Origin of the sequence: Streptomyces sp. WG7 (genome assembly GCF_049975785.1) — a bacterium.
In the GTDB taxonomy this organism is placed as follows: Bacteria; Actinomycetota; Actinomycetes; order Streptomycetales; family Streptomycetaceae; genus Streptomyces.
The window spans coordinates 1-115343 of record NZ_JBNGGE010000003.1; the positions used below are offsets into that span (position 1 = coordinate 1).

At 73.1% G+C, this 115343-nt stretch carries 91 protein-coding genes and 3 pseudogenes (1 of these 94 running past the window's edge); 47 read left to right on the forward strand and 47 right to left on the reverse strand.

What is annotated here, in order from left to right:
* Window positions 1–209 precede the first annotated feature (209 nt).
* From ACP4J0_RS04600 to ACP4J0_RS04610, 3 genes are all read right to left on the reverse strand, one after another.
* On the reverse strand, window positions 210–1940 hold the full coding sequence (locus tag ACP4J0_RS04600) for a BCCT family transporter (protein ID WP_426597288.1): 1731 nt from the start codon (window positions 1938–1940) through the stop codon (window positions 210–212).
* Between the two features lie 80 nt (window positions 1941–2020).
* On the reverse strand, window positions 2021–3316 hold the full coding sequence (locus tag ACP4J0_RS04605; RefSeq protein ID WP_426597289.1) for a M14 family metallopeptidase: 1296 nt from the start codon (window positions 3314–3316) through the stop codon (window positions 2021–2023).
* Window positions 3313–5274, reverse strand: a complete 1962-nt coding sequence (locus tag ACP4J0_RS04610; RefSeq protein ID WP_426597290.1) for a Xaa-Pro dipeptidyl-peptidase — start codon at window positions 5272–5274, stop codon at window positions 3313–3315. The genes ACP4J0_RS04605 and ACP4J0_RS04610 overlap by 4 nt, the downstream gene beginning before the upstream one ends.
* Window positions 5275–5454: 180 nt before the next feature.
* Between ACP4J0_RS04610 and ACP4J0_RS04615 the strand changes: the two genes are divergently transcribed.
* Complete coding sequence (locus tag ACP4J0_RS04615) at window positions 5455–6948, forward strand: M1 family metallopeptidase (RefSeq protein ID WP_426597291.1); 1494 nt, start codon at window positions 5455–5457, stop codon at window positions 6946–6948.
* 32 nt (window positions 6949–6980) lie between these two features.
* On the opposite strand, the gene ACP4J0_RS04620 is transcribed toward ACP4J0_RS04615, so the two are convergent.
* Together ACP4J0_RS04620 and ACP4J0_RS04625 are read right to left on the reverse strand one after the other, a co-directional pair.
* The gene (locus tag ACP4J0_RS04620; RefSeq protein ID WP_426597292.1) at window positions 6981–7466 is read right to left on the reverse strand and encodes a macro domain-containing protein; all 486 of its coding nucleotides are present in this window, start codon (window positions 7464–7466) and stop codon (window positions 6981–6983) included.
* Window positions 7467–7521: 55 nt separating this feature from the next.
* Window positions 7522–8991 (reverse strand): amino acid permease, encoded by a 1470-nt coding sequence (locus tag ACP4J0_RS04625; RefSeq protein WP_426597293.1) that lies wholly within the window; start codon window positions 8989–8991, stop codon window positions 7522–7524.
* A gap of 234 nt (window positions 8992–9225) precedes the next feature.
* Here ACP4J0_RS04625 and ACP4J0_RS04630 point away from each other — a divergent pair, with 234 nt between their 5' ends.
* A complete protein-coding gene (locus ACP4J0_RS04630) occupies window positions 9226–9957 on the forward strand; it encodes a MerR family transcriptional regulator (RefSeq protein WP_426597294.1) in 732 nt (243 codons plus the stop codon).
* Window positions 9958–9966: 9 nt separating this feature from the next.
* Here the strand turns inward: ACP4J0_RS04630 and ACP4J0_RS04635 are convergent, their stop codons facing one another.
* Genes ACP4J0_RS04635 through ACP4J0_RS04645 form a run of 3 tightly spaced genes read right to left on the reverse strand, consistent with a single transcriptional unit; the run spans window position 9967 to window position 14618 of the window.
* Complete coding sequence (locus ACP4J0_RS04635) at window positions 9967–12165, reverse strand: 3-hydroxyacyl-CoA dehydrogenase NAD-binding domain-containing protein (RefSeq protein WP_426597295.1); 2199 nt, start codon at window positions 12163–12165, stop codon at window positions 9967–9969.
* 53 nt (window positions 12166–12218) lie between these two features.
* Window positions 12219–13433 carry an acetyl-CoA C-acetyltransferase gene (locus ACP4J0_RS04640; RefSeq protein ID WP_426597296.1) on the reverse strand — a complete coding sequence of 405 codons (1215 nt, stop codon included), beginning with the start codon at window positions 13431–13433 and terminating at the stop codon, window positions 12219–12221.
* A gap of 36 nt (window positions 13434–13469) precedes the next feature.
* Window positions 13470–14618 carry a CaiB/BaiF CoA transferase family protein gene (locus ACP4J0_RS04645; RefSeq protein ID WP_426597297.1) on the reverse strand — a complete coding sequence of 383 codons (1149 nt, stop codon included), beginning with the start codon at window positions 14616–14618 and terminating at the stop codon, window positions 13470–13472.
* A gap of 206 nt (window positions 14619–14824) precedes the next feature.
* Between ACP4J0_RS04645 and ACP4J0_RS04650 the strand changes: the two genes are divergently transcribed.
* Window positions 14825–16003: a saccharopine dehydrogenase family protein gene (locus ACP4J0_RS04650; protein WP_426597298.1), complete on the forward strand. Its 1179-nt coding sequence runs from the start codon at window positions 14825–14827 to the stop codon at window positions 16001–16003.
* Between the two features lie 407 nt (window positions 16004–16410).
* On the opposite strand, the gene mmpA is transcribed toward ACP4J0_RS04650, so the two are convergent.
* Window positions 16411–16560, reverse strand: coding sequence for a morphogenic membrane protein MmpA (mmpA, locus tag ACP4J0_RS04655; protein ID WP_426517341.1), 150 nt, complete (start codon window positions 16558–16560; stop codon window positions 16411–16413).
* A gap of 180 nt (window positions 16561–16740) precedes the next feature.
* On the opposite strand from mmpA, the gene ACP4J0_RS04660 reads away from it, so the two are divergent.
* Complete coding sequence (locus ACP4J0_RS04660) at window positions 16741–16935, forward strand: hypothetical protein (RefSeq protein ID WP_426597299.1); 195 nt, start codon at window positions 16741–16743, stop codon at window positions 16933–16935.
* On the opposite strand, the gene ACP4J0_RS04665 is transcribed toward ACP4J0_RS04660, so the two are convergent.
* Window positions 16923–17627 (reverse strand): endonuclease V, encoded by a 705-nt coding sequence (locus ACP4J0_RS04665; protein WP_426597300.1) that lies wholly within the window; start codon window positions 17625–17627, stop codon window positions 16923–16925. The genes ACP4J0_RS04660 and ACP4J0_RS04665 overlap by 13 nt on opposite strands.
* A 41-nt stretch (window positions 17628–17668) precedes the next feature.
* On the opposite strand from ACP4J0_RS04665, the gene ACP4J0_RS04670 reads away from it, so the two are divergent.
* Window positions 17669–17965: a YciI family protein gene (locus ACP4J0_RS04670; protein WP_426517347.1), complete on the forward strand. Its 297-nt coding sequence runs from the start codon at window positions 17669–17671 to the stop codon at window positions 17963–17965.
* Window positions 17966–17977: 12 nt separating this feature from the next.
* On the opposite strand, the gene ACP4J0_RS04675 is transcribed toward ACP4J0_RS04670, so the two are convergent.
* Window positions 17978–18307, reverse strand: a complete 330-nt coding sequence (locus ACP4J0_RS04675; RefSeq protein ID WP_426597301.1) for a plasmid stabilization protein — start codon at window positions 18305–18307, stop codon at window positions 17978–17980.
* Window positions 18308–18379: 72 nt separating this feature from the next.
* Complete coding sequence (locus ACP4J0_RS04680; protein ID WP_426597302.1) at window positions 18380–19489, reverse strand: WD40/YVTN/BNR-like repeat-containing protein; 1110 nt, start codon at window positions 19487–19489, stop codon at window positions 18380–18382.
* 266 nt (window positions 19490–19755) lie between these two features.
* On the opposite strand from ACP4J0_RS04680, the gene ACP4J0_RS04685 reads away from it, so the two are divergent.
* Window positions 19756–20172: an SsgA family sporulation/cell division regulator gene (locus ACP4J0_RS04685; protein ID WP_426597303.1), complete on the forward strand. Its 417-nt coding sequence runs from the start codon at window positions 19756–19758 to the stop codon at window positions 20170–20172.
* Between the two features lie 261 nt (window positions 20173–20433).
* On the opposite strand, the gene ACP4J0_RS04690 is transcribed toward ACP4J0_RS04685, so the two are convergent.
* Window positions 20434–21132: a GOLPH3/VPS74 family protein gene (locus ACP4J0_RS04690; RefSeq protein ID WP_426597304.1), complete on the reverse strand. Its 699-nt coding sequence runs from the start codon at window positions 21130–21132 to the stop codon at window positions 20434–20436.
* Window positions 21133–21454: 322 nt separating this feature from the next.
* Between ACP4J0_RS04690 and ACP4J0_RS04695 the strand changes: the two genes are divergently transcribed.
* From ACP4J0_RS04695 to ACP4J0_RS04710, 4 genes are all read left to right on the forward strand, one after another.
* Complete coding sequence (locus ACP4J0_RS04695) at window positions 21455–23080, forward strand: ABC-F family ATP-binding cassette domain-containing protein (protein ID WP_426597305.1); 1626 nt, start codon at window positions 21455–21457, stop codon at window positions 23078–23080.
* A gap of 10 nt (window positions 23081–23090) precedes the next feature.
* Window positions 23091–25349 carry an ATP-binding cassette domain-containing protein gene (locus ACP4J0_RS04700; RefSeq protein WP_426597306.1) on the forward strand — a complete coding sequence of 753 codons (2259 nt, stop codon included), beginning with the start codon at window positions 23091–23093 and terminating at the stop codon, window positions 25347–25349.
* 94 nt (window positions 25350–25443) lie between these two features.
* A complete protein-coding gene (gene ddaH / locus ACP4J0_RS04705) occupies window positions 25444–26220 on the forward strand; it encodes a dimethylargininase (RefSeq protein WP_426597307.1) in 777 nt (258 codons plus the stop codon).
* 207 nt (window positions 26221–26427) lie between these two features.
* Window positions 26428–27402: an acyl-ACP desaturase gene (locus ACP4J0_RS04710; protein ID WP_426597308.1), complete on the forward strand. Its 975-nt coding sequence runs from the start codon at window positions 26428–26430 to the stop codon at window positions 27400–27402.
* A gap of 142 nt (window positions 27403–27544) precedes the next feature.
* Here the strand turns inward: ACP4J0_RS04710 and ACP4J0_RS04715 are convergent, their stop codons facing one another.
* Window positions 27545–30904, reverse strand: coding sequence for a hypothetical protein (locus ACP4J0_RS04715; RefSeq protein ID WP_426597309.1), 3360 nt, complete (start codon window positions 30902–30904; stop codon window positions 27545–27547).
* A gap of 84 nt (window positions 30905–30988) precedes the next feature.
* A complete protein-coding gene (locus ACP4J0_RS04720; protein WP_426597310.1) occupies window positions 30989–31234 on the reverse strand; it encodes a WhiB family transcriptional regulator in 246 nt (81 codons plus the stop codon).
* 190 nt (window positions 31235–31424) lie between these two features.
* Here ACP4J0_RS04720 and ACP4J0_RS04725 point away from each other — a divergent pair, with 190 nt between their 5' ends.
* Window positions 31425–32213, forward strand: coding sequence for a VOC family protein (locus ACP4J0_RS04725; RefSeq protein ID WP_426597311.1), 789 nt, complete (start codon window positions 31425–31427; stop codon window positions 32211–32213).
* A 70-nt stretch (window positions 32214–32283) separates the two neighbouring features.
* Here ACP4J0_RS04725 and ACP4J0_RS04730 read toward each other — a convergent pair whose 3' ends face one another.
* The gene (locus ACP4J0_RS04730) at window positions 32284–33291 is read right to left on the reverse strand and encodes a multicopper oxidase domain-containing protein (RefSeq protein WP_426597312.1); all 1008 of its coding nucleotides are present in this window, start codon (window positions 33289–33291) and stop codon (window positions 32284–32286) included.
* A gap of 206 nt (window positions 33292–33497) precedes the next feature.
* Between ACP4J0_RS04730 and ACP4J0_RS04735 the strand changes: the two genes are divergently transcribed.
* Together ACP4J0_RS04735 and ACP4J0_RS04740 are read left to right on the forward strand one after the other, a co-directional pair.
* Window positions 33498–35975 (forward strand): ThuA domain-containing protein, encoded by a 2478-nt coding sequence (locus ACP4J0_RS04735; protein WP_426597313.1) that lies wholly within the window; start codon window positions 33498–33500, stop codon window positions 35973–35975.
* Window positions 35976–35989: 14 nt separating this feature from the next.
* The gene (locus ACP4J0_RS04740; protein WP_426597314.1) at window positions 35990–38179 is read left to right on the forward strand and encodes an OmpL47-type beta-barrel domain-containing protein; all 2190 of its coding nucleotides are present in this window, start codon (window positions 35990–35992) and stop codon (window positions 38177–38179) included.
* A 1-nt stretch (window position 38180) separates the two neighbouring features.
* On the opposite strand, the gene ligD is transcribed toward ACP4J0_RS04740, so the two are convergent.
* From ligD to ACP4J0_RS04755, 3 genes are all read right to left on the reverse strand, one after another.
* Complete coding sequence (gene ligD / locus ACP4J0_RS04745) at window positions 38181–39206, reverse strand: non-homologous end-joining DNA ligase (protein ID WP_426597315.1); 1026 nt, start codon at window positions 39204–39206, stop codon at window positions 38181–38183.
* A gap of 106 nt (window positions 39207–39312) precedes the next feature.
* A complete protein-coding gene (locus ACP4J0_RS04750; RefSeq protein ID WP_426597316.1) occupies window positions 39313–39687 on the reverse strand; it encodes a hypothetical protein in 375 nt (124 codons plus the stop codon).
* 63 nt (window positions 39688–39750) lie between these two features.
* Window positions 39751–41451, reverse strand: coding sequence for a TlrC/CarA/OleB/SrmB family ABC-F type ribosomal protection protein (locus ACP4J0_RS04755; protein ID WP_426597317.1), 1701 nt, complete (start codon window positions 41449–41451; stop codon window positions 39751–39753).
* Between the two features lie 260 nt (window positions 41452–41711).
* Between ACP4J0_RS04755 and ACP4J0_RS04760 the strand changes: the two genes are divergently transcribed.
* Window positions 41712–42779, forward strand: a complete 1068-nt coding sequence (locus ACP4J0_RS04760) for an ATP-dependent DNA ligase (RefSeq protein ID WP_426597318.1) — start codon at window positions 41712–41714, stop codon at window positions 42777–42779.
* Between the two features lie 16 nt (window positions 42780–42795).
* Here the strand turns inward: ACP4J0_RS04760 and ACP4J0_RS04765 are convergent, their stop codons facing one another.
* Window positions 42796–43986 carry a zinc-dependent alcohol dehydrogenase gene (locus ACP4J0_RS04765; RefSeq protein ID WP_426597319.1) on the reverse strand — a complete coding sequence of 397 codons (1191 nt, stop codon included), beginning with the start codon at window positions 43984–43986 and terminating at the stop codon, window positions 42796–42798.
* 209 nt (window positions 43987–44195) lie between these two features.
* Here ACP4J0_RS04765 and ACP4J0_RS04770 point away from each other — a divergent pair, with 209 nt between their 5' ends.
* Window positions 44196–45179 (forward strand): DUF3048 domain-containing protein, encoded by a 984-nt coding sequence (locus ACP4J0_RS04770; RefSeq protein ID WP_426597320.1) that lies wholly within the window; start codon window positions 44196–44198, stop codon window positions 45177–45179.
* Here ACP4J0_RS04770 and ACP4J0_RS04775 read toward each other — a convergent pair whose 3' ends face one another.
* A complete protein-coding gene (locus ACP4J0_RS04775; protein ID WP_426597321.1) occupies window positions 45180–45647 on the reverse strand; it encodes a MarR family winged helix-turn-helix transcriptional regulator in 468 nt (155 codons plus the stop codon).
* 222 nt (window positions 45648–45869) lie between these two features.
* Between ACP4J0_RS04775 and ACP4J0_RS04780 the strand changes: the two genes are divergently transcribed.
* The 7 genes from ACP4J0_RS04780 to pcaD are packed head-to-tail and all read left to right on the forward strand — an operon-like array spanning window position 45870 to window position 52332.
* Window positions 45870–46625, forward strand: a complete 756-nt coding sequence (locus ACP4J0_RS04780) for a CoA transferase subunit A (RefSeq protein ID WP_426597322.1) — start codon at window positions 45870–45872, stop codon at window positions 46623–46625.
* Window positions 46625–47269 carry a CoA transferase subunit B gene (locus tag ACP4J0_RS04785; protein ID WP_426597323.1) on the forward strand — a complete coding sequence of 215 codons (645 nt, stop codon included), beginning with the start codon at window positions 46625–46627 and terminating at the stop codon, window positions 47267–47269. Before ACP4J0_RS04780 ends, ACP4J0_RS04785 begins: the two co-directional genes overlap by 1 nt.
* On the forward strand, window positions 47266–48468 hold the full coding sequence (locus ACP4J0_RS04790; RefSeq protein ID WP_426597324.1) for a thiolase family protein: 1203 nt from the start codon (window positions 47266–47268) through the stop codon (window positions 48466–48468). The genes ACP4J0_RS04785 and ACP4J0_RS04790 overlap by 4 nt, the downstream gene beginning before the upstream one ends.
* Window positions 48469–48491: 23 nt before the next feature.
* Window positions 48492–49265 carry a protocatechuate 3,4-dioxygenase subunit beta gene (gene pcaH, locus ACP4J0_RS04795; RefSeq protein WP_426597325.1) on the forward strand — a complete coding sequence of 258 codons (774 nt, stop codon included), beginning with the start codon at window positions 48492–48494 and terminating at the stop codon, window positions 49263–49265.
* Window positions 49266–49271: 6 nt separating this feature from the next.
* Complete coding sequence (gene pcaG / locus ACP4J0_RS04800) at window positions 49272–49877, forward strand: protocatechuate 3,4-dioxygenase subunit alpha (RefSeq protein WP_426597326.1); 606 nt, start codon at window positions 49272–49274, stop codon at window positions 49875–49877.
* The gene (gene pcaB, locus ACP4J0_RS04805; protein WP_426597327.1) at window positions 49874–51214 is read left to right on the forward strand and encodes a 3-carboxy-cis,cis-muconate cycloisomerase; all 1341 of its coding nucleotides are present in this window, start codon (window positions 49874–49876) and stop codon (window positions 51212–51214) included. Before pcaG ends, pcaB begins: the two co-directional genes overlap by 4 nt.
* 2 nt (window positions 51215–51216) lie before the next feature.
* Window positions 51217–52332, forward strand: a complete 1116-nt coding sequence (pcaD, locus tag ACP4J0_RS04810) for a 3-oxoadipate enol-lactonase (RefSeq protein WP_426597523.1) — start codon at window positions 51217–51219, stop codon at window positions 52330–52332.
* A gap of 39 nt (window positions 52333–52371) precedes the next feature.
* Here pcaD and ACP4J0_RS04815 read toward each other — a convergent pair whose 3' ends face one another.
* Window positions 52372–55044: an ATP-binding protein gene (locus tag ACP4J0_RS04815; RefSeq protein WP_426597328.1), complete on the reverse strand. Its 2673-nt coding sequence runs from the start codon at window positions 55042–55044 to the stop codon at window positions 52372–52374.
* Between the two features lie 264 nt (window positions 55045–55308).
* Here ACP4J0_RS04815 and ACP4J0_RS04820 point away from each other — a divergent pair, with 264 nt between their 5' ends.
* Complete coding sequence (locus ACP4J0_RS04820) at window positions 55309–56349, forward strand: DUF2510 domain-containing protein (RefSeq protein ID WP_426597329.1); 1041 nt, start codon at window positions 55309–55311, stop codon at window positions 56347–56349.
* 145 nt (window positions 56350–56494) lie between these two features.
* On the opposite strand, the gene ACP4J0_RS04825 is transcribed toward ACP4J0_RS04820, so the two are convergent.
* Window positions 56495–57109 carry a TetR/AcrR family transcriptional regulator gene (locus ACP4J0_RS04825; protein WP_426597330.1) on the reverse strand — a complete coding sequence of 205 codons (615 nt, stop codon included), beginning with the start codon at window positions 57107–57109 and terminating at the stop codon, window positions 56495–56497.
* Window positions 57110–57321: 212 nt separating this feature from the next.
* Between ACP4J0_RS04825 and ACP4J0_RS04830 the strand changes: the two genes are divergently transcribed.
* Window positions 57322–58128: a phosphatase PAP2 family protein gene (locus tag ACP4J0_RS04830; protein WP_426597331.1), complete on the forward strand. Its 807-nt coding sequence runs from the start codon at window positions 57322–57324 to the stop codon at window positions 58126–58128.
* Window positions 58125–59162: a hypothetical protein gene (locus ACP4J0_RS04835; protein ID WP_426597332.1), complete on the forward strand. Its 1038-nt coding sequence runs from the start codon at window positions 58125–58127 to the stop codon at window positions 59160–59162. Before ACP4J0_RS04830 ends, ACP4J0_RS04835 begins: the two co-directional genes overlap by 4 nt.
* A 453-nt stretch (window positions 59163–59615) precedes the next feature.
* Here ACP4J0_RS04835 and ACP4J0_RS04840 read toward each other — a convergent pair whose 3' ends face one another.
* Both ACP4J0_RS04840 and ACP4J0_RS04845 read right to left on the reverse strand, forming a co-directional pair.
* Window positions 59616–64658, reverse strand: a complete 5043-nt coding sequence (locus ACP4J0_RS04840; RefSeq protein WP_426597333.1) for a DNA-binding protein — start codon at window positions 64656–64658, stop codon at window positions 59616–59618.
* A 38-nt stretch (window positions 64659–64696) separates the two neighbouring features.
* The gene (locus ACP4J0_RS04845) at window positions 64697–65581 is read right to left on the reverse strand and encodes a DUF4132 domain-containing protein (RefSeq protein ID WP_426597334.1); all 885 of its coding nucleotides are present in this window, start codon (window positions 65579–65581) and stop codon (window positions 64697–64699) included.
* 207 nt (window positions 65582–65788) lie between these two features.
* Here ACP4J0_RS04845 and ACP4J0_RS04850 point away from each other — a divergent pair, with 207 nt between their 5' ends.
* The 4 genes from ACP4J0_RS04850 (at window position 65789) to ACP4J0_RS04865 (ending at window position 68267) form a co-directional block, all read left to right on the forward strand.
* On the forward strand, window positions 65789–66862 hold the full coding sequence (locus ACP4J0_RS04850) for a Rieske 2Fe-2S domain-containing protein (RefSeq protein ID WP_426597335.1): 1074 nt from the start codon (window positions 65789–65791) through the stop codon (window positions 66860–66862).
* Entirely contained in the window at window positions 66859–67074 is a 216-nt protein-coding gene (locus ACP4J0_RS04855; RefSeq protein WP_426597336.1) for a hypothetical protein, read from the forward strand. Before ACP4J0_RS04850 ends, ACP4J0_RS04855 begins: the two co-directional genes overlap by 4 nt.
* Window positions 67071–68009 (forward strand): PDR/VanB family oxidoreductase, encoded by a 939-nt coding sequence (locus ACP4J0_RS04860; protein ID WP_426597337.1) that lies wholly within the window; start codon window positions 67071–67073, stop codon window positions 68007–68009. Before ACP4J0_RS04855 ends, ACP4J0_RS04860 begins: the two co-directional genes overlap by 4 nt.
* A gap of 102 nt (window positions 68010–68111) precedes the next feature.
* A complete protein-coding gene (locus tag ACP4J0_RS04865; RefSeq protein WP_426597338.1) occupies window positions 68112–68267 on the forward strand; it encodes a hypothetical protein in 156 nt (51 codons plus the stop codon).
* A gap of 12 nt (window positions 68268–68279) precedes the next feature.
* On the opposite strand, the pseudogene ACP4J0_RS04870 reads toward ACP4J0_RS04865, so the two are convergent.
* Window positions 68280–68417 (reverse strand): annotated as a pseudogene (locus ACP4J0_RS04870) (IclR family transcriptional regulator); the annotation flags it as partial.
* Window positions 68418–68685: 268 nt separating this feature from the next.
* Here ACP4J0_RS04870 and ACP4J0_RS04875 point away from each other — a divergent pair.
* From ACP4J0_RS04875 to ACP4J0_RS04890, 4 genes are read left to right on the forward strand one after another with little or no spacing between them, the layout of a single operon-like run.
* Window positions 68686–69654, forward strand: a complete 969-nt coding sequence (locus ACP4J0_RS04875) for an ABC transporter substrate-binding protein (protein ID WP_426597339.1) — start codon at window positions 68686–68688, stop codon at window positions 69652–69654.
* On the forward strand, window positions 69651–70424 hold the full coding sequence (locus tag ACP4J0_RS04880) for an ABC transporter permease (RefSeq protein ID WP_426597340.1): 774 nt from the start codon (window positions 69651–69653) through the stop codon (window positions 70422–70424). The genes ACP4J0_RS04875 and ACP4J0_RS04880 overlap by 4 nt, the downstream gene beginning before the upstream one ends.
* Window positions 70421–71200, forward strand: a complete 780-nt coding sequence (locus tag ACP4J0_RS04885) for an ABC transporter permease (RefSeq protein WP_426597341.1) — start codon at window positions 70421–70423, stop codon at window positions 71198–71200. The genes ACP4J0_RS04880 and ACP4J0_RS04885 overlap by 4 nt, the downstream gene beginning before the upstream one ends.
* A gap of 20 nt (window positions 71201–71220) precedes the next feature.
* Window positions 71221–72024, forward strand: a complete 804-nt coding sequence (locus ACP4J0_RS04890; RefSeq protein ID WP_426597342.1) for an ABC transporter ATP-binding protein — start codon at window positions 71221–71223, stop codon at window positions 72022–72024.
* 171 nt (window positions 72025–72195) lie between these two features.
* On the opposite strand, the gene ACP4J0_RS04895 is transcribed toward ACP4J0_RS04890, so the two are convergent.
* On the reverse strand, window positions 72196–72849 hold the full coding sequence (locus tag ACP4J0_RS04895; protein WP_426597343.1) for a hypothetical protein: 654 nt from the start codon (window positions 72847–72849) through the stop codon (window positions 72196–72198).
* Window positions 72850–73056: 207 nt separating this feature from the next.
* Here ACP4J0_RS04895 and ACP4J0_RS04900 point away from each other — a divergent pair, with 207 nt between their 5' ends.
* From ACP4J0_RS04900 to ACP4J0_RS04910, 3 genes are all read left to right on the forward strand, one after another.
* Window positions 73057–73737, forward strand: a complete 681-nt coding sequence (locus tag ACP4J0_RS04900; RefSeq protein ID WP_426597344.1) for a helix-turn-helix domain-containing protein — start codon at window positions 73057–73059, stop codon at window positions 73735–73737.
* 32 nt (window positions 73738–73769) lie between these two features.
* On the forward strand, window positions 73770–74309 hold the full coding sequence (locus tag ACP4J0_RS04905) for a toxin-antitoxin system, toxin component (protein WP_426597524.1): 540 nt from the start codon (window positions 73770–73772) through the stop codon (window positions 74307–74309).
* A 136-nt stretch (window positions 74310–74445) separates the two neighbouring features.
* Window positions 74446–74682 (forward strand): hypothetical protein, encoded by a 237-nt coding sequence (locus ACP4J0_RS04910; RefSeq protein WP_426597345.1) that lies wholly within the window; start codon window positions 74446–74448, stop codon window positions 74680–74682.
* Window positions 74683–75080: 398 nt separating this feature from the next.
* Here ACP4J0_RS04910 and ACP4J0_RS04915 read toward each other — a convergent pair whose 3' ends face one another.
* The 5 genes from ACP4J0_RS04915 to ACP4J0_RS04935 form a co-directional block, all read right to left on the reverse strand.
* Window positions 75081–75761 carry a 4'-phosphopantetheinyl transferase family protein gene (locus tag ACP4J0_RS04915; RefSeq protein ID WP_426597346.1) on the reverse strand — a complete coding sequence of 227 codons (681 nt, stop codon included), beginning with the start codon at window positions 75759–75761 and terminating at the stop codon, window positions 75081–75083.
* Complete coding sequence (locus ACP4J0_RS04920; protein ID WP_426597347.1) at window positions 75758–76627, reverse strand: metallophosphoesterase family protein; 870 nt, start codon at window positions 76625–76627, stop codon at window positions 75758–75760. The genes ACP4J0_RS04915 and ACP4J0_RS04920 overlap by 4 nt, the downstream gene beginning before the upstream one ends.
* A gap of 265 nt (window positions 76628–76892) precedes the next feature.
* The gene (locus ACP4J0_RS04925; RefSeq protein ID WP_426597348.1) at window positions 76893–78230 is read right to left on the reverse strand and encodes a 6-phospho-beta-glucosidase; all 1338 of its coding nucleotides are present in this window, start codon (window positions 78228–78230) and stop codon (window positions 76893–76895) included.
* Window positions 78231–78577: 347 nt separating this feature from the next.
* Window positions 78578–81604 carry an NACHT domain-containing protein gene (locus ACP4J0_RS04930; protein ID WP_426597349.1) on the reverse strand — a complete coding sequence of 1009 codons (3027 nt, stop codon included), beginning with the start codon at window positions 81602–81604 and terminating at the stop codon, window positions 78578–78580.
* Between the two features lie 84 nt (window positions 81605–81688).
* Complete coding sequence (locus ACP4J0_RS04935; RefSeq protein WP_426597525.1) at window positions 81689–82624, reverse strand: AraC family transcriptional regulator; 936 nt, start codon at window positions 82622–82624, stop codon at window positions 81689–81691.
* 156 nt (window positions 82625–82780) lie between these two features.
* On the opposite strand from ACP4J0_RS04935, the gene tkt reads away from it, so the two are divergent.
* From tkt to ACP4J0_RS04970, 7 genes are read left to right on the forward strand one after another with little or no spacing between them, the layout of a single operon-like run.
* A complete protein-coding gene (gene tkt, locus ACP4J0_RS04940) occupies window positions 82781–84910 on the forward strand; it encodes a transketolase (RefSeq protein WP_426597350.1) in 2130 nt (709 codons plus the stop codon).
* 38 nt (window positions 84911–84948) lie between these two features.
* Complete coding sequence (gene tal, locus ACP4J0_RS04945) at window positions 84949–86118, forward strand: transaldolase (protein ID WP_426597351.1); 1170 nt, start codon at window positions 84949–84951, stop codon at window positions 86116–86118.
* Window positions 86115–87902, forward strand: coding sequence for a glucose-6-phosphate dehydrogenase (zwf, locus tag ACP4J0_RS04950; protein ID WP_426597352.1), 1788 nt, complete (start codon window positions 86115–86117; stop codon window positions 87900–87902). The genes tal and zwf overlap by 4 nt, the downstream gene beginning before the upstream one ends.
* Window positions 87899–88834 (forward strand): glucose-6-phosphate dehydrogenase assembly protein OpcA, encoded by a 936-nt coding sequence (gene opcA, locus ACP4J0_RS04955; protein ID WP_426597353.1) that lies wholly within the window; start codon window positions 87899–87901, stop codon window positions 88832–88834. Before zwf ends, opcA begins: the two co-directional genes overlap by 4 nt.
* Window positions 88835–88838: 4 nt before the next feature.
* Window positions 88839–90491, forward strand: coding sequence for a glucose-6-phosphate isomerase (pgi, locus tag ACP4J0_RS04960; protein WP_426597526.1), 1653 nt, complete (start codon window positions 88839–88841; stop codon window positions 90489–90491).
* 1 nt (window position 90492) lies between these two features.
* Window positions 90493–91374, forward strand: coding sequence for a phosphogluconate dehydrogenase (NAD(+)-dependent, decarboxylating) (gene gnd, locus ACP4J0_RS04965; protein WP_426597354.1), 882 nt, complete (start codon window positions 90493–90495; stop codon window positions 91372–91374).
* A gap of 57 nt (window positions 91375–91431) precedes the next feature.
* A complete protein-coding gene (locus tag ACP4J0_RS04970; protein WP_426597355.1) occupies window positions 91432–92892 on the forward strand; it encodes a membrane-associated oxidoreductase in 1461 nt (486 codons plus the stop codon).
* Here ACP4J0_RS04970 and ACP4J0_RS04975 read toward each other — a convergent pair.
* Both ACP4J0_RS04975 and ACP4J0_RS04980 read right to left on the reverse strand, forming a co-directional pair.
* Window positions 92879–94675 (reverse strand): bifunctional sugar phosphate isomerase/epimerase/4-hydroxyphenylpyruvate dioxygenase family protein, encoded by a 1797-nt coding sequence (locus ACP4J0_RS04975; protein ID WP_426597356.1) that lies wholly within the window; start codon window positions 94673–94675, stop codon window positions 92879–92881. The two genes, ACP4J0_RS04970 and ACP4J0_RS04975, sit on opposite strands and share 14 nt — an antisense overlap.
* A gap of 15 nt (window positions 94676–94690) precedes the next feature.
* A complete protein-coding gene (locus tag ACP4J0_RS04980) occupies window positions 94691–95569 on the reverse strand; it encodes a shikimate dehydrogenase (protein WP_426597357.1) in 879 nt (292 codons plus the stop codon).
* 206 nt (window positions 95570–95775) lie between these two features.
* Here ACP4J0_RS04980 and ACP4J0_RS04985 point away from each other — a divergent pair, with 206 nt between their 5' ends.
* On the forward strand, window positions 95776–96441 hold the full coding sequence (locus ACP4J0_RS04985) for a TetR/AcrR family transcriptional regulator (protein WP_426597358.1): 666 nt from the start codon (window positions 95776–95778) through the stop codon (window positions 96439–96441).
* Between the two features lie 162 nt (window positions 96442–96603).
* Entirely contained in the window at window positions 96604–97968 is a 1365-nt protein-coding gene (locus ACP4J0_RS04990) for an MFS transporter (protein WP_426597359.1), read from the forward strand.
* A 164-nt stretch (window positions 97969–98132) separates the two neighbouring features.
* On the opposite strand, the gene ribA is transcribed toward ACP4J0_RS04990, so the two are convergent.
* Entirely contained in the window at window positions 98133–98801 is a 669-nt protein-coding gene (gene ribA / locus ACP4J0_RS04995) for a GTP cyclohydrolase II (RefSeq protein WP_426597360.1), read from the reverse strand.
* Between the two features lie 89 nt (window positions 98802–98890).
* Here ribA and ACP4J0_RS05000 point away from each other — a divergent pair, with 89 nt between their 5' ends.
* Entirely contained in the window at window positions 98891–99649 is a 759-nt protein-coding gene (locus ACP4J0_RS05000; protein WP_426597361.1) for a creatininase family protein, read from the forward strand.
* Window positions 99650–99837: 188 nt separating this feature from the next.
* On the opposite strand, the pseudogene ACP4J0_RS05005 reads toward ACP4J0_RS05000, so the two are convergent.
* The 5 genes and pseudogenes from ACP4J0_RS05005 to ACP4J0_RS05025 form a co-directional block, all read right to left on the reverse strand.
* A pseudogene (locus ACP4J0_RS05005) lies at window positions 99838–100773 on the reverse strand (lysylphosphatidylglycerol synthase transmembrane domain-containing protein); the annotation flags it as partial.
* Window positions 100770–101714, reverse strand: a complete 945-nt coding sequence (locus ACP4J0_RS05010; RefSeq protein ID WP_426597527.1) for an SAM-dependent methyltransferase — start codon at window positions 101712–101714, stop codon at window positions 100770–100772. The gene ACP4J0_RS05010 and the pseudogene ACP4J0_RS05005, both read right to left, overlap by 4 nt.
* The gene (locus ACP4J0_RS05015; protein WP_426597362.1) at window positions 101642–102784 is read right to left on the reverse strand and encodes a glycosyltransferase family 4 protein; all 1143 of its coding nucleotides are present in this window, start codon (window positions 102782–102784) and stop codon (window positions 101642–101644) included. Before ACP4J0_RS05015 ends, ACP4J0_RS05010 begins: the two co-directional genes overlap by 73 nt.
* 179 nt (window positions 102785–102963) lie before the next feature.
* Window positions 102964–103362 (reverse strand): 6-pyruvoyl trahydropterin synthase family protein, encoded by a 399-nt coding sequence (locus tag ACP4J0_RS05020; protein ID WP_426597363.1) that lies wholly within the window; start codon window positions 103360–103362, stop codon window positions 102964–102966.
* 158 nt (window positions 103363–103520) lie between these two features.
* Entirely contained in the window at window positions 103521–104513 is a 993-nt protein-coding gene (locus tag ACP4J0_RS05025; RefSeq protein ID WP_426597364.1) for a zinc-dependent alcohol dehydrogenase, read from the reverse strand.
* Between the two features lie 109 nt (window positions 104514–104622).
* Between ACP4J0_RS05025 and ACP4J0_RS05030 the strand changes: the two genes are divergently transcribed.
* Window positions 104623–105396 (forward strand): CDP-alcohol phosphatidyltransferase family protein, encoded by a 774-nt coding sequence (locus tag ACP4J0_RS05030; RefSeq protein ID WP_426597365.1) that lies wholly within the window; start codon window positions 104623–104625, stop codon window positions 105394–105396.
* A 143-nt stretch (window positions 105397–105539) separates the two neighbouring features.
* Here ACP4J0_RS05030 and ACP4J0_RS05035 read toward each other — a convergent pair whose 3' ends face one another.
* The 7 genes and pseudogenes from ACP4J0_RS05035 to ACP4J0_RS05065 all read right to left on the reverse strand — a co-directional run.
* On the reverse strand, window positions 105540–106772 hold the full coding sequence (locus ACP4J0_RS05035) for an MDR family MFS transporter (protein ID WP_426597366.1): 1233 nt from the start codon (window positions 106770–106772) through the stop codon (window positions 105540–105542).
* Window positions 106769–108559: an ABC transporter permease subunit gene (locus tag ACP4J0_RS05040; RefSeq protein WP_426597367.1), complete on the reverse strand. Its 1791-nt coding sequence runs from the start codon at window positions 108557–108559 to the stop codon at window positions 106769–106771. The genes ACP4J0_RS05035 and ACP4J0_RS05040 overlap by 4 nt, the downstream gene beginning before the upstream one ends.
* 3 nt (window positions 108560–108562) lie before the next feature.
* Window positions 108563–110068 (reverse strand): ABC transporter substrate-binding protein, encoded by a 1506-nt coding sequence (locus tag ACP4J0_RS05045; RefSeq protein ID WP_426597368.1) that lies wholly within the window; start codon window positions 110066–110068, stop codon window positions 108563–108565.
* 177 nt (window positions 110069–110245) lie between these two features.
* Window positions 110246–110776: pseudogene (locus tag ACP4J0_RS05050) on the reverse strand (GNAT family N-acetyltransferase); the annotation flags it as partial.
* An 88-nt stretch (window positions 110777–110864) separates the two neighbouring features.
* Window positions 110865–111950 (reverse strand): DNA helicase, encoded by a 1086-nt coding sequence (locus tag ACP4J0_RS05055; protein WP_426597369.1) that lies wholly within the window; start codon window positions 111948–111950, stop codon window positions 110865–110867.
* Entirely contained in the window at window positions 111947–113821 is a 1875-nt protein-coding gene (gene drmB / locus ACP4J0_RS05060) for a DrmB family protein (protein WP_426597370.1), read from the reverse strand. Before drmB ends, ACP4J0_RS05055 begins: the two co-directional genes overlap by 4 nt.
* Window positions 113818–115343, reverse strand: partial view of a helicase-related protein gene (locus ACP4J0_RS05065; protein ID WP_426597371.1) — the 3' portion only. 1657 nt of this gene lie beyond the right edge of the window; only the last 1526 of its 3183 coding nucleotides appear in the window; its start codon lies beyond the right edge, outside the window — the gene reads right to left on this strand; it ends in the stop codon at window positions 113818–113820. The genes drmB and ACP4J0_RS05065 overlap by 4 nt, the downstream gene beginning before the upstream one ends.

Below are 115343 nucleotides of genomic sequence, written 5' to 3' on the forward strand. Positions count from 1 at the left end.
GTCGATCTGGACGAACTTCTTGGTGCCGGACCAGGAGACAGCACCGGCCGACGCCGACGCCGTACCGTCCGGCGCGGGGGGGGGGGGGGGGGCCCCCCCCCCCCCCGGGGGGGGGGGGGGCGCCCCGAGGGGGGGGGGGGGGGGGGGGGGGGGGGGGGGGCGGCCCCCCCCCCCCCCCCCCCCCCGCCGGCCGATCGCCTCGGTGGCGGTCAGGGGTGCTTGCCGATCGGATCGCCCTCCACGTCCGTGCCGGGGCCCGGGCCGATGCGGATCTCGAAGTCGCCCTCGTACCGCTTGTGGCCCTCGATGACGGCCAGCTCGACGGCTTCGGAGGCCATCTCACCGCGCACCATGAGGGGGTCGCGGCGCAGGTCGCGCATGAGGGCGATGCACATGAAGATCATCACGATGACGAAGGGCGCCGCCGCGAGGATCGTGAGGTTCTGCAGACCGGTGAGCGCGTCGCCCTCGCCGCTGCCGACCAGGAGCATGATGGCGGCGACCGCGCCGGTCACCACACCCCAGAACACCACGACCCAGCGGCTGGGTTCGAGCGCGCCCTTCTGCGAGAGGGTGCCCATCACGATGGAGGCCGCGTCGGCGCCCGAGACGAAGAAGATGCCGACGAGGACCATCACCAGCAGGCTGGTGACGGTGGCGATGGGGTACTCCTGCAGCACGGCGAAGAGCCGGCCCTCCGGGGTCGTCTCGTCGCCGAGCCGGTTCTGCTCCTGAAGCCTCATCGCCGAGCCGCCGAAGATCGCGAACCAGACCAGGCTGACCGTGCTGGGGACGAGGATGACGCCGCCGATGAACTGGCGGATGGTCCGGCCCCGGCTGATGCGGGCGATGAACATGCCGACGAAGGGCGTCCAGGAGATCCACCACGCCCAGTAGAAGACCGTCCAGCTGCCCAGCCAGTCGGCGACGCCCTCGCCGCCGCTGATCTCGGTGCGGCCGGCCATCTCGGGCAGGTCGCCGAGGTAGGCGAAGACCGAGGTCGGCAGCAGGTCGAGGATGAGGATGGTCGGGCCCGCCGCGAACACGAACACGACGAGCAGCAGGGCCAGCACCATGTTGGTGTTGGACAGCCACTGGATGCCCTTCTCGACGCCGGAGACCGCGGAGGCCACGAACGCCACGGTCAGCACCGCGATGATGCCGACCAGCAGCCCGGTGCTGACCTTGTCCATCCAGTCGAGCTTCTCGACACCGGAGCCGATCTGCAGCGCGCCGAGGCCGAGCGAGGCCGCGGAGCCGAAGACCGTCGCGATGATGGCCAGGATGTCGATGACCCGGCCGCTGACCCCGTTGGCGTGCTTCTCGCCGATGAGCGGCGTGAACACGGCGCTGATGGTCTGACGGCGGCGCCTGCGGAACGTGCTGTAGGCGATGCCGAGGCCGACCACCGCGTAGATCGCCCACGGGTGAAGCGTCCAGTGGAACAGGGTGGTGGCCATGGCCGTCGCCATGCGGTCGCCGGAGTCGGCGGGGCTGGAGCCCGGCGGGGCAGCCGTGTAGTGCGCCAGCGGCTCGCTCACGCCCCAGAACATCAGACCGATGCCCATGCCCGCGCTGAACATCATGGCGACCCAGGACACCGTGCGGAACTCGGGCTTCTCACCCTCGGCGCCGAGGTGGATGCGGCCGTAGCGGCTGGCCGCGAGCCAGAGCGCGAAGACGACGAAGCCGGAGGCGGCCAGCACGAACGCCCAGCCGCCGTTGTGCATCAGGCCGCTGAGCATGGTGCCGGAGGCGTCCTGCAGCGAATCGGTGCCGACGGCGCCCCAGATGACGAAGGCCAGGGTCACGACGGCCGTGACGCCGAAGACGACGCGGTCGGTCCGGGGTTTGTGCTCCTGCCCCGGCAGGCCCGCTTCCGAACCCGGCAGCGTGCCTCTTTCGTGGTGTTCCTTGTCGCTTGGTCGGTCCTGCGTCACAGGCGGCACCTTTCAAGTCGGTGAGGCTGAAAACAATCCTCCGTTACGCCCTTACCACGTGCGACGCAGAACTCACCTCATCAGCAGTGGGTGTCGGGTTCACCCACCGTCAAGCGGTACGTCGCTCGCTCGTCCAGGAGCAGCGGCACCAGGGCGCGCAGCGGCTGGCGCAGCGGTACGTAGGCGCCCTTCTCCCCGTCCTGACGGGCACGTACACCATGGAGGGCCAGTTCGTCCTTCAGGTCCCTGTACTGGGCGGGCGTGAGCCGGTAGCCGCAGGGCGGGTCCTCGATCACCTCGGTGGGCTCGGCCGGGTCGTTGTCCGCGCCGCCGAGGTACACGGCCCCGGAGTCGGCCGGGCCGGACCGGCGGGCGGCCGCGGTGGCCGCCTCGACGCGTCCGCGCCGCTGGTCGGCGTAGCGGAACATGCCGTCCAGGGCCGCGAGCTGGGACTTCACCCGGCGCCGGTTGTTCAGGGCCTCGTCCTCGCGCTCGGCGTCGGTGAGCGCGTCGACGCGGCTCTCGATGAGCAGGCCGACCGAGTGCTTCACGCCGGACATGTTCCGCAGGATGCGTTCCTGGCCGTCGCCCGCGGTCTGCTTGACCGGGTCGCCGGTGACGGGATCGGTCCAGATGCCGTAGGTGCCGGTCGAGTGGCCGGCCCGCTCGGCGGCGGGGCGGACGTACGCGCCGGACAGGGCGCGGGCCTCCTCGTGGACCCGGGTGTGGGTGTTGAGGTTGCGGGGCCAGAGGTCGAAGAGGTCCTTGTCGTAGTACGGGGGTGTGGCGCCGTACTCGTGCAGGTCGTAGAGGACGTCGGGGCGCTGGTCGCGGACGACGGCGGCGAGGGCGCGGGCCTCGGCCGTCTTCAGGGCGAGGTGGTCGCGGTTGACGTCCACGCCGTCGCCGTTGCCGCGGGTGTCGGCGGCCCGGCCGTCGGGGTTGGCGGTGGGCACGACCAGCACGGTGGTGCGGTCCAGGAAGCGCCGGGTCCGCCGGTCCGTCGCGTAGGCCAGGTCGCGCACGGTGGACAGGCAGGCCTCGCGGCCGGAGGGCTCGTCGCCGTGCTGGCTGCACACGAGGAGCACCTTGTTCGGGGCGGCGGGCCTGCCGATCGTCACCAGTTGGAGGGGGCGGTTCTGCTTCGTGGTACCGATGCGGTCGACGGCGACGCGGTCGCTCGCCCGGTCGGCGGCGGCCAGCAGCGCCTGCTCCTCGGGCTGGCTGGTCCAGCGGGCGCCGTGCGTCTTCTCGAAGCCGGTGCGGGGCGGGTGGTGTGCGGGGCCGGCGGCGTGGGCCGGTGCGGTGAGGAGGGACGCGGCGAGGGCCGCGGTGGCCGCCGCGGTGGTCACGGTGAGGGTGCGCAGGCGGTTCATCGGCCTCCCTTCGGGACGCGGTGGGTCGTGTGCGGCGCGGTCACGCCGTCGAGGGGCGCGGGTGCGGGAGCGGCGGTCGCGGTACCGGCGGTGGCCTCGGCGAACGCGGCGGTGCCGCCGACGAACGGTACGCGTGCCGACGTGCGGGAGAGGTCCACGGTGAGTGTCGGCGTGTCGGCGGGAGGGTCGATGAGGCCCTTGTCGGTGCCCCCGACGATGAGCGCGAGCCGGTGGCCGGCCGGGACGACGTGGTCGGTGGCGGCCAGGTCGAGGGTGACGCTGTACGCCTTGCCCGGGGTGAGCGGGCGGCCCCGCCACTTGGACGCGTGGTTGCCGAGGTCGGCCCAGCCGCGGCTGACGACCGTGTAGTCCACGTCGGTGGTCTTCGCCGCCGTCTCCCGGTAGCAGGAGCTGTCGCCCGGGGTGCTCGGGCCCCAGCAGGTGCGGTCGGTGAGGGTGGTGATGCCCTCGCCGGGGTCGGCGTAGTCGCGGATGGTGTCGGGGCCGAGGTCGACGAGGACGGCGGAGAGGTGGGCCGTCGGGGTACTGGACCGGGCGGTGACGGTGACCTCGGAGGCGCCGGACAGGCGCAGGTCGCGGGTGAGCGGGCCGGTGACGAACCCGGCCTTGCCCGGGGTGGGCTCGTCGATGTGCGCGGCCCAGTCGGTCTCGTTCAGCGCGGGGTCGTCGGTGAAGGTCTCGGTGCCGTGGTCCCGGCGCAGTCCGAGCGTGCCGACGCCGGGCTGCGCGCCGTCGCCGGGGCGCAGGGTCGTGGTGGCGGTGGAGCGCGACGGCCAGGTCCTCGACGTCTCCCACTGGTCGGGCCCGCGTTCGATGTCGGCCATGGGCTCGCGGTCGATGCCGTTGTCGTAGCCGAGCAGTTCGTGGTCGAACCAGCGGTGCAGGGTGTCGACCCACTCGGCGCGGCGGAAGTCGAAGGGGTCGACGTGGCCGGTCCGGGAGAGCCATATCTTGCGGTCGACGCCGTTCTTCGCGAGGGCGTTCCACCACGGGCCGACGTGCTGCATGCGGACGTTGAGGTCCTGCATGCCGTGGACGAGGAAGACGCTCGCCTTCACCTTGCTCGCGGCCTTCACGTAGTCCCGCTCGGTCCACGGCTTCGTCCAGTCGCCGGTGCGCGGGGCGCCGTCGACGAGCCTCTGCTGGACGGCGTCGCACTTCGCGCGCGCGTCGGGGCTGTTGACGTAGTCGGACAGCCATTCCGGGCCGGAGTCGTACAGCGGGGCGCCCTGGCTGAAGTAGTAGTCGTACCAGGAGGAGATGGCGGCGATCGGGACGATGGTCTCCAGGCCCTCGACGCCGGTGGCGGCGACACCGTTCGCCACGGTGCCGTCCCAGCTCTTGCCGATCATGCCCGTCCTGCCGTTGGTCCAGCCCGCCTCGGCGCGCTCGCCGCCGGTGCGGGTGGTGTACGCCTTCGCGCGGCCGTTCAGCCAGTCGACGACGGCCTTCGCGGACTGGACGTCGGAGCGCCCGCCGACGTCGACACAGCCGTCGGAGCGGTTGGTGCCGGCCAGGTCGACGCCGACGAAGGCGTAGCCGCGGGGCACGAAGTAGTTGTCGTAGTACAGCGGCATGCCGTCGACGTCGCCGTCGGCGTCGTACGTCTTCTTCTGGCTCTCGTTGCCGCGCCCGCAGCAGGAGTAGTACGGGCTGGCGTCCATGATGACGGGGACCTTCCGGCCCTGCCGCGCGGGTTCGCGGGGGCGGACGATGTCGACGGCGACGCGGTCGTCCTCGCCGTCGCCGTCCCCGTCGTACCCGGTGTCCACCCAGACGGCCTCGCGGATGGCGTCCTCGTAGGAGTGGACCGGTTCGCTCTGTCGCGGGGTTGCGGGGTGCGCCGCCGCGACGGGTGTGAGGAAGGTTGCCATGAGAGCGGCCGTGGCCGCCGTCGCGAGCGGTCTCCAGATCGTGAAGCGCGTGCGTATCGGCATGCGCGGGACGGTACATCGGTCGGCTCCCGCGCAGAAGAGGGCGTCGGGTGTCTCCTGGAGCCGGGTGTCGCATGACGGCCGAATGGCAAACGTGTGACAGGACGGCCGTGGACACGACTGCACGTACAAGGGACGAATAGGCTCCGAACAGACCTCGTGCCCCGACGACTTGGAGCTTTCGTGCACCGCAGCATCATCGTGCCGGGCGCGCTGGGCGCCGCTTCCCTCATGCTGGCGATCCCGGCGTCGGCGGCGGCCCCCTCCCCCGGCGCTCCGGGTATCGGCGACCCCTACTACCCTGCGTACGGCAACGGCGGATACGACGTCTCCCACTACGACCTGCGCCTGAGGTACCGGCCCGCCACGGACCGGCTGGAGGGGACGGCGACGATCCTGGCCCGCACCACCCAGGACCTGTCGCGGTTCAATCTGGACTTCCTGCTCGACGTCGGCGAGGTTCGCGTGAACGGCGCCGAGGCGTCCTTCGCGGCCTCGGGCGAGCACGAGCTGGAGATCACCCCGAAGAGCCCGCTGCCCAAGGGCACACCCGTCACCGTCGTCGTCCGCTACAGCGGCGTGCCGTCCTCGAAGAAGGCGTACGGCTCCACCAGCTGGCACCGCACCCCGGACGGAGGCGTCGGCGCGAGCGAGCCGGAGGCGGCCTGGTGGTGGTTCCCCAGCAACGACCACCCGCTCGACAAGGCCACCTACGACGTGTCGGTGCAGGTTCCGGACGGCACCCAGGCCGTCTCCAACGGCACGCTCCGGTCGACGAGCTCACGGCTGGGCTGGACCCGGTTCAACTGGCGCTCCGACAAACCGCAGGCCACGTATCTGGCCACGCTGGCGGTCGGCCGGTTCGACCTCACCACCGGCACGACCGAGAGCGGCATCCCGGTCGTCAACGCCTACAGCAAGGACCTGGGCGCGAACGACGGCGCGGCGCGGGCCAGCGTGGAACGGACCGGGGAGGTCGCCGACTGGCTGGCCGGGTACTTCGGGCCCTACCCGTTCGACGCGCTCGGCGGATACGTGCCGAACACGGACACCGGGTACGCGCTGGAGACGCAGACCCGTCCGTTCTACAGCCCCCGGCAGTTCGCGATCGGGTCGAACGTGTCCGTCGTCGTGCACGAGCTGGCCCACCAGTGGTACGGCGACCTGGTCTCCGTGCGCGGCTGGAAGGACATCTGGCTCAACGAGGGCTTCGCGCGGTACGCCCAGTGGCTGTGGTCCGAACACGAGGGCGAGGGCACGGCGCAGGAGCTGGCCGACTACACGTACGCCTCCCGCCCGGCCGACGACCCGTTCTGGACGGTGAAGCCCGGTGATCCGGGGCCGGACAACCAGTTCGACATCGCGGTCTACGACCGGGGCGCGCTGGCCGTGCACGCGCTGCGCGACGAGGTCGGGGACGAGGACTTCTTCGCGATCCTCAAGGGATGGCCCGCGCGGTACGCCCACGGCAACGCCTCCGTCGCCGACTTCCGGCGGTACGCCGAGGAGGTCTCCGGCAAGCCGCTGGCCGCGCTGTTCGACACCTGGCTGTTCCAGCCGTCGAAACCCGACGCTCCGGCGGCGCGCGCGGCGTCCCTCGCGAAGGCGTCGGACGCGCCCGTGCGCCCACGGTCGTGGCGGAAGATCGCCGCGACGAACGACGTGCACGAGCACTGAGCGCTGGCCACTGGGCACTGGGCCGGCAGGTCTCAGGCGGCGTCGCCGTGGTCGTAGACCGTCACGGGGACGCCGCGCCGGGCCAGGCGCTCGGTGATGAGCGGTTCGACTCGGGACCATTTGCCGCCGGCCAGGCCGCAGCCTATGCGGGGCATGTGCACGGACGCCTGGAGCTCGGCCGCCCTGTCGGCGAGGCGGCCGAGTGCCGTGTCGATCGCCTCGTAGCGCACGGGGACGCCCTTGCTGCCGGTCCTCATGCCGCGCTGGCCGATCATGTTGGCCACCCACACGTACGGCTCGACCTGGACGAGCTGGACCGCGCCCAGCCCGAAGTCGTTGGAGGCGCGGTCGCGGTGCCAGGCGCGGTAGGCCGCCTCGGGTTCCGGCCAGCGGCGTGACACGGCCAGGACGAAGCCCTTGCCCCAGCCGCCGAGGTCGTTGCAGACGTGGGCGATTATCTTGACGCCCTTGACCGACGGGACGGTGGCGTCACCCCGGACATACCTGATCTCCGACATGACGCCACAGTAGAGGCCACCGCTGACAGTGGCCGCGGCCCGGGGCACCCCTGTCCTATGGGGTGAGGCTGCCCAGCTCCCGGTCGGCGTTCCGCGCCACCCGGCGGCGCACGCCGAACCAGCCGGCGACCAGCATGACGGCGAGCACGGGAATGAGCAGGAGGGTCTTGCGGCCGACCTCGGGGTCGTTCCACATCATGCCGAGGCACGCCAGCAGGAAGACGATCGTGGCGATCTCCGTGACCGGGCTGCCGGGCAGGCGGAAGTGCGGCCGGGCGACCAGGCCCGCGCGCGCCCGGCGCACGAAGACCAGGTGGCAGACCATGATGATCACCCAGGTGCTGATGATGCCCAGGGAGGCGACGTTCAGCACGATCTCGAAGGCCTTGCTCGGCACCAGGTAGTTCAGGCCGACGCCGAGGACGCAGACCCCGCAGGTCAGCAGGATGCCGCCGTAGGGCACCTGGCTGCGGCTCATCACGCTGGTGAACTTGGGCGCGGAGCCCGCCATCGCCATGGAGCGCAGGATGCGGCCGGTGGAGTACAGGCCGGAGTTCAGGGACGACATCGCGGCGGTGAGGACCACGAGGTTCATCACGTCACCGGCCGCCGGGACACCGATCCTCGACAGGACGGTGACGAACGGGCTCTCGTCGCCGGAGTAGAGCGAGCCGGGCAGCAGCAGGGCCAGCAGGACGACCGAGCCGACGTAGAACAGGGCGACACGCCACATGATCGAGTTCACCGCGCGCGGGACGACCTTCTCCGGCTCGGCGGTCTCACCCGCGGCGACACCGACCAGTTCGAGGGCCGCGTACGCGAAGATCACGCCCTGCATCACCAGGACGACGGGCATCACGCCGTGCGGGAAGACGCCCCCGTTGTCCGTGATGACGCTCACGCCCGGGGTCTGGCCGCCCACGTCGTGCTGGGTGGCCAGCAGGAAGATGCCGATCAGCATGAAGCCGACGAGGGTGGCGACCTTGATGATCGCGAACCAGAACTCCATCTCGCCGAAGATCTTCACCGAGATGAGGTTCACCGCCAGGACCACCGCGAGGGCGATCAGCGCGAGCACCCATTGGGGGATGCTCGTGAACATGCTCCAGTAGTGCGTGTACAGCGCGATCGCGGTGATGTCGGCGATACCGGTCGTCGACCAGTTCAGGAAGTACATCCAGCCGGCGACGTAGGCGCCCTTCTCGCCGAGGAACTCGCGCGCGTACGACACGAAGGATCCGGAGGAGGGGCGGTAGAGCACCAGCTCACCGAGTGCCCGGACCACGAAGAAGGCGAAGACGCCGCAGACGAGGTAGGCGATCGCGAGCGCCGGGCCCGCGTCGCGCAGGCGTCCGCCGGCGCCGAGGAAGAGGCCGGTGCCTATCGCGCCGCCGATGGCGATCATGTTGACGTGGCGGGCCTTGAGGCCCTTGCTGTAACCGGCGTCGCCCGCGTCCGCGGGGATGGTCCCGGTCGCCTGGGGGTGGGCGGCGACCTGTGCCGTGTCGACGGCGTCCTTGCTCACGGGTGGTTCCACTCTCTGGTGCCTCGGGCGGGGTACGCCCGAGTCGTCCGTACCTGTGTCTCGGGCCCGCACCACCCATTGACGGCACAGACCGAGACAGCACCTTCCCACGACTCTGCGTGGGCATGCGGTGGCTCATGTCACACAGCGTGACTTGTCACAGGATCCGTCAGCCGTCTCCACATGGTGCACAAGAGGTGTCACAGCATTGGTGGGACAGCGATACTGCTGCTCATGACGACGACCGACACCGAGGAGCCGACCCTCACGATCGACGAGCTGGCCGCGCGGGCCGGCGTCACGGTGCGCACGGTCCGCTTCTACGGCACCAGGGGGCTGCTGCCGCCGCCGGCGATCGGCCCGCGCCGGGTGGGCCGCTACGGCGGGGAGCATCTGGCCCGGCTGGCGCTGATCGAGGAGTTGCAGCACCAGGGCATGACGCTGGCCGCGATCGAGCGGTATCTGCAGCAGCTGCCGCCGGACCTGAGCCCCCACGACCTCGCGCTGCAGCGCGCGGTGGTGGCCTCCTGGGCTCCGGAGACGGTGGAGAGCGTCACGCGCGAGGAGCTGGACCGGCGGGCGGGCCGGCCGCTGACGGACGACGAGGTGGACCGGCTCACCGCGATGGACGTCGTCGCACGGGACGGTGACGCCTACCGGCTCGACGCCGGGCTGCTCCGGCTCGGCGTCGAGCTGCTCGACATGCCCTTCTCCCCCGAGACGCTCCTCGCCGCCCGTACGGCCCTCCTCGAGCACTCCCGCGCCGCCGCGCGCGACCTGTCGCGGCTGCTGCGCGACGCGGTCGCCGAACGCGACGCGCGGGACGCGCGGTCCCTGTCCGCGCACATGCACCCGATCGTGGTCCGGGCGCTGCTGACCACGTTCCAGCGGTCGCTGCGGGCGGAGCTGCGGGAGTGGCTCGACAAGGACACCGACGACGGCGCCGGCAAGCACGCGGGCGGGTGACGCGGCGGCTCAACGGGCGTCGGTGAAGACCTCCCCCTTGTCCGCCTTCTCCACCAGCAGCGCGGGCGGCGCGAAGCGTTCGCCGTAGCGGTCGGCGAGCTCGCGGGCGCGGGCCACGAAGCCGGGCAGGCCGGCACCTGCCCCGGCGTAGTCGCCGTAGCCGTTGATGTACTGGAGGACGCCGCCGGTCCAGCCGGGGAAGCCGATGCCGAAGACCGAGCCGATGTTGGCGTCGGCGACGGAGGTCAGCACGCCCTCCTCCAGGAGCCTGACCGTGTCGAGCGCCTCCGCGAAGAGCATGCGTTCCCGCATGTCCTCGAAGGGGATCTCGTACCCGGGCTTGGTGAAGTGCTCCCGCAGACCCGGCCACAGTCCTGCCCGCTTGCCGTCGTCCCCGTACTCGTAGAACCCGGCGCCCCCGCTGCGCCCGGGACGTCCGAACTCGTCCACCATGCGGTCGATGACGGCCTCGGCCGGGTGCGCGGTCCAGGTACCGCCCGCCTCCTCCACGGCCCGCCTGGTCTCCTCGCGGATCTTCCGGGGCAGCGTGAGGGTCAGCTCGTCCATCAGGGCGAGCACCTTGGCCGGGTAACCCGCCTGCGCCGCCGCCTGCTCGACGGAGGCGGGCTCGATGCCCTCACCGACCATCGCCACGCCCTCGTTCATGAAATGGCCGATGACCCGGGAGGTGAAGAAACCACGCGAGTCGTTGACCACGATCGGCGTCTTCCTGATCTGCCGCACCAGGTCGAAGGCGCGAGCCAGCGCCTCGTCACCCGTCCGCGCTCCCTTGATGATCTCGACGAGCGGCATCCTGTCGACCGGCGAGAAGAAGTGCAGCCCGATGAAGTCGGCCTGCCGCTCGACGCCCTCGGCCAGCGCCGTGATGGGAAGCGTGGAGGTGTTGGAACACAGCAGCGCGTCGGGGGCGACGACGTCCTGGACCTCCTGGAACACCTTGTGCTTGAGCGAGGTGTCCTCGAAGACGGCCTCGATCACCGCGTCGCAGCCCGCCAGGTCGGCGGCCTCGGCGGTCGGCGTGATCCGTGCCAGCAGTGCGTCGGCCTTCTCCCGGCTCGTACGGCCCTTGGCGACCGCCTTGGCACACAGCTTCTCGGAGTAGCCCTTGCCCTTGACGGCCGCTTCCAGGGCGACGTCCTTCAGGACGACGTCGATGCCCGCGCGGGCACACGCGTAGGCGATGCCCGCGCCCATCATGCCGGCGCCGAGGACGGCCACCTTCGTGACCTTGCGGGGCTCGACGCCCTTCGGACGACTGGCACCGGAGTTGACCGCCTGGAGATCGAAGAAGAACGCCTGGATCATGTTCTTCGAGGTCTGCCCGGCGGCCAGCTCGACGAAATACCGGGCCTCGATGACCTGGGCGGTCTCGAAGTCGACCTGGGAGCCCTCGACGGCGGCGGCCATGATGTTGCGCGGTGCCGGGTAGGGGGCGCCGTTCGTCTGCTTGCGCAGGTTGGCGGGGAAGGCGGGCAGGTTGGCCGCGAACTTGGGGTGGGCGGGGGTGCCGCCGGGGATGCGGTAGCCGGGCCGGTCCCAGGGCTGGGCGGACTCCGGGTTGGCGTCGATGAAGGCGCGGGCCTTGGCGAGCATGTCCTCGCGGGTGTCGGCGATCTCGTCGACCAGGCCGTTCTCCCGGGCGCGGCGCGGGTTGTACTGGGTGCCCTGGAGGAGGACCTTCAGGAGCGCGTCGGTGATGCCGAGCATCCGGACGGTGCGGACGACGCCGCCGCCTCCGGGCAGCAGGCCGAGGGTGACCTCGGGGCAGCCGATCTTGGAGCCGGGGGCGTCGAGGGCGACGCGGTGGTGGCAGGCGAGGGCGATCTCGTAGCCTCCGCCGAGCGCGGCGCCGTTCATGGCGGCGACGACGGGCTTGCCGAGGGTCTCGATGCGGCGCAGGTTCCGCTTGATCGCCATGCCGCCGTCGAAGAGGTCCTGGGCGGTCTCCGGGGTGACGCGGATCAGGTCGCGCAGGTCGCCGCCGGCGAAGAAGGTCTTCTTGGCGGAGGTGACGATGACGCCGCGGATCGAGTCCTTCTCTGCCTCCAGGCGGTCGGTGATCACCGCGAGGGATTCGCGGAACGCCCGGTTCATGGTGTTCGCGGACTGGTCGGGGTCGTCGAGGACGAGGGTGACGATCCCGGTGTCGTCCTGTTCCCAGCGGATGGTGGTGCTCTCGGTCGTCATGACAGGGGTCTCCAGTGAGGTCTTCGGTGGCCGTGGTGCCGCTTCCGCAGGGATCAGACGCGCTCGACGATCGTGGCGATGCCCATGCCGCCGCCCACGCACAGGGTGGCGAGGCCGTAGCGCTTGTCCTGGCGCTCCAGTTCGTCGACGAGCGTGCCGAGGATCATCGCGCCGGTGGCGCCGAGGGGGTGGCCGAGCGCGATGGCGCCGCCGTTGACGTTGACCTTGTCCAGGGACAGGCCCATGTCCTTGACGTAGCGCAGGACGACCGCGGCGAACGCCTCGTTGATCTCGACCAGGTCGATGTCGTCGATGGTCAGCCCGGCCTTGGCGAGCGCCTTGCGGGTGGCGGGGGCGGGGCCGGTGAGCATGATGGTGGGCTCGGAGCCGGAGACGGCGGCGGAGACGATCCGGGCGCGCGGGGTGAGGCCGTAGCGGTCGCCGACCTCCTTGGAGCCGATGGCGACCAGGGAGGCGCCGTCGACGATGCCGGAGGAGTTGCCCGCGTGGTGGACGTGGTCGATCTTCTCCACCCAGTGGTACTTCTGCAGCGCCACGGCGTCGAAGCCGCCGAGTTCGCCGATGTCGGCGAAGGACGGCTTGAGCTTCGCGAGGGAGTCGGCGGTGGTGCCGGGGCGCAGGTGCTCGTCGTGGTCGAGGACGGTGAGGCCGGCGCGGTCCTTCACCGGGACGACGGACCGCTCGAAGCGGTTCTCCTTCCAGGCGGTCGCCGCGCGCTCCTGGGAGAGGGCCGCGTACTCGTCGACGTCGCGGCGCGTGAAGCCCTCGAGGGTGGCGATCAGGTCGGCGCCGATGCCCTGGGGGACGAAGTTGGTGGCGAGGTTGGTCATCGGGTCGTTGAACCAGGCGCCGCCGTCCGAGGCCATCGGCACCCGGGACATCGACTCGACGCCGCCCGCGAGGACCAGGTCCTCCCAGCCGGAACGCACCTTGGCCGCGGCCAGGTTGACGGCCTCCAGGCCCGAGGCGCAGAAGCGGTTCTCCTGGACGCCCGCCACGGTGTCCGGCAGTCCGGCCGCGAGGGCGGCGATGCGCGCGATGTCGGAGCCCTGGTCGCCGACCGGGCCGACGACGCCGAGCACGATGTCGTCGACGGCGGCCGGGTCCAGGTCCGGGAAGCGGGCGCGGATCTCGTGGATGAGGCCGACGACCAGGTCGACGGGCTTCGTGCCGTGCAGGGCGCCGTTCGCCTTGCCGCGTCCGCGCGGGGTGCGGATCGCGTCGTACACGTACGCTTCGGTGGTCACTGGCAGGCCTTTCACTGAGGGTTTTCGCGGGGCTGTTCAGCTGTTCGTTCGAGGGTTCCTCGGCAGGTCCCAGTCGCGGGCCACTGTCTCGGTGTCGGCACCCGGCAGGGCGGGCCCGGTGCGGACGGCGGTGGGGGTCGCGGAGAAGCGGGGTGCGGGGGCGGGCTGGGTGACGCCGCCGTGGTCGGTGAAGGTGGAGCGGGCGGCCAGGTGCGGGTGGTGCGGGGCCTCGCGGAGCGACAGGACGGGGGCGACGCAGGCGTCGGAGTCCGCGAAGACGGCCGTCCACTCGTCCCGGGTGCGGGACCTGAACCGGGTGGCGATGGCCTCGCGCAACTCGGCCCAGCGGGCCATGTCGTCGCGGGCGGGCGCCTGGTCGGGGATGCCGAGGAGCTCGGTGAACTCGGCGTAGAACCGCTGCTCCAGGGCGCCGACCGCCATGTACCGGCCGTCGGCGGTCTCGTAGGTGCCGTAGAAGGGGCAGCCGCCGTCGAGGAGGTTGGCGCCGCGGCGGTCCTGCCAGCCCCCGGCGGCGAGCATGCCGTGGATCATCGAGGACAGGTGGGCGGTGCCGTCGACGATGGCGGCGTCGACGACCTGGCCGGTGCCGGTCGCGCGGGCGTGGTGCAGGGCGGCGAGGATGCCGACGACCAGGTAGAGGGAGCCGCCCGCGTAGTCGCCGAGGAGGTTGGCGGGGACGGCCGGCGGCGCGTCGGGGTCGCCGATCATGCCGAGGGTGCCGGTGAGCGCGATGTACCCGATGTCGTGGCCGGCGCTCTGGGCGAGGGGGCCGGTCTGGCCCCAGCCGGTCATGCGGCCGTAGACGAGGCGGGGGTTGCGGACGCGGCAGTGCTCGGGACCGACGCCGAGCCGTTCGGCGACGCCGGGGCGGTAGCCCTCGATCAGGACGTCGGCGCGTTCGGCGAGGTCGAGGACGCGGGCCGGGCCGTCCGCCGACTTCAGGTCGACGATCACCGAACGCTTGTTGCGGTTGGTGACGTCGTGGGCGGGGTCGATCGCGAGGCCGGGTCCGCCGGGACGGTCGACGCGGACGACGTCGGCGCCCAGGTCGGCCAGGAGCATGGCGGCGAAGGGCCCGGGGCCGATACCGGCCAGTTCGACCACGCGCACACCGGTGAGCGGGCCCTCGGGCGGCGTCCGCCCCACCGTCTCCGCTTGCGACATCGAGCCCCCAGCTCTGTGACACAACTGATGTAACACCGATGATGCTAGAAACGTGTTCCACTGGACACAAGACCCGGGCGAGCAAGCGCTTAGCCAATTATGGGGCAGGCTCCTCTCCGGCCCGGCAGTCCACACGCTAGCCTCAGCCACCGGCAACGGCGCGTGCTGCGGAACCAGGGGCCGCCGGCGGGTGACGAAGGGATGTCATGAGCAGGCTGAAGAGGGCCGACCGGCCGTACGACATCGTGCTCTTCGGAGCGACGGGGTTCGTCGGCGAGCTCACCGCGGAGTACCTCGCCGCGCACGCCCCCGACGGGCTGCGCTGGGCGATCGCCGGCCGCAGCGAGGAGAGGCTGCGGCGGCTGCGGGAGCGGCTGCCCGGCGCGGTGGACGTCGGCGTACTGCGCGCGGACGTGTCCGATCCGGCCTCGCTGCGCGAACTCGCCGAGCGGGCCCGCGTGGTGGCCACGACGGTGGGCCCGTACGTCCGGTACGGCGACGCGCTGGTCGCCGCCTGCGCGGAGACCGGCACGGACTGTCTCGACCTCACCGGCGAACCCGAGTTCGTGGACCTGACGTACGTCCGCCACGACGCACGCGCGCGGGAGACCGGAGCCCGGCTGGTGCACGCCTGCGGCTTCGACTCCGTCCCGCACGACCTCGGCGTGTACTTCACGGTGCGGCAGCTGCCGGAGGGTGTGCCGCTGGCCGTGGACGGCTTCGTGACCGCCGACGCCACCTTCTCGGGCGGTACGTTCGCCTCCGCGCTGGGCCAGTTCGCGCGCGGCCGGCAGCTGCGGGACGCCGCGCGGGAACGCCGGCGGCACGAGCCCCGGCTGGTGGGCCGCCGGGCGGTGACGCCGACGGGCACGCCGCGGTTCGCCGGGGAGGTGGGGGCGTGGGCGCTGCCCCTGCCGACCATCGACGCGCAGATCGTGCGGCGCTCCGCGAAGGCCCTGGACCGGTACGGCCCCGACTTCCGCTACCGCCACTACGCGGCCGTCCGGCACCTGCCCGTCGCGGTGGGCGGGGTGGCGGCCGTGGGCGCGCTGGTGGCGGCGGCTCAGGTACCGCCCGCGCGGCGCTGGCTGTCCGGCCGGCTCAAGCCCGGTGACGGGCCGAGCCCCGAGAAACGGGCGAAGAGCTGGTTCTCGGTCCGCTTCGTGGGCGAGGGCGGCGGCCGGAAGGTGTTCACCGAGGTCGCGGGCGGTGACCCCGGGTACGACGAGACGGCGAAGATGTTCGCCGAGGCGGCGCTCGCCCTCGCCCTCGACGACCTGCCGCCGACGGCCGGGCAGGTCACGACGGCCGTGGCGATGGGGGACGCGCTGATCGAGCGGCTGCGGGCGGCTGGAATCCGCTTCCGGGTGGCCGCGACCCGCTGACCGTCCGCCCCGGGGCCTGCCCGGCGGACGCACACCCTGCGCGGCCTGCCCAGTGGACCCGCGCCCGGACCTGCCCGGAGAATGCACACCCTGCTCGGAGGACCCGCGCCCGGGGCCTGCCCGGAGAACGCCCTCCCCGGGGCCTGCCGGTGGCCCCACGCCCCCGGTCCTGCCCGGAGAACGCCCACCCCGGGGCCTGCCCAGTGGACCCGCGCCTGGGCCCTGCCCGGCGGACGCACACCCTGCGCGGCCTGCCCGGAGGACCCGCACCCGCGTCCTGCCCGGAGAACGCCCACCCCGGGGCCTGCCGGTGGCCCCACGCCCCCGGTCCTGCCGACGGGCGGCACTCCCCGGGCCTCCGCCCATAGCGGGCCGCCCCATGGGCTGTCCGGTGCGGTGGGCAGGCCCTAACCCGACCACCCGGCGACCGTGTAGATCATCCCGCCGATCCAGGCCAGCCCCGCCCCCACGGCGAGCACCAGCCCCGCGACCACGGCGCGCTCGGTGGGCCGGGCGGGCCGGTGGGCGGACTGCTCGGGTGCGCGGTGCGTCGTCATGCGGTCCAGCCTGTCGCGGCCGGCGACATGGCACATCCGTACGGATACTCAGCCGGTGACTGAGCACCGGCACCGGCCGGCAGTCACCACGATTTGAGGCTTTGCCCGCCGCGAGGCACGTCCACCCGCCGCCGAACGCGGTGAAGTGCCAAGAAGGACTTCAATGAAACCCTTGAAGGTATGAAGTTCCTTCTCGAAGTCACCATGGACGAGGGCGCGCTCGCCGAGGACCCCACGGGCGAGTTGCAGCGGATCCTGCGGTACTGGGGCGGCAACCTGCACCACTACGCGCTGCGGCCGGGCGACGGTTCGGTGGTCTACGACTCCGCGTACCGGGAGGTGGGCCGCTGGAGCGTCGCGGGTCAGGCAGAGTAGGTGGTGGCCGCCCGCAGGGCCGCCCGGCACAGGGCGTCCGCCCTGCGGGTGGTCTCCGGCAGGCGGTAGGCGGGGGCCAGTGCCAGGGTGTGCGCGCAGGCGTTGTCGAGGCTCACCCGATGCCCGGCGGAGACGAAGACCGGCTTGACGCCGGCGCGGGTACGGACGGCACGCCCGACCTCCTCGGCGCCGTCGAGGAGCGGGGACGTACTGCCGCGGGACGCGTCCGGGTCGTCGTACGTGAAGGTGAACGGGTTCTTGGCCACGCCGATCGTGGGCAGTCCGGTGAGCACCCCCAGGTGGCTGGCGAGGCCGAAGCGGCGCGGGTGGGCCAGGCCGTAGCCGTCGCAGACGACCAGACCGGGCGGGACGGGCAGGGCGTCGAGCGCGGCGAGGACGGTCGGGATCTCGCGGAAGGCGAGCAGGCCGGGCACGTAGGGGAAGGAGATCCGCCCGACGGCCGTGGACTCGGCGACGACGGCGAGGGTCGCGGCGTCCAGCACGACGGCCGCCGCCGCGACGACGTCGCGTTCGTCGTCGTAGGCGACGTCCACGCCGGTCACCCGGCCGGTGCCGGGCGGCGGGCCCGGCTCGTCGTGCACCACGCGTGCCCGCAGTTCGTCCTGGACGGCACGGGCCCGCTCCTCGGTCGCGGGCCAGTCGGCGGGGATCTGCACGGTCACGGTCGTCATGATGGCGGCAAGCCTACGGGGCCCGGAGTAGGCTCGCGATCATGTTCGTACTGGAGCTGTCGTACACCGCCCCGCTCGACGCCGTCGACGCCGTGCTGGAGGAGCACGTGGCGTGGCTCGACGACCTGTACGAGCAGGGGGTGGTCCTGGCGTCCGGGCGCAAGGAGCCCCGCGACGGCGGGGTGATCATCGCCGTCGCGGGGGACCGGGCGCGGATCGAGGAGATCGCCGCGGGCGACCCCTTCGTCAGGGCCGGAGTGTGCGCGTACCGCGTCACCGAGTTCGTCGCCACGAAGACGGCACCGGCACTGGAGCGGTACCGGGAGACCCCCGGCTAGGGGCCGTACGGCTCACTTGCCCAGGGCACGCTGCAGCTCGCCCTTGTTCATGTGCGAACGACCGCTGATGTCGCGGCGCTTGGCCTCCTGGTACAGCTGGTCGTAGGTGGGTCCCTGGGGGCCCTGCCGGTTGCCGGACCGCCGGCCGCCGCGCTTGCCGGGCGACTTGTCCTGCGTGGACGTACGGCTGGCGGTCTTCGACTCGCCGGACCGGGCGCGTTCCTTGTTCACCGTCCGGGCGGCGATCTCCTTGGCGCGGCCGGTGCTCTCGCCACGGTCCTCGGCGCTGTCCTTGATGTGCTCGTACTGCCGCTCCCGTTTGGAGCTCGAACCGCGTGGCATGTCCGCTCACTTCCTCTCACGTTCAGCGAACGGTTACCCACGTTACGGACGAACACCCGGCACCGCGCGGCGTCAGCGCTCCAGCCGGGCGATCCGTCCCTGCTCGCCGGCGGCCCAACAGCCCAGGTCGGCCGTGCAGTCCACGGTGTCGTAGGAGCCCGTGTCGACGGTCCGCCAGGTGCGGCCGCCGTCCGTGGTGAGATCCGTGCCGGTGGGGCCGACCGCGAGGGCGGCCGTACGGCTGTGCGGGAGCCAGGCGACGCCCGAGCGGTAGGCCGGTGCCGGCCGGTCGGCGGGCCGCCAGGTGCGGCCGCCGTCGGTGGTCCGCGCCGCCGCCCGGGGCGAGGGCCGGTCGGCGCGGAAGTCGCCGCCGACCGCGAGGCCGTGGGCGCGGTCGTGGAAGGCGAGGGCGAAGACGCCCCGGGCCGGGTCGCCCGCCGGGACCGGGGCGTCGGAGGCCGTCCAGGTGAGCCCCCGGTCGGCGGAGTGCAGCACGCGCGCGCGTGCCGCGCCGCCGGTGGCCAGCCACACGTCCTCCGGCCCGGACGCGACCAGGCACTGGCCACTGGCCGCGAACCCGGCCTCGCCGTCCTGCGCGGACGGCATGCCCTCGCTCGGCAGCACCGTCCAGGAGCGCCCGCCGTCGCTGGTCGACAGGATGCGGAACTTCCCGTCCACCGGGTCGCTCATGGCGAGGCCGTGGCGGCGGTCGAAGAAGGTGAGGCAGTCGTAGAAGGCGCGCGCGTCGGTGTTGCGGAAGGACTCGGTCCAGGTCGCCCCGCCGTCGTCGGTGCGGTAGACGCGGGACGCCTCGCCCTCGCCGATGGCCAGGACCACGGCCCGGCGGGCGTCGAACGCCTCGATGTCCCGGAACTGCAGCTCACCCGCGCCCGGTGGGGAGACGTTCCGCCAGCTGTCGCCGCCGTCGGTGGTGCGCAGGACGGTGCCCTGGGTGCCGGCCACCCAGGCGGTGTGCCGGCTGACGGCCGCGAGTCCCCGGAACCGGACGTCGGACGCCCCGGTGCCCCCGGTGTCCTTCAGCTCCCAGTGCGGGCGCTGGTGCGCCTGCGCGGGGGCGGCCGCCGTCAGCGCGGCCAGCGCCGCCGCGCACACCGCCCCGGCGATCACCACCCGTCCCGCGCGCCCGCCGCCGGTTCGGGCGGACCGTGCCGTGCGTCGCATGCTCCCCAAGCGCCTCATGGCGGGCGAAGCTAGCCCACCGCCCCGCCGCCGTCCAGAGGACCGTGTGCGGCACGCGCGTGCGGGCACGAGTGCCATCAAGTTCCTTACGGGGCACATGAGGAGAGTCGCGTCACCTCCGCGCATGAACGCGGTGACAGAGGTCACTCGGTCATCGTGTGCACGGATTGGCTGATTCCGTCGTCTCTTCCAGTGCCCGGCCCGCACGACCCCGCAAGCACGTCCAGCCGTCACGAGGGAGCAAGGCGTTGTCCACCGTCATCGAGCAGCCCGTCGAGGCGCGTCTTGTCGCCGCCGCGCCGCGTATGCCGAGCATTCCCGCCACGCTGCACTACGACCGCAGCGACCCGTTCGCCGTCCGCATGACCTTCCCGGCTCCGGCCACGCTCGAGGGCGTGGAGGTCTGCTGGACCTTCTCCCGCGAGCTGCTCATCTCGGGGATGCGGGAGCCGGACGGTCACGGTGACGTGCGGGTCCGCCCGTACGGGTACGACCGCACCGTCCTGGAGTTCCACGCGCCCGAGGGCACCGCCGTGATCCACGTGCGCTCGGGCGAACTGCGCCGTTTCCTGCAGGCCACCGGCGAGCTGGTGCCGGTCGGCCTGGAGCACCTCCAGCTGGACCTGGACCACGATCTGGCGGAGCTGATGCGCGGGACCTGCTGACGCGGCCCCGCCGCCGCCACACACGCCGACCGCGGGAGCTGCCGGCTCAGCCCTCGCGCAACCACGCACGGAACCCGCCGGCGCGGCCCTCGCACAACCACGCACGGCACCCGCCGGCGCGGCCCTCGCACAACCACGCACGGCACCCGTCGGCGCAACCTCGCGCAACCACGCACGGAACCGCGGGCGCAGCCCCCGCCGCCACGCACGCCGACCGCGGGACCGGCCGGCGCGGCCCGGGACGCCGCCGCACGGGCCGGCTCACCCGCCCGCCGACGCCACGGCCCGCGCCGTCTCCGCGCTCACCGCTCCCCGCACCTCGTCGACGATCCTCCGCAGCCCGGGTGCCGCCGCGCCGCCGCGCCCGGCCAGCTCGGCGACGCGGTCGTCCCGGCGCGCGCCGGTCACGGCGGACTCGACGGTGCGGAATCCGAGGGTGCGCGGTTGCGCGGCGGCCGCCAGTGCGGCCACGGCCGCGTCCCGCTCCGCGACCTCCCCGGCCGGTACCGGCCCCTCCAGGACGTACCGCGTCTCCTCGCGCAGCGCCCGCGCCGCCGCAGCCCGCGCCAGGACGTACTCCACGGACGGGAAGACACCGAGGACGCGCTTCTTCTCGGCGCGCAGATACCCCTCGGCCACCAACTGCTCCCGGACCGCGTCGAAGGTGACCCGCGCGTGCAGCCGCACCCAGGTACGCCACCGGTGCGGCATCGACTCGCGGACGAGGTCCAGCAGTCCGTCGAGGGCGGTGTCCCCGGTGCGGGAGTCCAGGTCGACGGGGGTGGCGATCCCCTCGTCGTCGGTGAGCAGACCGCGCTGGGCCAGTTCGGTGAGCGCGCCGGCGCGCACCAGGTGGTGGAGCCGGGCGGCGTCGGCGGCGCCGGGCCGCGCCGGGTCCCAGGCCAGCAGGCAGAGCCTGGCCGGCAGTGAGAGCGAGCCGTCGGGCGAGCCGTTGGGCACGGGGCCTCCTTGGGGCCGTGAAACCGATCCGCGGTAAGGCGTTGACAGCCCACCCGGTTTCTCGTACGGTGTACAGCGCTTCTGTTGCCGCCGATTGGAGAAGGACGTTGCTCGTCTGAGGTCCTGAGACACCGCGTCACACATGTCATGTGTGCACGCCGCGTGCGACCTCGGCGTTCGAGCCGTCCTTGCGGAGCAGGGCTTTTTTCATGCCCGAGCACTCCCCGTGACTCCTCCTTCCCTCGCCCGACGGCGTCGCCGCCTCCCGGTGTCTCGATACGCGTTTGCCCCTGACCGCTTCAAGCAACCGCGGAGACCCTGTATGTCTGCTTCCATCACCTGTACGTCCCTCTCCTTCGCCTGGCCCGACGGCACGCCCGTCTTCGAGGGACTCGACACCGCTTTCGGCCCCGGCAGGACCGGGCTCGTCGGTGTCAACGGGTCGGGCAAGTCCACCCTGTTGAAACTGATCGCCGGGCAGCTCACCCCGGCCGACGGCACGGCCCGCGTGGCCGGTGAGGTCGGATACCTGCCGCAGAACGTCACGCTCGACACCGCGCTGCGGGTCGACGAGGCGCTCGGCATCGCCGCTCGACGCGCCGCGCTGCACGCCATCGAGGCGGGCGACGTGGCCGAGGAGCACTTCGAGACGGTCGGCGACGACTGGGACGTCGAGGAGCGCGCCCTCGCCACGCTCGGCGAACTCGGTCTCGGTCACGTCGGGCTCGACCGCACCGTCGGCGAGGTCTCGGGCGGCGAGTCGGTACTGCTGCGCCTGGCCTCGCTGCTGCTGCGCCGGCCCGACGTCCTGCTCCTGGACGAGCCCACCAACAACCTCGACCTGTACGCACGCAGGCGGCTGTACGCGGCCGTGGCCTCCTGGCCCGGGGTGATGGTCGTGGTCAGTCACGACCGCGAGCTGCTGGACCTCGTCGACCAGATCGCCGACCTGCGCTCCGGTGAGATCACCTGGTACGGCGGCAACTTCTCGGCGTACGAGGAGGCGCTGGCCGTGGAGCAGGACGCGGCCGAACGCATGGTGCGCGTCGCCGAGTCGGACCTGCGCAAGCAGAAGCGCGAGCTGGCCGACGCCCAGGTCAAACTGGCCCGCCGCAAGCGGTACGGCCAGAAGATGTGGGACCAGAAGCGCGAACCGAAGATCGTCATGGGCGCACGCAAGCGCGCGGCGCAGGAGTCCGCGGGCAAGCACCGGATCATGCACGAGGAGAAGCTCGCCGAGGCCAGGGAGCGGCTCGACGACGCGGTGGAGGCGGTACGGGACGACGACGAGATCCGCGTCGACCTGCCGTACACCGCCGTGCCGCCGGGCCGCTCGGTGCTGACGCTCCGGGACCTGGAACTCCTCTACGGCGCGCGGGTGGAGGGCGGTTTCGATCTGCACGGCCCCGAGCGGATCGCGCTGATCGGGCGCAACGGCGCGGGCAAGACCACGCTGCTGCGCACGGTCGCCGGCGAGCTGGAGCCGGTGGCGGGCGAGGCGACGGCGCACGTCCCGATGCGGTTCCTGCCGCAGCGCCTGGACGTCCTCGACGGCGAGCTGAGCGTCGCCGAGAACGTGGCCCGGTTCGCGCCGGGCGCCACCAACAACCGGATCCGGGCGCGGCTGGCCCGCTTCCTGTTCCGGGGCGCCCGTGCCGACCAGAAGGCGGCGACACTGTCGGGCGGCGAGCGTTTCCAGGCGGCGCTGGCCGCGCTGATGCTGGCCGAGCCCGCCCCGCAGCTGCTGATGCTGGACGAACCGACGAACAACCTGGACATGGCGAGCGTGCGGCAGCTCACCACCGCGCTGGAGTCGTACGAGGGGGCGCTGATCGTGGCCAGTCACGACCTGCCGTTCCTGGAGTCGATCGGCATCACCCGATGGCTGCTGCTGGAGGAGGGAGAGCTGAAGGAAATCACGCCAGAAGCTGTCGGGTATCCCGCCTAGCGTCGCTCGCATGAGCGAGTTCATCAGCATCACCGGAGCCCGGGAGAACAACCTCCAGGACGTCACGCTCCGCATTCCGAAGGGCCGGCTGACCGTGTTCACCGGCGTTTCGGGATCGGGGAAGTCGTCGGTCGTGTTCGACACGATCGCGGTCGAGTCGCAGCGCCAGCTGAACGAGACGTACACCTGGTTCGTACGCAACCGGCTGCCCAAGTACGAGCGGCCGCGCGCGGACGCCCTGGAGGACCTCTCCCCCGCCATCGTCGTCGACCAGCGGCCGGTCGGCGGCCACTCCCGTTCCACGGTCGGCACGATGACCGACGTCCACTCGGTGCTGAGGGTGCTGTTCTCCCGGCACGGCACCCCCAGCGCCGGGGCGGCGACGGCGTACTCGTTCAACGACCCGTCGGGCATGTGCCCCGGCTGCGACGGCCTGGGCCGCAAGGTGCAGCCCGACTGGGACCGCGTCCTCGACCCGGCCAGGTCCCTGGCCGGCGGGGCGGTCCGCTTCCCTCCCTTCGCGGCGGGGACCTGGCAGGGGCAGACGTACACCAACACCGGCGAACTGGACCCGGACAAGCCGGTAGGTGACTTCACGGACGCCGAGCGCGCGTTCCTGATGCGCGGACGGCCCGGCAGCAAGGTCACCGTCAACGGCACGGGCGGCACCTGGATCACGGAGTACGAGGGCCTCGCCGACCGTTTCGAGCGGCTGTACCTGAAGCGAGACCTGTCGGCGATGAGCGACAAGACCCGGGACCTGGTGCGTGAGTTCATGGTCGAGGGCAGCTGTCCCGACTGCGGCGGCGCCCGGCTCAACGCGGCGGCACTCGCGACGCGCATCGGCGGACACTCCATCGCCGACTGTTCCCGCATGCAGATCACCGACCTCATCGCCGTACTGAAGGAGATCGACGACCCGGTGGCACGGCCGGTCGCCGGGGCCGCCGTCGCCGCGCTGGAGCGCATCGAGGCGATCGGCCTCGGCTACCTCAGCCTCGACCGGGAGACCGCCACCCTCTCCGGTGGCGAGGGACAGCGGCTGAAGACCGTGCGACACCTCGGATCCAGCCTGACCGGGATGACGTACATCTTCGACGAACCCAGCGTCGGGCTGCACCCGCGCGACGTCGGACGCCTCGGCGACCTGCTGCTGCGGCTGCGCGACAAGGGCAACACCGTGCTGGTCGTCGAGCACGACCCGGACGTCATCGCGCTCGCGGACCACGTCGTCGACATGGGGCCGCGGGGCGGCGCGGGCGGCGGCCGGGTGGTCTTCGAGGGGACGCCGGGTCAACTGGCCGCGGCGGACACGCTCACCGGACGGTTCCTCGGACGCCGTACGAGGGTGAAGGAGGAGACGCGGACGGCGGCCGGGGAGCTGTGGGTGAAGGGCGCCGGCCGGCACAACCTGCGGGACGTGACGGTGGCCTTCCCCACCGGGGTGCTGACCGCGGTCACCGGCGTCGCCGGATCGGGCAAGAGCACGCTGATCGCGGAGCTGATCGCCGCCCACGCGGACGCGGTGGCCGTCGACCAGTCCGCGATCGGCATCTCGGCACGGTCGACCCCGGCCACGTACCTCGGGATCATGGACACGGTACGGAAGATCTTCGCGCGGGAGACGGGCGCCGAGCCCGGGCTCTTCAGCTTCAACTCGGCGGGGGCGTGCGACACCTGCGAGGGACGCGGAGTCATCCACACCGACCTCGCCTTCATGGACCCGGTGACGACCACCTGCCACGACTGCGAGGGGCGGCGCTTCCGGGAGGAGGTGCTGCGGCTGACGATCGACGGCAGCTCCATCGCCGACGTGCTGGCGATGACCGCCGACCAGGCACTGGACTTCTTCGCCGACACCGGCGTACGGCGGCGGCTGCGGGCCCTGCGCGACGTCGGCCTCACGTACCTCGCACTCGGGCAGCCGCTGTCCACGCTCTCCGGCGGAGAGAGACAGCGCATCAAGCTGGCCACCCGGCTGCACCGCACCGGCGCCGTGTACGTCCTGGACGAACCGACCACCGGACTGCACATGTCCGACGTCGAGGGGCTGCTCGCCCTGCTGGACCGGCTGGTCGGCACCGGCAACACGGTCGTGGTCGTCGAACACAACCTGGACGTGGTGGCGCACGCCGACTGGGTGATCGACCTCGGCCCGGACGGAGGCCGGGACGGCGGCCGGGTGCTCTTCGAGGGCACCCCGCGCGAACTGCTCACGGCCCGCGGGTCCAGCACGGCGGAGCATCTCAGGAGGGCCGCGGGACACTGACGGGGGTTACGTCGGCGCGGGCCCGCGCTGCATGATGGCCGACCGGCGCCGCGACACGGGCGCCGGAAACCTGCGCCGATACGGAGACCCCCTCGTGCCCAGCAAGAAGGCCCTCGTCCGCCGCCCCGGCCCGCGACTCGCGGAAGGACTGGTGACCCACGTCGAGCGGCGGGAGGTCGACCACGGCCTCGCGGTCGAGCAGTGGGAGGCGTACACCGAGGCCCTGCGCACGCACGGCTGGGAGACGCTGGAGGTGGATCCGGCCGACGACAGTCCCGACTCCGTCTCCGTCGAGGACACGGTCGTCATGTTCCGGAACGTCGCGCTGATCACGCGGCCCGGCGCCGAGTCGCGGCGTGCGGAGACCGCCGGTGTCGAGGAGGCCGTGGCCCGGCTGGGCTGCTCGGTCAACTGGGTCTGGGAACCGGGGACCCTGGACGGCGGCGACGTCCTGAAGATCGACGACACGGTCTACGTCGGACGCGGGGGCCGCACCAACGCGGCCGGCGTCCAGCAGCTGCGGGCGGCCTTCGAACCGCTGGGCGCCCGGGTCGTCGCCGTGCCCGTGAGCAAGGTGCTGCACCTGAAGTCGGCGGTCACCGCACTGCCGGACGGGACGGTGATCGGACACATCCCGATGCTGGACGTGCCGTCGCTGTTCCCCCGTTTCCTCCCGGTACCGGAGGAAACGGGCGCGCACGTGGTGCTGCTCGGCGGCGGCAGGCTGCTGATGGCGGCGAGCGCCCCGAAGACGGCGGAACTGCTCGCCGGCCTCGGTCACGAGCCGGTGGTCGTGGACATCGGCGAGTTCGAGAAGCTCGAGGGCTGTGTGACGTGCCTCTCGGTCCGCCTGCGGGAGCTGTACGCCTGAGCCCTGTGGACGCCACCCGTTCGGCCGCGTGGACCTGCGTGTCCCGGCACCTTGCCGTACCCCGGTGGACGGTGGCTGATCAGGGGCCTTTACAGTGCGTTTAACCTACGGTCTCGTAACCTACGGTTTCGTAGCCTACGATCCCGTAGGTTCCCGGCACCGCTCGCCGGCGCTTTCCGCTCTGTCGCACGTCCCCTGGAGTTCTCTGTGACGATCGTCTCCCCGCACCTCGGCAATTCCGCCGAATGGACCGACGCCCGGCTGCTGTACGCGCTGGAGGAAGTGGTCGAGACCGAACTCAACCGGCATCTGAAGGTCGCCAAGGACTGGATGCCGCACGAGTACGTGCCGTGGACCGACGGCCGGAACTTCCCGGGGATCTTCGAGGACGGCGAGGCCTGGGAGAAGGGCCAGTCCAAGGTCACCGACATCGGGCGGATCGCCCTCGTGGTGAACCTCCTGACGGAGGACAACCTCCCCAGCTACCACCACGAGATCGCGAGCCTCTTCGGCCGGGACGGCGCGTGGGGCACCTGGGTGCACCGCTGGACCGCGGAGGAGGGCCGGCACGGCATCGTGATGCGCGACTACCTGCTCGCCTCGCGCGCGGTCGACCCGGACCAGCTGGAGCAGTTCCGCATGGCCCACATGAGTGAGGGCTTCGAGTCGGACAACCGTCACTCGATGCTGCACTCGGTGGCGTACGTCGCCTTCCAGGAGCTGGCCACCCGCATCTCGCACCGCAACACGGGCCACCAGTCCGGCGACCCGGTCTGCGACCGGATGCTGGCCCGCATCGCGACCGACGAGAACCTGCACATGGTCTTCTACCGCAACCTGCTCAAGGCCGCCTTCGAGATCGCGCCCGACCTGACGATGCAGGCGGTGCGGGACGTGGTCGTGAACTTCCGGATGCCCGGTCACGGCATGCCCGGCTTCGAGCGGGCCGCCGCCCAGATGGCGATCGGCGAGGTCTACAACCTGCGCATCCACCACGACGACGTGATCCAGCCCGTGCTGCGCTTCCTGAAGATCATGGAGATCGACGGCCTCGGCCCCGAGGGGCAGGCGGCCCAGGAGGAGCTGGGGCTGTACATGGACGGGCTGGACGCCGAGGCGTCCAAGTTCGACGAGAAGCTGGCGGCGCGCAAGGCGCGGATGGCGGCCCGGGCGGCGGGCTGACCGCACCCGCCTCCCCCGTACCGCTCGGCCGTGCCCGGCCCCGCCGTCACCCGTCGGCCGCTGTCTCCCATGGACCGACGGTAGGCCGCCGCCACCGACAGGCCGCCGTCTCCCGTAGACCGCCGCCGCCCGCAGGCCGCCGTCACTCGTAGGCCGTGGTCTCCTCCAGCGCCGCGTCGCGCACGTCGGGGAGCGGGTGGCGGCGCAGTGTCCGCAGCAGTTCGCGCCAGGGCGCGGGCCACTGCTCGCGGCTGCCGAGCGCGCCGGTCACGGCGACGGCCATCAGCCCCTCGGCGTGGCCGCCGTGCTCGGCCAGGGCCAGCGCCTCGACGCGCAGCGCCTCGAGGTCGCCCGGCTGCCCCCGGCGCTCCAGACGCCCGCGCACTTCCCCGGTGACGCGCGCGGCGAGTGCCGGGCGGTCGGCTCCGGCCAGGGCGGTCACCCGGTCCAGGCGCGGCGGTACGGCGGTCAGGTCGAGGTGGGTCGCCGCCAGGACGGCGGCCTGCACGGCGTACGCCTCGTACTCCGCCAGCAGGTCGGCGGCGGCGAGGCCCGCCGGGCGGACGGCCGACTCGGAGCCGGAGAAGGTCGCCCCGAGCCGGGCGACGAGGAACTCGACGCGCCGCCGCGCCGGCCGGTCGCGCCGCGCCGTGGCATCGCTGTCGTCGTCGGACGCCGTGCCGGCGAGCGTGCGCAGCGCGTCCAGGAGCCCGGCCAGGCCGTGCGGGGCGGCCGCTGCCGCGCTGATCAGGGCGTTGGCCGCGGAGTGCCAGCTTCCCCTCTGCGCGAGGTCCGTGACGGCTCCGGCCAGCACCGCGGGCGCCTCGGCCGACCAGGGGGTCCAGCGGGCCAGCGCCTCGTAGGCGAGGGCCGCGGTGCCGGGGTCGTCGGTGGCGGCGACCCCGCGGACCAGGCGGGCGTAGCGCGCGCGGTACTCCTCGGGCAGGTCCAGCGGCGCCGTCCGCAGCACCGCGGCCCGCAGGACCGGCGCACCGGCGGCCGCGTCGCGCAGCAGTTCCCAGACCTCGTCGCGCGCGAGCAGGCCGCCGGCGAAGGCGACACAGGCGGCGCGTACGTCGGGGTGGGTGCCCGGCCGGGTGTAGACCTCGCTGATCAGGGCAGCCGCGTCCGGGACGGGAAGCCGGGCCGCGGCGAGCCGGACCGCCTCCTTACGGCTGGTCACCTTGGCGTCCGGCGATCGCAGTACGTCCCCCAGGTGGGCGGCGAGGCGCGACGGGCGCACCTGCCGGGACACCTGGGTGACCGCGTACACGGCGACGCGGGCCCGGTCGCCGCCGGCGTGCGCCAGCAGCTCGGGCAGCGCCTCGGCGGCCCGGTCGGTGCGGGCCAGGCCGGCGAGCGCGGCCTCCGAGAGGACGACGTCCGCGGACCCGGTCCAGCGGCGCAGGAGGCCGGCGCCCCCGTCGGGCACGGCGGCGGCCAGGGTGAGGGCACGCGCGCGGTGGTGCAGCGGCAGCCCGGAGTCGGCGACCGCCTCGGCGCACCGGCGGAGCAGGGCGTCCCGCTGGCGCGGCACCCACCGGCGCACGTCGTACGCGGACACCGGCAGGGACCAGGGGGTGCCCTTGGTCAGGAAACGGCCGTGGGGCGGGGTGTCGGCGAGCAGCGGGTCGAGGAGGTCGGTGCGGCGCCGGACGACCACGTCGCGGACCGGCGGCAGGGCGGCCGCCGACGGTTCGTGGGCGAGGACGCGGGCCGCTCGCTCGTCGCGGGTGGCGGGCGGTTCGAGCCACAGGCCGACCGCGGTGCGCGCGGTCGTGTCATCGCCGTACCGGACGGCCCGCCAGAGCATGTCCTGCAGTTCGGCCATGCCGGCGGCCCGGGGGCCCACCGCGCGGGCGAGCGCGAAGACGAGGCCGTAGTCCGCCCTCTCGGCGCCCGCCTCGATCCACGGCCGCAGGGCCTCGTACACCCGGTGCTCCTGGCCGCGCCGCAAGGTGCGGTCGAGACGGCCGAGGTCGGCGCCGCCGGTGGTGCCGGATATCCGTACGAGGGTGCGCAGCGCCCAGTTCACCAACGCGGGTGTTCCGTCCGCCGCGTGCTCGCGCAGCACGCCGAGGGCGAGTGAGCCGAGCAGTTGCCGGGTCTCGGGCGAGGAGTCGCGGGCCTCGACGGCGTCGGTGGCGATGCGGTCCAGAGGGTCGGCCGCCTCCTGGGTGAACAGCGTGGCCCGGAGGGCGCCCGCGGCCCGCAGCGCGGCGACCCGTACGGGGTCCTGTTCGTTGCGCAGCCGCGCCATGTCCCTCAGGACGGCGGTGACGGCGTCCGGGTCGCCGGAGCGGGCGGCGTTGCGGATCAGCAGCGGCCAGGCCGTGGCGCGGTCCTCGGCGTCCGGGCGCCCGGTGGCGGCCAGCAGCCGGTCGCGCACCTCGGCGACGGGCAGGAAGGACTCGGCGCTGAGGACCGTGTTCTCGGTGGCGCCGGCCGCACGCGCGCGTGCGGCCGTCTCCCGGGCCTGCTGCGCTGCGTGGTGGCGCGGCAGCACCTGCAGCAGCAGCTCGTCGATACCGATCGCACCGGGGCCCCGTCCCTCGCGGACGGCCGTGTACAGGGCGGGGCGCCGGGCGGGCGGGAGCGCCTTCAGCAGCCACGGGAGACCGCCGTAGGGCAGCAGGGTGCGGCCGTAGGCGACGAGTTCGGGCGAGTCGGTCCGGGTCAGCCGGTGCAGCACGGTTCGCCCGAGCCGGTGGACGGTCACGACGGGGGCCCAGGCGCGCGTGGGCAGGAGTCTCAGTACCAGCCGCGGGTCCACGGCGGCGAACGCGGGGAGGTGGCCGCGCAGTTCGTGCGGCAGGCGGCTCGGACCGTGCCGTTCCAGCAGCCGCAGCACCCACGCGGGTTCGGCGGGCGCGAGGGTGGCCATCGCGTGTGCGTACCGGTGCCACCAGTTGTCGCGCAGGGCCTCGGGCAGCGCGGTCAGCTCCTCCTCCAGCACGCCGAGCAGTGCGGCGCGGTGCCGCTTGGCGAGGGGCGCCCACCCGCGGACGGCGTGGAGCAGGCCGGGCAGCAGACGGGCGACCGTCGGCGCGGTGCAGCCGGGCAGCAGACGGGCCGCCTCGGCGTCGCCCCGGTCACGGCGGAGGCCTTCGACCAGCCGGTCGGCGAGGGCGCGGCGTCCGTCGGACACGATGGCGCGCAGCAGGTCGCGGCGTGCCGCCTCGGGCGCGTCGGCGAGCGCCGCCTCGAAGGCGGTGTCCGGCACGCCCAGGCTGCCGGCGACACGCAGGGCATGACCGCGCACGTACGGGTCGGCGTCGGCGATCCGGTCCGCGATCCACTCGGTGTCGCCGGCGGCGGACGCGGCGACGACGGCGAGCCCGCGCCCGTAGGCACCGTGCCGTTCGAGTTCGGTCAGTACGGGGCGCAGTGCGTCCGACTCCCTCGCGCGCAGGACGAGTTCCCGCATCCGCTGCGGATGGGCGAGCGGATCGAGGAGGTGCAGCAGGCTCTCGGCCTCGTGCTGAGCGGCGGTTCGCGACATGGGGGGATTCTGCCTGCCGGGGCGGGCGCGGCCCAGCGAATTAGCAGCGCGGGCGGTGCGGCACGCTCTGCGGGAGGGCCTGGCTCAGCGCGGGACGCGCCGCAGTGACAGCCGTTCCTTCTCCGACAGCCCGCCCCAGACGCCGAAGCGCTCGTCGTGGCTCAGCGCGTACTCCAGGCAGGCCGAACGGATCGGGCACAGGGCGCAGATCCGCTTGGCGTCCCGTACGGAGCTGCCGGGCTCCGGGAAGAAGAAGTCTCCCCCGGTCTGTGCGCACAACGCCTCCTCCTGCCAGTCGAGGTCGGGCGTCGTGATCGTCTCGATGTGCATGCCCGAGAGCGTGCCGGGCCGCGAAAAACGTTCGATCAACGCCGGATCAACGCCCGGCGGCCGGGCCCCGGGCCGACCCGATGGTCCCCCGCCCCGCGGATGGGCGCACGGCGGCGCGCGGAAGCGGTCGTCAGTGGTGGGTGGAAGACTCGGCAGTGCAGGCAGCGGGACCCTTCCGAGGAGGGCGAGGATGCTCACCACCCGTTTCGTCACCGGCGCCCCGAACTGGATCGCCGTCGGCACGTCCGACATCGACGGCGCCACTTCCTTCTACGGCGGCCTCTTCGGCTGGCGGTTCCGGCCGGCGGGGGGCGGAGCCGGGGGTTACGGCTTCTTCGAGCTGGACGGCCGGATCGTGGCCGGCGGTATGCCGGCCACGCCGGAGCAGCGCCCACCGTCCTGGACGGTGTACTTCCAGACCCCGGACGCGGAGGCCGCCGCCGAGGCCTCCGAGCAGGCCCGGGGCCGTGTGCTCGTGCGGCCGGCGGACGTGCTGGGCCAGGGCACCACGGCGATCCTCGCCGACCGGGCCGGGGTGCCGTTCGGCGTCCGGCAGCCGGAGCGGACGGGCGGCCTGACCGTGGCCGGCGAGACCGGTGCGCTGTGCTGGGTCGAGCTGTACACGGCGGACGTGGCGGCCGCCGCCGCGTACTACGACGCGGTGCTGGGGCTGGAGACCTCCGCCGTCCCCTTCCCCGGGGCCGGGACGTACACGTGTGTGAACCCGTCCGGGGAGGGCGAGGAGAGCATGTTCGGCGGCGTCGTCCCGCTCGCCGACGACCCGGTGGAGACGGATGCCCACTGGCTGCCGTACTTCGCGGTCGACGACACGGACGCCGCGGTCGCCCGGACCCGGGAGCTGGGCGGCACGGTGCGGTTGCCCGCGACGGACATCGAGGGCGTCGGGCGCCTGGCCCGGCTCGCCGACCCGTACGGCGCCCGGTTCGCGGTGCTCAGGCCGATGCCCCGAAAGGCGTAGGGGGCCCGGTCCGGCCGGAGGAACGCGGCACCGAGTGGGGCCTGTTCGACGCCGGCCGGCCCGCGTCGCCTCAGTGCTCGTGCGCGGGAGCCTCCCCGGTCGCGGTCTCCTGCCCGTGCCCGTGCCCGTGCGGGTCGTACCCGGGAATGGTGCCGTCCGGCTTCTTCACCAGGAACAGGCCCACCATCCCCATGTCGGAGTGGCTCTGCACGTGGCAGTGGTACATCCACGCCCCGGCGCCCACCCCCTCCCCCGCGATGATCTGGAAGCCGAAGGAGTCCGCCGGCCCGGTGATCTTGTTGTCGATGACCCGGCTCGGGTCGTCGGGGCCGGTGAGAATGCCGGTGCGGTTGTCGGCCCAGCGGTGACCGTGCATGTGGAAGGTGTGGTAGTACTCGCCATGCGTGATCATCACGATCTCGACCCGGTCGCCCACGGTGGCCTCGAAGTCCGGCCCGGTGTGGGGATCGCGGTTGTTGATGAGCATGTCGTTGAAGACGATGGTGTGCGTCGCGTCCGGCAGTACGTCGCCCTTGCGTCGGACGATCACCGGGCCGTACAGGCCCTTGCGGATGCCGCCCGTGCCGTGCTCGGTGCCGACGACGTGGTCGTGGTAGTGCCAGTAGCCCGCGCTGCCCGCCCGCCAGGTGCCGTCCGCGCGGCGGCCGGGCTTGTGGGTGCGCCAGGTGTAGGTGCGGGTGCCGCCGGGCTCGACGTCGCTCTTGTTCATCGCCGTGCCGTCGCTGGAGATCTCGTAGTCCAGGCCGTGGACGTGCAGGCTGGCCCGGACGTCCATCGTGTTCGTGAACTCGATGTGCAGCGTGTCGCCCTCGTTGAGCTCGATGAGCGGGCCGGGGACGGATGCCTTGCCCTTTTCGAGGCCGTAGCCCATCTGACCGTCGGGCAGCTTCTCGGCGTACATCTTGATATGTCTCACCTCGCCCCCGGCCGGTGCCGTCCGCACCGGTGCCGCCTTCGCCTGGTGGGCCGCGCCCGCGACCTCCGGAGCGATGGACAACGATGTCGCGACGGCCGCGCCGCCCAGCAGCACCCGCCGGTTGAAACCGCGTCTGTCCATGCCGAACTCCCCCACTGGTATGGAATGTGCGCAGACGTAGCCATGACTGTTCGTGATGATGCGTGTTGAACCTGGGACGGTATCCGCTGCACCCGCGTTTATCCACACTCAGGACAAAGTTCGTTCAATGCCGGTCATACCTATTGGCGAACCACGCAAAGAGGTCTAACTTCCTTGGCGCTGCTGCCGTGACCGAGGAGGTGCCCATGCACTTACGAGGGTTGAGCGCGAGAAGAAAGGGCTGGGCGGCGTTCGCGACCGCCGGTTTCGTCGCCGCGGGACTGCTGGCGGGCCCCGCCGCCAGCGCGCGTCCGGCGCCGGACCCGTCTCTGACAACGATGTCGATCAAGTCGCCGCCGGGCGGCGCCAACGTACGGGTGCTGATCTTCTACGGATCCGCCGCGGCCGGGGACGAGTCACCGGTCGTGAACGCCGGGATCGCGGCCATCGAGCGGATCGGGCTGTCCGGCCCGGCGAAGGAGCGCTTCACGGTCGAGGCCACGGACAACGCCTCGGTCTTCACCAACGAGAAGAGGCTCGGCCGTTTCAACGCGGTCGTGTTCCTGACCGGCGGCGGTGACGTCCTCGATCCGGCGCAGGAAGCGGGCCTGGAGGCCTACATGGAGGCCGGCGGCGGTTTCGTCGGCATCCACGACGCGGCCCGCGCGGAACCGTACTCGGACTGGTTCACCGGCCTGGTCGGGGCCCGCCCCGCCGCGTCCAGCCCCACCAAGGTCCAGCGGGCCACCGTCGAGGTCGGTGACCGGCGCCATCCGGCCACCAAGGACCTGCCGACACAGTGGAAGCGGCCCGACCAGTGGATGAACTGGGTGGAGAACCCGTCCGGCGACGTGCACACCGTGGCCCGGGTGCGCGAGTCGACGTACCAGCCCGGGGCGAGCGCCAACGGCTGGGACCACCCGGTCAGCTGGTGCCGGGACTACGACGGCGGCCGGTCCTTCTACACCGGCATGGGCGGCACGGTGTCGTCGTACGACGAGACCGACTTCCGCGCCCATCTGCGCGGCGCCCTGATGTGGACGACCCGGCTGGCGCAGGCCGACTGCAAGGCCACCATCGACGGCAACTACAAGGCCGAACGGCTCACCGACCCCAACCAGCCCGGCCAGAACGACCAGATCGGCGAGCCGCACGGCCTGGTCACCGCGCCCGACGGCCGCGTGTTCTACATCGGCCGCGGCGGCGCGGACTCCTCCCGGCCCGTGGTGACCGACTGGAACGACCCGGACATCGGCAAGGGCAAGGGCGAGATCCACGTCTGGGATCCCAAGACCGACAAGGTCACACTCGCGGGTGAGCTGACCGTCTTCGGCAACAAGGGCGGCGGCGAGGAGCTGGTCAAGGTCGAGGAGGGGCTGCTCGGCATCGAGCTGGACCCGGGGTTCGAGGAGAACGGCTGGGTGTACCTGCACTACACGCCGCACTCCGAGATCAACCGCGACACGCACATGGCCGAGCGGCGGGTCTCCCGCTTCACACTCGACCGGGCGACCGACAAGCTGGACCTGGGCAGCGAGAAGGTGCTGCTGAAGTGGCCGGTGCAGATCCACAGCTGCTGCCACGCGGGCGGTGGGATGGCCTGGGACTCCAAGGGCAACCTGTACATCGCCACCGGGGACAACAACTCCAGCGGCTTCAGCGGCGGTTACTCGGGCAACAACCCCGAGCCCAACTTCAAGGGCGTGTCCTTCGCCGACGCGCGCCGCACCGCCGGCAACACCAACAACCTCAACGGCAAGATCCTGCGCATCCACCCCGAGCCGGACGGGACCTACACGCTCCCCGAGGGCAACCTCTTCACCGGCAAGGAGACCGCCGAGGGCGGCGGCAAGACGCGCGGCGAGATCTACGTGATGGGCGTACGCAACCCGGCACGGATCTCCGTCGACAAGAAGACCGACACCCTCTACGCGGGCTGGGTCGGCCCGGACGCCGGCTCTCCGTCGCCGACGTGGGGTCCGGCGAAGTACGACACGTTCGCCGCGATCACCGAGGCGGGCAACCGCGGGTGGCCGTACTGCATGGGCAACAAGCAGCCGTACCGGGACCGGAACCTGCCGGACCCGTCGAAGCCGCTGGGCTGGTACGACTGCGACGCCCCGAAGAACGAGTCGCCGAACAACGACGGCCTGGTCAACCTGCCGCCGGTGACCGGGAACAACATCTGGTACTCGCCGCAGGGCGGCGGCCCCGACTTCCCGCGCGACGAGAACGGCATCCCGTCGTACGAGCAGGACGAGGCCACCTACAAGCTGCCCTGGCTCAAGGGCGGCGGCCAGGCCGCGATGAACGGCCCGGTCTACCGCTACGACGCCGACAGCACCAGCGAGACCAAGTGGCCCGCGTACTGGGACGGCAAGTGGTTCGTCGGTGACTTCTACGACTCCGACCAGCCGCGCAACGCGGTGCTGATGGACCCGAAGACACAGGGCGACGGCGGTCTGCCGGTGCACGCGGAGTCGCTGAAGAAGATCGTGCCGGTCGGCAACGACGGCATCAGGAACCTGATGGGCTGGAAGTTCGGCCCGGACGGCGCGCTGTACGTCCTCGACTACGGCCGCGGCTTCTTCACCTCGGACTCCAAGTCGGCCCTGTGGCGGGTCACCTACGAGGGCGGCGGCCCGACGCCGGCCGCCGGACAGCTGGCGAGGGGGACCGAGTGATACGCCGACGAAGAATGTGGGCCGCTCTGCTGGCCGGCCTGCTGATGGTGCTCGGGCTGCAGGCTACGTCCGCCTCCGGGCAGCCCGGAGCGGAGGCCGGGACAGCCGCCGCCGACCAGGTCCTCACCTGGACCGCCGGCGACGACATCACCAAGTACACGTCCGCGCCCGAGACGGCGGTGGCCGGTCCGGCCACGATCGTCTTCGAGAACAGCGAGGCGACCGGCAACACCACCGGCATGCCGCACACGCTGACGTTCATGACCAGCGACCCGGAGTACAACAACGACGTCCAGCTGAACATCCTGGCCAACCCGGGCGACGACCAGGGCGGCAGGCACACCGCCGAGGTCACCCTCTCCCCCGGCCGTTACCTCTACTACTGCACGCTCCCCGGCCACGCGGAGATGAGGGGCGTGCTCGTGGTGACCGAGGGCGGCGGGGGCGAGGACACGACGGCGCCCGTCACGTCGGCCGACGTGGGCGGCACCCAGAACGCCGACGGCCACTACGTCGGTGCCGCGAGCGTGACGATCGGCGCCACCGACGAGGGCGGCTCGGGCGTCGAGCGGATCGAGTACGCGCTCGGCGCCGACGGTGCCTGGCAGCCGTACACCACGCCGGTCGTCGTCGACCGGGTCGGCGAGCACACGGTGCGCTACCGGGCCTTCGACAAGGCGGGCAACGCCGCCGCCGAGAAGAGTGTCACGTTCACCGTGGCCCCCGCGCCGACGGACGACACGACCGCGCCGGAGACCTCGGCGACGGTCAGCGGTGAGAAGAACCCGGACGGTGCCTACATCGACATGGCGACGGTGACCGTCACCGCCTCCGACACCGGTTCCGGGGTCAACACCATCGAGTACGCGGTCGGTGACGGCGCCTGGCAGCCGTACACCGCCCCCGTGATGGTGCACCAGGTCGGTGAGCACACCGTGCGCTACCGCGCCACCGACAAGGCGGGCAACGCCGCGGCGGAGAAGAGCGTCGCCTTCACCGTCGTCGCCGCTCCCCCGCAGGACACCACCGCGCCGGTGACCGGCGCGACCGTGGCGGGCAGCAAGAACTCCGACGGCGCGTACGTCGGCAGCGCCGAGGTGACCGTCAGCGCCGCCGACGAGGGCGGCTCCGGGGTGGCCGGCATCGAGTACTCCCTCGACGCCGGGCCCTACCTGGCGTACACCGAGCCGGTGGTCGTCGACCGGGTGGGCCGGCACACCGTGGCCTACCGGGCGACCGACCAGGCGGGCAACACGTCCGAGCCGCTGACCGTGAGCTTCACGGTGGTGTCGGGACAGGTGCCGCCGCCGCCCTGCCCGGAGTACGACGAACGGCTCACGGTGATCGTCGGCACGGTCGACACGGGCGTGCCCAACCGGGTCACCAACAACCGGTGCCGGATCAACGAGCTGATCGAGGACGAGAAGGACTGGTCGTCGCAGCAGCTGTTCCTCAAGCACGTCCGCGAGGTCATGGACGCGCTGCTGGACGAGGGCGTCGTCGACCGGCGGGAGTACCGGGCGATCAACAAGGCCGCCCGCCAGTCGAAGATCGGCGTGCCCGGCCAGACCGAGGGCTACCGCGCGATCCTGGACGGCTCCCAGGAGTCCTTCGGCAAGTGGCAGCAGGTGGGCGGCGGTTCGTTCGCGCTGAACGAGGACGGCTCGATCACCTCCAGCACGAGCACACCGGGCATGGGCATGCTGTGGTTCCCGGAGCGCAAGTACGGGGACTTCTCGCTGAAGCTCCAGTGGCGGGATGACGCGCCCGGCACGGCCAACACCAACGGCGGCGTCTTCGTGCGCTTCCCGCAGGTCCACGACCACCCGGAGGAGTCCCGGCCGGAGTGGGTCGCCATCAAGTACGGGCACGAGGTGCAGGTGTTCGACAGCCCGACCGGCGACATGTACAAGTCGGGGTCGGTCTACGGCTTCGACCGGGTGGGCCTGGCCGGCGCCGGGGTGACGGAGAAGGGCACCTGGAACGACTACGAGATCCGCGTGGTCGACCAGCACTACTCCGTCTACCGCAACGGCGTGCTGATCAACGAGTTCGACAACACCGGCGGCCAGGACTTCTACCCGGCGCGCTCGGACGACCCGGGCACGGACGGGCGGCGGTACGCCTCCGGCTACATCGGGCTCCAGGTCCACGGCACCACGGACGTGGTCTCGTACCGGGACGTGAGGATCAAGGAGTTGTAGGTCAGCTCTTCTGAGGGCGCGGCTTCTTCGCGCGGCTCGGCTGTACCCGGCTGGGTTCCCCCGGCATCTTCGGATACTCGGGCGGGTACGGCAGATCACCGAGCCCGTGGTCGTGCTCGTCCTTCGTCGCCAGCTCCAGCAGGGCGTCGAGGGAGTGGGAACGGTCGTCCATGCCCGCGTGCACGTCGCCGAGTTCGGCGAAGCGCGCGGGCATGGTCGTGATGTCGAAGTCCTGCGGATGGGCGACGCCCACCTCCTCCCAGGTCAGCGGCGCGGACACCGGGGCGCCCGGGCGGGGGCGCACCGAGTAGGCGGAGGCGATGGTGCGGTCCCGGGCGGTCTGGTTGTAGTCGATGAAGATGCGCTCGCCGCGCTCCTCCTTCCACCACTTGATGGTGACCTGCTCGGGCATCCGGCGTTCCATCTCGCGGCCGACGGCGATGGCGGCGCGCCGCACCTGGGTGAAGGTCCAGCGCGGCTCGATCGGCACGAAGACGTGGATGCCGCGTCCGCCGGAGGTCTTGGGCCAGCCGCGCAGCCCGCCGAACTCCTCCAGTACGGCACGGAGTTCGTGGGCGGCGCGGGCGGCGTCGTCGTAGTCGGTGCCGGGCTGCGGGTCGAGGTCGATGCGCAGCTCGTCGGGGTGGTCGACGTCGTCGCGGCGCACCGGCCAGGGGTGGAAGGTGAGGGTGCCGTACTGGGCGGCCCACAGGACCGCCGCCTCCTCGGTGGGGCACATCTCGTCGGCGCTGCGACCGCTGGGGAAGGTGATGTGCGCGGTGGGGATCCAGTCGGGCATGCCCTTGGGGGCGCGCTTCTGGTAGAACCACTCGCCGGTGACGCCGTCCGGGTAGCGCTGGAGGGTGGTGGGCCGGTCGCGCAGGGCGCGCAGGATGCCGGGGGCGACGGCCTGGTAGTACCGGGCCACGTCGAGCTTGGTGTAGCCGTGCTCCGGGAAGAAGACCTTGCCCGGGCTGGACAGCCGCACGGTCCGTCCGCCCGCTTCCAGTTCCACCGCTTCCGCCATGCGAGCCACGGTAGGCGCACCGCGGGGACCTCGCACATCAGGCGACGGCTCACCCGGACCTTCATTCGAACCCGCGTTCCCGGGCGTCTCCGTGTGCCCGGAGCGGTCACCAGCACGCGCCCGGCTTGACCACCCAGGTCCACGACCCGCACGGATCGACCGCCATGTGCGGGTCGATGTCCTTCGGCGGGCCGTCGTTGACGCGTTTCTGCTTCAGGTACCTGGCGCGTATCTCCGCCGTCGGCAGTCGCTCCCATCCTTCGGGCAGGCGCAGACCCGCACGCGCGAGCTCCGCCCTCCACGCCTCGACCGTCTCCTGACGGCTGCGGGGCACCGGGCCCGGCGCCTCGGGTGAGCCGACCGTGACGCCCGGCGGACCGGTGAGGTCGCCCGTCGCGGCCACGATCGCGGTCACGCAGGCGCCGGTGACGGCGACGGCCGCGGTGACCACCACGGCCGCCCTGGCGGAACTCCCCGGCACGCGCGCCCTCCCTCCGTCACACCTCCTCCCACGGTCCCATGCCGCCACGCCACGCCGCCATCTCTACTCGTCCAGGCTGCCGTTGCTCATCCGGACCCGGCGGCCGGTGAAGCGCCGGGCGACCATGCGGTCGTGCGAGACCATCACCAGCGCGCCCCGGTAGTGGTGCAGGGCTTCCTCGAAGTCCTCCACCAGCGCGGGCGAGAGGTGGTTCGTCGGCTCGTCCAGCAGCAGCAGGTCCACCGGGTCCCGCAGCAGACGGGCCAGCGCCAGCCGGCGCAGCTGCCCCGTGGACAGGTCACCGACCGCCGTCGTCAGGTCGGACGGCCGGAACAGACCGAACCCGAGGAGGGCGCCGCGGTGTTCCTCGGCGACGCCGGGCAGCCCGGCGGCGAACGCGGCCAGCAGGGTCCGCCGCGGATCGGTGATCGCGGTCTCCTGGGGCAGCCAGCCGACGCGGTCCGGGCGCGTGCACGTGCCCCGGTCGGGGTCCAGGTCACCGGCGAGGACCCGCAGCAGCGTGCTCTTGCCGGCGCCGTTCGCCCCGGTGACCAGGACGCGCTCGCCGGGTTCCACCGTGAAGCCGGGTACGTCGAGCCGGTCGCCCACCGCGACCCGGTGGAGGTCGGCGACCGCCCCCTTGCGGTCGCTCTCGCCGCCCGCGACCCGGGCGTCGAAGCGCAGGGGCTCCGGCGGCCGCGGCACCGGGTTCTCCTCCAGTCTCCGTACCCGCTCCTTCGCCTGCCGGACGCGCGCGGAGATCTGCTTTTCCACGCTGCGCTGGTGGCGCTGGTTGTCGCGGTCGGCGTTGGCCCGGCGCCGGGGGCCGGCGGCCATGGTGTCGGCGGCACGGCGGGCCAGGGCGCGCTGCTCCGCCAACTCCCGTTGCCAGTCGGCGTGCTCCTGCTCCCAGCGACGCCGGGCGGCCGCCTTGGCCCGGAGGTATCCCGCGTACCCGCCGCCGTGCCGGTGGACGGTGCGGCGCTCGCCGTCCACCTCCCACAGGGCGGTGGCGACGCGTTCCAGGAAGACGCGGTCGTGGGAGACCGCCAGCACGCTGCCGCGGTGGGAGCGCAGGTGCTCCTCCAGCCACTGGACGGCCGGGACGTCGAGGTGGTTGGTGGGCTCGTCGAGCAGCAGCAGCTGTGGTGCGGCCGCCAGCAGACAGGCCAGGTTGAGGCGGGCCTGCTCGCCGCCGGAGAGGCTGCCCAGCCGCCGGCCGGGCGCGATGCGCTGAAGGCCCAGTCCGTGCATGGCGGCTTCGACGCGGGCGTCGGCCGCGTAGCCGTCCCGCGCCTCGAACGCCTCCAGCAGCTCCCCGTACGAGGCGAGCAGGCCGTCGAGTTCGCCGGGCCCGGCCTCCGCCAGCGCCTGCTCGGCCCGGCGCAGGGCGCGTTCCAGGGTGCGCAGGTCGGCGAGGGCGTGGTCGACGGCGTCCTGGACGGTGTCGTCCGGGGGGAGGTCGGGGGTCTGCGGCAGGTACCCGGCGCCGCCCGGGGCGTGGACGCGGATCCGGCCCGCGTCCGGCCGGTCGAGACCGGCCAGCAGGCGCAGCAGGGTCGACTTGCCGGTGCCGTTCTCGCCGATGACGCCGATGCGCTCGCCGAGCGCCACCGACTGGTGAACGCCGTCCAGCAGCGGCCGGCCTCCGGGCGCGCGGACGACGTCGTCCAGGACGACCTGGAAGGAGCCGGAGCCGGAGTCCGAGCCGGTACCGGACGAGGTGGTTGGGCAGGTGGTGGTGCCAGAAGTGGGCTGGGACATGCGTGATCCGCCATATCGGAAGGCGTGGACAGGTGACCGATACGGAGGGAGGGGTCATCGGCGCGCGACGGAGCGGCGTGGGTGAAGGCCGTGCTACAGCCGAACCCGGGGACCCTGACGGGCGGCCGGAATCACACCGCGTACGCGCGGTGGCATCGGCACCCGGTCTCCCGGGGCGGTATCAGATGTAGAAGTAGTAGAACCTGATCACCCCACAAGCCTAACAGGCGAGGGCCGCGGACCGCTCATACAGTCGGACCATGGATCTGCCCGTCATGCCGCCCGTGAAGCCGATGCTCGCCAAGTCCGTGGCGAAGATCCCGCCGGGCATGCACTACGAGGCCAAGTGGGACGGGTTCCGGTCGATCGTGTTCCGCGACGGCGCCGAGGTCGAGCTCGGGAGCCGTACGGGTAAGCCGTTGACCAGGTACTTCCCGGAGCTGGTGGAGGCGGTGCGGGAGCGGTTGCCCGAGCGGTGCGTGGTGGACGGGGAGATCGTGATCGCCCGGGAGGGGCATCTGGACTTCGACGCGCTCACCGAGCGGATCCATCCGGCGGACTCCCGGGTGCGCACGCTGGCCGAGCGGACGCCGGCCTCACTGGTGGTCTTCGACCTGCTGGCCCTGGACGACGAGTCGCTGCTCGACGTGGGGCTCGCCGACCGGCGGGCGGCGCTGGTGGGGGCACTGTCCGGGGTCACGGCCCCGGTGCACGTGGCACCGGCGACGGACGACATCGAGGTGGCGCGGAGGTGGTTCGAGCAGTATGAGGGGGCGGGGCTCGACGGCGTCGTCGCCAAGCCGCTCGATCTCCGCTACCGCCAGGACGAGCGGGCCATGTACAAGATCAAGCACGAGCGCACGGCGGACGTGGTGGTCGCCGGTTACCGTCTCCACAAGAGCGGCCCCGTCGTCGGCTCGCTTCTGCTCGGCCTCTACGACGACCGGGGCGTCCTCCAGCACGTGGGCGTGAGCGCGGCCTTCACCATGAAGCGGCGCGCGGAGCTGGTGGAGGAGCTGGCACCGCTGCGCATGGACGACGTCCGGGGCCATCCGTGGGCGGCCTGGGCCGAGGAGTCGGCGCACGAGTCGGCCCGGCTGCCGGGCGCCCCCAGCCGCTGGTCGGGGAAGAAGGACCTGTCCTGGGTGCCGCTGCGGCCGGAGCGGGTCGTCGAGGTGGCGTACGACCACATGGAGAACGGGGCGCGTTTCAGGCACACGGCCCGCTTCCGCCGGTGGCGCCCGGACCGGACGCCGGAGAGCTGCACCTACGCCCAGCTGGAGGAGCCGGTCCGCTACGACCTGGCGGAGATCCTCGGCGGCCCCTGAGGGCGCCCCGGGGGCCTCACGGCTTCAGCAGCACCTTGACCGCGCCGTCCTGCTTCTTCTGGAACATCTCGTACGCGTGCGGTGCGTCCGTCAGCGGCACCCGGTGGGTGGCGAAGTCGTCGACGCCGAGCGGGTCCTCGTCCGTCAGGTAGGGGATGATCTCGTCGCTCCAGCGGCGTACGTTCGCCTGTCCCATCCGCAGCTGGATCTGCTTGTCGAACAGGGTGAGCATCGGCATCGGGTCGGCCATGCCGCCGTAGACGCCGGACAGCGAGATCGTGCCGCCTCGGCGCACCAGTTCGATGGCGGTGTACAGGGCGGCGAGCCGGTCGACGCTGAACCGCTCCGCCAGCGGGCCGCCCACGGCCCGGGGCATCACCGCGGCGGTCGACTGGACCAGCTTGGCGACGACGCCGCCGTGCGCCTCGGTGCCGACCGCGTCGATCACGGCGTCGGGACCGCGGCCCTCGGTCTCGTCCTGGATCGCCGCGACCAGTTCCTTCTCGCTGTCGAAGGACCGCAGGTCGTACGTCTCCACGCCCCGCTCACGGGCCCGCCGCAGCCGCTCCGGCACGAGGTCCACGCCGAACACCCTTCCGACCCCCTTGGCCCGGGCGATCCGGCAGGCCATGTCGCCGATCGGGCCGAGGCCGAGCACGGCGACGCTGCCGCCCCGCGGGACGGCGGCGTACTCGACCGCCTGCCAGGCGGTGGGGAGGACGTCCGAGAGGTAGACGAAGCGGTCGTCGGCCGGACCCTCCGGAACCTTGATCGGGCCGTACTGGGCCTGCGGCACGCGCAGGTACTCGGCCTGGCCGCCGGGGACGGCGCCGTACAGGCGGGTGTAGCCGAACAGCGGGGCGCCCATGCCCTCGCCGGTGACCTGGGTGGTCTCGCACTGGGTCGGCAGTCCGGTGCCGCACATGAAGCAGTGCCCGCACGCGATCTGGAACGGCACCACGACCCGGTCGCCGGGCCGCAGGCCGGTCACCTCGGGGCCGACCTCCTCCACGATGCCCATGGGCTCGTGGCCCAGGATGTCGCCCGGTGTCATGAACGGCGTCAGCACCTCGTAGAGGTGCAGGTCGGAGCCGCACAGCCCGGAGGACGTGACGCGGATGACCGCGTCCGTCGGCTCCTGGACCTTCGGATCGGGTACGTCCTCCACCCGTACGTCCCGCTTGCCCTGCCACGTCACTGCCTTCATGGCCTCGCACTCCCTCCGTCGCCGTGCGCATCGCTGCTGCGTGGCGGCCGGGTACCCGAGGCGCCCTCCACCGAACCGCCGCCGGTTTCGTCCCAACAGCGGATTATGTGCCGCGTTCGGCGTGCCGTATCAGATTCGGTCAGGTATAGCGCTGAATGCTTCAAAAAGTACAAAATCAATGACATGGGATGGGTGGACGGGTGGTCGGAATGCGACGAAGGACGCACGCGTGGCGCGGCGGGGCGCTGCTGACCGCGGCGGTGGCGGTCTCGCTGGCGGCGGGCTGCGCGGCCGGGCCGGGGACGGTCGAGGAGGACGGACAGGCACCGCGCCCGAAACGCTCGCACAGTGCGGCGGGCAGCCCGGCCCCGGTGCTCGCCGTGAAGGTCGACAACGTGCCGGCGGCCCGTCCGCAGACGGGCCTGGAAGCCGCGGACGTGGTCTACGTGGAACCGGTGGAGGGCGGACTGAGCCGCCTGATGGCGGTCTACGCGACCGAACTTCCCGAGTCGGTCGGACCGGTGCGCAGTGCCCGCGAGTCCGACCTGGAACTGCTGCGCCAGTTCGACCGGCCGACGCTGGCGTTCTCCGGTGCGCAGCGGAGACTGCTGCCGCTCATCGACGAGGCGCCCCTGCGGGCCGAGCCCCCGGGGCGAGGAGAGGCGTCCGACGCCTACGTCCGCGACGACGACCGGCCCGCCCCGCACAATCTCTATCTGCGGCCGAGGCGGCTGCAGCCGTCACCCGCGGGCGCCGACGACCTGACCACGGGTTTCCGCTACGGAGCGGCCCCCGAGGGCGGCGAGGCGAAGTCCTCGCGCACGGTGCGCTACCCGTCGGCGTCCTTCACCTTCACCTGGTCCGAGAGCCGCGACCGCTGGCTGGTCTCCATGGACGGCGCCCCGGCCCGGACGGCCGACGGCGGGCGTCTCGCGCCGTCGACCGTCGTCGTGCAGCACGTGAACGTACGCGAGTCGGACTTCCACGACGTCCGGGGCAGCAACTCGCCGTACGTCGAGTCGGTGGGCTCCGGGCGGGCGGAGGTGCTGCGCGACGGGCGCGCGTACGGGGCGGCCTGGAAACGCGGCGCGGCCGCGGACGGAACGTCCTTCACCGCCGAGGACGGCACTCCGCTGGACTTCGCCGAGGGCCAGGTGTGGGTGGTGTTCGCCGATACGGCGAAGCGGCCCTGATCAGCTCGGTACCGCCGCGGGCTCCGCCGGGTTGCGGAGCCCTTCGGCGGCGTCCGCGACCCGCCGGATGAGGTCGAAGAACACGGCCTGCTCGTCGGCGGAGAGCGGGGCCAGGAAGACCTGGTTCATCCGGGCCGTGCGCACCGCGAGCTTGCGGTGGACGCGCAGGCCGTCGTCGGTCAGGCGCAGCAGGAAGCGGCGGCCGTCCTGCGGGTCGCGGACCTTGTCCAGCAGTCCGCGGCGGCCGAGCCGGCTGATCACCTCGGCGATGGTGGACCGGTCCAGCCCCACCCTTTCCCCCACGGTTCGCTGGTCCAGGCGGTCCGGCTCGCTGACGAGCGCGTTGAGGACCGCGAACTGCGGCGAGGTGATCTCCTCCGAGACCATCGTGTTCCACAGCAGGTAGTGCGCCTGCTGCAGCCGCCGGGCCAGGTGCCCGGGATGGGTGGTCAGGTCGACCGCGGCCATGTGCGCTCCTGTGGTCATTTTCGTCGGTGCACTGACGATACATCGGACGGGCGGAGACTGCCCGATGCCACATCAGGCGATCCACCAGGCTTTTTGAGAGGTCTTGACGCCCCGGCCGTCCGGTGGCAGCGTGTGGGAAACCTCGCTGAAATACTCAGTGCCCTGATTAATTCGCCGATCGGTCCGCGATCCGGGGCGCTTGGAAGAGATGGGGCTTCTCGGATGGACAAGGTGGTGGCCACAGCCGCCGAGGCGGTGGCCGACGTGCCGGAGGGCGCGTCGCTCGCGGTGGGCGGCTTCGGGCTGAGCGGTGTGCCGAACGTACTGATCCAGGCGCTGTACGAGCGTGGGACCGGCGGCTTGTCGGTGGTCTCCAACAACTGCGGGGCGATGGACTCGGGGCTGGCGGTGCTGCTGGCCGCGGGGCGGATCGCCCGGGTGACCGGGTCCTACATCGGGGCGAACAAGGAGTTCGCGCGGCAGTACCTGGGCGGTGAGCTGGAGGTGGAGCTGATCCCGCAGGGCACGCTGGCCGAGCGGCTGCGGGCCGGCGGGGCGGGGATTCCCGCCTTCTACACACCGGCGGGGGTGGGCACGCAGGTCGCCGAGGGCGGGCTGCCGTGGCGCTACGACGGCTCCGGCGGGGTCGCGCTGGCGTCGCCGCCGAAGGAGGTCCGCGAGTTCGACGGGACGGAGTACGTGCTGGAGCGCGGGATCCGCACCGACTTCGCGCTGGTGCGGGCGGCGAAGGGGGACCGGCACGGGAACCTGGTGTTCGCCAAGTCGTCCCGGAACTTCAACCCGCCGGCGGCGATGGCCGGGCGGGTGACGGTCGCCGAGGTGGAGGAGCTGGTCGAGCCCGGGGAGATCGACCCGGACGCGGTGCACCTGCCGGGGATCTTCGTGCAGCGGGTGGTGGCGCTCACGGCCGAACAGGCCGCGGACAAGAGGATCGAGCGGCGGACGGTGAGTTCCTGATGGCCTGGACGCGTGAACAGATGGCCGCGCGAGCGGCCCGGGAACTGCGGGACGGACAGTACGTCAACCTCGGCATCGGTCTGCCGACGCTCATCCCGAACCACCTCCCGCAGGGCGTGGAGGTGACCCTGGAGTCCGAGAACGGAATCCTGGGCACCGGCCGGTACCCGACCGAGGCCGAGGTGGACCCCGACCTGATCAACGCCGGCAAGGAGACGGTGACGGTCCTGCCGGGCGCCTCCTTCTTCGACTCGGCGCTGTCCTTCGGCATGATCCGCGGCGGGCACATCGACGTCGCCGTGCTGGGGGCCATGCAGGTCTCGGCCGCCGGCGACCTGGCGAACTGGGCCGTCCCGGGCAAGATGATCACGGGGATCGGCGGCGCGATGGACCTCGTCCACGGTGCCCGCACCGTGATCGTGGTGATGACCCACACCGCCAAGGACGGCTCGCCCAAGATCGTGCGGGAGTGCACGCTGCCGCTCACGGGCAAGGCGTGTGTGAACCGGGTCATCACCGACCTCGGTGTCCTCGACGTCGGCGACGACGGCCTGGTCCTGGTCGAGACCGCACCGGGCGTGGGCGTCGACGAGATCGTCGCCGGGACCGACGCCGAACTCGTCGTCGCGGAGGACCTGACATGAAGGACGTCTACATCGTCGACGCGGTACGCACCCCGTTCGGCAAGTACAACGGCTCCCTGGCGGGCGTACGCCCCGACGACCTGGCCGCACACGCGATCCGTGAACTCCTCGCCCGCACCCCCGGCCTGGACCCCTCCCGGATCGAGGACGTGTACCTCGGCAACGCCAACGGCGCCGGTGAGGAGAACCGCAACGTCGCCCGCATGGCGGGACTGCTGGCCGGCCTGCCCACCACCGTCCCCGGCGTGACCGTGAACCGGCTGTGCGCCTCCGGTCTCGAAGCGGTGATCCAGGCCGCCCGTGCCATCGCCGTCGGCGACGCCCACATCGCCCTCGCGGGCGGCGTGGAGTCGATGACCCGGGCGCCGTACGTGCTGCCCAAGTCGGACCGGCCCTTCCCCGCCGGGCACACCGAGCTGTACTCCACCACCCTGGGCTGGCGCATGGTCAACCCGCGGATGGACCCGCAGTGGACCATCCCGCTCGGGGAGTCGGCGGAGCTGATCGCCGACAAGCACGAGATCTCCCGCGAGCAGCAGGACGAGTACGCCCTCGCCTCCCACCACAAGGCGGCGCGGGCACAGGCGGACGGCCTCTTCGACACCGAGCTCGCGCCCGTACCCGTGCCGCGGCGCAAGGGCGACCCCGTCGACTTCGCCGCCGACGAGTGCGTACGCCCGACCGCCTCCCTGGAGGCGATGGCCAAGCTCAGGCCGTCCTTCCGCACCACCGACGGGACCGTGACCGCCGGGAACGCCTCGCCGCTCAACGACGGCGCGGCGGCCCTCCTCCTCGTCGACGAGGAGGGTCTGAAGGCCACCGGCCGCGAGCCGCTCGCCCGCGTCCGGGCCACCGGTGTCTCGGCGACCGACCCGCACTACTTCGGCCTCGCCCCCGTCGAAGCCGTGAACCGCGCCCTCGCCAAGGCCGGCCGGACCTTCGCCGACCTCGACGTCCTCGAGCTCAACGAGGCCTTCGCCGCCCAGGTGCTGGGCTGTGTCGCCGAGTGGCCCGAGTTCGACCCCGCGATCCTCAACCCCCGGGGCGGCGCCATCGCGCTGGGCCACCCGCTGGGCGCCTCCGGTGCCCGCCTCGCCGGCACCGTCGCCCACCAGCTCGCCCGCAAGGGCGGCGGCACCGGCGTCGCCACCCTCTGCATCGGCGTCGGCCAGGGCCTCGCCCTCGTCCTCGACCGCTAGTCACGTCACCCACGGGAAACCCCATGACTCTCACCCAGCACGACATCGACGCGGAGATCGCGGCCGAGCACGCCGCGTACGAGAAGCGGGTCGCCGACGGCGCGCCCGTCGAGCACCACCCGCGCCGCGACTACGCCCCGTACCGCTCCTCGGTACTCCGCCACCCGAAGCAGCCGCCGATCGCCATCGACGTCACCAAGGACCCGGAACTGGTCGAGCTGTCCTCCCCCGCCTTCGGGGAGCGGGACATCACCGGGATCGACAACGACCTGACCCGGCAGCACAACGGAGAGCCGGTCGGCGAGCGCATCACCGTCTCCGGCCGCCTCCTCGACCGGAACGGCAGGCCCGTGCGCGGCCAGCTCGTCGAGATCTGGCAGGCGAACTCGGCCGGCCGCTACGCCCACCAGCGCGAGCAGCACGACGCCCCGCTGGACCCGAACTTCACCGGCGTGGGCCGCACCCTCTCCGACGACGACGGCTTCTACCGCTTCACCACCGTCCAGCCGGGCCCGTACCCGTGGCGCAACCACGTCAACGCCTGGCGCCCGGCCCACATCCACTTCTCGGTGTTCGGCTCGGCGTTCACGCAGCGGCTCGTGACGCAGATGTACTTCCCGAACGACCCGCTCTTCCCGTACGACCCGATCCTGCAGTCCGTGACGGACGACGCCGCCCGGCAGCGGCTCGTCGCGACGTACGACCACAGCCTGTCCGTGCCCGAGTTCTCGCTCGGCTACCACTGGGACATCGTGCTCGACGGCCCGAACGCCACCTGGATCGAAGAAGGACGCTGACCCGCCATGACGAAGATCGACACCAGCGGCCCGGAGAACGTGCTGCCCACGCCGTCGCACACGGTCGGCCCGTTCTACGGGTACGCGCTGCCCTTCCGCGGCGGCGAGGACATCGCGCCCGTCGGCCACCCGGACACGGTCACCGTGCACGGGTACGTGTACGACGGCGCGGGCGACCCGCTGCCGGACGCGCTCCTGGAGGTGTGGGGGCCCGACCCGGACGGCAACCTGCCGACGGCCGACGGCTCGATGCGGCGCGACCCCGCCTCCGGCGGGTTTCTCGGCCGCAACGGCGTGGAGTTCACCGGCTTCGGCCGCATCCAGACCGACGCGAACGGCCACTGGTACGTGCGTACGCTGCGGCCCGGGGCGCGCGGGCGGAGCGCGCCGTACGTCGGCGTGTGCGTGTTCGCGCGCGGGCTGCTCGTGCACCTGTTCACCCGGATCTACCTGCCGGGCGACGAGGCGGTGCTCGCCGCGGACCCACTGCTGTCCCGGGTGGACGCGGAGCGCCGCGACACGCTGATCGCCGCGGACGAGGGCGACGGGACGTACCGTTTCGACATCCGCCTTCAGGGCGAGGGCGAGACGGTCTTCCTGGAGTTCCAGTGACATCAGCTCCCGAAGCTCTCGGCACGGGGGGCCTGCTCGCCCCCGGCTGGGCGGGCTCACCGGCCGCCGACGCCACCGACGACCACGCCTATCTGCGTGCGCTGCTCGACGCGGAGGCGGCGCTGACCCGCGCTCAGGCCGGGCTGGGCCTCGCCCCCGCCGAGGCGGCGGCCGCGGTGACCGACGCGGCGGACCCGGCCCGTTTCGACGTGCGCTCCCTGGCCGGACGCGCCCGCGGCGGCGGCAACCCGGTGATCCCGCTGGTGGCCGACCTGACGGAGGCGGTCGGCGAGGAGTACGGGCCGTACGTGCACCGGGGTGCGACCAGCCAGGACATCCTGGACACGGCGACGATGCTGGTCGCCGCCCGCACCCTGGACCTGCTGCTGCCCGACCTCGGCCGTACGGAGCGGGCGCTGGCGCGGCTGGCCGCCGAGCACCGGGACACGGCGATGCCGGGCCGGACGCTCACCCAGCACGCCGTGCCGACGACCTTCGGACTGAAGGCGGCCGGCTGGCGCACGCTGGTGCTCGACGCGCGGGACCGGATCGCCGCCGTACGCGACGCGCTGCCCGCCCAACTCGGCGGCGCGGCCGGCACCCTGGCCGCCTTCGGGGCGTACGGCGCGGCGGACCCGGCCGGGCTGCCGTCGGCGTACGCCCGTGAACTCGGGCTGCGGGCGCCCGTGCTGCCCTGGCACACGCTGCGCACCCCGGTCGCCGACCTGGCCGGCTGCCTCGCCTTCGCCGCCGGCGCGCTCGGGAAGATCGCCGCGGACGTGCTCGTCCTCTCCCGTACCGAGACCGCCGAGGTCGCCGAGGGCAGCGGCGGCGGCTCGTCGGCGATGCCGCACAAGGCCAATCCCGTACGGTCCACGCTGATCGCGGCGGCGGCCCGGCGCGCGCCGCAGCTCGCGGCCACGCTGTACGGCTCGCTGACCGCCGAGGACGAGCGGCCGGCCGGGGCCTGGCACGCCGAGTGGGAGCCGCTGCGGGACCTGCTGCGGCTGACCGGCGGCGCGGCCCGTGACGCCGCGGAGCTGGCCGAGGGGCTCCAGGTCCGCCCGGACGCGATGCGCGCGCACCTCGGCCTCACCCACGGGCTGATCGTGTCCGAGCGGCTCTCCGCCGAACTGGCGCCGGTGCTCGGGCAGGCCCGTGCCAAGGCGCTGCTCACCGAGCTGGCCCGGCGGACGTACACCGAGGACCGCGGTCTTGGCGAACTGCTCGCCGAGGTGCCGGAGTTGTCCGGCATCGATCTCGGCTCCCTGACCGACCCCGCCCGTTACACCGGCTCCGCCGGAGCCCTGACCGACCGTGCTCTGGAGCGACGTTGACCATGCTCAACCACCTGTCCGAAGGCCCCGCCTCCGCTCCCCCGCTGCTGCTCGGGCCCTCGCTGGGCACCTCGTACGCGCTGTGGGACGAGGTGGCGCCCGAGCTGTCCATCGCACACCGGGTGATCCGCTGGGATCTGCCGGGGCACGGAGGTTCGGCGGCGGAGCTCATCGGGCCGGGCGCCACCGTCGGCGACCTCGCCGGCCTGGTCCTCGCGCTCGCCGACTCGCTCGGGGTGGAACGGTTCGCCTACGCGGGCGTGTCACTGGGCGGCGCGGTGGGACTGCATCTGGCCGTGCACCACCCGGAGCGGGTGTCGTCGCTGGCCGTCGTCTGCTCGTCGGCGCACTTCAACGGTGCGCGGGCGTGGGAGGAGCGGGCCGCGACGGTGCGCGCGGAGGGGCTGGCGAAGCTCGCTCGGAGCGCGGACGACCGGTGGTTCACGCCCGGGTTCACCGTGCCGGCGCTGGTGCGGGACCACCGGGACGCCGATCCGGGGGCGTACGCCGCCTGCTGTGACGCGCTGGCCGCCTTCGACCTGCGGGACCGGCTCGGCGAGATCACGGCGCCGACGCTGCTGATCGCGGGCCGCGAGGACCCGGCGACACCGCCCGCGCATCTGCGGGAGATCGCCGACGCGGTGCCGGGCGCGACGCTGACCGAACTGCCGGGGGCCTCGCACCTGGCGCCGGCGGAGCGTCCCGAGGCGGTGCTGACCGCGCTGCGGGCGCACTTCGACGGCGGCGCCGGGCGGGGCATGGCGGTGCGGCGCGAGGTGCTCGGCGACGCGCACGTGGACCGGGCGCAGGGGCGGCAGACCCCGTTCACGGCCCGGTTCCAGGACTTCATCTCGCGCTACGCCTGGGGTGAGATCTGGACCGACGAGACCCTCTCGCGCCGCGAGCGCAGCATGGTCACGATGACGGCGCTGGTCGCCCTCGGCCACTACGAGGAGCTGGCCATGCACGTACGGGCGGCGCGGCGCAACGGGCTGACGCCGGACGAGATCGGCGCGGTGCTGCTGCAGACGGCGGTGTACTGCGGGGTGCCCGCCGCGAACTCGGCGTTCGCGACGGCCCAGCGGGTGCTGGCCGAGGAGGACGGCGCCGGCGGCTGAGCCGCCGGCGTCCCCGTGGGCCGATACCGGCCCCTCGGCTCACGGGCCCGCCGCCAGTGCCTCGCGGGCCCTCGCCACCAGCCCGTCCGCGCCGCACGAGTCCGCCAGCGCCAGGCCGCGGCGCAGCTCGGCCGCCGAGCGGGCGGCGATGCCGTACTCCACGCGGGCGGCGGCGTGCTCGTACTGGCAGGGTGACGCCTCGAGATAGGTGACGGCCTGGGCGGCGAGCCGGACCGCGCGCTGACCGGTCTCCAGCGCGGCGGCGCAGCGCAGGGCCTCGCCTATGGCGGTGTCCGTGCCGAAGCGCTCGGCCTGGCGGCGGGCGTCGGAGGCCAGTCGGGCGGCGCGGGCGGGGTCTTCCGCGGCGAGGGCCCGGGCGAGCTCGGTCGCCCAGGGGGCCACCACCGGGTTGTCCCGCCCGCGAGCGGCCGCCGCCTTCTCGGCGGCCTCCAGTTCGTTGATGCCTTCCTTGGTGCGGCCGGTGGCGAGCAGCAGCCGCCCGCGTACGGAACGGGGCTCGGGCAGCACGATCGTGGCCGGGTACGGCGGGTCGAAGCCGTACTGGTCGGCGACGGACCGGGCCTCCTCGACATGGCCGCGGGCGAGCAGCGTGTCGATCAGGTTGCAGACCGCGGACCAGTACATCGGCAGGCCACGGCCGACGCGTTCCGCGACGCGCAGTGATTCGCGCAGGGTCGCCTCGGCCTCCTTGAGGCGGCCCCGCCTGCGATGGCCGAGCCCGACGTAGGTGTACGCGAGGGCGAGGTGGCCGCCGCTCCAGCCGGCGGTCTCGTAGGCGCGCAGGGCCTCGGTGAACAGTGCCTCGGCGCGGTCGAGCCGGTCGGTGTAGGCGTAGCAGTTGGCCAGCATCATCGGCAGTTCCAGGCCCCACTCGTTGTCGGTCCAGCCGAGGCCGGGAGCGAGGCGGCCGTTGACGAGGGTGCGGTCGCACAGCTCGACGACCTCCTCGGCGTTCTCGCCGTGGGTCATCGCGTCGAATCCGCGCAGGATGAGCAGGGCGCGCTCGGTGTCGTCGCGGCCGGTGCAGGTCCGGGCGAGTTCGGCGAGGTGCGCGGAACGGCCGGGTGACGGCGTCTCGCCGGGGTGGATGCCCTCCCACATGTACTGGACGGCCCGCATTCGCAGCCGGGCGGACGGGTCCGGGTTCCGGGCGGCCTCCGCCTCGACGGTGCGGACGGCCTCCTCCAGCTGGTTGTTGTGGAGCAGGGCCTCGGAGAGCCGGAACACGGCGTTGACGCGTTGGTCGCCGTCGAGGCCGGGCATGGCGAGGGCGGTGCGCAGGTGGCCGATGGTGGTGGCGGGCGCGGTGAGGAGGGTGGCGCAGCCCAGTTCGTAGAGGACGCGCGCGTGGACGTCGGGCAGCGGCGGTTCCCGCAGGGCGCGTTCGAGGCAGAGGCGGGCCGCGTCGGGCGCGCCGACGGCGAGGTGCTCGCGGGCGGCGTCGCGCAACTGGCCGACGACCTCCGGGTCGTCGTCGGGATGCACCCGGAGCAGGTGGCGGGAGGCGGCCGCGGCGCCGAGCCGGGAGTCGGTGACCAGCTGGGCCGCTATGCCGTGCATCGCCGTGCGCAGCGCGTCGGGGATGGAGTTGTAGACGGCGGTGGCGATCAGCGGGTGGACGAACTCCAGGTCGCCCGCGTCCGGTTGCCCGGCGGCGGGGTCGGGTGCGGAGAGGATGCGTGCGCCGCGCAGCAACTCGGCGCAGCGGGCGGCCTCGTCGCGGTCGAGGGTGGCGAGCCGGGCCACCATGTCGACGGTGATGCCGCTGCCGAGGATGGCGGCGGCCCAGGCGAACCGGGTCGATTCGACGCCGAGTTGCTCCAGTCGGGCGACGAGGCCGCCGCCCCGGGCGGAGCGGTTCAGGGCGCGCAGTTCGGAGGCCTCCGCCTCGACCGGTTCCAGTTCGCTGTCCTGGACCTTGGCGAGGAGTTCCACGGTCTCGTAGGGGTTGCCCCCGGTGACGGCCCACACCTCGCGGCAGAACGCGGCGTCGGCGTGGTCGCCCAGCGTGGAGCGGGTGAGGCCGGCCGTCGCGTCGGGGGTGAGGGCGTTCAGCGGGGCGAGGAGGCGGCCAACGGCGGCGGCCGCGTCCAGGTGGCGGGCGCTGTCGCCGCTGACGTCGCCGGGGCGGCGGGCGATCACGACCAGCACGGAGATCTCGTCGAGCCGTTCGGCGAACGCGGCGAGCCAGCGCAGGGTCTCCTGGTCGGCCCAGTGGGCGTCGTCGATCAGCAGGACCAGCGGCCACTCCCGGCGGGCGAGCCGGCGCACGGCGGCGACCAGTCCCTCGCACACGCCCTGCGGGTCGGCCTGCCGCTCCCCGGGGTCCGCGATACCGAGGGCGGGGCCCGCGATGTCGTACCAGTCGCCGAGGTACTCGCGCGCCTCCTCCGGGAGCATGGACACCAGGGCGGGCTGGAGCAGTTGGCGTACGACGTTGAAGGGGACGGACCTGAGGGTCTCGCCGCCGCGCGCCGACCAGACGGTGCAGCCCCGGGCCTCCGCGATCCGACGGGTCTCGGCGAGCAGCGCGGTCTTGCCGAGTCCGGCCTCGCCCCGGGCCTCCAGGAGGCTGCCGGGAGACGTGCGGTCCGCGCACAGTGTGTCGACCGCCTGTGTGAGGGTGGCGACTTCCTCGTCGCGCTCCCAAAGGGCGGCCGAGGCGGCGGACCTCCGCCGTACCTCCGTCATCCCGCTACCTCCCCGAGTCGCCCGAATGACGTACAGACCTCGAGCCTAGCCGTCCGATCGCGCGCGTGGTGGGGTGTCGGGGCGGCAGTTGCCGTGACGGGTGACATGCGGTAAAGCGCGGACGACGCGCCGGGCCCGTCATCAGCGGCGGCACCGGGCGACGTCCGTCAACTCGTCGTGAACGGCGCCGGCACGGCGGGCGGCCCGGCGAGCCGGCGCGGGGTCTCTCATCACGCTTTCACCGACGCCTCATACGGTGGGCACATGACGCAGGTGACTCCCCCCGGGTGGTACCCGGACCCCGGACAGAAGAATGACGGTCCCACCACCGAACGCTGGTGGGACGGCAAGGCGTGGACGGACCAGGTCCGCCCCGCGGGGCCGGCCGCCGCGTGGGCGCCTCCTGCGCAGCCGCCCGCGCAACCGCCCGTACAGCCGCCGGCGCACGACGGCGTGCCCGCGTACGGTGCCGGGCCCGCGCCGTACCCCGTGCACCCGGGCTATCCGGGGCTGCCCGTCCAGCCGCCGTCCGCCCGGCGGCACCGGCTGCGCACCGGCATAGCCGTCGCCGCCGCCGTGGCCGTGCTGGCCGGGATCGGTGTCGGCGTGTACGTGCTGGCCGACGACGGTTCGGGCGGCGACAGCGTGTCCTCGCAGGCGGACCGGCGCGGCCCCGGCGGCCAGAACGACCCCTTCGGCGACTCGGGCGGCGGCGAGGGCGGCGAGCCGTCCGCTCCCGGCTCCCCCGACGGGTCCGAACCGCCCACGATCGACAGCGGATCGGTGACGGACCCGGTCAGCGGGATCAGCCTGCCCATTCCGGACGGCTGGTCCGGACAGCGGTTGTCCGTGGGCGCGACGGTGACGTCGGACGACAGCTACCCGTGCCCGGGCGACACCTCCAAGACGTGCACCAAGGGCGGCGCCTACTCGGCTCCCGCGGTGGTGCTGGGCACGAAGGGCGCCACCGCCGAGGAGGTCGCGAAGGCCGACATCGAGGCGAACGCCGAGGAGTCCTACGGCGGCGAGTCCTACGGCGGGATCACCTCCCACGAGGAACTGGCGTCCGAGGCGGTCACGGTCGCCGGGCAGAAGGGCTACCTGGTCCGCTGGAAGGCGGTCACCGGCGAGGGTGCCGACGGCTACGTCGAATCGCTCGCCTTCCCGGCGCCCGCCGACCCCGAGCGCATCGTCGTCGTCCGGTTCGGCGTCGACGTCGGGGAGAACCAGTCCGTCATCGACGAGATCACCAAGGGCATCGAGGCGGACTCCTCCGGAGGCGGCGGCAACGGGCAGGACGTCTGACCGCCCCCGGACAGCAGTCGGCCGGGTGGGGCGCCCTTCCGCTCAGAGGGTGCCCCACCCGGCCGGTGGTGCGCGCCGCCCCCGTCCCCACGGTGCGGCGCGGGCAGGCCGCCGTCCAGTCATCCCACGGACGGCGGCCTGAGTCTCAGGGGAGGCCGAGCGCCGGCAGCACGACGGCCTCCACGAACCGGACGAGGTACGCGGCGTCGGCCTGTTCGCCCTCGACCACGGGCCGCATCCGCAGCATGCCGAACATCTGCGCGGGCACGTACTCCAGGGCCGGGTGGCCGGCGGGCACCTCTCCCCGGGCGACGCCGCGGTCGAGGATCTCCCTCAGCGCCGCGATCTCCGGCTCGACGAGCGCCTCGCGCAGCGCGCACTGGAGCTCCGGGTCCTGCATGACCGCGTGGCCGAGCGCCTGGAGCAGCCCGGTGTCCCTGGCCGCTCCCTCACCCGCGGCGCGGGCCGCCTGGCGCAGGTCCTCGGCGAGCGACCCGGTGTCGATGCCGACGAAGCGCACCCGGCGGTGGGAACGCAGCGCCGCGGCCACGAACTGCGGCTTGGTCTTCCACTGCCGGTAGAGCGTGGACTTGCTGCACCGGGTGCTGGCGGCGATGCCGTCCATGGTGACGGCGTCATAGCCGCAGGACCGGATCTGTTCGAGCACGGCGTCGAAGAACTCCTGCTCACGCTCCGGCGTGATCTTGGAGCGGCGCGAGGCGCCGGCCGTGTCCGGTCGGTCCGCGGCCTGCGACGTCATCGGCTCTGCTCCTCACTCGGTTCCAGCGGCGGTACAGCGGCGCTCCAGCGGCCTGTACTCCAGTGTGTCGTATGTCTATCGATACGTCAGTGTACCGGTACACCAGCGTATCGGTACACTGGCGTATCGGAACGAGGTCGTATCGATGAGAACCGTCACACGCCCCCGTACCCGTGAGCCACACGCACCACCGTCAGCGAAGGGGCCGGGGGATGAACGCCCGCAGCGATCCTGCAGAAGCGGCACCGGACGCACACCCGCGCCCGCCGATCGTCCGTGAGGTCCTGCTCGTGGCCGGGCTCTTCCTCGTGTACAAGTTCGGCCGGCAGCTGGCGACCGGCCACACCGCCGAGGCCTTCCGCAACGCCCGCCACGTGTGGGACTGGGAACGCGCGCTACGGCTGCCCGATGAGGGCACGGTGCAGTCCCTGCTCCTGCACGGCGACACCCTGATACACGCGGCGAACACCTACTACGCCACGGTCCACTTCCCGGCCACCGCGGCCTTCCTGGTCTGGCTCTACCTGCGGCGGCCCGCCCATTACGTCTGGGCCCGCCGGGCACTGGCCGCGCTGACCGCCGCCGCGCTCGTGCTGCACCTCCTCTTCCCGCTCGCCCCGCCGCGGATGCTGGGCACCACCGGTCTGATCGACACGGCCCGGGTGTTCGGCCCCTCGGTGTACGGCCCGCCGGGCACCGACCAGTTGTCGAACCAGTTCGCGGCGATGCCCTCGCTGCACTTCGGCTGGGCCCTGATGCTGGCGGTCGGTCTGATCGTCGCGACGCGGTCGCGCCTGCGGTGGCTGTGGCTGCTGCATCCGCTGGTGACGCTGCTGGTGATCGTGGGCACCGCGAACCACTACTGGCTCGACGTGCTCGTGGCCGCGGCCCTGCTCGGTCTCGCGCTCGCGGTGATCCGCGTGCCGCGGCGGCCCCGGTGCGCCGTGTCGCACCGCCGGCCGGAGTTCCGGCCCGGGACTGCGGCGGAACGGCACGAGCTGGTGGGGGCGGGCCGATGAGCGCCGCTCTGCTCGCCGTCCTGCTGTCCCTGGTCTCCGCCTGCGCCTACGCCGCCGCGGCCGTCGCCCAGGAGCGCCTGGCCTCCCGCAGCACCGGCACGGGCGCCCTGCGGATGCTGGCCACCGGCGCCTGGTGGTGGTCGGTCGCGCTCAACGCCGCGGCCGCGCTCCTGCATGTCGTGGCCCTCAAGTACGGCCCCCTGACCGTGGTGCAGCCACTCGGTGCGCTCACCCTGGTCGCGGCGGTGCCCCTGGGGGCGCGGCTGGCGGGCCGGCGGGTGAGCGCGGTCGAGTGGAGAGGCACCGGGCTGACGCTGCTCGGGCTGGGCGCGCTGCTGCTCACCGCGTCCGGTCCCGCGCCCGACGACGTGCTGAGCGTGTCCGAGGCGCTGGTGGTCTCCGGCGCGACGGCGGCGCTGATCGGCATGCTGTCGCGGCCCGGCGCCCGGCCGGGGCTGCGGCACGCGACGGCGTCCGGCATCGCCTCCGGAGTCGCCTCGGCGCTCACCCAGACCGTGACGGTCGCCGTCACGGACCGCTCGGGCCCGCTGCTCAGCGCGCAGGTGATCGGGGTGGCGGTGCTGGTGGCGGCCTTCGCGGCGGGCGGGCTGCTGCTGTCGCAGACGGCGTACCGGGGTGGTCTCGGCGCCCCGCTGGCGGTGGTGACGCTGGCCAACCCGCTGGCCGCCGCGGTGATCGGGTTGTCCCTGCTCGGTGAGCGGCTGCGGGGCGGCGCGGGCGGGGTACTGCTCGCGCTGACCGGTGCGGCGCTGGCCGCCTGGGGCGTGGTCCAGCTGAGCCGGGCGACGCCCGGGCGGCCCGCTGACACCGGGCCGATGGCCGCCGTACCGGTACTGGAGCCGGATGCGGCGGGACGGGAACCGGCCGGCCGACGGACGGCGACGGGGCAGGCGGCGGCGCATCAGGAACCTGCGGGAACGGCAGCGGCGGGACAGGTGGCGGCGGGGCCGAGGCAGGCGGGACCGGTGCTGGTGCCCCGGCAGCCGGAGCCGGGGCACCTGACGCGGCTGTAGGGCCGCCCGGCGGACATGCCACGGACGCGGGGCCCGGACGCGCGGCCCGGCATGCCCGCCCCGGTCTGGCGGGCGCCGCTCCCGTTCCGGTGGCGGGGGGTGGCGCGGAAGTGGAAGTCGCCGGTACCCGGAGGGTGACCCACGGGCGGAGACAAGACATGTCGCCCGGACGGGACGGCATCCTTACGCTGACCGGAGCGGTAGCGCGCGGTGCCCGCAGGCTGCGGGGCCGTGGCAGAGCGGTCCATTGCGATCGACGTGGGCGAGGCCCGCGCACGCCGACTGACGGGACCGGGCGGGCCCCGCCCCTCTCCTGTCCGCGGTTCGAATCCCGCCGGCCCCGCCGCCGAGCTCATCCGCGCCACCTCCCGTCGCGCAGGGCCGCCTCGGCGCCCCCGGCGAGGTGGACGGCGGTGGCGAGCCACTGGGCCGCGTCCCCTCCGGTGGCGGAACTCAGCGGCGGCGCTTGCGCGGTCGCGGCACCTCCAGTTCCTCCAGTCGCGGCCCGTCCCCGTCCTGGACCCGCTGCCAGGCCTCGCGGTACAGACCGGCGACGGGCCGGGTGGGCACGACGACACCCAGTACGGGGCTCTCGCCGTCGCGCAGGTCGTACATCGGCAGCTTCCACCGCTCCAGCGGCAGGTGCGGATTGCCGAGCCGGGTCCAGCCGCCGGGCAGGAACAGCGAACGTCCGGCCTTGGAGCGGTTGCCCTCGAGCACGAGGTCGGTGGCCGCGAGTTCGGCGCGGGCGGCGCGGAGCCGGGCCGTTCCCCCTCGCTGCCCGCCCCAGCCGGTCCAGCGCGCGGTGTTGCGGTCGGTGGGGTCCGGCATGGCGAGCAGCATCAGGTAGAGGACGGCGGCGTCCTCGCCGACGCCGTACCGCTCGGCGACCTCGGCGACCAGGTCGGGCACGGACCGGGCGGGGTCCTGCGGCCACCACAGCCCGTCCGCGTCGCGCTCGCCCGCCACCGGGTTGCCGGGGTCGGCGAGCAGTTCGGCGAAGCGCCGGTCGTGGACCATGCTCAGCGCGGTCTCCTGGGCGTTCGGTCGTTCACCCGTGAACAGCGCCGTCAGGTGGGGGTCGTTGCCGGCCGCGTCCAGCAGCGCGGGCCGGATGGCGGGGACGGGTCCGGGCCCCCCGGTGCCCAGCACGACGGCGCCGTAGCGCACGAAGTCCTCGCCGGTCTCCGTGGGATCTCCGGCGGCCCGCCGGAACGGCTCCCACTCGGTCCGCCGGTCGAGAGCGATCAGCAGGCCCGGATGGGCCAGCCGGTCGCGCAGCGCGCTCAGTACGCCGGGCAGGGTGGCGCGGACCGGGTCGCCGGACGGGAGCCGGTGGGCGAGCCACGCGGCGAGGGCCACCGAACCCTTGAGGACGTTGTTGTCGAAGCCGGGTGTCTTCTCGGCGGACTGGACGCAGTAGGGGCCGAGCCGCCAGGTCAGGTCCCGTGTCAGGCGGGGCTCGGTGGCCATGTCGACGAAGCCGTGCAGGGCTGCGGGCGGTGCCCATCCCGGGGACACCACGGTGCGGGCCGCGTCGTGCAGCACCTCCTCGCGGACGGGTGTGCGCCGGCCCAGCCGCTCGTTCCAGACCTCGGCCGCGCGGGCGGCGTCGGGGCCGTCCGTCCACAGCCGCGTCGGCTCGGCGGGCAGGAGCGCCGCCACGACGGCCTGCCGGGCGCCCGCGTCGAGGGAGCGCAACTCGTCCTTGGCCACGCGCGCGTCGGCCGCCTTCACTCCGATCGCCTTGAGCGTCGCGGAGGGCACCGCCTCGCGCTTGTCGTCGACCATGGGCATACCCGCGACCACCAGCCGGGCCATGGTCGGGGTGACACCGGTGAGTCGCGCGAACTCCTCGGCAGCCGCCGGGAACCAGGGCGCCGGGCCGCGCTCGGCGAGCTCGGCGCGGAACGCCGCCGCCCAGCCGGGAGCTCGCGTCCGCTCCGGCACGAACGGCCCCGCGGCGACCAGGGTGTAGGGCGCGGGTACCTCGAACCGGCCGGACGGATCATGGAAGACCGCTCCGTAGCGATGGCCCGTGGGGTCGTCCTCCAAGTCCCATTCGCCGAGGAAGTCGAACGCGCGGTGGGGAAAGAGCAGGAACGCACCGCCGTCGAGGGGGAGCACGGTCTCGTTCGTGCCGCCCCGCACGGCGTGGGGCCCCTCGAACAGGCTCCTGTCCAGCCGCAGCCGGACGCGGCGCCAGTGGCCCGGGTCCAGGTCCGTGAGTTCCTGCGCGTCGAACTCCGCGAGGTACGCGTCCAGTGCCTGCCGGTGCTCCTCCAGGACGGGCACCGAACCGGCTCGCAGGGCGAGTATCGCGGGCAGCTCGGGCAGGGCCGAGGCGTCGATCTTCTCCAGCGACTTCTGCCCGGTCAGCTCTTGGTGGATCCGGCCCGCGGGCGCCGGCTCGGCCGTGCTCCGCATGGACCGGCCCAGCAGGCGCGGCAGGTCGTAGAGGTAGTGGTCGCTGGCCCAGTAATGGGGGCGCCAGCCCCGGCCGGTCAGACCGACGCCGTTCACCGCCGCCTCGAGCAGCTCGTCTCCCACCTCGGGCCGCGGCTCCTGCGGGACGACTCCGGCGATCGCGGAGTCGAGCCGGGCCAGCGCCGCGTCCAGGGTGCGCTGCTGCTCGGCCGCGAACCGCACCACCCCGGTGATGCCCGCGCGCAGCGCCTCGTGGCCGACCTCCGGCAGGAGCGTGCGGACCAGGTCGGACACCGTGTCCCGGCGGTCCGTCCCGGCCCGTTCCTTCCCCGGCTCGTCGTCCTTCTCGGCGTCCAGCGCGGCCACGGCCCCTGCCAGGAGTGCCGCCGCGGTGTCCTCGCCGACCTGACGCAGCGCGGCGGATCCCTGCGGGTCGCGCGGCTGGAGGAGGTGCCAGTAGCGCAGGTGCGGAAGCAGGGCCGTACCCGCGTGGAAGGGGCCCGCCTTGTAGCCGCTCCCGCTCTCGGCGACCAGCACGCCGTCGGTGTCGAACAGTTGGACCGTGCGGGACCTGGAGATCACGGTCAACGGCCGGTCGGCGCCGGGGAAGACCAGCGCGTGCTCGGGGTCCGCGCCCACCGCGGGCGGCACGACGACCGCGCGTCCGGCCAGGTCCTCGCCCCGCCGCGAGCCGTCGGGGAGGGTCACCACACGCCAGCCGAGCACGCCGTCCACCGGGGCGCACACCGGGCCCGGTACGGCGGACGGGGCGGGCAGCAGCCAGGCGTTCCCGAGGGTGCTTCCCTCCGGGGCGGTGTTCAGCGCCCCCTCGATCCACTCCGGTGCGCCGGGTTCGCCCAGGGTGTCGCCGACCGGGTCGTACGCGCGCCAGGTGTACCGCTCCTTCTCCCCGTCCTCCTTGGCCCACACCCAGTACGCCGTGCCGTCGCTGATCACCCGCCGCGTTTCCGGTACGAAGGCGTCCCCTCGGCGCAGCACCCCGAGACCGGTGACCCGGCCGCCCCCGGGGAGGGGCGGGGACGCGGGGGCCATGCCCCCGTCGACCCCGCCGCTCCCGTCCACCTCGCAGGGCCACCAGGAGTGGTGGTGACCCTCCACCGTCATGTGCGGCGAGTCCGAGCCGGCGGTGTCGAGCCAGTACCCCTGCCATTCGGAGGCGGAGTACGAGCGCCACCAGACGAACAGCCCGCCGTCGACGTACTGGCAGGTGAACGACCAGAGCCGGTCCGAACCGTCCGGGAGGCTCGGCTCGCATGCGAGAACCGTGCCCTCCGCCCCGATCACCCGTACCTCGTCGCCCGACATGACGATGAGGTACGGCCAGCCGTCGATGACCCTGATCCCCCGGTTCTTCTCCCGCGAGGCGGCGGATCGCAGGGCTTCCTCCCAGGCGGGCCAGCCCAGCTCGTCGAGGACCCCGGTGCGCAGGGTGCGGGCCAGCGCGGGTGCGACGCCGGTGGCCAGGGCTTCCCGCACCTCGTCGGCGGCGACGGCCAGCGCCTCTCCCGGCAGCCAGGACAGCGTGCGCAGCGGGCCCGAGTAGCCGAGGAACTCGGCCAGTTCGCCGGTGAGGTACTTGCGGGCGGCCTCTGCCACCCATGGGGCGAGCATCGGACGCCCGCCGGGGGACGCGGCCAGGTTGACGACGGTCTCCTCGCTGTTGCCCCAGTGCCCGTCGGGACAGCCGCGCCGGAACGCCGGACGGAAACGGGCGTCGGCTGCCAGCGCCAGGAGGTCCCGACGGTGCTCGCGGGCCGCCCACGTACTCAGCGCGAGCCGCTGGCCGTCGCCGGGTTCCGCCACCGGTATGTCCAGGGACAGCAGCTGGTCGAGCAGGTCCACATCGCCGACCGGCGGCTCGAAGGTGTCTCCCTGCGCCCGGAGTTCGGCGCGCAGCGCGCCGGCCATGCGGTCGACGAGCGGGTACAGCTCCGGCGGTGCGGCGCGATGGCCGTCGGCACCGCACAGCGCGACGACCCTGCGCGTCCATCCGACCGTGCCGTCGGGGGACCGGGCCTCGGCGGGCAGCGTGGTGTCGCACAGCCCGGCGGTGGCTCCGGCGTCCTCCAGCAGGGCCAGCCACTGGGGCAGCTCGTCCCGCTCCCACTCCGTCGGCAGCAACCCGAGCAGGGTGCCGCGGACGGCGGGCTCCCGCCGGGCCAGTTCCAGCAGGGCGGCCCGGTGGGCCTTCCACCAGCCGGGCGGTGCCTTGACCGTGCCGGGCAGCGGCAGCATCTCGCGGAGGTAGGCCATCTCCTCGGCGAGCGCGTTCCTGCCCGCGACCGCCTTCGCCAGTCGGCGCAGGTCGGCCGCGCCCGGACTGGACGGCGGCACGCCGTGCGCGGCGAGCCGGACGAAGAGCCCGCGCAGGTGCCGGAAGGCCGTCTCGGCCGGTACCCGGGACGACAGCCCCTTGGCGTAGCTGGAGAGGATCTTCGTCGGCACGGCACGGGCCAGGGCGAACTCGAGGAACACCGCGTCCATGCGCGCCTCGTCGAACGGCAGCGCGTGTGCCGTCTCGGCCTTGCGGGCGTTGACGAACATCTGGGTCGCGTAGGCCGTCTGGTCGACCCCCAGGAACACCCGGCCGGCCTGCTCGTAGAAGGTCGGCAGGAAGTGCGGTACGGAGCCCGCGAGCCGTTCGCCGATCGACTCGTAGGTGGCGCGGGCCTTCTTCGCCCGGGATCTCACCGTCCGCGCGACCTTGTTCATCTCCTCGACCAGGGACATCGCCAGGTGTCCGTCCGAGGGGTGGCGGGCCAGCACCCATTCGGGGAAGCCCATGGCCCGGTGCTGCCCGACACCGACCTCCACCGGCTCGCCCTCGGGCTCGAGTCCGAGGAAGCCGGTGTCCGGGTCCCCGGTCCCGTCCTCGGCGATCAGGCGCACCACGGTCCGGCCGTCCAGACCCGGATGCCGGTAGGCCCGGGCGAACACGGGCACGGCCCGGTCGCCTCCTCCGGTGGTGCCCGGCGGCAGTACCGCACCGGCGCGCAGCAGCTCCTCCACCTCTGCAGTCGCCCCGTCCCGTGTCGTACCGTCGCTCATGCTCGCGTGCCTTTCGTGGGTGTGCGTACCGCTGCCGTTCACTCGGCGCCGTCCGTGGTCACGGTGCGGCCGGCGTGCAGCGCCGCGGCCATGCGCATGCCCTCGGACCAGGCCACGGGACCGACCTCGGTCAGCGGCAGGCACCGGTGCCCGTCCTCGTCGCTCCAGGTCAGGCTGCCGGTCCAGGCCTTCTCCTCGGTGTAGGGATCGCTCATGCCGACCGTGGCGGTGAAGACGCGCCCGGCGTCCCGGATCCTGTCGACGACGCTGCTGCCGGAGATCCTGTAGCCGAGGGACGTGGCACGGGAGGAGAGGTGGAACCACGAGCGGTACTCGGCGTTGGCGAACTCGGTGACCCCGCGGGCCCCGCCGTCGGTCCCGTAGGCGGGTTTGCTCCAGGTGGCCCGGTGAATCTGTTCGACACCCTGGACCACCCCCAACTTCGCCGCGAACAGGCGGAGTCCTTCGAGATCGGGGAGGAGGACCGGGTGGGGCATGGTCACCGTCCGGGCCGCCAGGCGAACGGTCTCGCCGTCCAGGTTCACCACCCGCAGTTCACCCGAGTCGTCCGCGTCGCGCAGGAAGCCGACCTCTTGGGGGGTGGCACCGACGATGACGATGTCGCGGAGCGCCGCCTGCCATGCCTCGTCGGGCCAGACCCGGGCCAGCAGGCCGGTCGGCACCGGCAGCGAGGACACCATCCAGTTGGTGACCTGCGCCGCGCACTCGGCCGCGTGCCGGTCCAGCCACGCGGCGAAGCGCTGGAGTTCGACGACTTCGGGGCGGTCCCGGATCTCCGCCGGCAGGGTTCCCTCCTGCTTGCCCTCCCGCCCGGCCGGGGCCCCTCCCGGCGTGGGCCGGGCCACCACCCGTCCATCCACCAGCGCGACTTCGTAGGTGCCGCCCGCTGCCAGCCAACCCATAGGTTCTTCGCCTCTCCCACCGCTCGGAACACGGCACAGCGCCCGAGGCGGCCCCAATCGGCCTGCCCCGCTGTAACGTTGGCGAAAGACTAGGGGCACCCACCGACAGTCCCCGTGGAACCCCTTCCGTGAGGCGGAAGGAGCGTTGCCCGCCCGCGACGTCCTCGCCGACGATGCCACCACCCACGACGGACGGGAGCCGCAACCATGCCGCACATGACCGCCTTCGCCAGGAACCAGTGGTACGTCGCCGCCTACAGCCAAGAGGTCGGCCGCGAACCGCTGGGACGCACGGTCCTCGGTGAGCCGCTCGTCCTCTACCGCACCGAGGAGGACGGGACGCCGGTCGTCCTGCACGACCGCTGCGTGCACCGCCGCTACCCGCTGTCCGAGGCGCCGACGCGGCTCGACGGCGACCGGATCGTGTGCGGGTACCACGGGTTCACGTACGACACGACCGGCACCTGCGTGTACGTGCCGGGCCAGAAACGCGTCCCGCGCACCGCCCGCGTCGCCTCCTATCCGGTGGCGGAGCGGGACTCCCTGGTGTGGGTGTGGATCGGCGACCCGGCACTGGCCAACGCCGGGGCCGTGCCGCGGGCCCGGCACCTGGACTCCCCCGGCTGGGTCACGGTCCGGGGCATGGAGCCGATCGACGCCGACTACGGGCTGCTGGTCGACAACCTCCTCGACCTCTCCCACGAGACGTATCTGCACGGCGGTTACATCGGCACGCCCGAGGTCGCCGAGACGCCGATCACCACGGAGGTCGACGAGGGCGCCGGCATCGTCCGGGTGAGCCGGCACATGGACGACGCCGAGTGCCCGCCGTTCTACGCCAGGTCGACCGGCATCAGCGGACGCATCGACCGGTGGCAGGACATCGAGTACCACGCGCCCTGTCTGTACCTGCTGCACAGCCGGGTCGCCCCCACCGGTGCGGTGCCCGAGGCGGACGGCAGCGATCCGAACGGCTTCCACACCGAGATCACGTACGCCATCACACCGTCCGGCGAGGGCAGGGTGTACGACTTCTGGGCGGTCTCGCGGGACTGGGCGACGGACGACGCCGAGGTCACCGAGTTCCTGCGGGAGAACAACCGCACGGTCGTCATGCAGGACGTCGACGCGCTCAACCTGCTCCAGCGCACGCTCGGCTCCGAGCGCACCGGCTACCAGGAGCTGAGCATCAACATCGACACCGGCGGCCTGGCCGCTCGCCGCATCCTCGCCCGGCTGGCCGAGGAGGGCGACAAGCCCGTGGAACGGGCGGCCCGGTGAGCGGGCGCACCGGCGAGGTCTACCGCGTCGACTGGCTGCCGGGCACCGACGTCCTGCACGGCACCTGCCACTGCGGCGCCGAGCACACCGCCGAGGACCCCGTCGCCATGTGGGACTGGATGCTCGCCCACCCACAAGGACACCCGCAAGGACCCCCGCCAGGACCCCCGCAGGGCCTCCCGCAGCGAACGCACCGGGGAGACCGCTCGTGAACCCGTACGAAGCCGAACTCGTCGTCGACCGCCGGGAGACCGCGGCCGACGGCGTGCTCGCCCTCACCCTGCGCCATCCGCTGGGCGAACCGCTGCCCGCCTGGGAGCCCGGCGCCCACATCGACGTCGTCCTCGGCCCGGGCCTGGAACGGCAGTACTCGCTGTGCGGCGACCCGGCCGACCGGCAGGTGTGGCGGATCGCCGTCCTCCGCGAGGCCGAGGGCCGGGGAGGGTCCGCCTACGTGCACGCCGAGTTGAGGCCCGGCGGCAAGGTCCGGGTACGGGGGCCCCGCAACCGCTTCCCGCTGGAGCCGGCCTCCCGGTACCGCTTCGTCGCGGGCGGCATCGGCGTCACCCCGATCCTGCCGATGCTGGCAGCCGCCGAGGCGGCGGGCGCCGAGTGGACCCTGCTGTACGGCGGACGGACCCGGAACTCCATGGCGTTCACCGGGGAGCTGGAGCGGTACGGCGACCGGGTCACGATCGCCCCCGAGGACGAGTCGGGACTGCTGGACCTCGCCTCCGTGCTCGACGACGTCCCCGAGGGCACCCTCGTCTACTGCTGCGGACCCGCGCCGCTGCTGGACGCGGTCGAGGCGCGCTGCCCGGCGGGGGTGCTGCGCCTGGAGCGGTTCCGCCCGAAGGAGGCGGCGGCGAGCGGCCCGGAGGCGGAGTTCGAGGTCGTGCTCGCGCGCAGCGGCCGCACGGTCGCCGTACCACCCGGCGTCTCGGTCCTGGACGCCGTCCGCACGGCCGGCGTCGAGGTGCTCTACTCGTGCACGGAAGGCACCTGCGGCACCTGCGAGACCGACGTCGTCGAGGGCGAACCGGATCACCGGGACTCGGTGCTCACCGACGAGGAGCGGGCCGCGGGGGAGACCATGCTCATCTGCGTGTCCCGCTGCCGTGGCCGGCGGCTCGTCCTGGACCTGTGATCCCGGGGCCGGGATCCTGAGGTCCGCGTCGATCCGGGCGGCGGTGGCGAGGAGGTGCGGCAGCAGGTCCCGGCGCACGGACTCCAGGGAGTTGCGGCCGGCGTGCACCGCGATGTTCACGCCGGCCACCACCTCGCCGTCGCGGCCAGCCCCGCACCGCGCGGCGACGGACCTGAGGCCGAGCTCCAGGACGCGCGGGGTGAGGCGGAAGAGCCGGCCGTCGGTGTGGACGTAGCCGAGGCCGGCCAGGATGAATAGGAAACGGCGGGCCGCGGCGCGGGGCGGCCCGCAGGCGCTGGCGACCTCGCTCAGGGTCGGCGCCGGGTGCTCGGCGCCGGAGACCCGGATGACGGCGGGGCCCCGTTCGAAGGGCCTCACGAAGTGCGGTGCGCGGGCTGCATAGGGCATCTGGCCTCCGGCAAGAGCCTCACGGCAGGACGTACGGTACGAACGACCGTACGCGGTGCGCGCACGCTACGAGTGCGCGTCCCACGCTGTCGACGACTCGCGGTTGAATCCTCAACGGCCCATCTCGGCAGGGGCATTGACCCGGACTCCGCACGGGCCCTACGTTCCCGCTGAACACGTTCCCGCTGAACACGTTCTCGCTGAGCACATCCGTACTGTCTGCGCACAGCCTGTCGGAGTACCTGGTCCGGTCCCACAGGGGGAGTTCATGCGTCGTCTGTTCGTCGGCCTCACGGCCGTCTCCGTCCTGGCCGCCGCGACGGCGTGCGGCTCGTCCGGTTCCGGCGGGCCGGACGGCGCCAGTTCGTCCGGTGGCACCACCACCGTCGAGGTGGGACTCATCCCCATCGTCGATGTCGCACCCCTCTACCTGGGTCGGAAGAAGGGGTTCTTCGAGGAGCGCGGGCTGGAACTGTCCTTCTCCAGCGCGCAGGGCGGCGCGGCGATCGTGCCCGGAGTGGTCAGCGGCCAGTTCGAGTTCGGCTTCAGCAACATGACCTCCCTCATGATCGCCCAGTCCAACGACGTGCCCGTCAAGGCGGTGGCCAACGGCATCGCCTCGACCGGCGTGGTGGGCGAGGACTTCGAGGCGCTCACCGTCAGGGGCGACAGCCCGATCAAGTCGGCGAAGGAGCTGGAGGGCAAGAAGGTCGCCATCAACACCCTGAAGAACATCAACGAGACCGCGGTGCGCGCCTCGGTCGGCGCCGCGGGCGGCGACCCCGACAAGGTGGACTTCGTCGAGCTGGCCTTCGACCAGATGCCGGCCGCGCTCGACGGCGGCCGGATCGACGCGGCGATGGTGGTGGAACCGGCGCTGGCCACGGTCAAGAGCCAGGGCGGCCGGGAGATCGCCTCCCCCATGGTCGACATCGCACCGAAACTGACGGTCGCCATGTACTTCACCTCCACCCGGTACGCGCGGGAGAACCCGGAGGTGGTGAAGAAGTTCCAGGAGGCCACCGCCGAGTCCCTCGCGTACGCCGACGCGCACCCCGACGAGGTCCGCGAGACCGTCACCACGTACACCAAGATCCCGGCGGATGTACTGGCGAAGGTGACCCTGCCGAAGTGGCCGGCCGAGCCGGACCGCTCCTCCCTCACGGCGCTGGCGAAACTCGGTTACGCGGACGGCCTGTTCGAGCGGTTCCCCGACCTGGACGCGCTGCTGCCGTGAAGGGGACGAACGCCGCGCTGGGCGCGGCCGGCCTCGCGGCCTTCCTCGCCCTGGGCGAGGCGGTACCCCGCCTCGGCCTGGTCGAGGAGGAGTACTTCCCGCCGACCAGCCGCATCGCCGGCGCGCTCGCCACGGAGGTGGCGGACGGCGCCTTCTGGGCGGCGCTCGGCGACACCCTCACCGGCTGGGTGCTGGGCCTCGCCCTCGCGGTCGGCGCCGGGATCGTCGTGGGGCTACTCCTCGCGGTGGTGCCGTATCTGCGCGAGGCGACGGCGTCCACGATCGAGTTCCTGCGCCCGATCCCGTCGGTCGCGCTGATCCCCCTGGCGGTGCTGCTGTACGGCACGGAGTTGGGGTCGGTGCTGCTCCTGGTCGTCTACGCCGCCTTCTGGCAGGTACTGATCCAGGTGCTGTACGGCGTCCAGGACGTCGACCCGGTCGCCGAGGAGACGGCGCGGTCGTACGGTCTGGGCACCTGGGCGCGCATCCGGCACGTGCTGTGGCCGACCGCGCTGCCGTACGTCATGACGGGCGTGCGACTGGCGGCGGCCGTCGCGCTGATCCTGGCCATCACCGCCGAACTCGTCATCGGGGCACCGGGGCTGGGCGCGCGGATCGCCGTCGCGCAGACCTCGCAGGCCGTGCCCGAGATGTACGCGCTGATCGTCGTCTCGGGTCTGCTCGGGCTGCTGATCAACGTCGGGGCCCGGTCGGTGGAACGGCGGGCGCTGGCCTGGCACCAGTCGGTGCGCGGGGAGGTGGCGGTGTGAGGCGGGCGCTGCTGCGACTGGTGTTCGTGCTCGCGCTGCCCGTCGCGCTGGTGGCCGTCTGGTGGGCGGCGTCGGCCGGCAGCGAGGACGTGTACTGGCCGCCGCTCGGCACGATCCTGGAGACCTTCCCGGAGGTGTGGACCGGCGAGCGGTGGCGCGCAGACGTGCTGCCCAGCGTGCTCAGGCTCGCGGCCGGCTACGCGCTCGCGGCCGTCGCCGGTGTCGCGCTCGGCACGCTCGTCGGCTCCTACCGGCGGGTGCGTGCGGTGTGCGAGCCGGTGCTGGAGTTCCTGCGGGCGGTGCCACCGCCGGTGCTCGTACCGGTGATCATGCTGTTCGCGGGCATCGGCGACACGATGAAGATCGCCGTCATCGCCGCCGGCTGTGTGTGGCCGGTACTGCTCAACACGGTCGAGGGGGTCCGGGCGGTCGACGCGGTGACGGCCGAGACGGCCCGCTCCTACGGCATCACGGGCGTGGCGTGGCTGCGGCACGTGGTACTGCGCTCGGCGAGCCCGCAGATCTTCGCGGGTCTGCGCCAGGCGCTGTCGGTCGGCATCATCCTGATGGTGATCAGCGAGATGTTCGCCGCCAGCAACGGGCTCGGTTTCACCATCGTGCAGTTCCAGCGCTCCTTCGCCATCCCCGGCATGTGGACCGGCATCCTGCTGCTCGGTCTGCTCGGCTTCGTGCTCTCGGTCCTCTTCCAGCTGGTCGAGCGGCGGGTGCTCGGCTGGTACCACGGCCTGCGCGCCGCCGCCCGGCGGTCCGGGTGAAGCTCCTGAAAGGGCGGTCCATGCTCGACGTACGCGGCCTGAAGAAGGTGTACGAGGGGTCGGGGCGGCGCGTGGAGGCGGTGCGCGACCTGACCTTCACCGTGGCGGCCGGGGAACTGGTCTGTCTGGTCGGCCCGTCGGGCTGCGGCAAGACGACGTTGCTGAAGTGCGTGGGGGGACTGCTCGCCCCGACGGCCGGTGAGGTGTTCCTGGCCGGCCGGAGGGTGGACGGGCCGCCGCCCGGGATGGCGTTCGTCTTCCAGGAGTACGGGCGCAGCCTGTTCCCCTGGATGCGGGTCGGCGAGAACGTCGAACTCCCCCTGCGGCAGAAGGGCCTGAGCAGGCCCCGGCGCCGGGAGCTGGTCGCGGACTCCCTCGCCTCCGTCGGCCTCGCGGACGCCGCCGGGGCCTACCCGTGGCAGCTGTCCGGCGGCATGCAGCAGCGGGTGGCCATCGCGCGGGCCCTGGCGTACGAGCCCGAGGTGCTGCTGATGGACGAGCCGTTCGCGGCGGTCGACGCGCAGACCCGTGCCGACCTGGAGGACCTGGTACGGCGGTTGTGGCGGGAGCGCGGGATCACCGTCCTGTTCGTCACCCACGACATCGACGAGGCCGTCTACCTGGGCGAACGAGTGGTCGTGCTGTCCGCCTCCCCCACCGTCGTGCGAGAGCGGCTCGAGGTCGGGCTGCCGGACGAACGGGACCAGGCGCACACGCGGGCGGACCCGCGCTTCGCCGAGCTGCGCACCCACGTGTACCAGCAGATCCAGGCGGCGAAACGCGAGGCGGGGGTGGCGAAGGCGGACTCGCCTCCCCCGCGCTGACCCATCCGCCGGGCGGCCACGATCACGTCGAGCCCCCCGGCGGGTGGCGTACCTGGGAACCGGGCCGACGGGACCGGGCCGGCGGGGCCGGGCCGGCGGGGCCGGGCCGACGGGGCCGGGCCGACGAGAGCGGGCCGACGAGAGCCGGGCCGACGGCCGTTCGGCGGTGGGTCACTCGGGGGCGGGGACCACTCTCAGGTGGGCGGCGGTGCGGCGCGCGGGGCGGTACGGGGTGCGGCGCCGCTCGCGCAGGACCAGCGTCAGACGGGTGTAGCCCAGCTCCTCCAGCGTCCGGGAGGTTTCGATCACGATCCGGCAGTCGGTGTCGCCCCAGCGCGGGTCGGGGTGGTGCAGTGGCCGTACGGCACCGTCGTGTTCGACGGCCTCCGCGCCGACGGCCCGGATCCAGTGCGGCAGGCCCTGGCGGTAGGCGGCCTCCATGATCGGGTCCTGCGCGATGTCACGCCGGACGGCCTGCAGGCCGGGATCGTGGCCGTACCGCTCCAGGGCGGCGGCGAAGTGCGCCAGCATCGGCAGGCACCAGCTCGACTCGTGCTCCCCGAGGACCGCGGACGCGTCCGGGTGAAAGAGGACGAACCTGAGGAAGTTGTCGCCCGGCATGGCCGTCGGATGCGGTCCGGCCCCCCGGAAGAGTGTCCGGAAGGCACCGTTGCTGAGCACCACGTCCCAGCGGCGGTCGACGACGAGGGACGGAAAAGGAACGCCCTCCAGAAGCGCGGTGTAGTCCTGGAGGTACGCCTGGGCCCCGGAGGTCGCGGGGGCGGGCGGCGGCGCCGGCCGCTGCCCTCCTGCCTGAAATGCCATCGGGAGGTCACCCCTCTTGCCTATGCGGCCTTCTCGCGGCGTCCCGATCCTGGTGCCCCGACAGAGGCGTGTCAACTATCGTGGCATTTCGTGCCTGTTGACGGCTGAAACTGGCCACAGTTGTGGCGAGACCTGGATGTGAGTTCGAGCGGCACGCTACTCTCCCGGAAGTTCACGGCAACCGCTTGTGAGAAGCCTGTGAGGCCTGTGAAAGACGTAGAAGAGCTGTCGGCGGCGGGGGGCTTCGAGGGTCCGCTCGCCGTGCCGACAACCGCGCTGCCCGCCGTCGTCGCCCGCGTCACCGCTCTCGCGGACCGGCTCGGCGTGCCGCACGCCGAGGTCTTCGACGTCGGCCGCCTGTCCGCGGCCTCCGGCGTGCCCGAGCGCGTGCTGGGGGCCCTGCTGGCCGGCCGGCCGGCGGGTGAACCCGATGTGCAGGCCCGGTTCGTGCAGCGCCTGGACCTGCTGCGCCGCACTCGGGTGAAGCCGAACGGCCGCAAATACACCCAGCAGGAGATCGCCGACGGCGCCGGCATGTCCCGGCAGCAGGCGGGCGCCCTCATCAACGGCGACCGGCGGCCCACCATGGAGCACTGCGACGCCATCCAGCGCTTCTTCCGGGTGCACGCCGGGTTCCTCACCGCCGAGGACCCCGAGGCGCTCGCGGGCGCCCTGCAGCACACCGAGCAGGAACTGCTGCAGCAGCTCGCCGACCGGGAGCGGGAGGCGGCAGCCGCCGACGGCGACCCGCTGGAGCGGCTGTTGCAGGACCACGGCGTGCGTGGCATCGCCTGGCGGGCCGCTCAACTGCCCACCGACCAGCACCGCGACAAGGTCGCCGAGTGGCTGGACATGCTCCTGGAGAGCGTCAAGCGGCCCGAGTCGTGAGCCTGGGGAGAGACGTGGGCATCGGTAAGGAGATGCGCCGCCTGTGCGGCGAGTTGGTCGAGGAGCTGACGCTTCCCGCCCCGGCGCGGCCCGTCGAACTGTACGCCGCGCTGTGCGAGGCGATGAGCAGACGGCGGGGCCGGCCGGTACTGTTCCGGATGGCCGCCTTCCCGCCCGGGACGGCCAGCGGCCTGTGGCTCGACATGGCCGACCAGGACCTGGTCGTCGTCGAGGAACGCACCGCGCCCGACCACCAGTTGGTGATCCTGGGGCACGAGCTGTGGCACATGAAGGCCGGGCACCGCGGCCACCACGTCGAGGGCACCGCGGTCGCGGCCCGGCTCCTCGCCGGAGACGGCCCGGACCGGGACGAGGAAGCGCTGCGCGCGACCGTACGCACCGTCGCCGCGCGTTCCCGCTTCGACCTCGCCGACGAGAAGGAGGCAGAGGCCTTCGGACTGCTGCTGGCCAGCAAGTGCCGGACGTGGCTGGCCGGTTCGTCACTGCGCGGGCCGGTGCAGCGGGATCACCTGGCCGGGCGGATCGGGGCGTCGCTGGGCTACCTGGGCTGATGGCTCGATCGGCTCGTGCCGGGCGGCGGGCGGGCGCGGCTCGGGGGAATTGTCAGTGGTGGGCGGCAAGCTGGGTGTGTGCCCCCGCCGTGCGGGGACGCGTGACCGCTGACGTCGTTGTGGGGAGAGCCGACCGATGACCATCGCCGTACTGACCGACCACGAGCGCACCGCCGTTCAGGCCTACCTGCGGCTCCTGCACACCGTGCGGGCCGGATTCGACACCGCGCCGGGACCGGCCGACGCCGCTCGTCCGCCCGTCGTGCCGCCCTCCGTCCTGGCCGAGGCGGAACAGGCGCTGGCGGCCGCGGGGCTGGCGGGGAACGAGGAGGCGTTCTTCCGGCTGGTGCGGAGCTGGGGCCCCCGGGCGTGACGCGGCGCCGCCCCGCGGTTCACGCGCCGCACGGGGGGATGGGCAGAGGGCCCGCGCGCCGGGCGTGAGGCCGGGCAGACGGTCCACCCGCCACGCGCAGGGCCGGGCAGACGGTCCACGCGCCACACGCAGGGCCGGGCAGACGGTCCACGCGCCACACGCAGGGCCGAGCAGACGGTCCACGCGCCGCGCGTGAGGCCGGGCAGGCACTGCTTCGCCCTGCGCCCGCCGGCGTTCCGCCCCCTCGCCCGGACCGGCGGGCGGGCGTGCGCCCGCGGCCGGGCCGGTGGACAAGGCAGCAGGCAGCGGGGCAGGGGGCGGAAGGACGCAAGGCGCGCGCACAGGGAGCTCGGGCCGCGGGGATGCCCGAAGGCACTGGCTCAGGCGCAGGCACAGGCTCAGGTGTGCGGGACCGTGACCGCCGTGGCGACCAGGCCCTGCCGGGCGGTCCAACGGCCGTCGAAGTGGGTCAGGCGCCGGCCCCCCACGGTCGGTCCCGGCACCAGGAGGGCGGCACGCAGGGAGCCGCGGCGCGGGTCGACGGGGTCCACGGAGATCTCGATGTCGGCCTCCGTGAAGTCCAGCCACTGCCCCGTGAGGGGGAACCACGCCTTGTAGACCGACTCCTTGGCGCTGAACAGCAGCCGGTCCCAGTGGATACCGGGACGCTCCTCGGCCAGCCGTCGCAGCCGCTCCACCTCGGCCGGCAGCGACACGCTGGGCAGGACACCGTCCGGCAGCGGCCCGTCCGGTTCCGCGTCGATGCCGAGGGAGGCGAGGTCGGCGACACGGACCAGGGCGGCGGCGCAGTAGCCGTCGCAGTGGGTCATGCTGCCGGTCAGGCCGTGCGGCCAGCGCGGCGCCCCGCGTTCGCCGGTCAGCACGGGCTGCGGGGGCACGCCGAGTTTCTCCATGGCCCGGCGGGCGCAGGACCGGACGACGGTGAACTCCCGGCGGCGCTTGGCGACCGCCCGCGCCACGAGCGCCTCCTCCTCGGGGTAGAGCGGCAGGTGTCCGGTGTCGTCGTGGCCGTGGGCCTCCACGGTGACGACCGTGTCCGGCAGCAGTTCCTCGATCACCGGGCCACCTCCTCACGCGACGCCGACGGCAGGATGCGGCGCAGCCGTCCCGGTGGCCCCGTCCGCTTGCGCCATTCGCGGGGGTAGCCCACCGACACCTCCTCGAAGCGGACGCCCTCGTGCCAGGTGGTCCGCGGGATGTGCAGATGCCCGTAGACCATGGTGTCGACCCGGAACCTGCGGTGCCAGTCGGCGGTCAGGCGGGTGCCGCACCACATGGCGAACTCGGGGTGCCACAGGACGTCCGTGGGATGCCGGTCCAGCGGGTAGTGGTTGACGAGCACCGTCGGCAGTTCGGCGGGGATCTCGGCGAGTCTGCGCTCGGTCTCGGTGACCCGCGCCCGGCACCATGCCTCGCGGCTGGGGTGCGGGTCGGGGTGCAGCAGGAACTCGTCGCTGCACACGACGCCGGTGCCGTGGGCGTACTCCAGCCCCTCGGCCTTGGTCGCGCATCCGGCTGGCAGGAACGAGTAGTCGTAGAGCAGGAACAGCGGTGCGACGGCCACCGGGCCGCCGACTCCGTCCCATACGGGGTACGGGTCCTCGGGTGTCGTCACGCCCAGTTCGCGGCACATCTCGACGAGGTACTCGTAGCGGGCGACCCCGCGGAGGGTGACGGAGTCGCTCGGGTGGGTCCACAGTTCGTGGTTGCCGGGGGCCCAGACGACCCGGCGGAAGCGACCGGCGAGGGTGCCGAGGGCCCAGCGGATGTCGGCGACCGTCTCCGCCACGTCTCCGGCCACCAGGAGCCAGTCGTCGTCGGAGCCGGGACGCATCTCCTCGACCAGGGCACGGTTCTCCGCGTAGCCGATGTGCAAGTCGCTGATGGCCCACAACTGGCCCGGGCCACCGACCGTCGACGTCATCCCCCACCCCTTCCAGACACGCGTTCGACGCCACGAGATCACATCCCGCCCTCCGGTCACAAGGGCGACTCGCCCCGCCGGACCGGACCACCCGACCGCCCTGCGGCGGCGCCGGCGCTGCCGTGCCGCTCAGGGCACGGCGCAGGCCCGGCACAGGCTCGGCGCACGTCGCCGGGCGATGCCCGCGCGGGTCCCCGACGCGGCCCGTGCGGGGGCCGCCGTCCCCAACCGCGACCGGCCGCCGGCCGCACCCTTGCCGCCGGCCCTACCGCAGGTACCCCAGGCCGGCATGGACCGCCGTGTAGCCGTCGACCAGGCGGTGGGCGACGTTGACCGAGTCGACGAGGGGGTGCAGGGCGAAGGCGCGTACCGCCGCCGTACGGGAGCCGGAATCGGCCGCCGCCAGGACCTCGCGCTCGACCGCCTTGACCGCGCAGACCAGGCCGGTGGCGTGCCCCGGCAGCGGGTCCACGGCCACCGGACGGGCGCCGTTCGCGTCGACCAGGCACGGCACCTCGATCACGGCGTCGGGGTCGAGGACCGACAGCGTGCCGCGGTTGCGGACGTTGAGGATCAGGGTGGTGCGCTCGTCGCGGGCGACGGCCCGCATCAGCGCCAGGGCCACCTTCTCGTAGCCGCCGGACAGGTCGTCGGCCTCGCGCTCGCCCGCGCCCGCCGTCTCCCGGTTCTCGGCCATGTAGGTGGCCTCGCGTTCGGCGCGGGTGCGGTCCCAGGTGGCCAGCGCGGGGGCGTCGGGGCGGCGCATCTCGTCGTAGAAGCGGGCCTGCTGGTCGCGCAGGAAGGCGCCGCGGGTCCGGTCCGCCTCCTGGTAGGCGCGGACGGTCTCCCGGTTGAAGTAGTAGTAGTGCAGGTATTCGTTGGGGATCGCGCCCAGGGAGCGCAGCCATTCGGGGCCGAAGAGCCGGCCCTCCTCGAAGGAGCCGAGCAGCGCCGGGTCGCCGAGCAGCCGCGGGAGTTCGTCGCGGCCGGCGACGCGCAGGCCGCGGACCCAGCCGAGGTGGTTGAGGCCGACGTAGTCGATGAAGGCCCGGGCCGGGTCGGCGCCCAGCACGCGGGCGATGCGGCGGCCGAGGCCGACCGGGGAGTCGCAGATGCCGATGACCCGGTCGCCGAGGCGCCGGGACATGGCCTCGGTGACCAGACCGGCGGGGTTGGTGAAGTTGATGACCCAGGCGTCCGGGGCCAGCCGGGCCACGCGCCGTGCGATGTCGACGGCGACCGGAACGGTCCGCAGTCCGTACGCGATGCCGCCCGCGCCGACCGTCTCCTGCCCGAGAACGCCCTCGGCGAGCGCCACCCGTTCGTCGTCGGCCCTGCCTTCCAGGCCGCCGACGCGGATCGCGGAGAACACGAAGTCGGCGCCGCGCAGCGCCTCGTCCAGGTCGGTGGTGGCGGTCACCTCGGGAGCGTCCGGCATCCCGGCGGCCTGCTCGGCCAGCACCCGGGTCACCGCCGACAGCCGGGCCGCGTCCAGGTCGTGCAGCACGACATGCGTCACGCGTCCCTCGGCACGGTCGCCGAGGAGCGCCCCGTACACGAGCGGCACCCGGAACCCGCCGCCGCCCAGAATCGTCAGCCTCACGCCCACGCCCTTCCGTCGCCCGGCCAGTCTTCCGTCCGCGCCGATCATGGCACGCCCGGCCCCGCCGACACCGGCCCCGAGTCCGGCCCCGCGGCTGACGCCGACGCCGACGCCGGGCGAACGGGCGAACGGGCGGCGCTTCCCGAACGCCTTCGCTTCGCGGTGGGCAGCACGGGCGGCCGGCAGTCGTGGCGCACCGTCCCGGCGGACATCGGCGCGGTGTACGGGCACGCACGACGTGTACCTGACCTTCACCAGCGGCCGGCCCGCCGCCTTCCTGAACGCGAACCGGTTCGGCTTCGTCCGGCGCCGCACTGGTTCGGCTTCGGCCGCTGACCAGCCGGAGCTCACGCCCGGAAGCGCCGCAGCAAGCCGGTCCGGGGCCGCCTGTCGGTCCCGGACCGGCCCTCGTGGCGCACGACCACCCGATCGGCCGGGAACGACTCCAGACCGTGCACCTTGCCGGCGTCCACGAGGGTGATGTCGATCTTCGCCCTCGGCACGTCGCGCAGCGGGGACAGGTCGACGGGCGCCTGGTAGCTCTGGCAGGTCAGTCGCAGGGTCAGGGAGGTCAGCGCGGGGTGCGCCGCCGCGAACTCCGGGACTCCGGCGTCCGTCAGGACCCCGTCCACGGTGAGGCTGGTGATCCGGGGCAGCGGCACCGTGGGGAGCGGGACGCCGTGCGGCGAGGACAGGGTGAGAGACCTCAGCTGTGCGGCTCCGGTCAGGAAGCCCAGGTCCGCTCCGGCCGGCAGCCGGTGCAGGGTGAGCTCCTCCGCCGGGCTCTCGGCCAGGACGGCCAGCTCCTCGATGACATCGCAGGACTCGACGACGAGCCGGCGCAGTCCGTCGAGCGGTGCCAGGGAGGGCACTGAGAACGACACGGCGCTGGACAGCGCGACCGACAGGGAGTGGACCCGCAGGGGGACCAGGGACTCGACGAGGCCGGCGGTCAGCAACTGGCCCCGCACGGACAGGTGGGGCACCCGGTCGAGCACGTCGAGGCAGGCGACCTGCTCCGGGGCGGACAGGTGCAGTGTCAGGTCGTCCATCGGCAGGCCGGCCAGTACGTCCTCGGCGAACGACCGTGCGTCGAAGTACGGCCAGGAGGCCGCCACCTCCTGGCGGACGATACGGTCGGGCACGCCCTGGAACCGGGCCATCTGGTCCAGCGCCGCCGCACCGCCGATCCGGGCGATGGTCATCACCGTGGCCCGCGCCTGCTCCGGTCCCAGGCCCTCGGGACGCGGCAGCAGGTCGAGGACGATGTCACCGGCGGTGGCGAGCTGTTCGGCGTCCGCCGGAGAGGCGGGGGGAATCAGCTCACCGGCCCGCAGGAGCACCGCGGCGCGGACGGCCGGGTCGAGGGTGGTGGCGTGCTCGAGGCACGCGGCGGCGAGCAGGTGGTAGCGACGGCGCAGTTTCGGGTCGGCGCTCTGGTCGCCCAGTGCGACCAGCTTGCGCAGCAGGTAGGCGCGTTCACTGTCGCGGGCGTGGCCGACGGCGAGCCGGACGACGTCGTCCCACTGGTCGTCACGGCCGGACTCCGCGAGGAGGTCGAGGTCCTCGGCCTCGACGGCGGCCTTGGCCCCGAGGTAGTCCTGGAACGTGCGGTGGATGAAGTCCACCATGCCCGCCGAGGGTTCCCGCAGCAGCCCGCTGCGCAGCAGCAGGTAGCGGAAGACGTCCTGGGCCCGGTCGGGTGGCGCCAGGTGCGGCATGGCGGGGAGCTTCTCGCGGATGATGCGGACCGCGGTGCTCTGGGCCGCCTCGGAACGCCCGTTGCGGATCAGCCAGTACGCGACCCGCTGGAGGAGCTGGACCTGGGCCTCCTCCGTGGGTGCCAGGCCGGGGGGCGCGGGGATCTCGCGCTCCTTGTCACGGCGCACCAGCAGCATGGTGAGCGCGGCGGCGTACAACTCCATGCGGCGTTCGGGGAGGTGGGTCAGCCGGTCGCGGTGCAGAGCGCAGATGAGCGCGCACATCAGCGGATTGGTGGCCAGCCGGTACAGGTCGTGCTTCTGCCGCAGGCTGGCGCGCAGGGCTTCGCGGCAGCGTTCGACCGCCTGTCGTTCCTCGGGTTCGCCGACCGTGGTGAGGACGGCGTCGTGCCAGCGGTGGACGAACCGGTCGACGTCCTGGCGGGTCATCGGCAGCAGGTTGAACTCGGCGAAGTCGACCTCTTCCAGCCAGTGGGTGTCCACGGCGGAGGGCCGGGTGGTGACGAGGAAGAAGTTCCTCGGGTAGAGCTCGATCAGGTCGAGCAACCACCGGCGCACGCCGGGGCGTTCGCTTTCGGAGATCTCGTCCACGCCGTCGATGAGCACCATGCCGCGGCCGCTGTGCAGGACCCGGTCGGCCCAGTGCTCGGGCTGGAGCCCGTGCAGCATGTTGCCCACGGCGTGGAGGAACCGCTCGGGGCCCGGCATCCCCGGAGTCTGGGCGAGCGCGCGCAGTGGCAGCACGAACGGCACCCGGCCGCGGAGCTCCGCCAGTTCGTCGGGGAAGGAGTTCTGCGCGGCCGAGACGGCCAGCCACTGCAGCAGCGTGGTCTTGCCCGATCCGGCCATGCCCCGCAGCATCGCCCGGTTGCATCCGGTGAACGCCTCTTCGACACGTCGGCGGTTGGCCGACGGCGAACCGCCGTCACGCTGCGATGCCAGTTCCAGGTTGAGGTAGGCGGTGTCCAGGGGCCAGTTGGCCTGTCCGGGATCGCTCAGGTCGAGGCCGAAGATGTTGAGTTTGCCGTACTTGCGTTCCAGGTGGGCGAGATAGCGTGTCTCGAACTCCTCGTCCGCGCTGCCGGGGCGGGGGATGCGGTCCACCAGCGCGTCCAGCAGGCGCAGTGTCTCGTCGAGCATGCGGGTCTGGGCCACCTGGGCGCGGGCGACGAAGGTCGAGCGCTGGGTGAAGAAGTGCAGGATGTGCAGGCAGCTCAGGTCGAGCAGGCTGTCGTACAGAGCGGTGGCGTCGGCGGAAAGGTCCCTTGTGGCGTCCCCACGGGCGGCCGTCAGGCGTCGCGCCAGCTCGACCCGGCCGAGCCGGACCGCCTGTACGTCGTCCATCTCCAGCTCGCCGAGGGCGCTGAGGGTCGCCGCGAGGGCGTCGGCGAGCGCTTCGCGTTCGTCGGACTTCACCGGGGGTTCGTGCGGGTTGGCGTCGATGGCCGCCTTCACCAGCTCCCGCGCGATCTTCCACATGTCCAGGTTGCTCAGTCCGCGCTTCTCCCCGCCCCACCCGATGAGCCGCGACACGCGTACCGGCTTGTCCACGAGGCCCGCGCCCGGCCCCTCCTGGACGAAGAGTCTGGCGATGATCGGCCGCGCCACCGCCGAGGCGATGCGCGCGGTCGTACCGATGCTGGCCGGATCCATCAGACCCCCCGAACCGACGTACCAGTGACAAGCGCTCCTAGAGCATAGGGAGTCGGGAGGGGCGGGTGCAGGTGTCCGGTGATCTCAGCGCAGCTCCGCCCGGAACACCGCCGGTGTCTGGTCCGTGTGCTGATGGAAGAACTTGGAGAAGTTCGCCGCGTCCGGGAAGCCGACCGCCGCACCGACCCGGCCGATCGGCATGTCGGTGTGGGCGAGGAGACGCTTGGCCTCCAGGACGACGCGTTTGTCGATGAACCCTTTGGGTGTCTCGCCGGTGGCGGCGCGCACCGCGCGGACGAGGGTGCGGCGGGAGTAGCCGAGCGCGTCGGCGTAGGCGCTGACGCTGTGGTTGGTGGCGAAGTCCCGTTCGACCGCGTCCCGGAAGAGGGTGAAGGTGGTGTCGCCCGGCGCGGCCGCCTGCCCCTGCCGTGCCGCCTCGGCGGAGCTGACGGCGAGATGCGCGAGACGCAGCAGGAACGCGGACAGCGTGTGGCGCAGTACGGCGGTGTGCAGGCTGAGGGGCAGGGTGGTGGCGTCCTCGTACTCGCGGCGGAGCTGGTCGAGCGCGGCCGTCAGCCTGGCGAGCCGCGCCTCGTCGGGGTGGAGCAGGGGCGGCAGGTCGTAGCGGTAGAGGCCGGTGGCCTCGACGGTGGCGCGGGGCAGGAAGCCGGGCTGCATGGTGAGCACCGTTCCGCGGTACTCGCTGCGCGGCGAGAAGCGGTGGACCTGTCCGGGCCGGATCCACAGCAGATCGCCGGCCGTCGCCTCGTACTCGGCGAAGTCGATCATGTGGCGGACCGGGCCGCCGGTGAAGAGCATGACGACGTGGAAGTCGATGCGGTGCACGCGGTGCAGCGGCGCCTGCGCGTGCCAGGTGCGGCCGGCGCCCATGGGGCCGACCTGCATGCCGACGCCGAGGAGGCTGAGATCGACCGGGAAGGGGAAGGTTCTGATCCCGTCGCCGTACCCGCTGCCGCCGTCACCGCCGCCGCTGCCGTCTTGATGGTTTTCGTCCGCCATGTCCTTCTCGTGCCGTCCCGCCCGTACGTCCCGCGCCGGGGCGTGTCCCAGTTTCACCACAGGCTGGCACATCAGGACCTTCACTCTCAAAAGTCAGACTTTTAAGTTTGAACACGTCAAGCCCGTTTCTCCGCTCCGATCGAGGACTTCTTGAAGATGAGCACGCACACAATGGACAGCGCGGACCGCTTCGAATGGACCGAACTCGACCGGCGTGCCGTCGACACCGCCCGAATCCTCGCGGCCGATGCCGTGCAGAAGGCCGGCAACGGCCACCCCGGCACGGCGATGGCCCTCGCCCCGGCGGCGTACACGATCTTTCAGAAGGTGATGCGGCACGACCCCGCCGATCCGGAGTGGACCGGCCGTGACCGCTTCGTCCTCTCCCCCGGTCACACCTCGCTGACGCTGTACACCCAGCTCTACCTCGCCGGGTACGAGCTGGAGCTGGACGACCTGAAGGCCTTCCGGACGCACGGCTCGAAGACGCCCGGCCACCCCGAGTACGGCCACACCGCCGGCGTGGAGACCACCACCGGCCCGCTCGGCCAGGGCGTCGCCAACGCGGTCGGCATGGCGATGGCGGCCCGCTACGAACGCGGCCTGTTCGACCCCGAGGCCCCCGAGGCCCCCGACTCCTCCGAGTCCTCCGGAACCTCCCAGCGCCCCGGGGACGAGTCCCCCTTCGACCACACCGTCTGGGCGATCGTCTCCGACGGCGACCTCCAGGAGGGCGTCTCCGCCGAGGCCTCGTCGCTGGCCGGCCACCAGAAGCTCGGCAACCTCGTCTTCCTCTACGACGACAACCACATCTCCATCGAGGGCGACACCGCGACCGCGTTCTCCGAGGACGTGCTGAAGCGGTACGAGGCCTACGGCTGGCACGTGCAGCGCGTCGAGCCCGCCGAGAACGGCGACGTCGACGTGCACGCGCTGTACGCGGCGCTGACGGCGGCGAAGGCGGAGACCGGCCGCCCCTCCATCATCGCCATGCGCACGATCATCGCCTGGCCCGCCCCGCACGCGCAGAACACCGAGGCCTCCCACGGCTCCGCGCTCGGCGAGGACGAGGTCGCCGCTACCAAGCGCGTCCTCGGCTTCGACCCCGAGCGGTCCTTCGAGGTCGACGACGAGGTCCTCGCCCACACCCGCAAGGCCCTGGACCGGGGCGCCCGGGCGCACGCCGCCTGGGACAAGCGGATCGCCAAGTGGCGCGGCGATCGGCCGGAACGCGCCGGGCTGTTCGACCGCGTGGTCGCCGGCCGGCTGCCCGAGGGCTGGGAGGACACCCTGCCGGTGTTCGAGACCGGCAAGGCCGTCGCCACCCGCGCCGCCTCCGGCAAGGTCCTCCAGGCCCTCGGCCCGGTGCTGCCCGAGCTGTGGGGCGGCTCCGCCGACCTGGCCGGCTCGAACAACACGACCATCGACAAGACCAGCTCCTTCCTCCCCGAGGGCAACCCGCTGCCGGAGGCCGACCCGTACGGCCGCACCGTCCACTTCGGGATCCGTGAGTTCTCGATGGCCGCGGAGATGAACGGCATCGCCCTGCACGGCAACACCCGCGTCTACGGCGGCACGTTCCTCGTCTTCTCCGACTACATGCGCAACGCCGTGCGCATGTCGGCGCTGATGCAGCTGCCGGTGACGTACGTGTGGACCCACGACTCCATCGGCCTCGGTGAGGACGGACCGACCCACCAGCCCGTCGAGCACCTCGCCGCCCTGCGCGCGATCCCCGGCCTGAACGTCGTCCGCCCGGCCGACGCCAACGAGACCGCGACCGCCTGGGCCGAGATCCTCAGGCGCCACTCGACCGGCCCGGCCCCGCACGGACTCGTCCTCACCCGTCAGGGCGTACCGACGTACGAGCCGAACCCGGACGCGGCGCGCGGCGGCTACGTCCTCGCCGACGCCTCCACCGGCGCACCGGACGTGGTCCTGATCGCCACCGGCTCCGAGGTGCAGCTCGCCGTGGCCGCGCGGGAGGCGCTGGAGGCGGAGGGCACGCCCGCGCGCGTGGTGTCGATGCCGTCCGTGGAGTGGTTCGAGGAGCAGCCGCGCGAGTACCGCGAGAGCGTGCTGCCGCCGTCCGTCAAGGCCCGGGTGGCCGTGGAGGCCGGTATCGGCCTGACCTGGCACCGGTTCGTGGGGGACGCGGGCCGCATCGTCTCCCTGGAGCACTTCGGCGCCTCCGCCGACGCCAAGACCCTGTTCACCGAGTTCGGCTTCACCGCCGAGCACGTCGCCGCCGCCGCCCGGGAATCCCTGGCCGCCGCCCGCGGCTGAGCCGACCGGAACCACCGGTCCGACCGCAGAAAGAGAAGATGATCACTGTGACCGAAGCAACCGCGACCGCGGGAGCACTGCGACGCCTGTCCGACCAGGGCGTCTCCATCTGGCTGGACGACCTGTCGCGGCGGCGGATCGAGTCCGGCAACCTCGCCGAGCTGATCGGGACGAAGCACGTCGTCGGCGTCACCACCAACCCCTCGATCTTCCAGGCCGCCATCGGCTCCGGCGAGGGCTACGAGGAGCAGCTCGCCGACCTCGCGACCCGGGGCGTCACCGTCGACGAGGCGGTCCGCATGATGACCACCGCCGACGTCCGCGCCGCCGCCGACGTGCTGCGCGAGGTGTACGACGCCACCGGCGGCCGGGACGGCCGGGTCTCCATCGAGGTCGACCCGCGTCTCGCCCACGACACGCGGGCCACCATCGCCGAGGCGCGTCAGCTGGCCTGGCTGGTCGACCGCCCCAACGTGATGATCAAGATCCCGGCGACGAAGGCCGGTCTCCCGGCGATCACCGAGGTCGTCGGCGCCGGCATCAGCGTCAACGTCACGCTGATCTTCTCCCTGGAGCGCTACCGCGAGGTCATGGACGCCTACCTCGCCGGCCTGGAGAAGGCGCAGGCGGCCGGGCACGACCTGGCCGGCATCCACTCCGTGGCCTCCTTCTTCGTCTCCCGCGTCGACAGCGAGATCGACAAGCGCCTGACGCTGCTGGGCACGGACGAGGCCCTCGCCCTGAAGGGGAAGGCGGCGCTGGCCAACGCGCGACTGGCCTACGCGGCGTACGAAGAGGTGTTCGGATCCGTCGGCGGTCCGACGCGGCCGGGTGACCGGTTCACCGCCCTGGCGGGCGCCCGCGCCAACGCCCAGCGCCCCCTGTGGGCGTCGACCGGGGTGAAGGACCCGGCATTCCGGGACACCCTGTATGTGGAGGAGCTGGTCGCTCCCGGCACCGTGAACACGATGCCGGAGGCAACCCTGGACGCCGCCGCCGATCACGGTGACGTACGGGGCGACACGGTCACCGGTGGTTACGCCCAGGCCCGGGCCGACCTCGCGGCCGTGGAGCGGCTCGGCATCTCGTACGACGAGGTGGTGCAGCAGCTGGAGCAGGAGGGCGTGGCCAAGTTCGAGGCGGCCTGGCAGGACCTGCTCGACGCCGTGACGAAGTCCCTCGACAGCAAGGGAGTTGACGGGGAATGAGCGAGGACCTTCCCGCTACGACGGTCCACGAGACCAAGGCGACGAAGGAGGCCAAGGAGGCGAGGACGGCCCGGGACGCCGCGGGACCGCGGCTCGCCGAGGAGGCCGAGGAGTCCCGCGCCGCCGGGACGCCGAAGGCGTCCAAGGCGCCGCGGACGGCCGGGTCCGCCCGGACCGCCGAGAAGTCCCGGGCGGCCGAGACCGCCGAGGGGGCGAAGGGGGCGGGCGCCGGCGAGCAGGCCGTCGCGCCCGTCGCACCCCTCGACTGGAGCAACCCCCTGCGCGATCCCCAGGACCGCCGCCTCCCCCGCATCGCGGGCCCGTCCGGACTGGTCATCTTCGGTGTCACCGGTGACCTGTCCCGCCGCAAGCTGATGCCGGCCGTCTACGACCTGGCCAACCGCGGCCTGCTGCCGCCGGGCTTCTCCCTGGTCGGCTTCGCCCGCCGGGACTGGGAGAACCAGGACTTCGCCGAGGTCGTGCACGACGCCGTCAAGGAGCACGCGCGCACGCCGTTCCGCGAGGAGGTGTGGCAGCAGCTCGCCGAGGGCATGCGCTTCATCCCCGGCGCCTTCGACGACGACGACGCCTTCGAGCAGCTGCGCAAGTCCGTCGAGGAGCTGGACGCCTCCCGCGGCACCAGCGGCAACTACGCCTTCTACCTCTCGGTGCCGCCGAAGTTCTTCCCGAAGGTCGTCCAGCAGCTCAAGAAGCACGGGCTGACCGACGCCCCGGACGGCTCCTGGCGCCGCGCGGTGATCGAGAAGCCGTTCGGGCACGACCTGGGCAGCGCCCGTGAGCTGAACGCGCTGGTGCACGAGGTCTTCGATCCGGAGCAGGTCTTCCGCATCGACCACTACCTGGGCAAGGAGACCGTCCAGAACATCCTGGCGCTGCGCTTCGCCAACCAGATGTACGAGCCGATCTGGAACCGGTCCTATGTGGACCACGTGCAGATCACCATGGCCGAGGACATCGGCATCGGCGGCCGGGCCGGCTACTACGACGGCATCGGCGCCGCCCGCGACGTCATCCAGAACCACCTGCTCCAGCTGCTCGCGCTGACCGCGATGGAGGAGCCCGCCTCCTTCGACGCCGCGTCGCTGCTCACCGAGAAGCTGAAGGTGCTGCGGGCGGTGCGGCTGCCGGACGAACTCGGCGAGCACACCGTGCGCGGGCAGTACGCGGGCGGCTGGCAGGGCGGCGCGCAGGTCCCCGGCTACCTGGAGGAGGAGGGCATCGACCCGGCCTCCGCCACCGACACCTACGCGGCGATCAAGCTGGGCATCGACAACCGCCGCTGGGCGGGCGTCCCCTTCTACCTGCGCACCGGCAAGCGGCTCGGCCGCCGGGTCACCGAGATCGCGGTCGTCTTCCAGCGCGCCCCGCACTCCCCCTTCGACTCCACCGCGACGGAGGAGCTCGGCGAGAACGCGATCGTCATCCGCGTCCAGCCCGACGAGGGCATGACGGTGCGGTTCGGCTCCAAGGTGCCGGGCACGTCGATGGAGATCCGGGACGTGTCCATGGACTTCGCGTACGGCGAGTCCTTCACGGAGTCCAGCCCGGAGGCGTACGAACGGCTGATCCTGGACGTCCTGCTGGGCGACGCCAACCTGTTCCCCCGTCACCAGGAAGTGGAGGAGTCCTGGCGGATCCTCGACCCGATCGAGGAGTACTGGGCCACGCACGAGCGGCCCGCGCAGTACGCCTCGGGCAGCTGGGGACCGCGGGAAGCCGACGAGATGCTCGCACGAGACGGACGGAGCTGGCGCAGGCCATGAGGATCGACCTGACCGACACCACGGCAAGCAAGGTCAACAAGGCGCTGGTGCAGGGCCGCCGCGCCATCGGCACCCCGGCCGTGGGCATGGTCCTGACGATGGTGATCGTCACGGACGAGGAGAACGCCTACGACGCGATCAAGGCGGCCGAGGAGGCCTCGCACGAGCACCCCTCGCGCACCCTGGTCGTCATCAAGCGGCACGCCCGCAACCTGCGCGACCGCACCCGCTCGCACCTCGACGCCGAGGTGCGGGTGGGCTCCGAGGCCGGCACCGGCGAGACCGTCGTGCTGCGCATGTACGGCGAGGTGTCCGAGCACGCCGACTCGGTCGTGCTGCCGCTGCTGCTGCCGGACGCCCCGGTCGTCGTGTGGTGGCCGGTGGAGGCGCCGGACAACCCCGCGCAGGACCCGCTGGGCGCGCTGGCGCAGCGCAGGATCACCGACCTGTACGCGGTCGAGCGGCCGATGGAGGTCCTGGAGCGCCGGGTCCGCTCCTACGCGCCCGGCGACACCGACCTCGCCTGGACCCGGCTGACGCTGTGGCGCTCCATGCTGGCCGCGGCACTCGACCAGGCCCGGGTGCCGGTGACCTCGGCGACCGTGGAGGCCGAGGCCGACAACCCGGCCGCCGAGCTGCTGGCCCGCTGGCTGGAGGCCCGGCTGCACGTCCGGGTCGACCGGGTGATCACCGACGGACCGGTCGTCACGGCCGTCCGCCTGGGCACCGCGAACGGCGAGATCGTCATCGACCGGCCGGAGGGACCGCTCGCCACGATGACCCTGCCCGGCCAGCCCCCGCGCTCCCTCGCACTGAAGGTGCGCCCCACCTCCGAACTCATCGCCGAGGAGCTCAGGCGCCTCGACGCGGACGAGATGTACGCCGTCGCCCTGCGCGGCGAGGCCGGCAAGGAGACCCCTGTCCATGTCTGACCCCATGTCCGACTCCCCGAAGCTCACCCGGCGCCCGGAGTGGACCGCGCTGGCGGACCACCGCGAGGACGCGCTGCGACGACCGGACCTGCGCGAGCTGTTCGCCGCCGACCCCGGGCGGGCGGAACGGTACGTCGTGCGCGTCGGCGACCTGCGCATCGACTACTCCAAGAACCTGGTCACCGACGAGACCCTGAACCTGCTGCGGGAACTGGCCTCGGCCACCGGCGTGTCCGACCTGCGCGACGCCATGTTCCGCGGCGAGCGGATCAACATCACCGAAGACCGGGCGGTGTTGCACACCGCGCTGCGCGCCCCGCGGGACGCGGTGATCGAGGTCGACGGCGAGAACGTCGTGCCCAAGGTGCACGCCGTGCTCGACAGGATGACCGCCTTCGCGGACCGGGTCCGCTCCGGCGAGTGGACCGGATACACCGGCAAGCGCATCCGCAACATCGTCAACATCGGCATCGGCGGCTCCGACCTCGGTCCGGCGATGGCGTACGACGCGCTGCGCGCCTTCACCGACCGCTCGCTCACGTTCCGGTTCGTGTCCAACGTGGACGGCGCCGACCTGCACGAGGCGGTCCGGGACCTGGACCCGGCCGAGACGCTGTTCATCGTGGCGTCCAAGACGTTCACCACGATCGAGACGATCACGAACGCGACGTCGGCGCGGTCCTGGCTGCTGGCCGGGCTGGACGGCGACGAGAAGGCCGTCGCCCGGCACTTCGTCGCGCTGTCGACGAACGCCGAGAAGGTCGCCGGCTTCGGCATCGACACGGCCAACATGTTCGAGTTCTGGGACTGGGTCGGCGGCCGCTATTCCTACGACTCGGCGATCGGGCTCTCCCTGATGATCGCCATCGGCCCGGACCGCTTCCGCGAGATGCTCGACGGCTTCCGCATCGTCGACGAGCACTTCCGCAACGCCGAGGCCCCGGCCAACGCCCCGCTGATCCTGGGCCTGCTGGGCGTCTGGTACGGCAACTTCATGGGCGCCCAGTCGCACGCGGTGCTGCCGTACAGCCACTACCTGTCGAAGTTCACGGCCTACCTCCAGCAGCTCGACATGGAGTCCAACGGCAAGTCGGTGGACCGCGACGGGCGTCCGGTGGAGTGGGAGACCGGGCCGGTGGTCTGGGGCACGCCCGGCACCAACGGGCAGCACGCCTACTACCAGCTGATCCACCAGGGGACCAAGCTCGTCCCGGCCGACCTGATCGGCTTCGCCCGGCCCGTCGCCGAGCTGAGCGACGAGCTGAAGGCGCAGCACGACCTGCTGATGGCCAACCTGTTCGCCCAGGGACAGGCGCTGGCCTTCGGCAAGACCTCCGACGAGGTCCGCGCGGAGGGCGTGCCCGAGGAGCAGGTGCCGCACCGCACCTTCCAGGGCAACCACCCGACCACCACGATCCTGGCCGGTGAACTGACCCCCTCCGTCCTCGGCCAGCTGATCGCGCTGTACGAGCACAAGGTGTTCGTCCAGGGCGCGGTGTGGAACATCGACTCCTTCGACCAGTGGGGCGTCGAGCTCGGCAAGGTCCTCGCCAAGCGCGTCGAGCCCGCCCTGACCGAGGGCGCCGACGTGCCCGGCCTCGACCCGTCCACGGCCGCGCTGGTGGCCGCCTACCGTGAACTGAAGGAAGTGCACTGACATGCAGATCGGTCTTGTGGGTCTCGGCAAGATGGGCGGCAACATGCGCGAGCGTCTGCGCAACGCCGGCCACACCGTCGTCGGCTACGACACCAATCCCGAGCTGGCCGACGTCAACAGCCTCGTCGACCTCGTCGAGCAGCTGGAGCGGCCGCGCGCGGTCTGGGTGATGGTGCCGGCCGGCGCCGCCACCCAGGGCGTCATCGACCAGCTGGCGACCCTGCTCAGGCACGGTGACACCGTCATCGACGGCGGCAACTCCCGCTGGACGGACGACGAGAAGCACGCCGAGGAGCTGGCCCGGCACGGCATCAACTTCGTCGACGCCGGTGTCTCGGGCGGCGTGTGGGGCCTGAAGAACGGCTACGCGCTGATGGTCGGCGGTGAGAAGGAGGTCGTCGACGACCTCAAGCCGATCTTCGACGCGCTCAAGCCCGAGGGCCCCTACGGCTACGTCCACGCGGGCAAGGTGGGCGCCGGGCACTTCTCCAAGATGGTCCACAACGGCATCGAGTACGCCATGATGCAGGCCTACGCCGAGGGCTGGGAGCTGCTGGAGAAGGTCGACTCCGTGGACAACGTCCGCGAGGTCTTCCGCTCCTGGCAGGAGGGCACCGTCATCCGCTCCTGGCTCCTCGACCTGGCCGTCAACGCCCTCGACGAGGACCATCACCTGGACAACCTGCGCGGTTACGCCCAGGACTCCGGCGAGGGACGCTGGACCGTCGAGGCGGCCATCGACAACGCCGTGCCGCTGCCCGCGATCACGGCCTCCCTGTTCGCGCGGTTCGCGTCCCGGCAGGACGACTCGCCGCAGATGAAGATGATCGCCGCGCTGCGCAACCAGTTCGGCGGGCACGCGGTGGAGTCGGCCAAGAAGTAGCACGGCGTGGCAGTAACACGTTGACGCGACCGGCCGGTTCGGGTCAGAGTCCCCGCGATGGAGATCAACGACCTGACACCGGCCGAGGCGCGCGTCTGGCGGGCCTTCGCCACGGGAACCGCCGTGGACTTCCGCGCCGCGGACGACGAGGACCCGGCCGACGGCGGCACATGGGGCCCCGAACGGAGCGTACGGGGGAGCGTGTTGAGGGCGCTGCTCCTGGACGGTCCCCAGGAGGACGGCGAGGTGGCGGCGCTCAGTCTGGCGGGGGCGCGCGTCACCGGCCCGCTGGAGTTGCAGTACGCGACGGTGGACCACCCCGTGCGGCTGCGGCACTGCCACGTCGACGAGGTGCCGAGGCTGTACGCGGGGCGGCTGCGCGAGGTGAACCTGAGCGAGTCCGTGCTGCCCGGGCTGATCGCGCACGCCGTCCGGGTCGAGGGGGTGCTGCGGCTGACCCGCGCACGGTTCGGCGGGATGGTGCGGCTCGGCGGGGCGGAGGTCACCGGGAGCCTCTACCTGGAGAGCACGGAGATCCACGCGCCGGACGCCGAGGGGCCGGTGCTCCAGCTGAACCAGGCGGTCCTCGGTGCCGACCTGTGGGCGCCCGGGCTGCGCGCCCGGGGCGAGGTGCGGCTCACCGGCGCACGGGTGGCCGGGGCGGTCAACCTCACCGACTCGGTGCTGGATCATCCCGGCGGCACCGCCCTGCAGGCCGAGACGCTCGCGGCCGAGGCCGACGTGGTGATGCGGCACGCCGAGGTGCGGGGCCGGCTGGAGCTGCGCGGCGCGCGCATACCCGGCCGTCTCGACCTCTCGCACGCGCGCCTGGCCAATCCCGGGGGGACCGCGCTGCGCGCGAGTAGTTCCGTGATCGGCGAACTGTGGCTGCGCCAGGGCCCGAGGCCGGAGGGCGCCCTGAACCTGCGCCGCGCCCAGGTGGACGTGCTGTTCGTCGAACCGGAGGCGGTACCGGGCTGGGTCCAGCTGAACGACCTCACCTACACGTCGCTCATCCCGCACGAGCCCGCCACAAGACGGCTGCCGATGCTGGAGAAGGGCGACAGCTACCTGCCCTTCACCTACGAGCAGTTGACCGCCGCCTACCGCCGGATCGGCGACGACGACGCGGCCCGGCTGGTCCAGCTCGCCAAGCAGCGGCGGCGCCGTCGCACTCTGCCCTGGTACGGCCGGCTGTGGGGGCACCTCCAGGACGTCACGGTCGGGTACGGCTTCCGTCCGCTGCGCGCGGGTGGCTGGCTGCTGTCACTCCTCGCGGTCGGCTCCGTCGCGTACGGGCTGCGCCACCCGCCGCCCCTCAAGCCCGCGGAGTCCCCCGACTTCGATCCGGTGTTCTACACCCTGGACCTGCTGCTGCCGGTCATCTCCTTCGGCCAGGAGAACGCCTTCGCCCCGAAGGGCGGGTACCAGACGCTGTCCTACGTGCTGATCGTCACGGGCTGGATCCTGGCGACCACCGTGATCACCGGCCTGACCCGCACGGTCAGCCGCCAGTGAACCCCCGCACCGCGTGCTGCGCGGCCAGCCGGACCGGCGCGTTGGCCGCGCCGTAGCCGCGGTAGCCGCCGTCGCGCTGGACGAGTTCGAAGAAGACCCGGCCGACGGTGTGCGTGTAGCAGTGCCGGAAGGTGCCGTGGGCGTCGCGGTCGTAGAGGATGCCCAGCTCCCGGTACGTCTCCAGCTCGCCGTCGGCGAACTCGAAGCGGGCGGCGAGGTCGTCGTAGTAGTTGGCGGGGATCGGCAGCGGCGCGCCGCCGGCGGCCCGGAAGCGGCGGGCGGCGGCGACCACGTCGTCCGTGGCCAGGGCGATGTGCTGGGCGTGCGCGGTGTCGTCGGTGGGTGCCGCGCCGACGGTCAGGACGATACGGACCCCGCCGTCCTCGGTGGTGACGGCGCGGCTGCGCAGCAGGCCGTAGGGGTCGGCGACGTCCACGCTCTCCTGCGGGCGCAGCCCGAGGACGCTGCGGTGGAAGAGCGCCGCCTCGTCGAACTGGTGCCAGGGCTGGGTGAGGGAGAGGTGGTCGACGCGCCAGCCCGGCTCGGCGTCGGCAGGGGCACCCGTGTCCTCGAAGTCCGCCCGCCAGTCGGGCAGTCCGGGGCGTGCGGTGGCACAGAGGAACAGCTCCGTGCCGTCGGGTGCGGCGACCGCCTCCAGCGGGGCGTCCCCGGGGGCGCGGCGGCGCGGCAGCACCGGAGCGAGCAGTGCCTCGGCGCGGCGCGCCGCCCCGGCGGGGTCGGGCGACTCCAGGCCGACGGCGGCGAGCCGGGTGCCGTCGCGGCGTTCGGCCGGCCCGGTGTTGACCAGGACGCGGGCGTCGCCCCGCTGCCACAGGTCGACGGGTTTGCCGCGGTGCCGTGCGGTCCGGGCGAAGCCCAGCGCGCCGAGCACGGCCGAGACGGGGGCGGCGTCCGGCGTGACCAGTTCGGCGAAGGCGACCCCGGTGGGCGCGGCGGGTGCGGGCGGCGCGGCGAGGCCGACCGTCTCCTGGAGGAGCAGCAGGGAGCGCTGGGCGTCCACGGCCGTGGGGCCGGCCTCGGACTGCCGGAAGACGTCGTTGAAGACCTCCAGGGACAGCGGACCGTCGTAGCCGGCGCGCAGTACGTGCCGCAGCAGCCCCGCGACGTCGAAGCCGCCCTGGCCGGGGAAGCAGCGGTAGTGGCGGCTCCACTGGAGGACGTCCATCGCGAGCAGCGGGGCGTCGGCGAGCTGGAGGAAGAAGATCTTCTCCCCGGGGATGTCCTCGATGCCCTGGGGGTCACTGCCCCGCGAGAGGATGTGGAAGCTGTCCAGGCAGGTGCCGAGCGCGGGGTGCCCGGCGCTCTTCACCACGCGCCAGGCGTGGTCGTACGTGCTGATGTGACGGCCCCAGGCGAGCGCCTCGTAGGCGACGCGGACGCCGTGGTCCTGGGCCAGGCCGGCGAGCCGGTTCAGCTGCTCGGCGGCGAGGGCGTCGTCGTCCACGGCGTGCGGGGAGACGCTGGAGCAGACCAGGACGGTGTCCGCGCCGAGTCTGCGCATCAGCTCGAACTTGTGCCGGGCGCGGCGCAGCGCGCGGGCGAACTCCTCCTCGGGCAGGGCCTCCATGTCCCGCATGGGCTGGTAGAGGTCGACGGTGAGCCCGAGGTCGGCGCAGTGGGCGCGGACCTCCTCGGGGGTCAGGGGGCTGGCCAGCAGGTCGTTCTCGAAGATCTCCACGCCGTCGAAGCCGGCCAGGGAGGCCGCCGTGAGCTTCTCGGTGAGGGATCCGCTGAGGGAGACGGTGGCGATGGACGTCCGCACGTGGCTGCCTCTTTCCTACTGCTGGGCCCCGAGGGCGCCCGCCAGGTCGGTGATGTCGGCGAGCATCCGCGCGGCGTCGGGTTCCCGCCCGGTGAACAGCCGGAACGCGTCCGCGGCCTGGAAGACCGCCATGCCCCCGCCGTCCAGCGTGGCGCAGCCCAGTGCGCGGGCGGTGCGCAGCAGCTCGGTCTCCAGGGGGCGGTAGACGACCTCGGCGACCCACAGCCCGGGGTGGAGCTCGGCGGCGGGCAGGGGCAGCCCGGGGTGGGCGGCCATGCCGGTGGGGGTGGCGTGCACGAGGCCGTCGGCCGTGGTCAGCAGCCCGGGCAGCCGGTCGGATGCGGCGTGGGCGGCGCGGCCGTCCCCGAAGTGCCGGTTCAGCTGGGCGGCGAGTGCGGCGGCCCGCTCGGGCAGCGCGTCGACGACGGTGATCCGCCCGGCGCCCAGGGTGAGCGTGGCGTGCGCGACGGCCGCGCCCGCGCCGCCGGCGCCGAGCTGCACGATCCGCTCCAGCGGCGCGTCGGGCAGTCCGCGGGCGAAGGAGGCGGCGAAGCCGGTGACGTCGGTGTTGTGCCCGGTTGCCCGGCCGGCGCCGTCGAAGACGACGGTGTTGACCGCGCCGAGCGCCTCCGCCTGCGGGGCGAGGGCATCCAGGTGCTCGATGACGAGCTGCTTGCACGGGTGCGTGATGTTCAGGCCGTCGAAGCCCAGGTCCCGGGCCGCGCGCAGTAGGTCGCCCACCGCCTCGGGCGGGACACCGAGGGTGTCGATGTCGATCAGCCGGTACAGGTAGCGCAGACCCTGCCGGTCGGCCTCCCGCTCGTGCAGTGCCGGGCTGAGCGACGGGCCGATGCCGGAACCGATCAGTCCGACGAGATACGAGTCCTTGGCCACCGGGGACGACCTCCTGCGCGGCTCGGGCTTTCCCGCCCGAGCGACCAATGTACGAACCAGTACGTTAGTCATAGCAGGAGGGCGGGGCGTGTGGGAAGGCGGAGGCTCCTAGAATCACCGGCACGCCCCCGGCCCGCAGTCTCGCCCCTCAGCCACGCCCCACAGCCACGCGCCCCTCAGCCTCCTCCCGCAGCCGAAGGAACCCGATGACCAGCCTCGACGAACCGGCACGATCCGGCGCGCGCACCCGCGACGCCGCCCGCACCCGGGCGGAGATCCTCGACGTGGCGACGCGGGAGTTCGCCCGGGCCGGCTACGACGGGGCCCGCGTCGACGAGATCGCCGCCCGCACCCGCACCACGAAGCGGATGATCTACTACTACTTCGGCGGCAAGGAGCAGCTGTTCACGGCCGTGCTGGAGCGGGCGTACGGCGTGATCCGGGAGGCCGAGCAGCAGCTCGACGTCGAGCACCTGGACCCGGTGGCGGCCATCAGGCGCCTCGCGGAGGTGACCTTCGACCACCATGAGCGGCACCCCGACTTCATCCGCCTGGTCAGCATCGAGAACATCCACGGCGCCGAGCACATCGCGTCCTCGGAGATGCTGGCCAGCATCGGCTCCCCGGCACTCGACGTGATCCGCCGGATCCTGGCGGACGGGCGGCGGTCCGGCCTGTTCACGGCCGACGTCGACGCCGTCGACCTGCACGCGATGATCAGCTCCTTCTGCTTCTTCCGGGTCGCCAACCGGCACACCTTCGGCGCCCTGTTCGGCCGCGACCTGGTCGCCCCGGACCAGCGCGAGCACTACCGGACCATGCTCGGCGACATGGTGATCGCCTACCTGACGGCGGAGCGCGCGGCCGACTGACCACCGCGGCGGCGGGGCGCCGGGACCTCTTGACACACGGGAAACGTGCGCGCAACATCCCTTCCCAACCGCGACTAACTACCCAGTGGGTTAATTAGCCGATCGGCACTTCTCCCCTCCGCTCACTCCGCCCGCCGTGGAGCCCCCCGAAGGAGCAACGCCGTGTCCGTCCCCGCCCCCGCGTCCCATGACGCCGCCCCGCCCGGCCAGCCGAAGAAGGCCGCGACCGCCGCCTGGATCGGCAGCGCTCTGGAGTACTACGACTTCTTCATCTACGGCAGCGCCGCCGCGCTGATCTTCCCCGAGGTCTTCTTCGACGAGTCCGACCCGGCCACCGCGACCCTGCTGTCGCTGGCCACGTTCGGTGTCGCGTACGCCGCCCGCCCGGTCGGCGCGTTCTTCCTCGGGCACGTCGGCGACCGCATGGGCCGCAAGAAGATCATGGTGTTCACGCTGATGCTGATGGGCGTGTCGACGTTCCTCATCGGCTGCCTGCCCACCCGCGACCAGGTCGGCACCCTCGCCCCGGTCCTGCTGGTGCTGTGCCGTGTCCTGCAGGGCATATCGGCGGCCGACGAGCAGGCCAGCGCCAACTCCATGACGCTCGAGCACGCGCCATCGCACAAACGGGGCTTCTTCACCAGCTTCACCCTCAGCGGCACCCAGGGCGGGCAACTGCTCGCCACCCTGGTCTTCCTCCCCGTCGCCGCGCTCCCCGAGGAACACCTGCTGTCCTGGGGCTGGCGCGTGCCGTTCTGGCTGAGCGTCGTGGTCGCCGTCGTCGGCTACGTCATCCGCCGCAAGCTGGACGAGACCCCGGCCTTCACGCAGCAGACCGCCACGGAGGGCGTCGTGAAGATGCCGCTGGCCGTGCTGGCGCGCGACCACTGGGCGGACGTGCTGCGGGTGGTCGCGGGCGCGCTCATCGCCTCGGTCAGCACCATCTTCACGGTCTGGGCGCTGGCGTACGCCACCAGTGACTCGGTCGGCATGTCCCGTACCGCCATGCTGTGGGTGGGCGCCCTCGCCAACGTCGTCGCGCTCGCCGCGATCCCGCTGTGGGCGACGCTGTCCGACCGCATCGGGCGGCGTCCGGTGTTCCTGATCGGCGCGGCCGGCAGCGCGGTGACGATGTTCCTGTACCTGTGGGCGATCTCGACCGGCTCCTACCCGTTGACGTTCCTCACGGGCATCGTCGCCTTCGGCGTCGTCTACAGCGCCGCGAACGGCGTGTGGCCCGCCTTCTACGGAGAGATGTTCTCCACCCGGGTCCGGCTGTCCGGCGTGGCGATCGGTACGCAGATCGGCTTCGCGGTGGCCGGGTTCGCGGTGACCTTCGCCGCGCGGATCGCCGGTCCGGACGGCGACGACTGGTTCGCCGTGGCCCTGTTCACGACGGCACTGTGCGTCCCGCCGGTGATCGCCGCGCTCTCGGCCCGCGAGACCCACGAGGTCCCGACCCAGGAGCTGGGCGAGCACGCCCGGCGGGAGGCGGCCCGGCGCGAGACGGAGACGGTGACGGCCTGACGGCGCCGGGCGGTCCCCGGCCGCCCTCCCCGCGCACGCCGCCGCCCCGGACCAGGATTCCGCGGTGGCGGCGAGGGCGTGGCGGCGGAACTCCCCGGACCGGGGCGCGCGCCGGCACGTACGGCGGCCAACGAGGCCTGAAACGGCGCGGTCGCCGGCACGGTTCAGGACAGGTGCGCCACGGCGTCCAGGTGGGGCAGGTGGTGGTCGAGCCGCTCCCGCTTGGTCCGCAGGTAGGTGATGTTGCTCTCGCACGGCGGTATCAGCAGCGGCACCTGCTCTGCGACCTGGATGCCGTGCCGTACCAACGCCTCCCGTTTGCGGGGGTTGTTGGACATCAGCCGTACGGACCGCACCCCGAGGTCCTCCAGGACGCGGGCGGCGACGCCGTAGTCCCGGGCGTCGACCGGCAGGCCGAGGGCGAGGTTCGCCTCCACCGTGTCCAGGCCCTCCGCCTGCAGCGCCATCGCGCGCAGTTTGCCGAGCAGTCCGATGCCGCGCCCCTCGTGGCCGCGCAGGTACACGACGACGCCGCTGCCCGCGGCGGCCACCGCCCGCAGCGCGGAGGCGAGTTGGTCGCCGCACTCGCAGTGCCGCGAGCCGAGGGCGTCGCCGGTCAGGCACTCCGAGTGCAGTCGGGTGAGCACGCCTTCGGCGCCCGGGTCGCCGTGGACGAGCGCCACCTGCTCCTCGCCACGCTCGTGGTCGAAATAGCCGAACGCCCGGAATTCCCCGTACACGGTGGGCAGGGGTGTGACCACGACGCGTTCCACGTCCGTGCGCCGTGACCGCTGCGACACTTTCTTGCCGATTACACCGATTTTTTCTGTCATGATTCTCGCGTTCCTCAACAGATTGCTCAACAGATTGCCCAGCAGACGGCTCAGCGGATTGCCGGGCGGAGACGAAAGGCCGTGCGGGAATGGACGTTTCACTGGTACCGGCGGACACGAGCGCGGACGTGCGCGAACGGGGCTCCGGGGCGCCGCGGCAGGTCGCGGTGCTGCCGGTGGGGAGTTTCGAGCAGCACGGCCCGTATCTGCCGCTGGCGACCGACACGCTCGTCGCCTGCGCCGTCGCACGGGGGATCGCCGCCGCGTACCCGGTGCACCTGCTCCCGCCGGTGACCATCGGCTGCTCGCACGAACACGCGGACTGGCCGGGGACCGTCAGCATCTCCTCCGTGACCCTGCATGCGGTGATACGGGACATAGCCGACTCGCTGCGCCGCTCGGGCGTCGACGCCCTGGTGGTGGTCAACGGGCACGGCGGAAACTACGTACTGGGGAACGTCGTCCAGGAGTCCACCGCCCGCGGCGAGCGGATGGCGCTGTTCCCCGCCGCGGAGGACTGGGAAGCGGCGCGGGAACGTGCGGGGGTGACCACTTCGCTGCTCACCGACATGCACGCGGGGGAAATCGAGACCTCCATTCTTCTGCATACGCACCCCGAATACGTCAGGCCCGGTTACGAGGCCGCCGATTTCGTCGCGGACGACCGGCGTCATCTGCTCTCCCTCGGTATGTCCGGCTATACCGAATCCGGTGTCATCGGGCGTCCTTCACTGGGTTCGGCGGAAAAGGGGAAGGAACTGCTGGCCGGCCTCGCGGATTCCTTCGGGATGTGTTTCGCGCTGCTGACGGCGGTGGCGGGCACGGTGTCGGACGGTGAGCCCGGGTAGTGGCGTCGGGCGGCCCCCGCGCGCGGCGCGGCCCGGAGCCGACGGCTCGGAGCCGCCGGCTCGGAGCCGCCAGCTCGCGGCCCCGCGTGCCGGCGGGCGACGAGCACGACGGCACCGGGCAGGCTCGCCGCGAAGCAGAGCACCCCGTAGACCACGGCCACGCCCAGCCCGATGCCCGCTCCCAGCCCGGCCGCGCCGAACGCCCAGGCGGTGACGCCCTCCCGGGGCCCCCATCCGCCGACGTTCAGCGGCAGCCCCATGGCGAGCAGCGCCAGCACGGCCAGCGGCGTCAGTACGGCGACGGAGGCGCCGCTGCCCGCCACTCGTGCGGCGAGGACGAACATCGCGAGGTGCCCGGCCAGTACGACGACGGACGACACGAGGACCCCCGGCAGGCTGCGCCGGGACAGCAGCCCTTCGCGTGCCTCGGCGAGCGTCGTCCGCAGGGCCCCGGGTTTCCGCTGCGGTCCGGGGTCCGGACGCGCGGGCGCCCGGTTCACGCGCAGAGCGAGGACGACGGCGAGCGCGCCGAGTACGGCCATCCCCGCGAACGGTGCGATGCTCCGGGTCGCGGCCCGCACGGGGGACGGCACCGTGAACAGCACCGCGACGCCGACGCCGACCAACACGATTTGTCCGGCGGCGCGTTCGAGGACGACGGCCCGCACACCGCGCCCCAGGTCACCGGCGCCGCGTCCGTGCCGTACCGCGCGGTGCACGTCGCCGAGGACGCCACCGGGGAGGGCGGCGTTGAGGAACAGGGCACGGTAGTAGTCGGCGACGGCCGGTCCGAGGGGCAGCCGGATGCGCAGCGCCCGGGCCACCAGGGCCCAACGCCAGGCGCTGGACACCGTGGTGACCAGCCCGATCCCGAGCGCCGCCAGCAACGCGGGCCCGTCGATCCGGCGCAGCCCGTCCAGGAGGACACCGGTCCCCGTCCGCCACAGGAGTACGGCGAGGACGGCGGTGCCGGCGAGGCTGCCCAGGTGGGCGCGGCGGGCGCGGCGGGCGCGGCGGGGAGGATGTCCGGGAAGGTCGCCGGCAGGGGGGCCGGCGGTTGCCGCGGTGTCCCGGCGTACGACCGCCGCCGGCAAGGCCCTCACCGGTACGGTCGGTGCGCTCACGAGGCCCTGCCCGCCGGCCGGCCCAACGCCAGCAGGTCGGTGTGGTGGACGACGACGCGCAACTCCCCCGCGGCGCGGGACGCGAGACGCTCGTCCAGGTAGCGGGGGGCCCGTTCCCGCAGCTCCGGGCGCTGTTCGACGGCCGCGCCGACCCAGCCCCGCAGCCACTGGTCGGTGAGCGCGGCCTCGCCCGGGCCCAGCCGCCAGGGGCTGGGGCGCGTCCGTACGGTGGCGCCGTGCGCGGCGAAGGCCGCCGTCGCCGCGGTGACCGCGTCCGGGCCGAGCAGGCCGGTGCGCCGCTGGTGGTCGTTGAACGCCTCGGCGATCTCGGCGTCCAGGGGGTGGGCGGGGGTCAGGTCGACGCGCCCGGCGACGGAGAGGGTCAGCAGCGCCGCGCAGCCGGCCGAGGCGCAGACGGCGGCGAGCGTGCCGACCTCCTCGGTGGTGAGGACGTCGAGGAGCGCGGACGCCGTCACCAGCGCGGCGCCGGTCAGCGCGTCCGGGGTGAGACGGGCGAGGTCGCCGCGCCGGGTCTCGACCGTGACGCGACTGCCGTCGGCGGCCGAGCGCGGGGCGGCGACGGCGGCGAAGTGCAGGAGGTACGGGTCCCGGTCGTGCAGCACCCAGTGCTGGGCGCCGTCGAGCAGCGGCGCGAGCCAGCGTCCCATCGAGCCGGTGCCGCAGCCCACGTCGTGCACGACCAGTCCGTCCGCCCGCCCGGGCAGGCCGGCGAGGCGGATCCGCAGCGGGTCGAGCAGGCCGCGCGCCCGCGCGGCGGCGTCGGCGGGCTCGCGCAGCCGCAGCCACTCGGGCGCGTAGCGCGGAGGTTCGCCGGAATGCCCCGGGGCGGCCGGCGCCGTCGTCTCCCTCATGCCGTCCTCCGGGGTTCGCCGGGCAGCCGGTGCAGTACCGCGGCCAGGCTCCGTGCCGTGGTCGCCCAGCCGTTCAGGGCGGCGCGGCGACCGCGTGCCGCGGCCTTGAGCCGGCGTCGTACGTCCGCTTCGCCGAACCAGCCGCGCAGTTCGGCGGCGAGGGCGGCGGGGTCCTCCGGCGGCACGAGGATGCCGGGCACCCCGCCGTCGGGAGCGCGCCCGACCGCCTCCGGAACGCCGCCGACATCCGTGGCCAGCACGGGGATGCCGCGCGCGAAGGCCTCCGTCACCGCCATGCCGTACGTCTCGGCGTACGAGGTGAGGACCATCAGGTCGGCGGTGGAGTAGGCGGCGTCCAGCTCCGCGCCGGCCCGCGGGCCCGCGAGCACCAGCCGCTCCTCCAGACCGTGCCGCGCGATCAGTGCCCGCAGCCGGTCGACGTACTCCGGGTCGTGACCGAGCCCGCCCACGCACACGCAGCTCCACTGCGGGTCGGTGACGGTCGCCAGGGCCTCCACCAGCCGGTGCTGGCCCTTGCGGGGGGTGACGGCGGCGACGCACAGCAGCCGGGAGACGCCGTCGGTGCCGGGCGCGAGGGGCGCGATGTCGGCGCCGGGGACGGCGACGTGGACGCGGCCCGGGTCGAGTCCGTGGTGGGAGACGAGGCGGCGGACCGCCCAGTCGCTGGTGGCGACGACGGCGGGGACGGCGCGCAGTACCGCGCGTTCGCGGGCGTCCAGTCCGGCGGCCACGGCGCGGTCGAGGCCGGTCTCGTCGCCGAGCGGGAGGTGGACGAGGACGGCCATGCGCAGCCGCTCGGTCTCCGGTACGACGATCTCCGGGACACCGCAGGCGACCAGCCCGTCGAGGAGGACGACGGCACCGTCCGGCAACCGGCGCAGTACGCGGGCGAGTTCCGCGCGGGCGCCGTCGTCCGGCCGGGGCCAGTCACCGGCCACCGGCAGCCCCCGCACCCGCCAGCCGAAGCCGGGCAGGTCGAGCCGCACACGCCGGTCGTAGGCATTGCCGCCGCTCGGCGCGGCCGGGTCGTCGACTCCGCCCGGCATGACGAAGTGCACCGAGCGCAGGGCCATGGGGATGATCCCCCCGCTCCTCGGGGACGAAGTCACCGCGGACATCTGCCCGGACGCCTGTACGGACAAATGCCCGGGCGTCGGCCCGGCCGTCGGCCCGGACGCCGGAGCGGGCACCTGCCCGGGCGTCGGCCCGGACGCCCGCGCGGACGTCCGCCCAGGGACGCAGGTGGGCCGAGGCCACCCGGCCGCCGTGCCGGTGGACGTGCCGGTGGACGTGCCGGTCACAGCGCACGCTCGTAACTCGCCCAGGCGACGTGCGACTCGTGCAGGGTGACGGTGAGACCGGCCAGCCCCCGGGCCCCTTCCCCGAGCGCGCCTTTGTGCACGCGCTCGGCGAGCCGGTCGGCGACGACCTTCGCCAGGAACTCGGTGGAGGTGTTGACGCCGGCGAAGTCGGGTTCGTTGTCGAGGTTGCGGTAGTTCAACTCGCCGACGACGGCACCGAGTTCCCGGGTGGCCAGCCCGATGTCGACGACGATGTCGTCCTCGTCCAGCTGCTCGCGCCGGAAGGTGGCGTCCACGAGGAACGTCGCTCCGTGCAGGCGCTGCGCGGGCCCGAAGACGTCGCCGCGGAAGCTGTGGGCGATCATGATGTGATCGCGGACGGTGATGCTGAACAACGGACGACCCTCCAGGTGTGGCACGTCTGATCCCCCGCCGATCGCTGCGCGGGGGTGCCGTCTATTACGGCCCGGTGCCTTCCCTTGTTCAGCGGCCCGCACGTCTCTTCTCAGGGTCCGGCGCCGATGCCGCCCCGGAGGGGACGGCTGGTCAGCGGTCAGTCACCGCGGCCCTCGTCGGCGTACCGGATCCGGTGGCACAGGGCGGGGATCTCACCGGCGGCCAACCCTCGGAGCACGTCCGGCAGTTCGGTGAACGCGGACTCGCCGGTGACGAGCGCGTCGAGCGCCGGGTCGGCGAGCAGGTCGAGGGCGAGGGCGAGCCGGTCGGCGTACGTGCGGGTGGCGCCGCGCGCCGGGGAGACGGTGCCGACCTGGCTGCTGCGCAGGGTCAGGCGCCGGGAGTGGAAGGCCTCGCCGAGGGGGAGGGCGACGCGCCGGTCGCCGTACCAGCTCAGTTCGAGGACGGTGCCCTCGGGCCGCAGGAGCTCCAGTGACCGGGCGAGGCCCGCCTCCGTCGCGCTGGCGTGGACGACGAGGTCGAGGTCACCGAGGGCGTCGGCGGGCGACGCGAAGCCGACGCCGAGCGCCTCGGCGACCCCGGCACGGGCCGGGTCGGCGTCGACCAGCTGGACGCGGACGCCGGGGAATCGGGCCAGCAGTGCGGCCACCGAGCAGCCGACCATGCCGCCGCCGACCACGGCGATCCGGTCGCCGACCAGGGGCGCCGCGTCCCACAGGGCGTTGACGGCGGTCTCGACGGTGCCGGCGAGCACGGCCCGCCCGGCGGGGACCTGTGGGGGCACCGGGGTGACGGCGGCGGCCGGGACGACGTACCGGGTCTGGTGCGGGTAGAGGCAGAAGACGGTACGGCCGACGAGGTTCCCCGGCCCCTCCTCCACCACTCCGACGTTGAGGTAGCCGTACTTCACCGGCCCCGGGAAGTCGCCCTCCTGGAACGGCGCGCGCATGGCCGCGTACTGGTTCTCGGGCACCCGGCCGCGGAGGACGAGCGTCTCCGTGCCCCGGCTGACCCCGCTGTAGAGCGTCCGCACGAGCACCTCGTCCGCCCCGGGCTCGGGCAGCCGTACCTCGCGGATCACGCCCCGGCCCGGCGCGTCGAGCCAGAACGCGTGTGCGGTGCCTGTCATCGGATGTCCTCCTGAACGATCGGGAAGCCGCTCACGTACCGAGGGACGCACGAGCCGCGCACAAGGTAGCGGCGCTGATCGACTCTGTCACTCGGCCGGAGGGTGTTCGGTGGCCCTGAACAACACGTACGACGCGTACGACGCGAGGCCCGTTCAGCAGGAGACGGCGGTGGGGGCGGGCGCGCAGATCCTGCTCCTGTCGCTGCTCGGCACCGCGATCGGCATGGGCACGGCCGGCTGGCTGACCGGGCTCGCGTTCGCGTTCGCCACCTGGGCGGTGCTCTCCCGGGCCCTGCACCGCTCCCGGCTGCCGTCGTTCGGCCCCGCCAACCGGGTCACCCTCGGCCGGGCCGTCCTGGTCGGCGGGGTCACGGCGCTGGTCGCGGACTCCTTCCGCGGCGCACCGCCCGTCTCCCTCCTCGTCGGCCTGACGGCCGTGGCCCTGATCCTGGACGGCGTGGACGGCAAGGTCGCCCGCCGCACCGGCACGTCCTCGCCACTGGGCGCCCGGTTCGACATGGAGGTCGACGCGTTCCTGATCCTGGTGCTCAGCGTGTACGTCGCGTTGGACCTGGGCCCGTGGGTCCTGCTGATCGGCGGCATGCGCTACGTGTTCGTCGCCGCCGCCCGCCTGTGGCCGTGGCTGACCGCCCCGCTGCCGCCGAGCACCGCCCGCAAGACGGTGGCCGCGCTGCAGGGCGTGTTGCTGCTGCTGGCGAGCGCGTCCCTGCTGCCGCGGACGGCGAACGCCGGGGTGGTGCTGGCGGCGCTGGGGCTGCTGGCCTGGTCGTTCGGGCGGGACGTGCGGTGGCTGTGGCGGCGGACGCCGCGGGAGAAGGACGCCCCGGACACGGTGGCGCCGGATCTCCTCGCTCAGAGGTGAGGCGGCCTTGCCGGCGGCGTGGACCGCCGGCGCGGGGGCGGGCGTGCAGGCCGACGCGCTCCACGGCCGGGGACGGTCTCCGGAGACCGCTGGACACTGGATCACGGGCGAGGGAGCGCCCGCGTACCGGCGTGCCGAAGGGCTCAGTGGCGCCGGGGCAGCAACCCCACCGCCGCCAGTGGTACGGCGGCCAGGACGAGCCACGGCACGGCGGCCGGGAGCCCGCTGTCCAGCAGCAGGCCGGTCGCGGAGCTGCCGGCCAGCACGATGAGCCCGGAGACCGAGGACAGCGCCCCCGTGTACAGCCCGAGCCGCCCCTCCTCGGCGAGGTCCGGCACCCAGGCGCGGGCGACGGGCGCGACCAGCATCTGCCCGAGGGTGAGCAGGACGACGAACCCGGCGGCCGGCACCAGCCCGCCCGTCCCCGTCCACCCGGCGGGCCGCGCCAGCGCGACGACGGCGAAGCCGGCCGCGATCAGCGCCAGCCCCGCCACCATCGACCGGCGTGGCGCCAGCCGCGCCCCCGCCCACCGGGTCACCGGCAGCTGCGCGGTCACCACCAGCAGCGAGGACAGCGCGAACATCCAGGCCAGCGGCGCCTGTGAACCGGCGGCCCGCTCCACCTCGGCGGGCAGCGCCAGGTAGAGCTGGTTGTAGGCGAGCAGATAGGCGCCGTACGCGCAGCACAGCGCGAGGAAGCGCCGGTTGCGCAGCAGCAGCCGCGCCCCGCCCTTGACCCGCACCTGGGCCCGCCCGGGTATGCGCTGCGGCAGCAGCCACGCGTGCCCGGCGAGGACGAGCACGAAGACGCCGGCCCCGGCCAGGCACGCGGTACGGAAGTCGACGGCCAGCAGCAGGGCACCCAGCAGCGGCCCGACGAACGCCCCCGCCTGCCCGGCGACGGTGAACAGCGCGAGCACCCTGGTCCGGTCCCCGCCGCCCTCCTCCTCCCAGACGACGGCCTGCCGGGCGACCTCGGACTCGACGGCCGGCGAGAAGAGCGCGGCGGCGAACCCGATCAGCAGCACCGCCCCGACGACCGCCCAGGTCCGTTCGGCGAACCCGAGCCACGCGAACCCGGCGATCCGCAGCACGCATCCGGCGAGCACGACGGGCCGGATGCCGTACCGGTCGGCCAGCGCCCCGCCGACCACGAACAGCCCCTGCTGGCTGAAGGTGCGCAGCCCGAGCACGAACCCGACCAGCCACCCCGCCATGCCGATGGCCCCGCCGAGATGCTCGGAGAGGAAGGGCAGGACGGCGAAGAAGCCGATGTTGAAGGCGAGTTGGGTGAGGATGAGCAGCCGGAGCAGCGGGGAGAGCGGGGCGCCGCGGCCGGCCGCCCCCACGCGCCGGCCGGTGGAGGTGGAGATCATCGGAGTGCGGTCGGTTCCTTCTGGGCGGCGGGCTGTCGGCTGACGACGGATTCCGTACGACGAGCTCGCCACCGAGGGGGACGCAGGCCGCCCGCGGCGGTGACGGCCAGCGCGCCGAGCAGGGCGAGGACGGCGGCGGGGGCGAGGACGGCCCAGGGGGCGCGCTCGGCGTAGGGCTGGTTCTCGGCGAGGAGCAGACCCCACTCGGGGGACGGCGGCTGGGCGCCCAGGCCGAGGAAGCCGAGCGAGGCGAGCGCGAGGGCGACACCGGGCAGCCGCAGCAGGGCGTGGCGCAGGACGGGCGGCAGGACGGCGGGCAGCAGTTCGCGCCGCAGCAGGTACCAGCGCCCGGCACCCAGGCCCCGGGTGGCCGTGATGTGCAGGGTGGCGCGTTCCTGGCGCAGCAGCGCCGAGGTGTGGGCGGCGAGCGGCGCCCAGGCCACGGCCCCCACGGCGAGCGCGGGTGTGGCCGCCCCGCTGCCCGCGACGGCGGTGACGAGGAGGGCGGCGAGTACGGGCGGTACGGCGTTGACGGTGTCGACGAGCGGCGCGGACACCCGGGGTACGAGCCCGAGGAGTACGCCCGCGAGCAGCGCGGCGGCGCTGATGGCGGAGGCGAGGAGCAGGGTGTCCAAGGCGCCGTGACCGACGCGGGCGAGCAGGTCGCGGCCGAGGGCGTCGGTGCCGAAGGGGTGCTCGAGGGAGGGGGCCCGCAACCGCTCCCCCGTGGCGAGGGCGAGCGGATCACGGGTCAGGCCGAGCCCGATGACGGCGAGCAGGACGGCCCCGTAGAGGAGGGGCAGCAGCCCGCCGGCGGGCGGGGCGGGCCGGTGCAGGGAGGACAGGGCGCCGTCGCGCAGGGCGGGCCCGGTGAGCAGGTGGGCGGCGACGCGGGTGGCACCGGTGGCGAGCGCGGCGAGCAGGACGAGGGCGAGGGTACCGGCCTGGAGGACGGGCAGGTCCTGGGCGAGGGCGGCCTGGAGGGTGGTGCGGCCCAGGCCGGGGATGTCGAAGACCTGCTCGACGGCGACGGCCCCGCCGGTGAGGCCGACGACGAACAGCCCGAGGTTGGGCAGCAGCGCGGGCACGCACCGCCGCAGCGCCTGCCGTGCGATGCGCCGCCCGGTCAGTCCCCGGGCGGCGGCGGCCAGTGCCCACGGCTCACCGAACGCGCCGGGCAGCAGGTCGTCGAGCAGCCGCCCGAGCACGGCCCCGGCGGGCAGCCCGAGGGCGAGTGCGGGCAGGATCGTCCACTGGAGCCCGTACCACCCCAGCGCGGGCAGCCAGCCCAGCTGCACCCCGACGACGGTGGCGAGCACGGACGCGACGAGGAACTCGGGCAGTGAGGCGATCACGGCGGACGCGGTGCCGCCCCGCCGGCGCCCGCCGAGCCGCCGCCGGGCGCCCAGCCGCAGGGTGCGGGCGCAGATGAGTCCGGCGGTGACGGCGGCGACGAGGAGCGCGGCGGTCATGAGCAGCAGGGAGGCCCCGAGCGCCTGGAGCACGTCGGGCAGGACGTCGCCCCCGGAGATCCACGACTGCCCCGCGTCACCGCGCGGCAGCCCGCCGAGCCACCGCGTGAGCACGTGCAGCGGGCCCCCGTCGAGTCCGAGCTGCTCCCGGACGTCCGCGAGCACCTCGGGCGTGGGCTCGCGCTCGGCCGAGCGTGCCTTGAGGACGGTGTACGCCGGATCGGTCCGCGTGAGCCACGGCAGCAGCCCGATCCCGCACACGAGGCCCGCCGCGAGGACGACCCGCCACACCGCGGTGGCCACCTGCTGCCGCACGGCTCAGCGCCGCGTGCCGGTGCCGACGAGGGTGCGCTCGTACGGGTCGAGGATCACGCCCTGTACGGAGTCGGCGACGCCGGTGATGATCCGCTGGTGCACGAGCGGCACGACGGCGTCGCTGCCGAGGATGCGGGCCTCGGCGGCCATGGCGGCGTCCTGCCGCTTCGCGGTGTCGGCGATCTTCTCCGCCTCGGCCACGGCAGCGTCGACGTCCTTGTCGCACAGCTGGGCGATGTTGAAGCCGCCGTCGCAGGTGTAGTCGCTGGCGAGGACGGCGACGGGGTCGCCGGTGTCGAGGAGGGTGTTCCGGGCCAGCACGAACGCGTCGAACTTCCCCTCCAGCGCGTCGCCCTCCAGCCGCGAGTACTCGCGGACGGTGAGCTTCACCTTGAAGCCGGCCTTCTCCAGCTGCTGCTTGACCACCTGGGCGACCTCGGGCAGCTCGGGCCGGTTGTCGTAGGTGGCGAGGTCGATGGTGTCCCCGCCGGGCTTCGCGGCCGCCGCGCGTCCGACGGGCGCGGTCCGCTTCCCCTCGGCCCAGGTCACGGCGGGCCCGTAGATGCCGGCACTGGGGTCGGCGTACCCCTCGTACACGTCCTTGGCGAACACCGGGGTGTCGACGGCTGCGCGGGCGGCGGCCCGCAGCCCGGCGTCCTCGAAGGGCCCGGACGAGGCGTTGAGGAGCAGGCTGGTCGTGCGGGTGGTGGCGGTGTCGCGCCGGGTGTCCTTGTCGAGGGTCGCCGCCTGGGAGACGGGGACGGCCTCGGCGATGTCGAGCTCGCCGGTCCGCAGCGCGTTGGCGCGGGCGGTGCCGTCGGCGATGAAGCGGGCGTCGATGCCGGAGGCCTGGGCGCGGCCGCCCCAGTACTCGTCGAACCGGTCGAGGGAGGCTGAGGTGGCGCCGTTGACCTTGGTCAGCTCGAAGGGTCCGGTGGCGGTGCCGACGGGGTCGACGCGGTTCTTGTCGGCGTAGGCCTTGGCGGACAGCACGGCGAGGCTGGGGCTGGAGAGCCGCAGCGGCAGCACGGGATCGGGCGCGGAGGTCGTGATCCGCACCGTCCGTTCCCCTCCGGCCTCGGCGGTGAGGGTGACGCCGGCCAGGGCGGCGGGCGCGGGCTCGGCGTCGGTGGCGTGGGTGAGGGAGTCGGCGACGGCGGCCGGGGTGACGTCGGTGCCGTCCTGGAAGGTGGCGTCGCGGAGGGTGAACTCCCAGGTCTTCTCGCCGTCCCGCCGCCAGGACTCGGCGAGCGCGGGGGCGGCGGAGCCGTTGGCGTCGAGGGCGGTGAGGCCCTCGGTGACGGCGAGGCGGCTGAGGAGGGTGGCGTCGGCGCCGTAGGGGGAGAGGTTCTCGGCGGGCGGGAAGGCGAGGGCCACGCGGAGGCGGGAGCCGTCGGCGTCGTCGCCGGAGCCGGAGCCGGAGTCGTCGCCGCCCGAGGCAAAGCAACTGGATATCAGCGGTATGAGCAGGAGAGGGGCGAGCAGCCGGGAGCGGCGGTGGGAGCGCATGGTCCTCGGATCGATCGGGTGTGCGGGAGCGGGTCGGGCGAAGGCGGCGGCGAGCAGGAGCCTACATGGCAACCGTTTCCATTACCTTGCCGCCCCTGGTTCCGCGGCCCCTGGTTCCGCCACCTCTGGCCCCACCGGCCCTCGCTCTGCCGGGCCTCGCTCCGCCGACCCTCGCTCCATCGGCACGTCGAAGTGCACGATCCCCTGCCCGCCGCCCGCGTCCTCACGCTCGTCGTGCACCACCTTGGCGAGCGACCGCCAGAACGGCTCGGCGCCGGTGACGGCCGGGTCGGTGTGCAGGTAGACGGCCCGGTATCCGCCGTCCGCGACGGCGAACGCGAGCAGTTCGTCGACGAGTCGCCGCGCCAGCCCGCGCCGACGGTGCTCGGGCCGGACGTACACGCGGCGCAGCTGCGCGGTCACGCCGGAGGGGTAGCGCTCGGCGACGTGGCGCGGGTTCGGCGGGTGTACGGGACCGCGGGAGTCGAGGGCGCCGGTGGCGACGACCTCGCCGGCCTCGTCGACCGCGACGAGGAGGGTGTGCCGCTCCGACGCGAGGTACGCGCCGGCCGGGTCGACGATGTCGCCGTGCCAGCGCGGGACGTAGCCCGTGCCGAAGTCGCGGTAGACGGTGTCGAGCATGACGGCTCGGGCACCGTCGAGGTCGGCGGGGGTGGCTGTCCTGAGGCTGTAGTCACTGCTGCGCACTTGCACATGGTACGCATTAACGGAATCCGCTGATCAACATGCCTCTCGGGTCGTCGCTCTCCCCCACCCCCGCCCTCCGACCGCTCCCTCAGCCGCGCATCAACTCGCCCCTGCCCACCTGGGCCAGCAGCGGAGGCTCCGACTCCCCTTCGTATCCGAGGTGGAGCTCGCGCCGGGCCCTGGTCGCCAGGACGTAGTACGTCATGCGCAGGGCGGCCGCGGAGGGGTCGCCGGCCGCGTCCGTGTGGGTGTCGGGGATCACGACCGTGTCGAAACCGAGCCCCTTGGCGCTGGCCCGGTGGACGATGACGATGCCCGGGCGGCCGAGGTCGAGGTTGCGGTACTGGCCGCCCTTCGCCTCGGACGTGTAGAGCTGGGGCTTCAGTCGTGGCGCTCGGCGGGTCAGGCTGCCGAGCAGCGAGAACTGGGTGTGCTTGGAACCCACGACGACGCCGATGGTGTCCTTCGGGTGCCGCTCCGCCAGCAGTGCCAGCAGGTCCGCGGCGCCGCGCTCGTGGAAGCGGTGCAGTCGCGGCGGCGGCCCCTGCCGGGCGGGCAGGGCCGGTGCGCCGGCGCCCGTGTGGAAGTGGGCGGCGAAGGACGCGATCTGCTCGGTGTTGCGGTGGTTGCCGTCGAGCTCGTGCCGGGCGCAGCGGCCGAGGTTCCGGGCGATCTCGGCGAGGGTGGAGTGGGTGTCGGTGAGGCGCTGGCACTCGTCCGCGTAGACCGTCGTACGGGCCCCGAGCATCCGGCAGAGCAGGTAGAACTCGGGCGGCAGGTCCTGGCCTTCGTCGACGACCAGGGTGAGGCCGGGGATAGGACCGGTGTCGGCGGCCCGCTCGTACAGCGCGTGCCAGTCGTACCAGCCGTCGTCGCTGCGCGGGGCCTTGCCTCCGTGCCACTCGGCGAGCCAGGCGTGGGCGGTCGTGACGCGTACGCCGCGGTCGGCGGTGCCCAGGGCGTGGACCGTCGCGGCCAGCGACTGGCGCAGCAGGTTGGAACGGGTGAGCACGGCGACCGGGGTGCCGGTGAGGGCGAGCATGAGGGCCCGCTGTGCCGCCAGCAGGCTCTTGCCGCTGCCCGGCGGGCCGCTGATCAGATGGTTGCCGTCGAAGGGCAGGGCGTCGAGGCCGGCCCGTTGTTCGGGGGTGAGGTCGAGGTAGGTGAGGGTCACGTCTCCTCCAGTGCGTCGGCGGCGGCCGCGCGTGCGGCGGTGACGATGGGCTCCAGGTATCCGGGTACGTGCTCGCCGCCGACGACGAGGGCGCGGTCCAGGAGGGTGTTGCCGGTTTCGCAGCTGGTCTCGGGCAGCAGGGCGCAGGCGTGGCAGGCCGCGCGGTTGAGGTTGCCGAAGCCCTGGCCGGTGTGCTCGGCGCAGAGCGGGTCGGCCGAGCACCAGGCGGCGGCCTCCGTCATGCGCAGGAGTGTTTCCGCAAGTCGCGGGGGCTCGCCCTGGCGGACCAGCCCGCCGAGGGTGCCTTCGGCGTCGCCTGCCGCGGTGTAGACGAGGATGCCGTACTGGTCCTGCTCGGGGCGGGCGTACACGCGCTCCCGCAGGCTCGCGGTGGTGTATCCGGACTCGAAGGAGAGCTGGCGGATCAGCAGGTGCGCGAGCGTGTGGAGGAGGACGAAGCGCGGCGCGAGTTCCGGGCCGGTCAGGGCCTCCAGGCGGTCCCGTTGGAAGGAGCGGGCGAGGTCGGTCCGCATGCCGGTGACCCGCTTCCGTACGTCCGCGTCCGCCTCCCAGCTCGCGAGTTCGGCCCGGTCCAGGGTGAGGAAGACACCCTCGCCGAACACCTCCACCGCCGGCAGCCACTTGAGGCGGCGGGCGGTGTCGGCCGGTACGGCGGTGGCGTCCGGGGAGACCCTGCTGAAGCCGGACAGGGCGCGCACCTCGCGGAGCCGGTCGGCGAGGACGATCCGGCCGAAACGGCGGCTGACGGCGGCCCACGGGTCGGTGGTCTCCCCCGCGAGTCCGAGGGTGGTCTCGCGCAGCGCGAAGTCCCGGGTCGCGGGCGGGACGGGCGCGGTGAAGGCGGCCCACTCCTCGCGGCTGAGGTCGGGGCGGGCGGGCGCGGCCTGCGCGTCGGACACCGGGGCGTCCGGGGAGGCGCCTGGCGGGGGCACGGGCTGCCCCGTCTCCTCGGCGAGCAGCGCGTCCATGAGGGCGTCGTCGGCGCCGGTGTCCTCCTGGATCATCGTCCGGAACACCCCCGCGCGCGGCGTGGCGGCCACCCGGCACAGCGACACCCACAGATCGTGTTCCCGCACCCTGGCCGCCAGGCCCTCGTCGCCGTGGTCCGCCGGTACGTCGGACTCGGGGATGTCGAGTGCCGAGTGGACGATCGGGTAGTACAGGTTGCCGGCCGTGCGCTGCACGATCTGTACGGGCCGGGGGCACTCCGTCCGCTCGTTCGCCCGCTGCCACGGGTTGCGGCCGGAGCAGCGCATGCCGTGCGTGCCGAGGATGTCGAGCAGGTCCCGGGACGCGCCGCAGCCCTTGGCGGTGCAGGTGACGGAGAGCGCCTCGAGGCCGGAGGCCCGCTCGGAGACGAGGAAGCGCAGTCTGTCGCGCTCCTCGCACCGTCGTCGTTCCCCGGCGTCGCGCCGCGAGTGGGCCCAGAACCACCAGTCGACGTCGCTGAGGTGCCCGGCCTGGCAGATCTGCACGAACCGCATGGGCGCCAGCGTCCGCGCCGGCGAGCAGGACGGGCAGCGCGGCGGCTGCCCGGGCTTCTCGTCGGCGATCCGCCAGCGTTTCATCCGGCGGCAGGAGCCGCAGAACAGCCAGGACGGGAAGCGGATGTACGGCGCTCCGGGCGCGTCGGGTACGTCGAAGCGGTCGTTCGCGGTCGCCGGTGCGGCGTAGAAACCGGTGACGCCCAGCCGGGAGGCGAGACGCGGGGACTCCAGCTTCTGCCTGCCCCTGGCCGGCCAGTCCCCGATGCCGGTGGCGACGAAGGACTCGCCCTGGATGTCGAAGACGGCTCCGACGCCGAACGGCACCACCGTCTGCGACTGGCGTACCCGCAGTGTGCGGCTCACAGGTCGGCTCCCTTCACCGTCACCTGGCATTCCCGGTCCACGTTGCGCATGGAGTTCGGTGTCTCCCACAGGCCGTAGTTCTGCTCGAAGCTCTTGATCAGGTTGGACTGGCCCTTGCCCTGGCTGCGGTAGTACAGCTCGCGGCCGTCCTTGCGGGCCTCGCGCGCCGCGTCCTCCCAGTCGGCGATCAGTCCCGCGATCTCCTTGCGGACGGCGTCACCGGCGGCCGGGTCGGCCGCCTCGGCCCGCGCGGCCAGCTCCTCGGCGAGGGCCTCCAGGTCGGGGAGGCGGTCCAGAACCTGCCCGGCCTGGTTCTCGGCGGCGAGCCCGAGCCGGTGCCGTACGAGGACGACCAGTGCGGCGTGCAGGGCGCGCCGCCGGGAGGGCACGGACCAGGGGGTGACGCTGGTCGGTTCGACGTGCCGGTACAGCGACCGGTGGTACACGTCGAAGGTCTCGTAGTGCGAACGGTCCCTGGGCCGGGTGGCGTTGAAGAAGGTCACGACGAGGCCGGGCACGGTGTGCCGGCCGACCCGGCTGGTGGCCTGGATGTACTCGGCGGTCGTCTTGGGCTGCCCCTGCATCAGCATCAGCGCGAGCCGCTTGACGTCGACCCCCACGGACAGCATGTTCGTGCAGGGCAGGAAGGACACCGACTGCGGGTCGTCCCAGTCCTTCTCCAGCCGGTCCAGCAGGACGGGCTGCTCGGCACGCGGGAGGTTGCTGGTCAGTTCCTGCACCTGGTTGTCCGCCAACGGCCGTACTCCGCTGCCCGTGTCGAGTCCGGCGAGCTGGGCGGGGATGTCGTCGGCGGCGGCCGTGACCGTGCGGCCGAGCTCGCGCAGGCTGTGGTGGTAGGCGACCAGGGTCCAGTAGGCGTCCCGGTGTTCCTCGGGCAGCTCCCACGCTCCCTGGAGCAGGGCGGCGGCGGTGGCGACGGCGGCGCGGCCCGCCGTATGGCCCTGGGCCATGACTCCGAGGTAGCGGCGGCCGGGCTTGGAGGTGTCGGGTTCCGCGAAGTAGGAGTGGCGGGCGTCGAGTCCGGCCGGCGGGAAGAGCTGGACGCCTCCGCCGTACAGGGCGCGGACCTGCTCCCCGGAGCGGCGGATGGTCGCCGTGGACGCCACCACCTTCGGTCCGGTGCCGTCGGGGCCGGCGCACAGGCCGAGGACGGCGGACTCGTACAGGCCGACGGTGGTGCCGAGCGGGCCGGTGAGCAGGTGCAGCTCGTCCTGGATGACGAGCGACGGCGGCAGGTTGCCGGCGCCGTCCGCCCTGCCCGCGCTGTCCGCGCCGCCCCCACTGTCCGCGCCGCCCCCACTCTTCGCGCCGAACAGGCGGCCCGCGCGCGGTTCCCAGGCGAGCCGGGCGAACTTGTCCACGGTCCCGAGGACGAACGTCGGCGGCCGGTCGTAGAGGTGCTCGTCCACGACGGCGACGGGCAGTTCGTCGTGGAAGACGCACTCCTGGCGCGGGCAGAAGAAGGCGAAGGAGTCGGCCGTGGCGCGCACGCCGTACTCGC

What these genes read in the sequence shown, in the direction of transcription:
- ACP4J0_RS04605 (WP_426597289.1), bottom strand. Translation starts at nt 3,316, where the DNA reads ATGAACCGCCTGCGCACCCTCACCGTGACCACCGCGGCGGCCACCGCG.
- ACP4J0_RS04610 (WP_426597290.1), bottom strand. Translation starts at nt 5,274, where the DNA reads ATGCCGATACGCACGCGCTTCACGATCTGGAGACCGCTCGCGACGGCG.
- ACP4J0_RS04620 (WP_426597292.1), bottom strand. Translation starts at nt 7,466, where the DNA reads ATGTCGGAGATCAGGTATGTCCGGGGTGACGCCACCGTCCCGTCGGTC.
- ACP4J0_RS04630 (WP_426597294.1), top strand. Translation starts at nt 9,226, where the DNA reads ATGACGACGACCGACACCGAGGAGCCGACCCTCACGATCGACGAGCTG.
- ACP4J0_RS04635 (WP_426597295.1), bottom strand. Translation starts at nt 12,165, where the DNA reads ATGACGACCGAGAGCACCACCATCCGCTGGGAACAGGACGACACCGGG.
- ACP4J0_RS04645 (WP_426597297.1), bottom strand. Translation starts at nt 14,618, where the DNA reads ATGTCGCAAGCGGAGACGGTGGGGCGGACGCCGCCCGAGGGCCCGCTC.
- ACP4J0_RS04650 (WP_426597298.1), top strand. Translation starts at nt 14,825, where the DNA reads ATGAGCAGGCTGAAGAGGGCCGACCGGCCGTACGACATCGTGCTCTTC.
- mmpA (WP_426517341.1), bottom strand. Translation starts at nt 16,560, where the DNA reads ATGACGACGCACCGCGCACCCGAGCAGTCCGCCCACCGGCCCGCCCGG.
- ACP4J0_RS04660 (WP_426597299.1), top strand. Translation starts at nt 16,741, where the DNA reads ATGAAGTTCCTTCTCGAAGTCACCATGGACGAGGGCGCGCTCGCCGAG.
- ACP4J0_RS04665 (WP_426597300.1), bottom strand. Translation starts at nt 17,627, where the DNA reads ATGACGACCGTGACCGTGCAGATCCCCGCCGACTGGCCCGCGACCGAG.
- ACP4J0_RS04670 (WP_426517347.1), top strand. Translation starts at nt 17,669, where the DNA reads ATGTTCGTACTGGAGCTGTCGTACACCGCCCCGCTCGACGCCGTCGAC.
- ACP4J0_RS04675 (WP_426597301.1), bottom strand. Translation starts at nt 18,307, where the DNA reads ATGCCACGCGGTTCGAGCTCCAAACGGGAGCGGCAGTACGAGCACATC.
- ACP4J0_RS04680 (WP_426597302.1), bottom strand. Translation starts at nt 19,489, where the DNA reads ATGCGACGCACGGCACGGTCCGCCCGAACCGGCGGCGGGCGCGCGGGA.
- ACP4J0_RS04695 (WP_426597305.1), top strand. Translation starts at nt 21,455, where the DNA reads ATGTCTGCTTCCATCACCTGTACGTCCCTCTCCTTCGCCTGGCCCGAC.
- ACP4J0_RS04700 (WP_426597306.1), top strand. Translation starts at nt 23,091, where the DNA reads ATGAGCGAGTTCATCAGCATCACCGGAGCCCGGGAGAACAACCTCCAG.
- ACP4J0_RS04715 (WP_426597309.1), bottom strand. Translation starts at nt 30,904, where the DNA reads ATGTCGCGAACCGCCGCTCAGCACGAGGCCGAGAGCCTGCTGCACCTC.
- ACP4J0_RS04720 (WP_426597310.1), bottom strand. Translation starts at nt 31,234, where the DNA reads ATGCACATCGAGACGATCACGACGCCCGACCTCGACTGGCAGGAGGAG.
- ACP4J0_RS04725 (WP_426597311.1), top strand. Translation starts at nt 31,425, where the DNA reads ATGCTCACCACCCGTTTCGTCACCGGCGCCCCGAACTGGATCGCCGTC.
- ACP4J0_RS04730 (WP_426597312.1), bottom strand. Translation starts at nt 33,291, where the DNA reads ATGGACAGACGCGGTTTCAACCGGCGGGTGCTGCTGGGCGGCGCGGCC.
- ACP4J0_RS04735 (WP_426597313.1), top strand. Translation starts at nt 33,498, where the DNA reads ATGCACTTACGAGGGTTGAGCGCGAGAAGAAAGGGCTGGGCGGCGTTC.
- ACP4J0_RS04740 (WP_426597314.1), top strand. Translation starts at nt 35,990, where the DNA reads ATGTGGGCCGCTCTGCTGGCCGGCCTGCTGATGGTGCTCGGGCTGCAG.
- ligD (WP_426597315.1), bottom strand. Translation starts at nt 39,206, where the DNA reads ATGGCGGAAGCGGTGGAACTGGAAGCGGGCGGACGGACCGTGCGGCTG.
- ACP4J0_RS04755 (WP_426597317.1), bottom strand. Translation starts at nt 41,451, where the DNA reads ATGTCCCAGCCCACTTCTGGCACCACCACCTGCCCAACCACCTCGTCC.
- ACP4J0_RS04760 (WP_426597318.1), top strand. Translation starts at nt 41,712, where the DNA reads ATGGATCTGCCCGTCATGCCGCCCGTGAAGCCGATGCTCGCCAAGTCC.
- ACP4J0_RS04765 (WP_426597319.1), bottom strand. Translation starts at nt 43,986, where the DNA reads ATGAAGGCAGTGACGTGGCAGGGCAAGCGGGACGTACGGGTGGAGGAC.
- ACP4J0_RS04770 (WP_426597320.1), top strand. Translation starts at nt 44,196, where the DNA reads ATGCGACGAAGGACGCACGCGTGGCGCGGCGGGGCGCTGCTGACCGCG.
- ACP4J0_RS04775 (WP_426597321.1), bottom strand. Translation starts at nt 45,647, where the DNA reads ATGGCCGCGGTCGACCTGACCACCCATCCCGGGCACCTGGCCCGGCGG.
- ACP4J0_RS04780 (WP_426597322.1), top strand. Translation starts at nt 45,870, where the DNA reads ATGGACAAGGTGGTGGCCACAGCCGCCGAGGCGGTGGCCGACGTGCCG.
- ACP4J0_RS04785 (WP_426597323.1), top strand. Translation starts at nt 46,625, where the DNA reads ATGGCCTGGACGCGTGAACAGATGGCCGCGCGAGCGGCCCGGGAACTG.
- ACP4J0_RS04790 (WP_426597324.1), top strand. Translation starts at nt 47,266, where the DNA reads ATGAAGGACGTCTACATCGTCGACGCGGTACGCACCCCGTTCGGCAAG.
- pcaH (WP_426597325.1), top strand. Translation starts at nt 48,492, where the DNA reads ATGACTCTCACCCAGCACGACATCGACGCGGAGATCGCGGCCGAGCAC.
- pcaG (WP_426597326.1), top strand. Translation starts at nt 49,272, where the DNA reads ATGACGAAGATCGACACCAGCGGCCCGGAGAACGTGCTGCCCACGCCG.
- pcaD (WP_426597523.1), top strand. Translation starts at nt 51,217, where the DNA reads ATGCTCAACCACCTGTCCGAAGGCCCCGCCTCCGCTCCCCCGCTGCTG.
- ACP4J0_RS04815 (WP_426597328.1), bottom strand. Translation starts at nt 55,044, where the DNA reads ATGACGGAGGTACGGCGGAGGTCCGCCGCCTCGGCCGCCCTTTGGGAG.
- ACP4J0_RS04820 (WP_426597329.1), top strand. Translation starts at nt 55,309, where the DNA reads ATGACGCAGGTGACTCCCCCCGGGTGGTACCCGGACCCCGGACAGAAG.
- ACP4J0_RS04825 (WP_426597330.1), bottom strand. Translation starts at nt 57,109, where the DNA reads ATGACGTCGCAGGCCGCGGACCGACCGGACACGGCCGGCGCCTCGCGC.
- ACP4J0_RS04830 (WP_426597331.1), top strand. Translation starts at nt 57,322, where the DNA reads ATGAACGCCCGCAGCGATCCTGCAGAAGCGGCACCGGACGCACACCCG.
- ACP4J0_RS04835 (WP_426597332.1), top strand. Translation starts at nt 58,125, where the DNA reads ATGAGCGCCGCTCTGCTCGCCGTCCTGCTGTCCCTGGTCTCCGCCTGC.
- ACP4J0_RS04840 (WP_426597333.1), bottom strand. Translation starts at nt 64,658, where the DNA reads ATGAGCGACGGTACGACACGGGACGGGGCGACTGCAGAGGTGGAGGAG.
- ACP4J0_RS04845 (WP_426597334.1), bottom strand. Translation starts at nt 65,581, where the DNA reads ATGGGTTGGCTGGCAGCGGGCGGCACCTACGAAGTCGCGCTGGTGGAT.
- ACP4J0_RS04850 (WP_426597335.1), top strand. Translation starts at nt 65,789, where the DNA reads ATGCCGCACATGACCGCCTTCGCCAGGAACCAGTGGTACGTCGCCGCC.
- ACP4J0_RS04875 (WP_426597339.1), top strand. Translation starts at nt 68,686, where the DNA reads ATGCGTCGTCTGTTCGTCGGCCTCACGGCCGTCTCCGTCCTGGCCGCC.
- ACP4J0_RS04890 (WP_426597342.1), top strand. Translation starts at nt 71,221, where the DNA reads ATGCTCGACGTACGCGGCCTGAAGAAGGTGTACGAGGGGTCGGGGCGG.
- ACP4J0_RS04895 (WP_426597343.1), bottom strand. Translation starts at nt 72,849, where the DNA reads ATGGCATTTCAGGCAGGAGGGCAGCGGCCGGCGCCGCCGCCCGCCCCC.
- ACP4J0_RS04905 (WP_426597524.1), top strand. Translation starts at nt 73,770, where the DNA reads ATGCGCCGCCTGTGCGGCGAGTTGGTCGAGGAGCTGACGCTTCCCGCC.
- ACP4J0_RS04910 (WP_426597345.1), top strand. Translation starts at nt 74,446, where the DNA reads ATGACCATCGCCGTACTGACCGACCACGAGCGCACCGCCGTTCAGGCC.
- ACP4J0_RS04920 (WP_426597347.1), bottom strand. Translation starts at nt 76,627, where the DNA reads ATGACGTCGACGGTCGGTGGCCCGGGCCAGTTGTGGGCCATCAGCGAC.
- ACP4J0_RS04930 (WP_426597349.1), bottom strand. Translation starts at nt 81,604, where the DNA reads ATGGATCCGGCCAGCATCGGTACGACCGCGCGCATCGCCTCGGCGGTG.
- ACP4J0_RS04935 (WP_426597525.1), bottom strand. Translation starts at nt 82,624, where the DNA reads ATGGCGGACGAAAACCATCAAGACGGCAGCGGCGGCGGTGACGGCGGC.
- tkt (WP_426597350.1), top strand. Translation starts at nt 82,781, where the DNA reads ATGAGCACGCACACAATGGACAGCGCGGACCGCTTCGAATGGACCGAA.
- tal (WP_426597351.1), top strand. Translation starts at nt 84,949, where the DNA reads ATGATCACTGTGACCGAAGCAACCGCGACCGCGGGAGCACTGCGACGC.
- zwf (WP_426597352.1), top strand. Translation starts at nt 86,115, where the DNA reads ATGAGCGAGGACCTTCCCGCTACGACGGTCCACGAGACCAAGGCGACG.
- opcA (WP_426597353.1), top strand. Translation starts at nt 87,899, where the DNA reads ATGAGGATCGACCTGACCGACACCACGGCAAGCAAGGTCAACAAGGCG.
- pgi (WP_426597526.1), top strand. Translation starts at nt 88,839, where the DNA reads ATGTCCGACTCCCCGAAGCTCACCCGGCGCCCGGAGTGGACCGCGCTG.
- gnd (WP_426597354.1), top strand. Translation starts at nt 90,493, where the DNA reads ATGCAGATCGGTCTTGTGGGTCTCGGCAAGATGGGCGGCAACATGCGC.
- ACP4J0_RS04970 (WP_426597355.1), top strand. Translation starts at nt 91,432, where the DNA reads ATGGAGATCAACGACCTGACACCGGCCGAGGCGCGCGTCTGGCGGGCC.
- ACP4J0_RS04985 (WP_426597358.1), top strand. Translation starts at nt 95,776, where the DNA reads ATGACCAGCCTCGACGAACCGGCACGATCCGGCGCGCGCACCCGCGAC.
- ribA (WP_426597360.1), bottom strand. Translation starts at nt 98,801, where the DNA reads ATGACAGAAAAAATCGGTGTAATCGGCAAGAAAGTGTCGCAGCGGTCA.
- ACP4J0_RS05000 (WP_426597361.1), top strand. Translation starts at nt 98,891, where the DNA reads ATGGACGTTTCACTGGTACCGGCGGACACGAGCGCGGACGTGCGCGAA.
- ACP4J0_RS05015 (WP_426597362.1), bottom strand. Translation starts at nt 102,784, where the DNA reads ATGTCCGCGGTGACTTCGTCCCCGAGGAGCGGGGGGATCATCCCCATG.
- ACP4J0_RS05025 (WP_426597364.1), bottom strand. Translation starts at nt 104,513, where the DNA reads ATGACAGGCACCGCACACGCGTTCTGGCTCGACGCGCCGGGCCGGGGC.
- ACP4J0_RS05035 (WP_426597366.1), bottom strand. Translation starts at nt 106,772, where the DNA reads ATGATCTCCACCTCCACCGGCCGGCGCGTGGGGGCGGCCGGCCGCGGC.
- ACP4J0_RS05045 (WP_426597368.1), bottom strand. Translation starts at nt 110,068, where the DNA reads ATGCGCTCCCACCGCCGCTCCCGGCTGCTCGCCCCTCTCCTGCTCATA.